The following is an 81,326-nucleotide window of genomic DNA, read 5'->3' on the forward strand; positions in this document are numbered from 1 at the left end:
GGTTGGGGGCGCTGCGTTTGGCTGCTTCGTTTGGCTGCTTCGTTTGGCTGCTTCGTTTGGCTGCTTCGTTCGTGCTTCGTTTGGGCCGCTTCCTTCATGCCGCTTCCTTCGCGCACCTTCGCTCGCGCAACAGCGCACCGTGCGACGCGCGCGTCTACCGGCTCGCGACCGAGGCGCGTTTGCGCGCGCCGCCGGCCGCCTTGCCGCCCTCGGCGCCCTCGCCCGCGAACACGCCCAACGCGCGCCACGCGAGCAATTTGGCAGCGAACGTCATCGACGCATAAGCGGGACTCGTGGAAGGCAGCCGCAAGATCGCGAAGCGCCGCGCATGCGCGCCCAGAATGCGTTCGCCGATGCGCGCCGCCGTGCCGCCGTTGAAAGCGATGGCTTCGAGCGCGGGCAGGCTTTCGACCAGCGCGACGAGGTCGTTGCCCGCATGATCGCGAATATTGCCGTCCAGACTGCCTTCGCGGCGCGCCTGCGCCACCACGTCCCACAAGCCGACGCGATGCGCCCGCAGCGTGAGCAGGCGCGTTTCGTACGCCATCGCGGGCAGGTTTTCGCCGATCACCTCGCCCACGAGATGCCAGAACCGGTTCTGCTTGTGCGCGTAATACTGCTGATGCGCAAGCGACGCCTCGCCCGGCAGGCTGCCGAGAATCAACACGCGCGTGTTCGCATCGACGACGGGATCGAAGCAGCGCTTGAAATTCATGTCGACGTCCATGCCGATTTTCATGCCGATCACTGCCCGCGCGTCGCGCGTGACTGCGCATGCGCGCGCGACGCCGTGTGATCGAGCGCGCCGCGCTCGCGTTTCGCGTGAGCTTGCGGATTGCGAACGCCGCCGGCCAGATGCGCCCAAAGCGCGGGCAACATGCATTCGGTGACGAGCAAAGGCGCGCCGCCGCGCACGAACACCGAGCGGCGCGCGAGCAGCGCATGCGGCAGGTCGCGGCGTTCGACCTCGCGCGCCGCCAGCGCAAAGAGCGGCTGACCGGCGCCCACGCGCCGGCTCACGAGCGCCGAACGCGCCACGCCGCTGTCGCTGTAGAGCAGTTCCGCGAGCGGCCGCGTGCGCAGGCGGCGCATTGCCTGCCAGACGCCGCGGCTCGCGGCGAGCGGCGTCGCGCTGTGCGCGGCCACGAACGGCACGCCGTCGACGGCAAGCACGATCTCGCGCACCCATGCGCGCTCGCGCGGCGCAAGGCCGAGCGCCGCGCCTTCGTCGGACCACGGCATGGCGACGGCCTCGCGCGTCACGCGCACTTCGACGCGCCCGAGCGCGCGCAAATGCGCCGTGAGCGAACCGCCGCGCGTGAGCCAGTCTTTCTGGTCGGCGCTGAAGGCGGGCGACGGCGTGACGCGCCAGTGCGCGTCGGCGGCTTCGAATCGTTGGGGCATGAGCCAAATTATAGGGCGCGCGGGTTTCGCTTCGCCGCGAAGCGCGCATGCGCCGGAAAAACAAAACCCCTTGCGGCCGGCATCGCCGCAAGGGGTTTCGGCTTTCACGCGCCCGCGAAGCACGGACGCGCGACCGGCGCGCGAAATGCCCGCAAGGCGCTTAGCGCGCCAGCAACAACGCGTTCGTGCGCTTCACGAAGCTCGCCGGATCGTCGAGCGCGCCGCCTTCGGCGAGCAGCGCCTGATCGAACAGCAGATGGCACCAGTCGTCGAAACGCGCGTCGTCGGCTTGCAGCGCCTTGACGAGCGGATGCTCCGGGTTCACTTCGAGGATCGGCTGCATCGAAGGCGCCGCCTGGCCCGCCGCCTTGAGCATGCGCTGAAGGTAGCCGCTCATGTCGCCCTCGTCGGCCACGAGGCACGAGGGCGAATCGGTCAGGCGGAACGTGAGGCGCACGTCCTTGGCCTTGTCCTTGAGCGCGTCCTTCATCTTCTCGACGAGCGGCTTGAGTTCTTCGCTCACCTTCTCCTGCTGCTGCTTTTCCTCGTCGTTGAGCGCGCCCAGATCGAGGTCGCCGCGCGCCACGCTCGCGAGCGGCTTGCCGTCGAATTCGTTGAGGAACGAGAGCATCCACTCGTCCACGCGATCGGTGAGCAGCAGCACTTCCACGCCCTTCTTGCGGAACACTTCGAGGTGCGGGCTGTTCTTCGCGGCTTGCCAGGTGTCGGCGGTGACGTAGTAAATCTTCGTCTGCTCGGGCTTCATGCGCGCGACGTAATCGGCGAGCGAAACGCTCTGCTCGTTCGTGTCGTTATGCGTCGAGGCAAACCGCGCGAGCTTCGCCACGCGCTCGCGATTGGCGTGATCCTCGCCAATGCCTTCCTTGAGCACCTGACCGAACTCGGTCCAGAACTTCGCGTACTTCGCCTTGTCCTCGTCCTTCGCTTCCGAATCGGTTTGGGCTGCCGCCAGTTCCTCGAGCATCGAGAGCACGCGCTTGGTCACGCCGTCGCGAATCGCCTTCACGTCGCGGCTTTCCTGGAGGATTTCGCGCGAGACGTTGAGCGGCAGATCGGCCGAATCGACCACGCCCTTCACGAAACGCAGATAGTTCGGCAGCAGTTGCTCGGCGTCGTCCATGATGAACACGCGCTTCACGTAGAGCTTCAGGCCGCTCTTGTGGTCGCGGTTCCACAGGTCGAACGGCGCGTGCGCGGGCACGTACAGCAGTTGCGTGTATTCGCTGCGGCCTTCGACGCGGTTATGCGTCCACGCGAGCGGGTTCTCGTGATCGTGCGCGAGATGCTGGTAGAACTGCTGATACTGCTCGTCGCTGATCTCGCTTTTCGAGCGGGTCCACAGCGCGCTCGCCTGGTTGATGGTTTCGAAGTCGTCCTTCGTGACCATCTCGCTCTTTTCGGCGTCCCATTCTTCCTGCTTCATTTCGATGGGCAGGCCGACGTGATCCGAATACTTCTGGATGATCGACTTGAGCTTGTACGACGAAAGCAGCTCGTCCTCGCCTTCGCGCAGGTGCAGCGTGATCGTGGTGCCGCGTTGCGCGCGCTCGATCCTGTCGACCGAGAATTCGCCCTCGCCCGCGCTTTCCCAGCGCACGCCTTCGCTCGCGGGCAGACCCGCGCGGCGGCTTTCCACGGTGATCCTGTCGGCGACGATGAAGCCCGAATAGAAGCCCACGCCGAACTGGCCGATCAGCGCCGCGTCCTTCTGCTGGTCGCCGGAAAGCTTGCCGAAGAATTCCTTGGTGCCCGAGCGCGCGATCGTGCCGAGGTTTTGCACGGCTTCGTCGTGGCTCATGCCGATGCCGTTGTCGTCGATCGTGATGGTGCGCGCGGCCTTGTCGTAGCCCACGCGAATGCGCAGGTTCGGGTCGCTTTCATAGAGCGCGCTGTTTTCGATCGCCTCGAAGCGCAGCTTGTCGGCTGCGTCCGATGCGTTCGAGATCAGCTCGCGCAGGAAAATTTCCTTGTTGCTGTACAGCGAATGGATCATCAGGTGCAGAAGCTGTTTCACTTCCGCCTGGAAGCTCATGGTTTCTTGTGCCATGCTCGGGAGTCCTCTTTCGTTGCAATGCGGATCAGTCTGTGTGTGGCCGCGATTTTCGCCGGCGCCGTCGGCCGATTTCCTTCCGACCTTCCGCCGACCTCCAGCCGATGCGCCTTCGCACCGGCGCTCGCCGGCCTGAAACCGGCACATCGGTCAACACGTCGGTCGCAGCTCGGTCGGCACCTCGGTCGGCCCTCGGTCGGCGCATGGGCCGGCGCATCGCGGCGCGCCGCCCGTGCATATCGGGCCGGGCGGCGGCTTTTCAAGGGCGCGGCCGCCTATTTCGTCGCGCGCGCCATGCGCTCCAGATAATTGCCGAGGAACGCGGGCAGCGCCGGATCGCCGCAATTGGCGATGTTAAAGCGCATCCACGTGGTCGGCGACTGATGCGGCGAGAACAGGCTTCCCGGCGCCAGCAGGAAACCGGCCTCGTGGCCTGCGGCGGTGAGCGCGTCGGCGTCCACGCCCGTGTCGGCCCAGAGAAACATGCCGGCGCCCTGCGCGACGAAGAGGCGGCAGCCCGCCCGCTCCAGCATGCGCGCGGCCTTGTCGCGCACCGTGTCGAGCCGCGCGCGCAGCCGCTCCACGTGGCGCCGGTAATGGCCTTCGGTGAGCACGCGATAAAGCACGCGCTCGTTGAGTTCCGGACTCGTCATGCCGACGAGCATCTTCTGGTCCGCGACCGCCTGAGCCACGTCCGCCGCGCACGCGATATAGCCCACGCGCAGATTGGGCGCGAGCGTTTTGGAAAAACTGCCGAGATAGATCACGCGGCGCAACTGGTCGAGGCTCGCGAGCCGCGTGGCCGAATAGCCGGTCGGGCAGAGGTCGCCGTAGATATCGTCCTCGACGACGACGAAATCGTACTGTTCCGCGAGCCGCAGGATGCGAAACGCCTGCGCCGCCGTGAGCGACGTGCCGGTGGGATTTTGCAGCACCGAATTGATGACGAGCAGCTTCGGCCGCCACGTTTCCACCAGCGCTTCGAGCGCGTCCAGGTCGGGGCCGTCGGGCGTGTACGGCATGCCGACGAGCCGCGCGCCCTGCGCGGCGAAGCGTCCGAACATCTGGAACCACGCCGGATCGCCGACCACGACGGTGTCGCCCGGCTGCACGTAAAGGCGCGCGAGCAGGTCGATCGCCTGCGTGATGCCGGAAACCAGCACGATCTGCTCGGGCGTCGCACCGATTTCCAGTTCGGCCAGGCGCGTCTGAAGCTGCTGGCGCAGCGGCAGGAAGCCCTGCGGCGAGCCGAAGCCGAGGAGCGGTGTGCCGCTTTGGCGGCCGAGCGAGCGCATCGCGCCCGTGAGCAGTTCGCCGTCGAGCCAGCGCGGCGGCAGATAGCCGAGCCCCGGGCCTTTCTCGGGCCGCGTGGACGTGTGCAGCATGTTGCGCAGCAGCCACACCACGTCGATGGTGGTCGGCGCGGGCGTGCCGGTCGCCGGGGCGCCCGCGGCCAGCGGCTGGCGGTCGCCGGCCGGCACGACCAGCGCGAGGCGCTCGCGCACGTAGAAGCCGGAGCCGCGCCGCGAATCGAGATAACCCTGCGCGACCAGCCGCTCGTAGGCCTCCACCACGGTGAAACGCGACACGCCTTTGTCGAGCGCGAGCTTGCGGATCGACGGCATGCGCATGCCGGGCCGGAACACGCGCTCCTCGATGCGGCGGCGGCCCCACTGCACGAGCTGATCGACGAGCGTGAGCGTGGCCGCGTCGTGCGGGGCGGGAATCTGGTCGAGCGGAACGGACGACATGACTTCTCCTGGGCTGGCGCGGCCCGGCGTTCGCCGGATGCGGCGCGCGCGGGCAACTTGCAACTTGCGGCAAGCAACGCGCGGACGCAACTGTACCGAGCACTATCGGATCGATTGTACCGTTACTGTCCGCCGGGCTGCCGGTACATTCGATCGCATGCGTACCGGTAAGGCGTCGCCTCGACCCGAACCGGCGATCCCGCCCCCGTTGCGGCGCATTCCCGCAGTCAACCGTCCTCAAGTCATGAAAGCACGCGAAAGCCAAGGCATGCTGCTCGGCCTCGTCGGCGTGATGATCTTCAGTCTCACGCTGCCGATGACGCGCATCGTCGTCGCCGAATTCCATCCGCTCCTGAACGGGCTCGGGCGCGCGCTCGTCGCCGCCGTGCCGGCCGCGCTGCTGCTCGCGCTGCGCCGCGAAAAGCGGCCCACGTGGCGGCAGACCCGCAGCCTCGCCGTGGTGTCGCTGGGCGTGATCGTCGCGTATCCGGTGTTTTCGGCCTGGGCGATGAAAAGCGTGCCCGCTTCGCACGGCGCCATCGTCAACGGCTTGCAGCCGCTCGCCGTGGCGATCTACGCGGCGTGGCTCTCGCACGAACGGCCGTCGAAGGCGTTCTGGGCGAGCGCGCTCGTGGGCAGCGCCCTCGTCGTGGCATTCGCGCTGCACGCGGGCGGCGGCGCCTTGCACGCGGGCGACGCGTGGATGCTCGTGGCCGTGGGGCTCGGCGCGCTCGGCTATGCGGAAGGCGCGCGCCTCGCGCGCGAGCTGGGCGGCTGGCAGGTGATCTGCTGGGCGCTCGTGCTGTCCGCGCCGTTTCTCGTGCTGCCGGTGGGCTGGCTCGCGTGGGCGCACCACGTCGCGCATCCCGGCCCCGTCGCGCTCAAGACCTGGCTCGCCTTCGGCTACGTCACGCTGTTCTCGCAGTTCATCGGTTTCTTCGCGTGGTACGCCGGGCTTGCGATGGGCGGCACGGCGCGCGTCGGCCAGGTGCAACTGCTGCAAATTTTTTTCACGATGGCGTTTTCGGCGCTGTGCTTCGGCGAATCGGTCGCGCCTTCGGCATGGCTTTACGCCGCTGCGGTGATCGCCACCGTGATGCTCGGCCGCCGCGCCGCGATCCGCACGGCGCCCGTGCCGGCGCGCGCTTGAGGCCGTTTCGCGTCATAATCGACGGTTTCCGGCGGTTCGCGTGATTCGCGATCCGCGCGTCGCCCGGGTTTCCGGCGTTCCGAAGATCCGACGACCCGAAGATCGACGTCCCGAAGATCCGACGTCCCGACGACCCGTTCCGACGATCGCGCCCTTTGCCGTGGGCGATGCGTAGCGCCATTCGTATTCCGATTCAGCATTCAGTTTCACTCGCCCGACCCCAACAAGGAGACCCCATGGACCAGAGCGATCTCAAGGCCGCGCCCGCGTGGCAACTGTCCGAGCGCGCAATCAAGCTGACCAGCTCGGCGATTCGCGAAATCCTGAAGGTCACCGAACGTCCCGAAGTCATTTCGTTCGCGGGCGGCCTGCCCGCGCCGGCGAGCTTCCCGGTCGAGGCAATGCGCGCGGCCGCCGACCGCATCCTGCGCGACGAAGCCATCGGCGCGCTCCAGTACAGCGCCACCGAAGGCTATCTGCCGCTGCGCGAATGGGTGGCCGCGCGCCATTCGGGCAACGGCGTGACGATCCGCCCGTCGCAGGTGCTCATCACCACGGGTTCGCAGCAGGCGCTCGATCTGATCGGCAAGGTGCTGGTCTCGCCGGGCAAGCCCATCCTCGTGGAAACGCCGACCTATCTCGGCGCGCTGCAATCGTTCTCGCTCTACGAGCCGGCCTACGTGCAGGTGCCGACCGACGAATCCGGCCTGATCCCCGCAGCGCTCACGCCCGAACTCACGGCCGGCGCGCGCCTGCTCTACACGATCCCGAACTTCCAGAACCCCACGGGCCGCCGCCTGCCGCTCGAACGCCGCAAGGCGCTCGCCGCGTTCGCGCAGCGCGCGTCCTTCCCGGTGATCGAGGACGATCCCTACGGCGCGCTCGATTACGCGGGCCAGCCGCTGCCCACGCTGCTTTCGATGGCGCCCGAGCACATCGTGCATCTCGGCTCGTTCTCGAAGGTGCTCGCGCCGGGCCTGCGCGTGGGCTACATCATCGCGCCCGAGGACCTGCACTTCAAACTCGTGCAGGCCAAGCAGGCCACCGACCTGCACACGCCGAGCTTCACGCAGCGCATCGTCCACGAAGTCGTGAAGAACGGCTTTCTCGACACGCACATCCCGAAAGTGCGCGCGCTCTATCGCGACCAGTGCGAGGCGATGCTCGACTCGCTCAAGCGCAACATGCCCGAAGGCGTGAGCTGGAATCGCCCCGAAGGCGGCATGTTCGTGTGGGTGACGCTGCCCGCGCACATCGACAGCATGAAGCTGCTCGAGGAAGCCGTCGCGCAGAACGTGGCCTTCGTGCCCGGCGCGCCGTTCTTCGCGGAGCAACCGCAGCACAACAAGCTGCGTCTGTCGTTCGTGACGGTGCCGCCCGCGAAGATCGAGGAAGGCGTCTCGAAGCTCGCCGCGCTGATTCGCGCGCGCGTCTGAGGCCGCGAAATTCCGGGCGCCGGCGCGCCCGGCCCCGCCGATTGATCCATCATCCCGCACAGGAAAACTGAAATGGCTGACACCAACGTCTACGACCGCCTCGAAGCGCTCGGCATCGAGCTGCCGCAAGCCGGCGCACCCGCGGCCGCCTACGTGATGAGCGCGCAAAGCGGCAACACGGTGTATCTCTCGGGCCACATCGCGAAGAAAGACGGCAAGGTCTGGACCGGCAAACTCGGCGACTCGCTCACGACCGACGACGGCAAGGCCGCCGCACGCGCCGTCGCCGTCGACCTGCTCGCCACGCTGCACGCCCATACCGGCGACCTCAACAAGGTCACGCGCATCGTCAAGCTGATGAGCCTTGTCAATTCCACGCTCACGTTCACAGAGCAGCACCTCGTGACCAACGGCGCCTCGGAACTCATCGCCGACGTCTTCGGCGAGAAAGGCAAGCACGCGCGCTCGGCGTTCGGCGTCGCGCAGATTCCGCTCGGCGCCTGCGTCGAAATCGAACTGATCGCCGAAGTTCAGTAAGCGGTTCCCGGCCGCTCGAAGTCGCTCGCGAGCGCTCACGGCCGTTCAGGTCAGCGCGGGCACCCGGCGTTCCGTCAAGGCCCGCGCGCTTTTGTCCTTGTTTCGATTGCGCGCGCGCACCTTCTCGCGCATGCTCTTGCGCCCTCTTCCCCGCTTCTCCGCTTCTTGCCGCCATGAGCCAATCCAGCGTCCGCTTCAAACAGGTCGATGTCTTTACGTCGGTGCCGTTCAAGGGCAATCCGCTCGCCGTGGTGTTCGACGCCGACGCGCTGAGCGGCGACGAAATGCAAGCCATCGCGCGCTGGACCAATCTTTCCGAGACCTCGTTTCTGCTCGCGCCCACGGACGAACGCGCCGACTATCGCGTGCGCATCTTCACGACGAAGGGCGAGCTGCCGTTCGCGGGCCATCCCACGCTGGGCACGGCGCACGCGTTTCTCGAAAGCGGCCGCGCGCCGAAAACGCCGCGCCGTCTCGTACAGGAATGCGGCGCGGGTCTCGTCGATCTCGCCGAGGGCGACCACGGCGCGTGGGCCTTCGCCGCGCCGCCCGCGCGCATGACGCCGCTCGCGCCCGCACACCACGATGCCTTGCGCGCCGCGCTGCGCACCGACGCCATCGACTTCACGGCCGCGCCCACAGGCGTCGACAACGGCGCGCCGTGGCTCGTCGCGCGGCTCGAATCGGCGCAAGCCGTGTTGGCGCTCGACGTCGACTACGAGGCGCTCACGACCATCGCGGACAGCGTGGGCGCGCACGGCCTCGCTGCCTACGCGCCGCACGACGCGAACGGCCCGGCAACCTTCGAGGTGCGTTGCCTCATGACGGGCCTCGGCAACGGCGAAGACCCGGTGACGGGCAGCGCGAACGCGTCCATCGCCATGCTGCTCGCGCAGCAGAACCGCCGTCCCGGCACGCGCTATACGGCACGCCAGGGCACCGTGCTCGGCCGCGACGGTCGCGTACACGTGGCCTACGACGACGCGGCGGGCAGGATCTGGGTCGGCGGCCACTCGGTCACGACCATCGACGGAACGTGCCGGCTCGCTTGAGATTCGCTCGAAGCGCGAAACGCAAGGCATGAACAGAGCGCATAAGCAGAACGCATAAGGAAAGCGCGAGCGGGAAGCATGCGCAGGGCATCGGCGTATCGGTGAATCGGCGTATCCGTGAATCGGTAAATCGGCGTATCGGCGTCGGCGAATAACGAACGCCGCACCGCTTCGGACCATGCGCTTTCGCGTGTCTATGCACCGGACATGGGCGCCGCGCGCCGTGACGAGCGCGCGGCGCGCGCACTGGCGTATACCCGGGAGGGCATGGCTTCCTTATTCATGCCCCAACCATTAATATCGGAGCATTGGGCGCGTGAGGCGCCCCGTTTGCTTTCGTACGCGCGCGCCGGGTTCTGCGCGTAACGCACCTTCCTCTGCCGTTCCGTCGCCCATGCCGCCGATCCATCCGAGCGCTCCGTTGCCGTGCCGGCTGCCGCCTTCGCGGCGGGCGGCGTGGCGCGCGCCCCGCGCGCGCTCGCGCGCCACGCCGCTCGCGGGGCGGGCGCAATGAGCACGCCCCGCGGCCCGTTTTCACGCGAATCCGCCCTGCGCGGCAACCCGGGACCGGCCTACACGCGCCCGCGCGCGCTGCTGGCCATTCCCATTCTCGGCGTGCTGGTGCTCATTCTGTTATGGGCCGTCATCTTCACGCGCCTTTCCGTCGAGAAAGAAGCGACCCTGCGCGAGTCCGCCGCGTCGGCCGCGATTCTTTCGGCGGCGCTCGAACAGCACACGGTGAAGGCGATCCATCAGGTCGACCAGATCACGCGCTTCGTGAAGTACGAGTTCGAGAAGTCGCCCGAGCACTTCAACCTGCTGAGCACGGTCGAGAAAAGCGTCGTGCAGAGCGATTCGCTCGTGCAGGTGTCGCTCATCGACGAACACGGCAAGCTCGTCGCCAATACCGCCGACCCGAATCCCAAGCCCATCGACCTCTCCGACCGCGAACACTTCAAGGTACACGAGCACGAGAACGACGACCAGCTCTACATCAGCAAACCGGTGCTCGGGCGCGTTTCCGGCCACTGGACCTTGCAGATGACGCGCCGGCTCAATCACCCGGACGGCTCGTTCGCGGGCGTCGTGGTGGTTTCCGAAGATCCCAGCTATTTCACGAGCGACTTCTACAACAACGCGGCCATCGGCCGTGACGGCGTGATCGCGGTGATCTCGGACACGGGCGCCGTGCTCGCGCGCCGCACCGGCAGCGCGGTACGCGCGGACGGCACGTTCTCCGCGAGCGGCACGTATCCGATCTCGGAACACGTGTCGGGCACGTATGTCGATCCGATCGACCACGTCACGCGCATCGTTTCGTACCGGCATATCGACGGCTATCCGCTCGCGGTGCTGGTGGGTCTTTCGCAGGCCGAAGAATTCGCCGACTACAACCACACGCGCGACGTCTACCTGATGATGGCGACGTTCATCTCGCTCGCCATGCTGTCGTTCTTCGCCGTGGCCACCGGCTTGATCGGCAAGCTGCTCGGGCGCGAGCGCGAGATGTCGCAACTCGTGCAGTACGACCTGCTCACCGGCTTGCCCAACCGCTACGCCACCTTGCAGCGGCTGCGCCACGAAGTCTCGCAGCCCGGTAACCTCGGGCGCCTCGCCATTCTTTTCATCGACCTCGACAACTTCAAGACCGTCAACGACACGCTCGGCCACAACGCCGGCGACATCGTGCTGCAAATGAGCGCCGCGCGCCTCGCGGACGCCGTGGGCGGCGCGGGCACGCTCGCGCGCATCGGCGGCGACGAGTTCGTGGTGATCGTCAAGGGCGACGACATCGAGAAGCGCGCCATCGCGCTCGCCGAAGCCACCAACGCCGCGTTCACGCATCCGTTCGACGTGCGCGGCAGCGCATTCGTGCTGCACGCGAGCACGGGCATCGCCCTCTTCGCGGTCGCGCACGAAAGCGAAATCGATCTGCTCAAGAAGGCCGATCTCGCGATGTACGCCGCCAAGGAAGCCGGGCGCAACTGTTTCCGCTTTTACTCGCCGCAGCTCGCGCATCGCGCCGATCATCTGATGAAGTGGGAGCAGCAGCTGCGCGTGGCGCTCGCCGAGAATCAGCTTTTTCTCGCGTATCAGCCGAAGATCGACCTGCGCCGCCGCTGCATTACGGGCTTCGAGGCGCTGGTGCGCTGGAATCATCCGCAATACGGCCTGATTCCGGCAGGCGAGTTCATTCCGGTGGCCGAATCCACGGGCCTGATCGTGCCGGTGGGCGACTTCGTGATACGCACCGCCTGCGCGCAACTCGCGCAGTGGCAGCAGCAAGGCCACGAAACGCTCACGCTCGCGATCAATATTTCGGCGGTGCAATTCTGGCGCGGCGACCTCTACGAAACGGTGGCGCTCGCCATCGAGGAAACCGGCATTGCCGCGCACCGGCTCGAACTCGAAATCACCGAAACGGCGATGATGGAGTATCCGGAACTCGTGTCCGAGAAAATCTTCGCGTTGAAGCGCCTGGGCGTGCGCGTCGCGCTCGACGACTTCGGCACGGGCTATTCTTCGCTGTCCTATCTGAACCGTTTCGCCGTCGACACGCTCAAGGTGGACCGCTCGTTCGTGCAGGCCATTCCCGCCGACCGCAGCGTGTGCGTGATGGTCTCGGCCATCGTCAATCTCGCGCGCTCGCTCGGGCTCACGGTCGTGGTGGAAGGCACGGAAACCGAGGAGCAGATCGCATGGCTTTCCGCGCTCGGCCCCATCGAGGCGCAAGGTTTCCTGTTCTCCCGCCCCGTGCCGGCGGAAGGCGTGGCCGCGCTGATCGAGCGCTTCGGCGTATGCAGCATCGCGCCGCCCGCCGGCACGCACACGGACCGCGACGACCGCCGCAACGAGCGCCTGAGCGACGCGCCGCATTCGCGCTGAAACCGCACGCGGGCCGCGCCGCGGCCGGCCGTTTCAGCGCCGGTTTCAGCGCACGATTCAGCGCCCGTTTCAGCGCGAGCGCGTGCGCTGCCGCGTAAAGCCGCCGAAAAACGCGCGCGCGTTGTCCTCCAGGCTTTCGAGGTGATAACCGCCTTCCTGCACGATCACGGAAGGCAGATCGAGCGCGCCGATCGCTTCGCCCAGGCGCCCGAATCCTTCGGTGCTCACGGCCACCTTCGACTGCGGGTCGTCCTTGTAGATGTCGAAGCCGAGTGCGAGCACGAGCGCGTCGGGTTGAAAGCGCCTGAGCACGCGCAGCGCGGCCTCCACGTTGTCGAAGAACACCGCTTCGCTCGCGCCGTGCGGCATCGGCAGGTTGACGTTGAAGCCTTCGCCCGCGCCCGCGCCGCGCTCCTCCTCGTAACCGGCCACCACGGGATAGAAGTTGGTCGGGTCGCCGTGAATCGACACGTAGAGCACGTCGTCGCGGCCATAGAAGATTTCCTGCACGCCCTGGCCGTGATGCATGTCGGTGTCGAGAATCGCGACGCGCGCAAAGCGGCGGCGCAGCGACTGCGCCGCGACCGCCGCGTTGTTCAGATAGCAGAAGCCGCCCGCCGCGTCGCGGCGCGCATGATGGCCGGGCGGGCGGCTCAGCGCGTACGATTCGCGCGCGCCGTCGTTCACGCAGGCGGCCGCCGCGAGCGCGCTTTGCGCCGACCAGTACGCCGCGCGCCACGTGTTCGCGCCCACCGGGCAACTGCCGTCGGCGAGATAGCGCGCCGCCTGGGCGAGCACGCCGCGCAGCGGATTCGGCTCGCGCACGAACACGTTCGACATCACTTCGTCGCCCCAGTCGTCGGGCATGCGCTTCCATTGCGCGTGGGCCTCTTCGAGAAAGCGCAGATAGTTCATGTCGTGTACGGCGGCGAGCGGCGCGGCGCCGAAGTCGGCGGGCTCGCTCACGTCGAACCCGAGCGATCGCGCGGCCGCGACGAGACGCGCGGCGCGCTCGGGCACTTCCTGCGGCTCGCGCATCTGCCCGCGCGACAGGTACGTGCGCGGATGATGCAGCAATTGCTCGGGGTGGAACCACGTCTTCATGTTTCGTTCTCCTTCGAATCCGGGATTACGCGTGCGCGGCCGCGGCGGCATAGGCGCCCGCGCGCGCCGCCACGGCGTTGAGCAGCACGTTCGCGCCCGCGGTGACGTCGGCGGGCAAGGCGTCTTCGGCTTCGTTGTGGGAAAGGCCGTCCACGCACGGGATGAACACCATCGCCGTGGGGCAATGGCGCGCGAGGTGAATGGCGTCGTGGCCCGCGCCGCTCACGATGCGCTCGTGCGAATAGCCGAGGCGCTTCGTCGCGGCCTCGACGAGCGCGACGCACTGCGCGTCGAACGGCGTGGCCGGGCTGCTCCACGCTTGCGCGACGGACACGTTCAAGCCGCGCGCGCGCGCCGCCGCCTCGCACACCGCGCGCAGGTCGCGCTCCATCGCGTCGAGCATGGCGTCGTCGGGATGGCGCAGGTCGACGGTGAACGAGAGGTTCGCGGCAATGGTGTTGCGCGACGAATTGGCGATCTGCGCCTGGCCGATCGTCGCGAGGCCGAGCGGCGCGTAGCGCGCCAGCGCGCGTTCGAGGTCGAGCGACATCTGCGCGGCGCCGAACCACGCGTCCTTGCGATAGCGCATCGGCGTGGTGCCGGCATGCGCGGCCACGCCCGTCACGTCGACGTCGAACCAGCGGATCGCCTGGCCGCCCGTGACCACGCCGATGGTGTTGCCGTTCGCCTCCAGAACCGGGCCTTGCTCGATGTGCGCCTCGAAGTACGCGTCGACCTTCACGCCCTGCGCGGCGCGCGTGCCCCGCGCCCGACTCGCGTCGAGCGCCTGCGAAAGCGTCACGCCCGCCGCGTCCGTGCGCGCGAGCGCGTCCTCCAGCGGCATCGCGCCGGTGAACACCGCCGAGCCCAGCATCGCGGGCGTGAAGCGCGCGCCCTCCTCGTTGGTCCACGAGCCGATTTCGATGGGTTTCGCGGTGCGCACGTTCGCGTCGTTGAGCGCGCGCACGACTTCCAGCGCGGCCAGCACGCCGTACACGCCGTCGAAGCGGCCGCCTTCGGGCTGCGTGTCGAGATGGCTGCCCATCATCACGGGCGCGGCCTCGTCGTCGTCGCCCGCGCGGCGCGCGAACAGATTGCCCACTTCGTCGGTCCACGTCGTCATGCCCGCTTCGTGGCACCAGCGCACGAACAGTTCGCGGCCGCGCCGGTCCTCGTCGGTGAGCGCGAGACGGCGCACGCCGCCGCCCGCCGTCGCGCCGATGCGCGCCATGTCCATCAGGCTCGCCCACAAGCGCGGGCCGTCGATCTGCAACAGGTCTTTCATCGTCATATCCTTTCGTCAACCATCCGGCGCTCGTTCAGGTGCGAACCGCCTGGGGCGCGGCATCGTCGTGCGCGTGCAGATGACGGCGCGCGTCGAGCGCGACGATGCACACGAGCGAGACGCCCGCGAGGCCCGTGTAGAACACCGCGAGCGGCCACCATTGGCCGGCGTGGCGATGCGCGAGCCACGTGCCGACGAGCGGCGTCAAGCCGCCCGCGATCGCGCCGCACACCTGATAGGCGAGCGAGATCGCCGAATAGCGCACGCGCGTGGGAAACACGCCCGAAACGAAGCCCGCGATCACCGAATAGAAGCTCGCCATGCAGATCACGGCGATGGCGATGCCGATCACCATCGGCACGACCTTGCCGCTTTGCACGAGCATGAACATCGGGTACGGCGACAGCATTGCCGCAACGGCCGCGCATTTGAGAAAGCGCGCGCCGCCCATGCGCTCGGCGAGCCACGCGGCAAGCGGCTGCGCGAGGAACTGGATGATCGCGACCACGAACAGGCAGTCGAGAATCAGCGAACGCGTGATGCCGACGTACTGCGTGGTGTACGCGATCATGAACGTGTTGGTGAAGTAGACGCCCGCGATGCCGATGGTGTTCGCGCCGATGCACAGCAGCACGAGCCCCCGCGCCGAGCGGAACACTTCGGCGATCGGCAGCTTGACCGTGCGGCGCTGGTCCTTGAGGCGCTCGAACTCGGGCGACTCGTTCACGCCGAGGCGAATCACGATGCCGACCACGAGCAGCAGCGCCGAAACGAGAAACGGCAGGCGCCAGCCCCACGAGAGAAAGTCGGCCTTGTCGAGCGACGTGACCGAGCGGAACGCGAGCAGCGAAAGAATCAGGCCCGCGGGCGAGCCCAGTTGCGCGAACGAGGCGAAGAACGTGCGGCGGCCCTCGGGCGCGTGCTCGCCCGCCATCAGCACCGCGCCGCCCCACTCGCCGCCCACGGCGATGCCCTGCACCACGCGCAGCAGCACGAGCAGCACCGGCGCGAGCATGCCGAAGCTCGCGTACGAGGGCAGCAGGCCGACGCAGACCGTGGCGACGCCCATCATCATCAGCGTGGTCATGAGCGCTTTCTTGCGGCCGATGCGGTCGCCGAGATGGCCGAAGATCAGGCCCCCCAGCGGCCGCGCGAAGAAGCCCACGGCGAAGGTCGCGAACGAGGCCATGGTGCTGACGAAACGGTCGTCGGAAGGAAAGTACAGCTCGCCGAACACGAGCGCGGCGGCCGTGGCGTAGATGTAGAAGTCGTACCACTCGATCATGGTGCCGATGAACGCCGCGGCGGCGGCGCGCACCGGCTGCCGTGCGGCGGCGGTGTGCGGTGTTGTCATGGGTCAGGTCTCCTTCCGATGCGCCCGATTGCGCAACCGGCTCGCAAGCTTTATCGCCAGCCAGAAAACATTAGTCAAATTTCGCGTTATTATTCTGCGCATAAATTTAACTAATACCTTAGCCGATCAACACCATGCGCGCCGACGCCACCCGCTTTCTCAACGACCGTCTCGACTGGAACCTGCTGCGCACCTTCCTCGCGATCATGCAGGAGCGCAGCCTGAGCCGCGCCGCCGCGCGCCTCTACGTCACGCAGCCCGCCGTGAGCCAGGCGCTCCGGCGGCTGGAGGAATCGCTCGGCCGCAAGCTGATCGAACGGCGCGGCGCGCTGTTCGTGCCCACACCGGCGGGCGAAGAGGTGTACCGCATCGCGAGCGACATCTACGGGACGATTTCGCAGCTGGAAACCGGGCTCGACGAACCCACCGCCGACGTGACCGGCTCGATCCGCCTGCTCACGGTGAGCCGCATCGAGTCGCGGGTGTACGACGAATTTCTCGCGGAGTTTCATGTGGCGTACCCGCGCGTCGACTTGCAGATCGAGGTGATGCGCTCGTCGGACATCATCTCGTCGCTGCAACAGAAAACGGCCACGGCGGGCTTGAGCCTGTGCCGCACGCCCGTCGACAAGCTCGAGATGCGCTGCTTCCTGCGTCAGCGCTACGCGATCTTCTGCGGGCGGCATCACCGGCTGTTCGGTTTGTCGCAACTGACGATGGAAGACCTGCTCGCCGAAAATTTCGTCTCGTTCACGAGCGACCAGATCGGCGACAGTCTTTCGCCGCTCGCGGTGTTTCGCGATCAGCGCGGCTTCACGGGCCGGATCGTGGCGTCGTCACCGAGTCTGGACGAAGTGCGGCGGCTCATTTACGCGGGCTACGGCATCGGCTGCCTGCCCGAACATACGGTGCGCGACGACCTGGCGCGGCAGCGCTTGTGGCGGCTGCCGCCGGAGGAAGGGCTCGTGGACGTGGACATCCACCTGCTCTGGCATCGGGAGAGAAAACGCAACGCGGCCGAAGCGGCGTTCTTCGACGCGATGGAGCGCTGCATGCAGCGTCACGCGCTCGCCGAGCGTTTATGAGAACAGCGCGCGCCGAAGGTTGCGCAGGCAACCTGGGGCGCGCGCGGGGGCAGCGCGAATCAGAACCCGCGCGCGAGCGCCGCGACGCCGATGGTCACGATGCCCAGCACGAGATTGATGACGACGAGACGGCGCATCGTGCCCACGGCGCGCGCGCCGTCGGGCCACTTTTGCGCCTGCACCGCGCGGCGGATGCGCGCGAACACGGCAAAGCGGATGTGGCCGAAGATCAGCATCATGATGACGCCCAGGCCGGCCATGGCGTGCAGTTGCCACGTGGCGTGAGCGCCGCCGAACTGCATCAGCAGAAAGCCGCCCGTGAGCAGAATCACGATGATCGACGCGCCCACCCAGTTGAAGAAGCGGCTGAACACGGACTCGATGAGCGGCAGGCGCAATTGCGGCGAAAGATCCTCGAGCGCGGGGCGCAGGCAGAAGTGCGCGAACACCATGCCGCCCACCCAGACGGCCACGGCAAGCAGATGCAGAAAAAGCGCGATTTCGATCGCGTGACCCATGCTGGAATATCCTCGTAGATAAAGCGGTTCGGGCGCGAACCGTCGTGCGCGGCATTATTTCATGCCGTGCCGCGATTCGCGCCGGACCTGAGCTTGTGAGCGACGCCCTTTCAGCGGCGCGTTTCTAGCGTCGCGTTCCGGCGGCGCGGTTTCGCGCGGCGCGTTACTGCGCCAGCACCGGACGCATGCCCGCGATCGTCTTGAGCCGCGAGTCCGGCACGCGGCCCTTGCGCGCGCGCTTGCCGGTCTGCGGCGCAAGCACCGGGCCCGCGAGCTTGTCCTCGCCGGGCTTGCCGCCGCGTATCGTGCCCACGAGCACCACGCCCGCCGCGTTGATCGCGAGCGCCTGCACGAGCGTTTCGTTGTCTTCGAGCTGCATCAGCGTGACGCCGCGCCCGCCGCCCGAAAGCGTCTTCATCTCGTCGAGGCCGAACACGAGCAAACGCCCGCCCGACGACAGACACGCCACTTGCAGCGCATCGGGCAGCATCGGCATGGGCGCGAGCGGCACGCTGCCTTCGTCGATCGTCATGAACGCCTTGCCGGCCTTCACGCGGCTCACCATGTCGCCGATCCTCGCGATGAAGCCGAAGCCGTTGCTCGACGCGAGCAGCAGCGCCTGGTCCGCGCTCGCCGCGAAGTAATGCAGCAGATGCGTGCCCGCTTCGAGTTCGATGAGCGAAGTGACCGGCACGCCGTCGCCGCGGCCGCCCGGCAATTGCGCGACCGCCACCGAATAGACGCGGCCCTTGCTGCCCCACGCGATGAGCGTGTCGGGCGTGCGGCACTGGAACGCCGCGTAAAGGCCGTCGCCGGCCTTGAACGTGAAGCCCTGGCTGTCGAGGCCGTGGCCCTTCAACGCGCGCACCCAGCCCTTTTGCGACACCACCACCGTGACGGGCTCGTCCACCACGCGCGCTTCGAAGATCGCGCGCTTTTCCTGCTGGATCAGCGTGCGGCGGTCGTCGCCGTATTGCTTCGCGTCGGCTTCGATTTCCTTCACGATGAGCCGCTTCATCGACGACTCGTTCGCGAGCAGTTCCTCCAGCCTGGCCTTTTCCTCGCGCAGTTCCGCGAGTTCCTTCTCGATCTTGATCTTTTCGAGCCGCGCCAACTGGCGCAAACGGATTTCGAGGATGTCCTCGGCCTGGCGCTCGGAGAGGCCGAACGCGCTCATCAGCGCGGCCTTCGGCTCGTCCGACTCGCGAATGATGCGGATCACCTCGTCGATATTGAGGAAGACGATCATCCGCCCTTCGAGGATGTGGATGCGGTCGTCGACCTTGGTCAGGCGATGGCGCGTGCGGCGCGTGACGGTGGCGAAGCGAAAGCCGATCCACTCGCCCAGAATCTCGCCGATGCCCTTCTGGCGCGGCCGGCCGTCCGCGCCGATCATCACGAGATTGAGCGACGCGTTCGATTCGAGGCTCGTATTGGCGAGCAGCACGTTGACGAATTCGCCCTGATCGATGCGGCTCGTCTTCGGCTCGAACACGAGGCGCACGGGCGCGTCCTTGCCCGACTCGTCGCGCACGGCGTCGAGCAGGCCCAGCATGGTCTGCTTGCTTTGCAACTGCTCGGGCGTGAGCGTTTTCTTGCCGAGCTTGAGCTTCGGGTTGGTGAGTTCCTCGATCTCTTCGAGCACCTTCTGGCCGGAGGTGTTCGGCGGCAATTCGGTCACGACGAGCTGCCACTGCCCGCGCGCGAGATCCTCGATCTTCCAGCGCGCGCGCACCTTGAGGCTGCCGCGGCCGGTTTCGTACGCCGCCGCGATTTCGGCTTCGCTCGAAATGATCTGGCCGCCACCGGGGAAATCCGGCCCCGGCAGGCGCTCCATGATTTCGGCGTACGTAAGCTTCGGATTGCGAATCATCGCCACGGCCGCGCTCGCCACTTCGCGCAGGTTGTGCGAGGGAATTTCCGTCGCCATGCCGACCGCGATGCCCGACGCGCCGTTGAGCAGCAGCATCGGCAGGCGCGCGGGCAACTGCTTCGGCTCCTGGAACGCGCCATCGTAGTTCGGCATGAAGTCGACGGTGCCCATGTCGATTTCGTCGAGCAGGAGCTTGGCGAGCGGCGTCAAGCGCGCTTCGGTGTAACGCATGGCCGCCGCGCCGTCGCCGTCGCGCGAGCCGAAATTGCCCTGACCGTCGATGAGCGGATAGCGCATCGAAAAGTCCTGCGCGAGGCGCACGAGCGCGTCGTACGCGGATTGGTCGCCGTGCGGGTGATATTTGCCGAGCACGTCGCCGACCACGCGCGCCGACTTCACGGGCTTGGCGTTGTCGCCGAGACCCATCTCGTTCATCGCGTAGAGAATGCGGCGCTGCACCGGCTTCTGGCCGTCGCAAACGTCGGGCAGCGCGCGGCTCTTGACCACGCTCACGGCGTAGTCGAGATACGCGCGTTCCGCGTAGTGGCCGAGCGTGAGCGTGTCGCCAGCGGGGGCGGCAGTCACATCAGCAAAAAGATCGTCCATGTTTCAATCGGTCCGTAATCGTGTGGGGTGGCGTGCGAGCGCGCGGATCAGATGTCCGCTTCGACTTCGTTGCCCTTCTCTTCGAGCCACGAGCGGCGCGAAGCGGCTTCGCCCTTGCCCATCAGCATGGTCATGCGCGCGACGGTGGACTCGTAGTCGAGTTCGCCGAGCGCGACCGGCGAAAGGCGCCGCGTGTCGGGGTTCATCGTCGTGTCCCAGAGCTGCTCGGCGCTCATTTCGCCCAGGCCCTTGAAGCGGCTGATCGACCATTGCGTCTCGCGCACGCCGTCCTTGCGCAGCTTGTCGAGGATCGCCTCGAGTTCGCCGTCGTCGAGCGCGTAGAGCTTCTGCGCGGGCTTCTTGCCGCGCGCGGGCGCATCCACGCGGTAGAGCGGCGGACGCGCCACGCACACGTGGCCGCGCTCGATCAGTTGCGGGAAATGCTTGAAGAACAACGTGAGCAGCAGCACCTGGATGTGCGAGCCGTCCACGTCGGCGTCGGACAGAATGCAGATCTTGCCGTAGCGCAGGTTCGAGAGATCGACGCTCTCGTCGGGGCTGTGCGGATCGACGCCGATCGCCACCGAAATGTCGTGTACTTCGTTGTTGGCGAAGAGGCGGTCGCGCTCGGTTTCCCACGTGTTGAGCACCTTGCCGCGCAACGGCAGGATGGCCTGGTATTCCTTGTCGCGGCCCATTTTCGCGGAGCCGCCCGCCGAGTCGCCCTCGACGAGAAAGAGTTCGTTGCGCGCGAGATCGGTGGATTCGCAATCCGTGAGCTTGCCGGGCAGCACGGCCACGCCGGAACTCTTGCGCTTCTCGACCTTCTGGCCCGCGCGCGTGCGCGCTTGCGCCTGCTTGATGACGAGGTCGGCGAGCTTCTTGCCGTGCTCGACGTGCTGGTTGAGCCACAGTTCGAGCGCGGGACGCGCGAACGACGAGACGAGCTTCACGGCGTCGCGGCTGTTCAGGCGCTCCTTGATCTGCCCCTGGAACTGCGGATCGAGCACCTTCGCCGACAGCACGAACGAGACGCGCGCGAACACGTCCTCGGGCAAGAGCTTCACGCCCTTCGGTTGCAGATTGTGCAGCTCGACGAAACTCTTCACGGCCTGGAAGAGACCGTCGCGCAGGCCGCTTTCGTGCGTGCCGCCCGCGGGCGTGGGAATCAGGTTGACGTAGGACTCGCGCGTGAGCGGCCCTTCCTCGCTCCAGGCGACCACCCATGCGGCGCCCTCGCCTTCGGCGAAGGTGTCGTCGGTCGTGCGCGCGTCGGCGTAACGCTCGCCTTCGAACAGCGGGATCAGCAGATCGGCGCCGCCCATGCCTTCGAGCAGATAGCCGCGCAGGCCGTCTTCGTACTTCCACGCGAGACGCTCGCCGGTTTTCTCGTTGATCAGCTCGACTTCGACGCCCGGCAGCAACACCGCCTTCGAGCGCAGCAGCCGCTGCAATTCGCCGAGCGGCAGGTTCGCGGAATCGAAATACTTCGGATCGGCCCAGGCGCGCACGCGCGTGCCGTTCTTTTTCTCGTCGCGCGCGGCGCTGCGCGTGGTGAGCGGCTTCACGACGTCGCCGTCGGCAAAACCGAGTTCGGCCACCTTGCCATCGCGCCAGACGGTCACGTCCAGCCGCTTCGAAAGCGCGTTCGTGACCGACACGCCCACGCCGTGCAGACCGCCCGAGAACGTGTAGGCGCCGCCGGCGGCCTTGTCGAACTTGCCGCCCGCGTGCAGCCGCGTGAACACGATCTCGACGACGGGCACTTTCTCTTCGGGATGCAGGCCGAACGGAATGCCGCGGCCGTCGTCCTCCACGGAGACGGACTGGTCCGCGTGCAGCGTCACGGTGATGCGTTTGCCGTAGCCGCCGAGCGCCTCGTCCGAAGCGTTGTCGATGACTTCCTGAAAAATGTGCAGCGGATTCTCGGTGCGCGTGTACATGCCCGGCCGCTGCCGGACGGGCTCGAGGCCCTTGAGCACCTTGATCGACGCTTCGCTGTAGCCAGCGTTCGCAGCGTTTGACTTCTTCGTAGACATGGTGGTCCGCAAGGGTCGTCCGCGCTTATCCACAACTTGTGTGGACATCTGCGTGGACAACGCGTTGAGTGTTCAAAAAAAGCGAAACGAAACAACGAGATGAACCGGCTGCGCAACGCGATGGCGCGGCGCGCCGCAAGTGAGCAGCCGGTCGCGCTGTCGGTCGGATTCGCGAGGTATTGTACTGATTTGGGCTCGCGGGGCAATTTGCACGGGGGTTTGGCCGCGCTTGCGCCCGCAACGACAGAGCGGGAACGCCGCGATCTCGATCGGCCGCAGCCATGACCGAGGCGGCGGCGCTGCGAGCCAACGCGGCTCGCCCGAGCCGGAAAGCGGCTTCGGCGCCTGACATGCGCCAAACAACGGCCACGCTCACGCGCGGCCGCCCGCGCTCACTTGCGCTTGCCTTCCAGCTCCTCCCACCGCTCCAGCGCGGCCATCAATTCCTCGTCGATGGCCGCGTAACGCGCCGTGAGGCGCGTGCCCTCCTGCGCGTCCTTCGCGAAGATCGAACCGTCCTCGAGCTGCGCGCCGATCGTCTTTTGCTCCGTTTCCAGCGCTTCGATGCGCCTGGGCAGTTCGTCCAGTTCGCGCTGCTCCTTGAACGAAAGCTTCACGCTTCGCTGCGCGTTGCGGCCGGCGGCGCTGTCTTTCGGCGCGGCGGGGGCGCTCGCGGCTTCCTTCGGCGCGCGCGCCTCGGCGATCTCCTGCGCGCGCGCGCTCTGCGTCTGCCAGTCGGTGAAGCCGCCCACGTATTCGCGCCACTTGCCCTCGCCTTCGGAGGCGATCACCGAAGTCACCACGTTGTCGAGGAACGCGCGATCGTGCGACACCAGCAGCACCGTGCCGTCGTAATCGGCCAGCAGTTCCTCGAGCAATTCGAGCGTGGGAATGTCGAGGTCGTTGGTCGGCTCGTCGAGCACCAGCACGTTCGCGGGCCGCGCGAACAAACGCGCGAGCAGCAGCCGGTTGCGCTCGCCGCCCGACAGCGATTTCACCGGCGAACGCGCGCGCTCGGGCGCGAACAGGAAGTCGCCGAGATAGCTCATCACGTGCTTCTTCGTGCCGTTGATCTCCACCCAGTCGCTGCCGGGGCTGATCGTATCGGCAAGACTCTTTTCGAGGTCGAGCTGCGCGCGCATCTGGTCGAAGTACGCGACCTGGAGATTCGTGCCGACGCGCACCGTGCCTTCGTCGGGCTTCAGTTCGCCCAGAATCAGCTTGAGCAGCGTGGTCTTGCCCGCGCCGTTCGGCCCGACGAAGCCGATCTTGTCGCCGCGCATGACCGTGCCCGAGAAGCGGTCGACGATCGTGCGGCCCGCATAGCGCTTCACGACGTCGGTGAGTTCCGCGACGATCTTGCCGGACTTCTCGCCCTGCGCCACGTCGAGCTTCACGTTGCCCTGCACGTTGCGGCGTTCGGCGCGGTCGTTGCGCATCTGCACGAGCCGCGCGATGCGCCCGACGCTGCGCGTGCGGCGCGCTTCCACGCCTTTGCGAATCCACACTTCTTCCTGCGCGAGCAGCTTGTCGAACTTCTCGTTTTCCACGCGCTCCACTTCGAGCTGCTGCGCCTTGCGCTCCTGATACTGCGTGAAGTTGCCCGGATAGGAGAGCAGCTTGCCGCGATCGAGTTCGACGATGCGCGTGGCCACGCGGTCGAGGAACGCGCGGTCGTGGGTGATGAAAAGGAGGCTCGAACGCTGCGAAACCAGCAGTTCCTCGAGCCAGCGAATGCCGTCGAAGTCGAGGTGGTTGGTCGGCTCGTCGAGCAGCAGCACGTCGGGTTGCAGTACGAGCGCGCGAGCGAGCGCCACGCGCTTTTGCATGCCGCCCGAAAGCGCGCCCACGCGCGCTTCGCCTTCGAGTCCGATCTGCGCGAGCGTCGTGGCCACGCGCGTGCGCCAGTTCCAGGCATCGGCGGTATCGAGCGACGATTGCAGCGTGTTCATGCGCGCGAGCAGCGCGTCGTGTCCGGCGCCTTCGGGCGTGTCCGCGAGTTGGTGCGCGACGGCGTCGTATTCGTCGAGCAGCGCGCGCACTTCGGCAAGGCCGGAGGCGACCGCGTCGAACACCGTGTCGTTCGTGTCGAACTCGGGCTCCTGCGGCACGTAGACGGTCGATAAATGCTGCTGGCGCGTGACGAGGCCGTCGTCGGGTTTGGCGAGATCGGCGACGATCGTCAGCAGCGACGACTTGCCCGCGCCGTTACGGCCGATCAGCCCGACGCGCTCGCCGGCTTCGAGCGAAAAGTCGGCGTGATCGAGCAGCGCGACGTGGCCGAACGCGAGTTGCGCCCCGGTGATGGTGTAAAGCGACATGAGTGGAAAGACGTGCGTGCGTGGACCGAATCGCACATTGTAGCCGGGCGCGCCGGGCGGAACCGGCGCCCGCGAATGCGCTCGCGCTTCCTGCAACCTTCCTGCAACCTTCCCCGCGTCCTTCCGGCGTCCTTCATGCCCGCGTCATCGGCTCGCGCGCGCGGCGGCGCGGGCGCGGTTTTCCGGTAACATCGCGGGTCGTTCGCCGTGGCCTCGACGCGCATAAAACCGCGCCGAAAAGGGCCAGATAGCGGCGGACGCTGCACCGAATCGACCAAACGAAGGACGCGCTGTGAGCGAAGTAATCGAATACAAGAGCTGGGTCTGCCTGATCTGCGGCTGGATCTACAACGAGGAAGAAGGTTTGCCCGACGAAGGCATTCCGGCCGGCACGCGCTTCGCCGAAATTCCCGAGAACTGGCGCTGCCCGCTGTGCGACGTGGACAAGGCGGAATTCGCCGTCGTGGAGTTCTGAGGTTTTCCGGGGCGCCGGCGGTTTCCGGGGCGCCGGCGTCGCGCTTCGCACGCGCGCGCCGGGCTCGCTGCGCCAATCCGCTTTCGATCCGATGATTCGCGGCGCGCGTGCGATGCAAAAGCGTGCCGCCGCGGCGTTTTCGCCTCTGAACGGCTTTGCTATACTCTTGGCCCTGCGTCGGGAAACGCCTTCGAGCGCCTCGCGACGGCTCCGCGCCATGACGGGTCACTTGGGAACATGGCAAGCTGCGGAGCGGGTGTTCGCCTTTTTGCCTCGTGCTCCCTGTAGTTCAGGGGGTGGAATGACAAGCAGAATCCCCATCAGACAAAGCCCTGCTAGCTTGCTGTAGCAAAGCTGTAGCAGGCAAAAAAATCGTCCCGGCATCTCAGCGGGTTGTTTTGAAGCCCCACCCGGCTCCTCAGATTCGTCCGGCGACAAACGGCCAACTGTGGCCGTTCACGAGCGGATCCGAATTGACAATGAAACGTCTATTATGCAAAGAGAACGGACCTTCATTGGTAAGCCGAATCGTTCAGTGGTCGGGTACGTATTGTGTACCTCCGTACGCGGCGGTCTCTTGCCGACCCACGCATGTACGTTTCTCACCCGGAAGCGCATTGTTGAAGAGCGTCAATGGAATTTTAAGAATCGCGTGTCAAAAGAAAAAGACGAGTTAAAAGACCGACGAATACCGTGGAGAAGAGAAACCCGACAAACCATGCAACCGCGTGCGAAATCGGAGTGGGAAGTAAAACAACCTGAAAAGGCGTATGAAATAAAACCTTTTGGATGAGCGCGCCGACAAGAGGTATATTTGCGAGGACGATAGAGATCGATTGCCCAAAATTGAGAATTGGCTTGGACACTTTGAATACTACGTCGACTCCATAGACCAGTAGTGACAAGTTCATCAGTATTTTAAATGAATGCTCAAGTGCATTAATCACGAAGAAAGCTGGATAGCCCAAAGTCGCTAATGCGTTTTTAGATTGCTGCTCAATTCCTGCCGCGAGGTAAGACCAAACGCTCGGAACCAATTTTCTAAGAAAATTGGTCAGCTCCAAAAAAACATAACGAAATATTGATATGGCTGTACCGATTATTCCGATAAAAAACGCGGATATCGTTAAAAGTGTGGATTGCCTAATCCGCTCAAAGTAATCGAAGACTGCATTGCCTTCCAATCCAAGCGCCAATATTACGAATAGGTGAAACGCAAAAAGAGGTAAAATCCACATATTCAGGAGTGAATCGAGATGCAGAGTCCGAATAGTAATATTACTAGCACGAATGGACTTTCGCGCGTATGCATCAATCTCTTTCGTCAACTTCTCACTTTTGTCCAACACATAATAGTTAAAATTCGGTTCATCATCAAAGAGACCCTCAACCTGCAATGGATTATCACTTACCATATCGGGCATGCCGTTGGCCGCCATTTTGACTGTTGCCGTATATAGGGTGCCGGCATGCAAGCATGGCAAAAGAATGCTAAGAGTATTCCCGAGAAGAAAATACTCTGCTTTTTTCACTGGAATATCGAGAGATCCTTTTTCATCAACTTTAAATAGAGCTTCAATCGAGTTGAACACGCGATTACGGTCCGAATCGTTCAATCGAGCGCAAAGCTCGGATACTTGATTGGTTCGAGAAATAAAATAAAAAGGCGGATTACTAACAATATGCCCGTATAGAGTGATGTAAGACAATATATTTGTTTCGCTAACGCGGAATTGAAGAATTCCGTTAACGTGATATAGACTTTCACTGTTATTTTGAAATGGTATTATCGCGTGCCCACCCGCAATGAGGGGCTTTCTTAACAATCCGTACGATACGCAACGACTACTGATCTGACTACGTCGCCCAGCACGCGTCAATATATGGGGTGTAATCTCAATTCGTGCGAAATCGAATTCTGGGTAAGGGCAGGTTTCCGAAAAATATAGCTTAACGTTGGATGGATTGAGTCGCTCGCCAGACTGCTGTGCATGTGTGTCGCAAAAGGCCGCGGTAGCAGCTTCATCCTGCAGAGTCCAGATCGCTAGCATAGATACATCCGTTGTCGGAAATAAGCTGGACCGCCGGTAGCAGATTGAGAAACCGCGCGCAATTTCCCCACCGCCTCGAGTTTTTCACATCGTGTTCGAAATACCTTTTTTGCGCAGTCTAGAAGATGCCGGGACTTCTCGAACGACAATTTGCTCCGGTCCGTGCGGTGGCACACTCATGTCAGCAGAAAAGCGCCCGTCAGCATGCTCGCAACATGCCAACGGGCGCCTTGTCTTCTGATTTTAGGGTCGATTCCCGACTGATGAGATCCTAGGCGTGCTCCTAAAAATACTGTACGTTTACACAGTGTTTTTAGGAGCCGCCATGCCGCGCCGCCCCCCACTGACTGCACGGCGTCTCGCCGAAATCTGGGACGAACGACAGCCCGATCCTGTTGTGCTTGATCTACTGTGGGAAATCCATCGCCTTCGTGCAACCATCCGCCGCGCGCATCAAATCCGCACGTACATCAGGCATAACTACAGCGGCGTGCCGCTTACGGTATGGGAGTGTTTTAATCGCGAGCTGGACGCGGAGCCCTGCCTGACAGACGAATCAACGCCGCGACAACAGGCGAAGGTTGAGAAAAGCCCGTGGAACCGGCCGCGCGAGACGAGAAAGAAGCGTGGCCGGGACGAGTAGGTTACTGCGTTGCCGACGCGGCGGCGGGCGCCGACGCTGCCGCCGTCTCACTGGCCGGCGTCGGCGTGCTCGACTGCTTGTAGGCCAGAGCCACATCGTCAGCGATGGAGTCGAGCTGCGCGTTTTGCAGGTATGCATCCGGCGTGCGGCAATCGGACCCAAGGTGCGAGAGATCCTGCCCCGACGCAGCGCTCGGCTTGTCGTTGAGATCGAAGCCTATCGAAAGCGGGACGTTGCCGGTGAAATGCAGCGGCGCTCCACTCGTAAATGCGTCAATGATCGCGATGCGCAGCCCGGCCGAGGCGGAATACCGTGTGTCACAGGTCTCAATCGGATTGACCACAAAAACCGCTTTGCCCGCAACGGCCGCCCATTGCGAAAATACAATCAGATCGGCTGCAAACTGCTTCATTGCGGCCTGCTGCTTCGGATCGGTTGATGGCGTCACCATGTCATCGAGCTGGAAGTTGACGATCAGCCATTCGCTCGGGTCCGTCCTGAACTGATCCGGCGTCGGCGGCTTGCCGTTGTACTGCGTTGTCACGATCTGATGCAACGCCGTACCGTCGATCACCTGTGGCGTGATGCTGGCCGTGACTCCGCGCTCGGCCAGCGCATCGGTCAGCGACTTGACCGTCGTCTGTGCATCCGATGCGGCGCTCGGTGCGTCAGCCGCAACGGCGGCCGAGATCAGACTGAATTGTGCGTGCGACACAGTGGTCGACGAGCTGGAGACGATCGGCTTGCCGTACATCGAGATCGTCAGCGCCTTCGCCGCCGGCTGTCCGCCACCATCGCCGCCTCCCCCGCCTCCCCCGCCACACGCCGTCAATCCCGCTGCCAAAAGAAGCGCCAGTGTCAGTCGTTTCTTCATTCTTGTTGTGCCCCGGTTAGGTGTTGTTCTGGAGCGGCCCTCGACCGCTCCAGGATATTACACAGACTTACGTCTGTTTAACAAACAGGTTGCACCAGCAACCATCAAGCAGCTTCGAGCGGCTTTTCGACGAGCGCCGCGAGACGGCTGACGACGAGATCCATCGAGTGATCGCCGAGGTCAAGGCCGCCGGGCCACGCCCCCGTATCGATCACCTGATAGCCCTCGTCCAGCAAATGCAGCATCTCGCCAGGCCGATGCATCCAGCGGCCGTCAAGGCGCGGATACCCGAACCACGCATCCTTGCCGTGACCGACGATCACAAGCGATGACAGCGCAACGGCGTAGCGCTCGTAATACGCGCCATTCGCGCCCTTCGGCGGCTCGAAGGCATGGAGCGATCCGATCTGCTCCGATGGCAGGAACAGTGGCGTGTACGACGTGCGCCAACCGCCCAGCGAGTGGCCCTCGACGTTGAATACCGTGCCGCGCGGAACCTGCGCTTTCGCCCACGCCCAGATATCGCCGCACCCGTCGAACGCGCCGCGCGTCACCTGCACCCCGTCGCCAAGGTCGACCGGCCGCACGTCCATATCGTCGAACAGATCGCCAAGCTTGACCGCGCTGAAACGCGTTCCGCTGATCGAGAGGAAAACGCCGGCCGCCGATCGGGACAGCACCGCCTGGCTGTCGCCATCGCGAAACTGTCCGATCCACGAATAGCCAAGCGCCTCGAAGGCACCGCGCGACTGCGCGGGGTTGATGACGTAGGCGGCATTCGCCCGCCGGGCCGCAGCAAGGATTGCCGCGAGGTCCATCACTGACCCGCCGCCGCAGGTGCGGCCGCCACGGCCGGCGCCGAGGCCGCGCTATCAGCCGCGCCACCGACGGTCGTGATGACCTGATCGACCAGCTGCTGCACGAGCGGCCCGAAGCCCCGCAACACCAGGAGGATCGCCTGCTGGTTTGGAATCGCCGGTACGGCCTCCACGATGGTGATGGCCGCCGGCAGCAGGCTGTCGTGGAACGCCTTGAGGTCGGCCAGGTTGAGTTGGGCGCCGGCCGCGCAGAACGCCTTGTTTTTCGGAATGATCTGCTTGTTGAGCGTGTCCTGCTGATCGGGCGTGAGCAGCGGCGAGGCCGCAACGAATTCGAGGTCGGCGTTCACGACCGGACATGCCTGGATGAAAAGTTGCTGTGCCGTCGGAGCGGTCTTGCAACCAGCGAGGAATGCGGCGGACAGGACGAAGCCTGCCGCGATGAGCAGCATGCGTTTCATAGATTTTTTCCTTGATGAGAAAGCCGCGAGCGCGGCGGAAACGGACAGCGTTGAATCAGCAGCGGGGTATTACTGGAACGCCGCTCCCGGAACGGGTCCCGGTTGCGTCGGCGGGAACGGCGACGGATACGTGCCCGGCGGGACAGCCGGCGGAGCTGCCGGCGCAGCCAACGTCGGCACCGTCGGCGCAGCCGAAGGAACAGCAGCATCGGCACCCTGCGCGGCGACAGCGCTGGAACGAGCCTGATGTCCGAAGAATGCCGACACAAGGCCAACCACGATCGTGATCAGCGCCGTGATCTGGTTGATGAGCGGATCGATAGGCGTGCGCCCCAGAAACACGAACACGCCCCACAGGATCAGCAGCAGCACGACGAACAATGCCGCGAGCGCGGCCACAAAGATTTTGCTTTTGACGGACATACGGTCTCCCAATGAAAAACGGCCGCACGATGGCGGCCGGTTGAACTAACGTTACGGGCGTACAATGCCGCCCGCCTCCACGAAATACCGCTGAAGCAGCTCGAGCGGATTCGTGTGCTGCCCCCACTTCGAACCGGTAAAGCTCGCCCATACGTGATTGCAGGCGGCAACCGCGCCGGCGAAGTTGCCGGCCTGTAGCATCGGAATCGCACGACACTCGCGAATCTGCTGGATCGCATAACGATCCTGCGAGACGGGCGAAAAATCCGGCAGGGCGAGTGAGCGTTTGTAGAACGGCCAGTACTTCGAGAGAATCTGGTGCGCCCCGGCCGCCGTCGAGTATTTGCCGGGCTGGTACTGAAGGCCCGGCGGGTTCGGCAACGGATGGTCCGTATAACTGGCGAACAGACGCGGCGCCTTCGGCGTCGAGCCGACCAGCACGTTGTATCCGCCGTCGCTCACTGCAATCAGCCCGTCCCCAAGCTCGCTGCGCGTGATGACGCTGAGAAACGCGACGATATTGAGGCCACCTGCCTCCGCGACTGAAATTCGCGGCATGCGCTTACCTCCCCTCGCCGATCACGGCTTTCGCACGGCGCCGCAGCAGCAGCTCGATGTACTGCGAACCCACGATGCCGAGCGCGCTGCCGATGCCGAGCAACGCGAGCGGATCGAGGTCGGGAATCTGGAGCAGCACCACGCCCGCGATCATCGACGTTGCCGAGCCGAGAACTGCGCGCCCGAGAATCAGCCGGAACGTCAGCCGTTCGCTGCTCACAAGTAACTTTGCGATCCCGATCAACGCACCCAACACGACCAGCTCCAGAAACTTTTTTTCATGTTCCTGCATCCATCCCCCGTAACAAAAATGGCCGCGTGTTGCGGCCAATAAAAAGCCGCCCGAAGGCGGCTTTGGTTTCTCGCGCTGCACGATCAGGTGACGACCGATCCACCCGCAAACGCATAACGCGACGGATTCAGTCTGGCGAGATCGTCGCTTTCCGCCGCCGTCACGAGCTGCTGCTCGGCGAACGCAAATGCGTCCGTCCCCGAAGGCGGGAGACCGGCGATTCCGATCTGCTGCGTGTACATCGGCGCTTTCTTCGCGGCGCAGGCATCGGCGCTCAGATACGAATAAAGCCCGACCGACGTCACACTCGAAATCGCATCAAGCGTGACCATCTGCGCAACGTGATAACCCGCGATTGCACCGGTTGCCGGCGTTTCGTAATCCTTCTTGATCGGCATTGCATACCCTCCTGTTAAATGCCACTTAAATCGACCACCATGAATCGCCAGTCGAATTGCGACCCAAATCCCACGTTGTTGGAGGGATGCGAAACGCTACCGACCTGGTTATAGGCGTACTGAAAATTGACGGCATTACCGGATGTCTGTAATCCGCTGATGTTGTACCAGCCGGTACTGCTGACCCCGCCGCCGACCGCCTCCGGGTAATACGCTGTGCCGATCGCCGCCACACCCACCTTGCTCGGGCCAGGATAGCTCCACGAGTAGGTGCGCAGATCCACCTGATTCCACTGCCCCCAGCCGGGGCCAGCGTTCATGATGTTGCCGTTCTGCTGATCGAGCACGCGAGCGATCCGCTGACGGGCATCGAAGGTCAGCTGGCCGCTCGCGTTAAAACCACGGAAGCCGAAGCCCGGCCCGGATGGCGACGAGGCAGCAGACAGATCGAACACATACACCGTCAACGTTGCCGGAACATTGGTCCAGACCTGAACGTCCCACCCGCCGTTGCCATTTGCCCTGCACTTCGTGATCGTTGCATACGCGTTCGGGCTATACAGCGTTACCAGCGGGAGGCTGCCCGTCACCGTGAAATTCGCCACGTTGGCGGAAAACGTGTACTGGACACCGGCATTCGAACGTCGGGCATTGATGCTGCCCGAGCTGGTTGTCACCGAGAACTGCTGACGCAGCGCATAGTTCGAAGTCGCACCACCGTCCACCTGAACAAGCCCGGTGTTCGTCCAGGCACGAAAACCAACTTGCTGCATCAGCTCGCTCCATAAAACAAGGTTCCGGTCTGGTAGATGTCGTACTGCGCGCTATTCTTCGCAGCGTAAGACCATGACAGGACATTCCCGCTTATCGAGAACTGCGGGACGATCACACCGCCCGACAGATAACCATCGCCACAACTGAAGTCAGGCTGAAAGGCAACCCATCCGCCCTGTGTGAGCCTGTCGTCGACTAGGCTCCCTCCGGTGCCGTCCAGTTTCCGGGAATCAATGATGCGCGCGAGTCGATAGCTGAGATCGAATATCAGCGTACCGTTCGCGTCCCACGCACGAAAGCCAACGTTCATGTTGTCCAGAACCCAAATTGATATCGCAACTGGCCGTTCACGTCCCAGCCCACCCCACCGTTATTGGTGATCTGGAGCCGGTTGCCCGCACCGTCGCTACCGTTGATTTCAAACGATCCGGTCTTGTCGAGCCGCCACCCGCTCACGCCCGCCACATAGTTGTCACTCTGGATGTAGCTGCCGATCATTGCGCTGGTGATCCATCCCACGCCAATTAGCGCCTGCGCGAGAAACACCTGGCCGCCCTGCACCACGAACGGCGACGAGACGGCCGAACCCGAAGCATCAAGAATTGCGAAGCGCTGCGCGGACACCAGCACCTGAGACTCGACCACCCCGCTGCTGTTGTCGATCCCGACACCGATACCGGCGATGTATGTGCGCCCACCGGTCGTCACCTGAGTCTTGATGGTGTACTGCGCATTCACCCGGCCATTCAGATCGGCATACGACTGGGCATTGGTCTCGACGGCCGCGGCCGTCTGCGTAAGTCCCGTTTGCACGTTGACGACGCTGGCCTGCACGGTCGTGATCTGCTGGGCATTCGCACTATCGGCATCGGCGCGTGTCTGGGATTCCGTGCGCACCTGGGCAGTGAGCGAGGCCGTGGCCGTGGCGTACTGCGCTTCGACGGTATCGATCCGCGTCGCGTTCGCCATGTCGGCTTCGGCGCGCGCGGATTGCTCGGACCACACGCCGGCATACACCGTCGTGTCGCCCGCATAGCTACCGTTGTCACCCGCCATAGCCGGGATAACGACCTGCGCCTCAACGCTGTCAATACGCTCAGCAAGCGCGGAAACGGCATCGCTGCGGGCCGTCGTTTCTTCTGCAATAGCGGCGGCGTTGTCGCTTACGCCCTTTTGCAGATCGGGGATGGCGTTGATCGGTGCCAGAAGGTCCTCACCGAGCTGCGTCTTCGTGATCTCACCGACCAGCATTTGCAGGATCGGCGTCGCGTCGCTGCTGCTCTCACCCTGCACGCCCGCGCCATCGGGATACCACGGACCGATATTGCCGGAGCGATCGACGAGCCGCGCCCAGAAAAAGAACGTCTGGGCGCCCGCAAGCCCCTGATACGTCGTGGTGCTCTGCGGGTAAGCAAAGTCCGAGAACTTCTGCGCGTCATCCCTGCTCGGCGTCCTGCTGTACCAGATTTCGGTGCGGCCGGTGTCGTCCGCCCCATCGGGGAAACCCCAGTCGAGCTGGATGGCGAACACGAGCGACGTCGTGACCAGCTTCGTCACGGCCGGCGGCGGCGTCGTCTTGCCCTGCAACTGCGTTTGCACCGAGGAAGCCGGCAACGAGACGACGCCTGTAGGCCCTACGGCGCGCACTGTGGCCACGTATGCCCCCGCGTAGATGCCGACGACGTCGACGCTCAGCGAACCCGTCTGGGGGACCGTTACCCATTCCCCGTTATCCTTTCGCCACTGGACCGTATAGGCAACGGCCTTGTCGGCTGCATCCCATGCAATGGTCATCACCGTGCGGGCGATACCCTGATCGATGATGCTGTACGTCGACAGCCGCACATTGGCCGGCGGCGGTTGCACGGACGGCGGGATAACCGAAATCGGCTTTGGGTCGATCCGCGTGCCGTTGTCGATCGCGTCGAACTTTTCCGGCACATGCTGCGTCGACGTGATCTCGAACACGATGCCGTCCTGTTCCGAAACAGAAAGGCACCGGAACTTCTGGGCGACGACATCGGCGCTCTCGATCAGCCAGATTGACTGCGCTACCGGCGGCGTGAGGATGTCGTCGACCACCGTGACGTTATCGCCGTCGACCGACTGCACCGTATGCCTTTCGGACGTGCCCGCCGGCAGGATGAGCTTCAGCGAATCCCCGACGTTGACCACGGGCGCCTTGTCGAGCGTTACCGTGCGACCGTTCACGGCACGGATACGCCCCGCGTTGCGAACGCCCGCGCGCTTTGGATCAGCAACGTCGAACACCTTGCCGGGCATCACCAGCGTGCCGTCGAGGCCAACCTGATGGGTGAGCGTTTCCGTTTCGAGCCGGGAGGTGAGCAGCAACCAGCGGCCAACACGCTGCGCCTGACCTTGCGACGTGCAGCCGAAAGCGGTTACGGATGTCTGAAGGACGCCGTAACGCGCGATCCCTTCGTCATCGGAAACCGGCTCGACCTTCTGTTTGTACTGATCGGACGGATCGTTCCACGAGACCAAAGCAACTGTGAAACGCTTGCTTCGCGGACTGCCGACGTACTTGAACTGACCGCCCACGACGTTCGCGGCCGTGTACGTGTAATCCGAGTCGCCCGGCATATCGGCGACGGCGAAAACCTGACTGTTCGCCCAATAAGCCATGCCCCGGAAAATACCTGCGATGTCCTGCAAGACCTGATACGCATCGGCTGTTGTCTGGAGATACAGGTTGCAGGTAAAGCGGGGCTCCTGACCACCCTTGCCGTCGGCCACCATGACGTCACAATACTGCGCGATCGCATACAGTCCCCACTTGTCGATCTGCGAGGCGTTGATGCGCTGCCCGAGGCCATAACGGTCATTCAACACCAGGTCATAGAACACCCACGCCGGATTGTTTGTCCACGCGAGCTTGAACGTGCCGTCCCAAGCGCCCGAGTATGTTCGCGCGATCGGATCGTAATTCGACGGCACCTTGATGATGCGGCCGTACAGATCGAACGAGCGCGTCGGCACCGACTGGAACTGCGAAGCATCGATCTGGAGGCCGATCACCGCGCTCATGGGATAGCGCAACTTTGCGTCGACGATTTCCGTGTACGACTCGATGTTGACCGTATCGGAGATCAGGCTGCTATTTGCGTTCGGCGTCGTGCGGCGAACGCGCACGGTCCACTCCGACGTCGCGGGCGGCAGTTCGATGCGAATGCTCCGCTCGTATTCCGACGACGCCTTGCCGTCGAATGCCCCCGTAAGCACCTGTTTGAAGCCGCCGCCATCCGTATCGAGATCAATCGCATATTCAACGCGATAACCGATGATCCCTTTGTTCGGATCGCTCTGTTGCAATGAAGGGACAGCGAAAAGAACACGAACGGCAGAAAGCGTCAGGTCGGTAATCACCTGCGTCCACGGTTGTGTATCCTTCACCTCGACGCCGACGGCATGCTCGTTTTCGACCGAAGGGAAGCCCGAGAGATAGGTCTGGTCCTGCGTTCCCCAACGCCAGTCGATCGTATAGCCGGTGAAATTCTCTGATCCGTCGGGATTCTGGATCGGCGTGCCGTTGAGATAGACCGACTGGAGGCCGTTGGCCAGCCCCTGAATTTCACCGGCGGAAACGAGATCGACCACCTTCGCGTAGGCGATGCTATGAAGGCTGTCGGGCGATTCGGACGCCGCTGCGCCGCCACTCGCCTCGCCCTTCGCGCCGAAGATATCCCTCATAGCTGATCCTCTGCGTAAATGCCCGCCGAGATAACGGCAGACCCAACAATCATGCGGCCGTACAGGACCGGCACGGGATTGCCCTGCGCCGTCGTGTTGACGGGTCCGTTGAAGTTGTAAGAGGCGCCGTTGTCGGGGCCATCACTCGTGGCGAGCCCCTTCTGCTGCGGCGAAAGCAACTGCGTTACTCCGCCGAGCACAAGAGCGGCTCCCAGCTTGTAGCCGAACATGCTGAGGGGGTTACCCGGCGCGAAGTAGCTGCCGACGGCCGAGACCGCGACGATCGCGGCGCCGAGGATCGTCGAAAACAGACCGCCGCTTTTGGAACCCTGGATGATCGGCGCGATACGGATATCGTCGTCACCGACCGGATACTGGAATGACGCCTCGTCGATATTGCGCCGCCCGAGGAACACCGCATATGTGATACCCCGATCCTTGCTGCTCGTCAGCTCACGCTGGAAGCCCGGCAACAGCACGGACAGCGCCCTGACCGCCTCGGCCGTGCTCGACACGGCGAGCCGATGCACGCGGCCAAACCGCGTGCCGAGCTTTCCATACAGCCTGATCGTTCGGAGTTTTTCGCTCATGGTTTTGGGCATAAAAAAAGCCCGCACATGGCGGGCTCAAAGTTGCTTTGGGGACGCGGCTATCGGGCATATCTCACGATGCGGCTCGTGCATTCGTACCAGTAGCCGCCGTAGATGTCGCGGCTCGACAGCCGTCCATATGGATGGTGAAGAATGTGCGTATTGCCGATGTAAACAGCGGCATGATTCGGAACGCCGTTCTTGCTTCGGATCTGCATGAGGATGACGTCGCCCACCTCGAGCACGGCTGCGGCCGAGACATCGTCTCCCGAGCGCCACACAATCTTTCCGCCGGCGGCGGCACAGTGCTCGGCATAGAGATCGCTCGTGCCGTCGTCCCACCACCTGTCGCGACGCTGGAAGTCGGGCAACGCGATGTTGCGCTCGCGCGCATACCAGTCACGCACAAGACTCCAGCAATCGAGGACGCCATGCGCATAAGCGCGCCCCACAAGCGGCGCAACAAAACCGCTCGGCTCGATGGTGCGAATGGCCCCACCAGGCCACGACACGATATGCCACGGCAAGCCGGATTGCTCGCAGGAGACGCGATCACCGTCGCTCGGTGCCGGCGACGCGTCAGGATGCGAATGGACGATTGCCAGCACCTCGCCACGATCCTCGGCCGCTGCATAGTCGTCGCCGGGCAGCACGAAGTGCTCGGATGCGGTCTCCGCGACGTTGCGGCATGGCACGTACACTTCCTTGCCGCGCTCGACGATGACAAGGCCGCATGCCTCTCGCGGATAGTCGCGCTGCGCATGGGCGCGAATTTCATTCATTGTGGTTTCGAGCATCACACCCCCGAAGTAAGGTCAGCTGCCGGGTACGACCCGTATGCGAGCGGATTGTTGGCGCCAAACCGGCACTTGCACGACGCGATGCGGCCAGCACATTTATCCTTGGCAGGATCGTCGACGGGCTGATCGTTGAGATCAAAATACGCGGTGCCGGTATAGCCGCAATACGGCCCGCGATATCCGCCCTTGATCAACCAGATGCACACGTTCGCGATGATCTGTTGCGACGGTAGCTGCTGGCCATTGAGATCGAGCGCAGACGAAAGCGTGAATTCGATCGTGGGATAGGTGTCGTCGCTTTTCTGCTCGATGTACCAAAGCTCGGGCGCCGACTCCTCAGTGGGGTCGGCCGTCGGATTCCCGTTCGGGAAATTCACCGCGTCAAGGTACTTTGCAAACGTACGCCGGCGACGCACCGCGGAGCCGACGAGATCACCGAGCGCGAGGCACATTGCACCGATCACGCCATCGATATTGCCAACCCTGACCGTCGGCGACGGCTGCTGCGCGTCGCCCGTACGCTCGAAACCGGACGCCTCGACCGGCCACGGCTTGTACTCGTTGCCTTGCCACCAGATCGAGCCCGATTGCAGGTGATTATGGAGGCGCAAAAGGTCACCGCCGATCGTGGTGCTGTCCACCTCGAAAAGCTCGATCCGCTTTCCGGGTTCGAGCTGCTGGACATCTGCGGTGATCGTCATTACTTGCTCAGCCCGTAAATCGAGAAACGCCCCGCGCTGAATCCAGAGCTACCTGCATAGACCTGAATTGCGTTAATGGGAAGACCTGTCAGCCCAAGATATTGGCCAACGCCGCGCACCTGTCCCATAGCGTTGTTACTGCGATCAACTCCAATAACGTCAACGATTGCGGACGGTATTTTCGCACCATCGGAGAAGTTGTGAAACCGCACGCGACCGCTATATGTGGCGAACGTCGGTGAACCCGCAACGCTGGACATGCCGTCCCAAAGAATTAGCGCAGTATTTGTGGATTGCCCTGCCGTGGTGACTGCGGGGGCCGCCACCGATTGATACATAAGCGCCCGCTGATACTGGCTAGACGACAGGTACGACGATCCGTTGTTATTAGAGAAATTGAGTGCGAGCGACTGGTTGTCTACGCTAGGAACGACGCCGTCAAACACCAGCTCATACACGTTGTATCCACTAAGGCCGGTGAAAACGACGCCCGCACCGTTGGATGGCGTTGCGCTGCCGAGCAGCGTCATTCCCACACCAAGATTCGCTCGTGCCGCAGCCGCAGAGTTTCCGCCAGTACCACCGCTGGCGAGTGCGAGTGGCGTGCCGATCGTGAGCGATCCGTTGATGACTTCGTTATCCGCGTTCGTACGGCCGCGCATGAGCACCGACCATGCATGCACACCGTCGGTGTCGAGCAATGCGGCTTCGCCAGGATTCAGCTTCGAAAGCGCCAACGAATCGCCCGATCCCGCCGTGATGGCGAGCGTGACAACAGCCGTACCAATGTTCCGAAGCAGTACGACATTGTCCGCTGCACCGACGTTCGCTGCCGGCAAGGTGATGACGCCCGCAGCAGCCAGACTAATGTTCACGCGCTTGCCGATATGCGCAGCAGTGAGGGCCTGTGCGGCCGTGATCTGCACGGCCGACGTGAGCGCGGCCTGAGCATTGAGCACGTCGACGTTCGCATTCATCCTCGTGAATGCAGTGCGCACGTCATCACCATCCTCGCCCTTAGGCGGCGTGCCCAGATTGATTTTTTGCAGAGCGCTCATGTTTTAGCTCGAAAATGACTGTTTGAAAGTGGCGGTGAGCTGCACGAGCGGGCCACCGTTCGGGGTGAGGTTATAGCCAGCGCATTTGTACAGACCCTGCACACCGAACGGCGGTGTCCAGAGGAACGAAACAGCACCCGCGTGCGCATCGAGAAAATCGATGATCGGCTGCACTTCGTTGATAGGCCCGACATAGGTGTACGGCCACGAACCCGACTTGTTATTGATGCCTGCCGCAGCCGTCTGCTCGTAGCCGTCACCGAAAGCGGCCGAGTCCGTCGCGAAGGTGATGACGCCCTGATCGCCAACCTTCGCGCCCCATGCAAATATTTCAGCGGCCATTCACGTACCTCGAGATAATTCCGCCCTGCTGAGTTTCCCTGGCGATAGCCTGCTTGATGCGCCCATCAATCCCGTCGGCGAGCTGCTTCGCCGTCATACCGCTGCCCGTCGACGGGCCGCTGGACGATGCCGGCGCCTGAACGGTCGTTTGCGAGCTGATGTACACATCGCCACCGCTCGATGCCCCCGCAGCGCCACTGCCGCCGCCCACGAGGCCACCGCGAGCGAACCGGTTGCGAGGCGATACGCTCTGCCCGCTGTTGATCGCGCCGAGCAGCGCCAGCACGCCCGGCTGCGAAACCGCGTGCGCGTTGACCACGAATTCACCGGTCGAAAGCCGCGCCGGAATGCTGTCGCTCGTCGCAGTGCCCGGCCCGGTAATCAGGCCGCCGTCGGCCTTGAACAGCGTGCCGGCGGCAAGTCCGAATAGCGAACCGCTGCCGGCGATCGACGACGGCATGCTGAAGCCAAAGGCTGATCCGCCGGTGCCACCCGACGACGTGAGCGAACCGCCAAAAATCGTATTGAGCAGGCCTGTGTATGCCTGGTTTTCAAACAACGAGGCGAGCGACGAGGCCATGCTGGCGACCATCGAGCGCAACGCCTGCAATGGCGTTTTCGTGCCGTCCGTGATCGACGAAAAGAAGCCGTCGAACGCCGTGCGGCCCGCGTCCGTGAAATCCTTCACGTAATTCGAGCTGTCGAGCATCGACTGCCGGATTTTGTCGCGGAGCTGGTTGAGGTTCGCCAGCACGCCCGGATCGGTCGTCTGCCACGACAACTGATCGACCTGCGCGTAAAGTTGCTTCAGCGAGTCGACCGTATCGGCCGAGTTGGTGCGCAACTGCGAGAAACTGTCGAGAATGCCGGTAAGCCCCTCCTGCTGGTTGAGCGAGATTTCATTGCTCGTGGTGCTCGCCTGTGCCATCAGATCGCTGTATTGCGCGGTCAGCCTGGTGAGCTGCCGGTCCTGATCGAGAAACGCTGCGGTGCCGACATCGCCCGTCGTCGCTGCCTGCAACATGTTTCCGCGATTGCGCTCGTCGAAGTCATGCAGCGCCTTCGGCGCCGAGATGCCCGCCTGCGCGAGCAACGCGTCCTTCGTGTCGGTGATCGACTTCAGATACTGGCGCTGCGCGTCGGTTTGCTGGGTCAGCAGCAAATTCACCTTGGCCGCGTTGTCCTGCCTCACCTTGGCAATTTTCGTATCGATGTCGCCGATTTCCTGCGTGATCTTGATGCGGTCTTCGGCCGGCGCTTTCCAGTACGCGTCCTGAAGGGTTTTCTTCTCCTGCTGGTATGCCGCGATCTGCTGCTGTGCCGAATCGTTCGCGAGCGTGATCTCGGCCTGGTAATACGTTTCGTCCGAGATCAAAGTTGCTTTGCGCAATGCCTGCAACTGCTCGTCCGACGACTTGAATGCGGCGTTGATGAGATCGAGGCCGTTTTTCGTCGTCGCCAGCGCGGCATCGAGCGCATTCTTCCGCGCCCGGTTTGCCGCCGAATCAGCACCGTGATCGGCGTATTGCTTGCGCAGGAATGTTTCGTCCGTCGCCTGCTGGGCGGGTGTGATTGCCTTGCCGGGATTCGCCGCGTTGTACGCCGCGACGTTCTTCCGGTAATCCTTGAGCGCATCGTCGACGCGGTTGATACCGCGTTCTTCGTCCTGCAACTTTTTGAGAAAGTCGGACGCTGCAATGCCGGCCTGCTGGATCTGGTCCTGCTGCGATTTGTCGAGCGCACGGTTTTGCTCACGAAGCGCGTCGCGGTTGAGCGCATCGAGCTTCGCCTGCGCCTCTTGCAACTGCGGCGTCAGCAGATCGGCATTCATCTGGCCGGAAGGCGACTTCAGCGCATTCTGGAGCCGCTGCACGTCAGCCGTCGCAGCTGCGATCTTCTCGGCCGCCGTCTCATCGCGGCCGATCGACTTCATCCAGTCCCATGCCGTGCTGATCGCTGAGCCGACTGCCTTCCAGCTGCGCTCAAGATAGCCGAGGTTCGGGATCGACTCGCCGCTCAGTTGGGCATCAAGAGCCTTCGCCACCACCAGCATGGCGCCCTGCTTGTCGCCGGCCTCTTCGAGCGCGCGAATGTAGTCGTACTGCGCCGTCGTGATGAAATGCATGCTGGTGTTGTGCTGCTCAGCCCATTTCGCCACGCCTTCCGGCATCTTCGCGTAATCCTTCGCGATGTCGTCGAGGCTCTGGCCGGTCAGATCGTGCATGCGCACAATGTCCTGCCCAAGTACGTCGAGCGACTGGCCCGTAACCTGCCCCGACGACACCAGCGCTTGCAGACCCTCGCGGGCGGTGCCGAGACTGGCGCCGGTACTCGACGAAATGGCCTGTGCCAGCGCGGCAAAGCTGCTCGCCGTCTGGCCTGCATAGTTGCCGGTCAGGACAAGAGAATTGTTGAAACGCTCGGTCTCTTCGTGGCCCTTGATCGCCGCCAACGCAAACGCGCCCACGGTCGCGACTACCGCAGTGACTGCCGCACCCACCGGAGACAGCAGGAACTTGAAGGCATCAATTTTCTCGGCGAACACCATGATCGAACCTTCGAAGTTCGAGATGTTCCCTGTGGCCAGCTCGTGCGCCATCACGAGCAGTTCCTTGCGCGCGCCGGCCGTGTGCGACGAAACCTTGTCCATCGCAGCGGCACCGGAATCGCCCGCCTGACCCAGCGCCGTCGCCGTCGAGCGAGCGCCCGACTTCAGATCCTGAGCGCCCGCGTTATAGCTCGACGGGTCCATCGTGATCTGCACGACGAGCTGCCCGAGACTGCCTGTCGTAATCCCCATGCTCACCACCTTGTATTGCCCGCTCGGGGCGCGAAACGATCAGGACAATTCGGAGAGCAACACGCCCAGTGCTGCGTCCTCCATCACCCTGATCTGCTGAAATACGGCAGCGCGGCGGCGCTTGCGTATGCCGATGAGGCGGGCAACCGGCTCGAATACCGCGTAGTCGAGCCCCATGTGCAGAACGCGGGCGCCGGCCATCGTGCCGAACGCCACGGCCCGCCACTGCGTCGAAAGCGCCTCGAACAGCCGTACCGCATCCCAGTTCTCGGGAAAGACTTCGAAGGCCGCTTCGGCCGCCTGTTTCCGGGCCGCATCGACGTCGCTCTGACGCGCACCAAACGCAGCCAGGGCCGACGCCACGCCTTCGTCGATCACGCCCCCTTCATCGGGCGGAGCGCCTGCCCAATGCCGCGCCGCCCCGATCAGTTTTTTCGCGTAGCCCCGCCCGCACCTTCGAGGTAAGCGGTCCAGATGCCGACGACGGCGTGGGGAATCTTCAGCAGGGCGTCGCGATACTGCTCGTCAAACGACAGCTCCGCGCCGCTCTCGTCACGCAGGCCGTTCCAGCCGACGAGCAGATCTTTCAGCACGACGCGCACCGGCTTGTTTTCCTTGAAAAGCGCTTCCAGCTCGTCGCCATCCTTGCGTACGAACTCGCCGACAAATACGGATTCGACAACGGCGCCATCGGGCGCATTGCCGGGCTCGACCACCTTGACCGGCCAGGTGAAGGTCGGGCGATTCGATAAAACGTAGGGCATTCGGAACCTCGAATGAAAAGGGGCCGCGCAATGGCGGCCCGAAGGGGTTGATCTGAAACGGCAAAGTTACTTGACGGTGATCACCAGCTCATCGTTGCCCGCGAGCGGGCTGAGCGTGAGATCGCCGTTGAGCAGCGCCTTGTTGTTCTGGTCGGAATACGACAGGTTGCTGATCTGCACCTGGGGCGCGTCAAACTGCACGATGTTCCCCGCCACCTGTCCGTGCTGGACGGTAAGGGCGCCAAGCACCGCATCCCGCGCGGCCGACCACCAGTCCTTGCTTGCGACGGTCGACAGTTCCATGACGATCTTGCCCGTCGGCGCCCGGTCGTCGACCTCCGCGCCCTCTTCGCCGATCAGCTGGAACCAGTTGAGCGTGTTCGCGATATCGAGCGAGACCGATTGCAGCGGCCCGGTGTAACCGGACATCGACCAGGTTGTATTCGCGGTCAGCGCGAGCTTGGGCGTGAGGAACTTGGAGAAGTCCGTATCGGCCGGGAGCGGCGAATCGACCACCGGGTTATACGTGCCCATGAACTTGAACGACATCTTCGGGATCGCCCCCGAGGTGACATCGAACGACACGGTGCCGTATGCGTCAGTCAGCTTGTGCAGCAGCCCGTCGAGGTGATAGATGATCGTGAGCGGCGTATTGGGCTTCTGGCTCACCGGAGCGTATTTCACGTCGGTGTTTTCCGTGACCGTTTCGGCGAAATAACAACCGACGAGCAGTCGCCCCCATGCCGGCACCGTGCCAGCGACGCCGGAACCTGCGATTTCAACGTCGAAGCTCAGTTCGGTATGCACGCCCGCCGTGAGCTGCTGGCTGTTGCCGAAGTACGGACGGATCAGATCGCGACTGACCATCGTGGACGCGACCGGCGTGTGGCTCGGATTGGTGACGAGCATCGCGTCGTCGGCGCCGGTCGGCACCGCCGCGACGCCGATTGCATTCTGCAACTTCGCAAGAATGACGGTGTTTTTGATGGATTTGGCCATCGAGGCTCCCTCTGGATGATTGCGACGCCTGCGCTATAGGGCCTCGGGCGGCGTCTGGTACTGAAACAGGTACTGGATCGTCACGACACCGATGCCGCCCTCGGCATCGGCCGCGCGCGGCTCGTCGGTCGGCCCTTCGAGCACGCCCATCAGGCCGTCCGCATCGAAACGCATAACAACCGGATGGGCCAGCTCGAAAATCGAGTCGGAAGCACGATCAGGAGCGGCGTCGCGCACGACGGCCGTGAGCATGAAGATGCATGCGCGCGTCGTGACGCCGATATCTGGCGTCGGCGTGTCACGACCGCGATGCACGACCAGCACGCGCGGCTCATCGCTGCTCACAGCGTCGTAGATTGACCGCTCGACCTTGACGCCTAGCGCCTGCAACTGCGCGTCGGCCGAAAGCGCGTGCATCAGCGCTTCGACATAGGATTCACGGCGGGTCGTCATTTGGCGATCTCCAGATCAGCGAGCACGAAGAAGCCATCGCCGTTGCGGCGGGGCGGCCGGCGCACGCGGTATTGCACGGCGTCGATCGTCAGCATTGAGCCGCGCGCGAGGTCGGGAAGATCGACGGCCTGATATTCGATCTGGTATTCCGCGACCGTAAACTGACCATCGATTTCAAGCTGATCCGGCGTCGAAAACCCGACCTTGACGCCTTCGGGCATGCCCTCGACGTATGCCGTCCTGAGCATCCCGAGTGCGTCGAAGGCGGTCCAGAACACACTGGCGTCGAACACGTCAGGCGCCGGGCAAACGCACGCGAGCGGTCGCACTGTTCGCGGCGACAGGCGCAGCGAGCACACCGAACGCCGTATTGCCGTCGGCGACCGTCGCGATCGTGCCGGCGGCGGTGAGATATGCATCGTCGCCGACAGCGCCTGCGGCGGCCGCGTCGGCCGGGAATTCGAAAACACCGGTAACAGCGTATTCGCCCGGCGCATTGGCTGCGTAGGTGCCGCTCGCAACGGCCGGCAGCTTCGAGTTGCCGAGCGTGACCGGTGCGCCCGAGACGACGGCAGCGGCAAGCGTCGCCGTCAGCGTCTTGCCATGCTGGATAAAGTTGTTCATACAGGGTTCCTGTCGGAAAGGGTTTGCGTGGAATGCATGCCAGTCACACCGGGCGCGACTGCGCCCGGCATGTGCTTACTGCCCCGGATTCTTGTAGAGACCGCGGTAGTCGATTGCCTTCGCCGCGAAGTCGAGACGCGCCTTGACCTTCAGCCCGTCCACGTCGAAGTCGAGCGCCTGCTCGGTGTAAAGACCCTGCTCGCCGTCGAGATAGCAGTATTCGACGGTATCGATCATTGCCGGGTCGGCGACGAGATACCAGCCGGTCGCACTGACCGCATCGAGACGCGCCTCGACGATCGGCGTGAGCGTACCGAAGAAGGGATTCTGGTCGCCCGCCTGATTCGGCGTGTACTGGTTGCTGGTGTACTGGCCAGCGATCGTTTCGAGCGCGGCAGGCACGAGCAGGTAGCTCGGCGCGAGGTTCAGCGCGGTGCCGTCACCCGGCGCCTTCTGCACACGCATCGCCGTGCGGCCAGCCGAAAGCGACGCGATGCTGATCGCTGCCGCCGCGCCGAGGTTGCCGTGCTTGGCATGGAAAATCGCGTTGCCGTCGGACATCGGCGTATTCCCGGTCAAGGCGCCGTAGACCAGATCCAGTTCGAGGTTCGCGGCGGCGCGACCGAAATACAGCGGCACGCGTTCCAGCGCCGAGAGATCGTCGTTGATGATCATCTGACGCGTGAAGGCAACCACCTTGCCGTACGTGCCGAGCTGGATCGTTTCGCCGCCGTCGACCAGCTTGCCGTACTTGTATTCGCCCGATTCGTTGACCTTTTCGAGGTTCAACGCGCCGTCGACCATCACGCGCGTGGCCGCGCGGAAATCGTTGAGCGTGCCCTGACGCGCCCACTGCGAGAACGAGCGCGGCGCCGCGCTGTACGCGTCGCGAAGTGTGCGATTGATGACGTTGCCGAACACGACCGGCAGATCGGACGTCGAGTTGTAGCCACGCTCGCCCATGCCGAGCGCCATGCCAGCCAACTGACGGCGATCAAGACCGCGCGTGTCGACGCCGGCCTCTTCGAGCCCGGTGCGGCAGAACTCGCCGAGCGTCATGCCGCGATACTGACGGCCCGCATCGGTCAGCTCGACGCGCGGATTGATGCGATGCAGGAGCGCGTTCGACATGGCTTCGCGGCGCACGTCCGTTTCGTCCGTAACGGTCCGCACATTCGACTGCGAACGCGTTCGCGCCGCATCCGAGCGCTCAGCGAGCATGCGCAGCAGCTCGGCACGCACTGCATCGACCGTCGCGCCGTTATCGACAAAACGGTCGATCAGCGCCTGCGCGTCGTCCAGCGTGCTGGAGCGAACCGCTACGCGGATCTCCTGAACGCGCTGACGTTCTTCGGCTTGCGCTTGAGCACGAGCACCTTCACCGTTTTCGGGCGGCGTGGCAGGCGCGTGTGCAGCCGGAGCGGCCGGAGTATTCGCTGCGGGGGTGGCGCGGTTCTGGTTGTTTTCATTTTCGTTCGTCGGCATTACTGCTCCTTCGGTTTGCGGCGAGGCGTTGGCCCCGTTGGGTTGATTTCCTGCGCCTCGCTCGACGAATTCGCAGGGATAGAAACGCTGCTGGGCATCCGGCTCACCACGCGTGGTCGAGCCCGCGTCAGCCGGGATTGCGACGAGTGAAACCTCGTAAGGCTCCCAGTCCGTCGCGCGGTAAATCCATTGGTCATTGCCCTCCTGGCCGGGAGGGATCATTTCGACCCGATACGTCCGATAGCCGACAGAGACGTTGCGGAGAATGCCGTCCTGCACGTCCTGAAAATACGGCTCCGCGATGTCGCGCTTCGAGAAGCGCAAAGTTGCCTGGCCGGTTCCCGATGCGCTGTTAAGCGACGCCGACGATACGACGCCGAGCACGCCATCAAGCCCGGCCCACCGGCTGTGGTTGTTGAGCAGCGGCGCGCTACCCGATTCGAGGCGCTGCATGCGTACAGCACCGGGCTGCGTGCTCAACTCCTCGAGATAATTGCGGTCACGCATCCAGTCGTAGCGCAGCACCTGGGCGCCGGTCGTCCACGTCACGTCGACCGTGCGCGAATCGGCATTTACCGACGACACCGGCATATCCCGGCCGAGGATCGGCATCGACGAGCTGGGTTGCTGCGTGCCTTGCGGCGGGTTTGTCTGGGGCATTCGAAGCTCCAATGAAAAACGCCCGACTAGCGGGCGTTTGTGTTTTGAAGTGACGTCTAGTTGACGGTTGTGGTCGGAGGCGCGAACAGGTCAGCGAACGGGTCCGAGTCGATTTCGCTGTCGACTTCGTCAGGATCGTCACCAAGCTCCCGAATGCCCTGATGGCGGCTTTTGAGTCGCGCAACGATCAGCGAGATCAGGCCGTTTGCCTCACGCACCGGATCGATGAACTCAATGCGCTCCGGCGTCCAGCTTTCCTCGGCTGTCGGCTTCGATGTGAGTCCAGACAGATAGGCCGTCATGACGAAGCGCGCGGCGATACGCTCGCAGAGCATCGGGATCATGAGCAACCATTGCCGCTGCTCCATGATCCGCTTGTATTCCATCTTGCCCATCCGGCCGCTCGTGAAATTGACTCGCGAGTAATCGCCGGTGAGCTGCTCGTACGTCGTATTGGTGCCGGCCGCGAGCGCCTGCAACTCGATCGATACGTGATCCTTGTAGCCATCGGTCGCGGCCGGGGCAGCGAAAGTCACGTCCTCGCCCTGCCGCAGATATTCGATCTGACCGGGCGAAAGCGATTCGACGCGCGGGCCATTCGCCGCACCCGTCGCGGTCTGGCGCCCCACCTGAAAACTTTCGTCGCTCGACGTAACAAATGCGGTAAAGCAGGCCTCGATTTTTTTACGAATCAGCTCGGCTTCCTGATATTCATCGAGATCCCGCGCTTTCCAGATCACCGTGGCGAACTCGGGCAAACCGCGTACCGAACCCGGCCGCTTGATTGCGTCGAACAGGTGGATCACATCAGCAGCCGGCACGAAACTGCTGACCATATTGCGCGGCACCGTCGCGATTTCGCCCGGATGCTGGTCGAAGAACCAGTAACCCGTCCGCTGCCCGATCAGGTTGAACTGCACGCCGAGAATCACGAAGCCGCCCGGCACCGGTCCGGTTTTCGTGCTGTCGAGAAAATCGGCTTCGAGCACCTGCAACTGCAAAGGGATGCTCAAGCCGTCCTGCGGAAGCCGCGAGCGGAAGCGGATAAACACTTCACCTGACTCTTCCAGCGCGCGATACGCCTGCGCCTGAATGCCGTACAGATTGAGCAGCCCACCTGCGTCGCATTCCTTGATCCATTGCTTCCAGAGCAACTGCAACGCCGGGTCCTTGAACTTGGCGCGAATGCCCGTACCGACGAGATTTGCCACCTTGACGTTGAGCGCGTGCGAAAGGTACGGATTGTTTCGGATCAGGTCGCGCGACCGGTTGCGCAATGTTGCGAGCGCCGGCCCCAGCTCGGCGTTCGCGCTCGTGCCGGTCGCCTTCCAGCCGATCGCACGTGGGCCGCGCTTCGCACCGTCGAATCCGCGAGCGGAGTCGAGCATCATGCGGGCGCGCATACGCCGCGCGCCCGCCGTCGGCGACACCGCCTCGATCATCCTGTCGAGCAGATTTCGTTTCATCAAAAGCGCTCCATGATCGCGATGCTGGATCGCGGCCGACCATTCGGGTTCTGCGCGGCCAGATCCGCCTTGATCGTGTCGCGCGCGGAAAGCAGCTCGCTCATTTGCCGAAAAGTAACTTTTTTGCCGTTGTATTCGACGGTGAGCGTGCCGCTCGCGATTGCGCGCTCGACGGCGTTGAGATCCTGCGTTGTAAATGCCATTACGATCGCCTTAGCCAGTTGTCACGGCGCGGAACCCACGAATTCGATGCGGGCTGCTGCTGCGGCTGCGCCGCGACGGGTTGAATGGTTGCGCCCGCAACGTCTACAGCGGCCGTGGCGGGCTCCGGCGACTCGGGCAAGGGGGTTGCATCATCTACGGCCTCAGGATCGCCCTGAGTGGCCTCAACGGGTGGCGCAAAAAGATCGCGCGTGCGCGGCTGTACGACCAGCTCCAGCGCGGTCCAGTCTGCGTCCTGATACGTGTTGAGTCGCAGGCGCGGGTGATATGCGCAGGCGAAGTTATAGACCTTCAGGTCGAGCGCTTCGTTACGCTTGCGCAGCTTGTCCCAGCGATCTTTTGCCGGGTTATATGCCTCCGCGCAAAGCTGCTCGAAATACTCGTCTTCGAGGTCTTCAGAGAAGTGCATACGGCGATCAACGACTTCGCGATCTTCGTCAGCCGCAAGCGTGCCGAAAATCCGATCCTTTGCGGTATCGGTGCCGACTGGCCACACCTTCACGCCGCCCTTGATCGTCTTGCCGTTTTTCGTGACATCCTGATCGGTCGGCCTGCCGACGATCGGGCGATGCTTCATTGACGAACCCTTGACAGCAAACACACCGCGATGTGCCCGCGTGCGGCAATAGTCGTATGCGTCCTGCGTCCGGTTGCCGCCGGTGTCCACCGCGCACAGCTCAATGCGCATCGGCACGCCGAAGCTGTTTTCGATTGGCGTGTCGAGAATGCGATCGAGCACCGCCCACGGCTCCGGCGTCGCCGGATCGCCCCGAATCACAATGTGATCGACGGTCCAGTTGCGCATGCCGCGCCCCCAGCCAGATATTTCGACTTCGAGACGATCGCCCTGCGTGTCCACCGAAGCCGTGAGCAGCAACACGCCGAGCGGGATCGAGCGCAACCGGTACGGCTCGGCCCGGCGCTTGATCGCCTCCCACTTCATCTCCGCGCTTTTATCCTCCCAGCATTCCGCAAGCGCGTTGTTCGTGAAGGCGATGCGCTTCTCAATGTCGCTTTCGCCGGCCTCGTAATCGCTCATCAACTCCGACCACGGGCGCCAACCGAGCGGCGCATACAACGCGCTCAGGTGGAAGCTCGCCGTGCGACCATCGCCCGCTGCCGTCGGCATCCAGTACGCGGCCGGATACTGCGATTTCCATGCGTGCTCGGGACTGCCCACGCCACAACCCGGCGCCGTGCAGTAGCACAGCACCGTATCGGGTGCGGATTCGACACGCCTGAAATTCGCCCAATCGAAATACTGCGCCGCGCCACACTCGGGGCACGGCACGAAATACCGCCGCTGGTCGCCAGCCTCGTAGAGCTTCTCGATCTGCGAACGCCGCTTGATCGTCGGCGTGCTGTTCGCGAAGATTTTCGCGCGCCGCCCAAAGTTACTTGTCCGGTTCTTCGCGAGATCGATCGGGTTGCCCTGCCCGTCGACGTTAAGCTCGTATTCATCGACTTCTTCGAGCAGCACGTAGCGTACGGTCGTCGATTTCAGTCGGCCCGCACGCGTGGCGCTGACGAGATTCATGATCCCGCCGGGAAAGCGCTTGCGAAGCTTGGTATTCGCACTGCCCTTGCGATTGGCGTCCTTTACGCGCCGGCGCAATTCTTTCGTGGACAACCGCATCGGCTCGAAGCGGTCCATCTCCCACTTCTCGGCATCGTCCTTTGTCGCGAACACGGCGAGAATGTTGCCGGCCGCACTGGTGATATTGCGGCCAATGAAGTTTTCGCCGAGCGCCGAGCCACCTAACTGGTGCCCTTTCTGGAGACCGACGACAGTGACCCAGCTATTCACAAACGGGCGCGTGTCGTGATGGTCGTATCGCGTGACCGTGCTCTCATGGCCGGACAGCGCATCCATGATCCCGACGAGATACGGCGTGCGCGAGTTACGCCACTTGCCCGGCTCCGGGCTGCTCTCGGGCAGGACGCGGTGATTCTCGGACCACTCTGCGATGCCGATGCGCTTGTCAGGCCGGATCGCCTCCCCGATCGTCTTCAGAAAGCTGTCGATCGCTCCCATCGTCTTCGTCCGTTTCTTCTTCGTGCATCAGTCTGGTGACGTCGATCGACGACAGTGCCCGCGCCAACTCGTCTTCGAGCATCGACTCGATACGGTGCGGGTCGCCCTCGGCCGCGAGCAGATCCTTGATGCGTACGGGCACGTTCATGATGCTGTCGCGCAGCGTGCGAAACGCCGTGAATGCGGCGCGGGTTGCGTCGGCGAGCGCGAGCAGGTTGCCGAGGTCGCGTTCAAGCTCCATCGACTCGCGCCGCGCCCGCGTGGTCTCGCGCTCGGCCCGAGCTGCGCGATACGCCGACATATGCGGGTCGTTTGATTTCGCGGCAGCGGGAAAGTCGTCTTCGCCGTCAGCCGGAGGAAGCGTGGACTCGGATTCAAGCGCCCGCGTCGGGCGCGAAAGGTCGGTAAATGAACGGCGGCTTTCGTCGGTGTTGCGACGCCATGCCGCTTCGGCAATTGCGGCGTCGATCTTGCCGTTCGCGTTCAACTCGATGCGGTTCGATTTGATCGCTTTCTGCACCGCGTTGAGCGCAACGCCCATGTGGCGGGCAAAGGCCCGCTGACTCATTTCGGCCATCTGACCACCCTTGACCACCCAAAATGACCACCTGACCACCCAAGTGACCACCCTGAAAAAGCTTTGACATCGCGTGTTGAACGTGGCTCGAATTACCCGCAGTCACAGGGGTCCAGGAAGGACCCGCGCAAATGCGAATGGCTCTCATTTGAGCGGCTCGACCGTTCAAGCTGCTTCCGATTCGAGCTATTGCACGGTGAATTCGATAGGAACCCACTAACGTCGCGTGGCGAGCGCCATCGCGAGTGCGGCCTGCAGCTCGGTCGGCAGCGTCGCTTCGGTCGTTGCGTTCGCCACGTCGTAGAACGGAAAGCGCTTCGAGTAGCTCGGCGCACGAACGAACATCAGGATCGGACGCACCGCATAGCCCTGCGCGAACTGGTACCGCGCCCACACACCGAGCGGCAACTTGCCGCCACCCGGTCGGCCAACGAAGTAGCGAACGTCTGTCGAAGGGTTGCGCCGCTTGCGACGCCGCGACACGGACGTTTCGTTCTGCGCGCTATCGCGCGACGCCTGCAACTGCGCAAGGATCTGCGAATACTGGCCACGGCTGAAGTTGCCGTACTGATCCAGCTTCGCACCGCTGCCTGGCACCGTGAACATGTCGGACGGCAACAGGCCGCGCGCGCGCAGCAACGACTCGATCCGCTTCACATTTCGCGCACCACCGTCCACCTGAGGCGCAAGGTACTTTGTCGCGGGCGTGCCCTTGAACGATTCATCCTTGTAGCTGACTTGGGCGACCAGCTTCGTTTTCGTAGCAGCCTTGAGTCGCAGCGCATTGAGCGTGTACGGCGTGGGCCGATCGAACACGTCGCGCATTGTTTTCTGCTCGACCGCGATCACGGCCTTGCCGGTGCGGTTCAATGCAACTGACGCAGCATACGGAATCTGACGCTGTACGTGATCGTCGATCGCCGCTTCGAACTGCGACGTGTCGACCTTCATTGAGAACGAGGGGTTCGCCATACGAGCGTCCAATGCAAAAAGCCCGCGAGGCTTTCACCTTGCGGGCTTCGTTATCTCGCGATCGGCTGCTAGACCTTCCCGCGAACCATCAACGAAATGGGAGAATTCTCTCGAAGCATCACCGTGCACTGGCTCTCTACGGCGATAACTTCCCGCCGCTCACCATCGATCTCATGCACGCCAATCATCAATTTCGTTACTTCGTCGCGCCGGCCGGCGATTGGGCATCGAACCGTAAGTCCTGTCCAATTGCGCGAGGCAAGATACCACTTATCGAAAGATTTAAACTTCATGATCGACTGGCGCGGAGATTGGCCCGTACCACCGACAGTCCGGATAGGTTGAAATGCTGTAGTCCGTTTCAGATCCGAGCGTAAGAACGACCAACCCGCGAGAGCCGTTTTCTATCACTTCGACAATTTCGGGTTCGAAGTTTCCATCCTTTAACCAATACACGCCGGGAACTGACGGCGTTTCATTCGACCAGTTCATGATCAGCATTGATGGAATGTGGTGGCTAGGAGTGGGAGCAACACCCGTTTCGTTGGGACGAACGCCCTCCAAACGATTCCCGACAGGCTTTGGCATGTTATTCGTCGCGCCGCTCGCGCGATTCTGTACGACTGCCGGGACAGGGTTGCTCCACGAGTGTGCGGGGCTCACAGCTTCCAGTGACGCAGTAAAGGTTGCATGGCGCGGAGTATAGACAGGATTTTTCTTTGAGTGCAAGCGTTTTCATCGTTGCATCCTTCGGCGCATCGTATCGTTCGCCGCACCATCGAGCGCATCGAGAAGCGCGAGAACCGCGTGAAACTGAGGTTTCCAGCGCGCGTGGTACTGATCGAGCGGAACTGCAAGCGCTCGCGCACGAGCGGCATGATCTTCCGGCCGCTTGCCAGTGCCACGACATACGCCGCAAATTTGCCGACCGCCATGCTTCGACGCGATTTCCATCTCGATGCCGCCGACACCATGACAGCGATCGCAGCGTTCGAAGTCGCGAAACACCATCGGTCCGCGTCCATCGAACCATGCAGCAAACGGAATCATGTACTCATCGGTGCATACGCGCCCGGCGCCGGCGCACTTCGGGCATACGACGCGCTGAATTGTTGCGCCTTTGCCGCGCCCACTAACTCCGCGACCGTCGCACGCGATGCAGACATCGGCAATCCATTCAATGATTGCCTGCCGTGCGAGCCGCTCGACAATATCCGAAGCGAGGCGCTCGATTTTTTTTCCGGTGAGGTTCGCGGTCTTTTCCGCCTCGCGCGTCACGCCCGTAAATTTCGAGCGGTTGAACTTGCCCGGCTCGCGGATTCGTTTCGCGAGCAGCAGCGTCGCACGACTCAGCCCTGCATTTTTCACGTCCTGCCCGTACTTCATGCGCCACAGCAAGCGCCCGAGATCATTCGCGAATGCGAGTGCGCCCAAAGTTACTTGTGGGTCGGCGATCGAATCTGAGAACTGCCCCTGCACATTCATCGCGATACCGGCTTGCTCTTTCAGGTCGATCATCGAGCTACTCCCTTTCGTCCTACTGTCCCAATGTCCCAAGGAAAAGGGGTCGTGACTGCGCGCGGGCGCTTGCGACATGCGCACCCTCGCCCGCACATCGCGCACGTCGCACGCGTCACGCACACACGCACGAGGCGATGCGCTTGGGACGTTGGGACATGGGACGCCTTTCGGCGCGCCGCCGCGAATGCGCTGGCGCGCTGACGAATGCTGACGCGCGCGCCGTGGAATGCGGCGTGAGTGGAATTACAGCGGCGCATCGTCGTCCTCCGTGACTTCGGCAAGCGATGCATCCGGCGCGATCACAGCCATCGGTTCGACAGGCGGCGGCTCGTAATACCACTCGCGTGTACCCTTCGATTCGCGCTTACGAATCCAGCCGAGCGACTTCATTGCCTTGCCGATACGACGCTGCTCAGCCGGCGTCCACTTCGAGATTTCGAGCTTCAGGCACGCGCTGAGGATGTCCTCCATCGTCACGCGCGGCAACGCTTCGCAGTAACGGGCGATCATCGTTTCGTAGATGTCACCCTCATAGCGCGCGTCCTGCTCGGCCGAGAACAGGTGCTTTTCCTCGGGCAGCACCTGCCACGGCGCCGGCAGGATGCCGTCCGCTTCTGCGTTCGCGCGTTCCCATTCGCAGTATTCCGAATACGCTTCCGCCCATATCTGGTCGCGGTTCTGCGCGAGGCCCTTCAGGTCGAGCACGTCGGCCGTGCGCACTGGCCAGTAACGCCGGTTGCCCGATTCGTCCTTCAGGTACGTGTCGAAATTCACCGTGCCGCCGAAAACGCTCTGACGCGGCACGTCGATCGCGCGGCGAGCGTACGGCGGCCGGTAGGTATCGACTGCCGTAGTGAAGAAGCGCTTCGCATTGGACGAATCGGACTTGCTCAGTGCGTCCAGCTCGGCCAGCTCGATCACCCACTTGCCGGCCATCACTGCGAACGAATCCTTGTCACCGATCACGATATTCGCGTCGGTGAACCAGCCCGGCCCGAAAAGCGTACGAAACGCAGCCGACTTGCCCGCGTCCTGCTTGCCTTCGAAAATCAGCACGTTGTCCATCTTGCAGCCGGGCCGCATCACGCGCCCCACCGCTCCGAGCAGCCACTTGTACGAAACGTGCCGCACGTATTCGCTCTCCTGCACGCCGAGCCACGTCGTCAACCATCCACGCAGGCGCGGCTGACGATCCCATTGCAGACCGGCGAGATAATCACGAACCTCGTGGTAGCTGCTGCGCTCGGCGGCGAGAAATACCGCGTCGGCGATCACGTCCGGGCGAGGGCTGAAAGAGTAGTTCTGGCCGAGCCACAGTGCGCAACGCGCATCGTCACGATCGCCCCATTCGCCTTTTTCGCCGCCTTCGAACGGCGGCGCTTTCAGCTTCATGATGCGCAGGGCGAACTTCTCGAAAGCCAGCACGCCCTGCCAGCGCTTGTCGTGCGTCAGGATCGCGAACACGTTGTCGAGACAAGGCAGCAGCGCGTTGGACTTCTCCGCGCGGCGCAACCGCTGTTGCCACGTAAAGTGGCTGTTCTCGCCCTCGACGCCGTTCCATTCCAGCGTGCTCTCATCCGCGTCAGCCGGCAAAGGGGTAGATGCGGATTTGCCGACCAGCGAACGAACGCCGTTGGCACCGGGCGCACTCACCACACCCGCTTTTTCGAGATCGTCGAGCAGATGCGCAGCGCGGTTGAAGCCGATCTTCAGCTCGCGCTGGAGCGCCGAGATTGACACACGCTTGCCCTTGCGAACGCGGGCGAGCGCCTGCTCGTACAATGGGTCCTGACCGCGCTCGACGGCGTGCAGGTGCGGAAATGTGGGGATATCTTCGCTCGCGGGCGCGAGCGCGGCGAGCAACGCGCCTTCGATCTGCGCCTTGACGACGTGCAAGCCTTCCTCGACGTGCAGATCGTTGAAATCGGTCAGCTTGCGCTCGCCGCGCCCCTCGAAGCGCGGCATCGTCACGCTAGCATTACCGACCGCTGCTGCCGCTGCCCTGGCGCGTTTCACGCCCGTGTTTTCGAATGTGCGAACGCGCGCGGAAACGCCCTCGCGCTCGACCACCAGCTCGATATAGGGCACGCCGTTCTCATCACGCTTGCCTGTCGCGCGAACAGAGTATTGCAGCTTCGCGTGCGTGATCTGCGTAGCCTCGGGCGCATCGACAAAGATTTCGCCGTCGAAGCCGTATTCGTCACGCAGATGGTCGCGCATGCGCCGCTCGATAACCCAATCGTCGTCGGCGCAAATGAGAACGTGAATGTCGGGGCACGACTCGCGCAGCGATTGCGATGCCGCGAGAATGCCGCCGGCATCGAAACACACAATGACCGGAATGCGTTCCTCGATCGCCATGCGGATCGAGCGGGCCGTCGCATAGCCTTCGGCGATCATCGCCACCTTGTCGTCAGGCGCGATATCGCCGAGCTGGAGCGCAGTGCCCGCTTTCTCCATGCCCTTGTTGAACAGCTTTGAGCCGGTCGGCGAGATTTTCTGCAAGCCGGCAAGGCGAGCGCCGTCGACGCTATACACGTACATCGGCACGTACAGCGTGCCATCGTCGGAGAAGCGCACGCCCTCGGGCGTGATCTGTTTGCGCTTGAGGTATTCCGATTCGCCCTGCTCAGCTGCGGCGTTCCATTGATCGCGCGCACGATTAGCCGCGAGCTTGGCTTTCTCGCGCGCCTTCGCTGCCGCCGCCTCTTCAGCCCGCTTTTGATGCATACGCGTTTCAGCGAGCGATTCAGGCGAAGCGGCTGCGCCTTCCCATGCGAAGGTCTGAGCGCCATTATCGTCGCCCGACCAATAGCCGAAGGCACCCGTGTAGCCGAGTACCACGCCACCCTGCACGACCTCGTGAATCGAATACCAGTATTTCTTCCCCGGCCCGTACCGATGCGGCCTGCCGTTGTCCGAAACACGCGGATGCCCTTCGGGCAATTTCGGATGACCAGCGGCAATTAGCTGATTCGCAATCTGATCCAGTGTCGCCATTGTTTAACGTCCCGAGGCTTCAAAGATAATGCGCGGAAAAATGACGCCTTCGCGATTGAAATACGAGCGCCACTGACGCCGGCCCGCGCTAAACCGGGCGACGCCGTTCGATTGTTTGGACGCAGAAGGATGCCGCGCACGAAGCGCAGTTGCGGTACTGGACAAAGTCACTTTGAAACCCCGGAAAGTTATTTGCCGCGCAGGCGGCCCCACTCGCTTGCGAGCACACCCTGAAATGTCTGGATCTGCTCTGTTGTCATGTAACCTGCGATGAAATCCGCAAACAAACGCCGCTCCGTTTTCGTGCGCAAGGTCGCGCAGTGAAAGGCGGCGGCTTTTATAAATGCATTGATATGCCCTATGTGTCGCGCGCGAATAAGCAGCATGTCGGGCGGGAAAATCGGGCAAAGGGTGAGCAGATACGGGAACAGATCGTCCGGTGCGTGCTTCGCCAGTCGCTCCATTTCGAAGGTCGCGCATTCGAGCTGGCGATCGAGGTCGCAGCAAAGCCCCGCCCTCGCGCGGAATCTGTTGCAACACGCCATACCGTGTTCGAAGTGCATGCTTAGCGCGCGTGCTGTTTGTTCACGCGTCGCACGGTCGCCATCAGCCGGTCGAGCATGCGCTTACTTCCTCGCGCTGCGGCCTCGATGTCGGCCGCTTCCTGATTTGTGACAACACCGTCTTCCAGCGCCGCCTGGACTTGCTCCGCGACGATGCCGGTATGGCGTGCTAGATCGAGCGTTTGCAAAGCGATTTCGTTGGTCGTGTTGCCGGGCGACGTTGCATCGGCCGGCGTTGCATTCAGCCCGAAGCGCTCGTTAAGCGCAATCAGCGCATCGCGATAGTGCGGCACACGCTTTTCTTCCATCCATTCGGTCAGCAGCTCGAACATTTCCATCGAGAGGCGGTTTTCGCCCTGACCGCGCAGACGCAGGCGCAGGCTTTCGGTGCCAATGTTTCGGCCGCGACGATTCGTGAGAAACGCCGCGGCATCGGCCACACCACCCTGCGTATTGCGAACAGACGTGTAAAGCACGTCCAGCCACTCCGCCTCGCTATATCTGCACGTCATTCGAGCCCCGTTTCTCTTTGTGGACCTGTCTTTTCATTCTGTTTACCCGGCGTGCGCGGCCCTATGATTCAGGCTCAACCACATACCGCTACTGCCATGCTGCAAAAAGAGAGTGTCCGCAGACATGCGACAATGAAATTGGCCCACCAAGCCATCCATCAACCACACGAAAAGGACACCCATGACCGATATCGAAGACCTTCAGATGCGTTCGTTCGCGCATTCCCTTCTGATCGCAGCGCTAATCCGTGCTGCGGGACTGAGCCGTGCCCAGTTGGCTCCGGTCATCGAAAACTGCAAAATCGAACTGCGACGAGTTCCCGACGATGGCACCTTTGCCGAGGCTGCAATTGCTTACATCGAGCAGTTGATCGACAACACCCCCGCTCACTAAAGCGTTTTCAGCGGGAGCCTCCCCCTTGTCGGCGATACCGCCAAAGAAGACCGCCCGGCGCACATTCGCGCGCGATCAGGTTTTTAACCATTTGCTCGAATTCGGCCGTCTCGACTCGCTCCATTACCGAAGCAGGAGGGATAATCCGCAGCTTGCCGTCCTTCGAGAGAGTCCATCCCATACCTTCGAGGCTGGCGATAACTTGGTTGGCGTACAGCCGGTCGATTTCTTCGTTCGCCGCCTGTCGGCGAGGCTCATCCGACTTCCACCTCTCGAGTTCGCGCCGCGCCTTCTCTTCGAACGCCGGCGTGATCAACGACAACACGATTCGCGCATACAGCCGCTTCATTACAAGCCTCCAATCAATGGATATTTCGCAGCGCATCCGAATCGGCGGCGCTCCGATGCGCCTCGATTTCACTTTTCTTATGAGCCGCTTTAGACCGGCACCGGCGTCACCAAAGATAGGCTTCCGTCAAGCAGGTCTGGCCAGATCAAATGCCAATCATCCGGTCGCAACTCTCGACGAGAAACCTCTCCACCCGTCGCCAATTCAATCGCCCAGCACAAAGTTATTGGGACTGGCCGACGGCGATTAGCCCACGCACTTACATCTGAGGCGTGAGCACCGATGGCCCTAGCAAGCCGCACAAGGCGACCGCGTTCGGCAGAGAGGTAAGTTCGAAGGTCCATCGCGAAACTTTAGCGAAACGCGAAACGCTTGTCTATAGCGTTTCGCGCATATACGACTTTAGCGATTTGCTATTGAATTCGGCCCATGAGGGATATTGACGAAATTAGACGGGCCAATCTCCGACTCTTGGCTGAAGAGTACGGAAGCCCCACATCAGCGGCGAACGCGCTGAATATGAGCCTCGCTCAGTTTGCAAACCTTCGCGATGGCGCGAAAGATTCAAAAACGGGCAAAAAGCGCGGCATGCGTAAAGACACAGCCCGCCGCATCGAGTGCGCCGCAAATAAGCCGGAGGGCTGGCTCGATGAGGACCACGGGTCCGCAACGACTAAACCAGCTAGTTCGGCAATGAATAAACCCGAAGGCTGGGAGAGCCTTGATGAATCCGGCCGCCTTCAGGTCGAGGCATTCATTCGTGGCTTGCTTTCTCGTCCGATTGGCAAGACCGACGGTGCGGATGATGATCGCCCACGAGGCGATTGAGTAGAGATTCGCTCAGATGGCCCATGTGGCCTATGGGCTGCAATGAAGAATCACGAAAGCAAAACTCGTGAGTCACGACGGGCCGCTTATCACCAGAATTAAAACCAAAAGCGGCCCTATCCAGATACACATTCCAACGACCATCGACGCGCAGGCCCTCCACCAGCGCGATAGCACCTACCAACGCTGGGTTGCTCGACACAATCACTCGTACCAAATCCCCAGGCTTGCACTTCAAAGTGCAATTCCTTTGCCGTTCCCCACGCATCCGACTCCGCCATTCTTGTAAGTTAATACTGTATAAATATACAGTAGTTGAAACTATTTGTTACACCGCCCTTGCATTTCATGCCCGATGCATTGTTACAAATTTGATGTTGTTGTTTCGCGTTACGCTATATACATATATTTCGCATTTCGCTAAAGTTCGAACCGTTCCAACCTCACTTTTAGCGAAACAGCGATGCGTGAAAACAATCCTCTTAATGTCGACGCAGGTTATGCGGCGCGCAAAGCCTGGCTCAAGCAAGAGCAAAGGCCGCAGGTGCGGCAACACAGCCCGCAAAGCAACTTTGAACAATCGTGGCCGTGCCGCATTGGCCTGCTGTTTGCAGCAATCGTGATCGGCATCAGCGTTTTCTCGCCCGATCCGCAGTTCGAAGCGCACGGCACCCACGCCGCGCACGTCGCAGCCTGACCGTCAGCCAGGGGCAGGCAGTGACCAAGCGAACTTCAATTTCCGACATCGAAATAGCTCGCGAGCATCGCCTCGGCCGCTTTTCCGGCTCCGCCGCTGACGCCATCACAAACCCCGCCATGCGCATCTGTCTCACAAACCTTGCTGAGATGAGGAAGAAGCGCGAGCAGCCAGCCGACGATCAAATCGACGGAAAACGCCGCGCCGCTGGCGATTCGGAGTAACGCCACATGCCACGCATCAAACTCAATACCGCTCCCGAGACGCAGCAAACGCGTCGCGACACGCTCGGGCTGCGCTCTGTCGTTTTCTACGATCCGACGGCACCGCGCCCGACGACGCCGGTAATGGTCGGCAAGCACGTCGTCGGTCGCCGCCCGCTGCTCGGCAGCATCTACACGCTGTACACGATCTTCGACGGCAAAGACATCGTGCGCACGCAGATTTCCGTTCCGTCGGAGGACGACTGCGCATCGGCAATCCGCCGTCATCGCACCAGCCAGGCCGCCTCGATGGCCGAATCGACGATCGCCAAGGCGAAGAAGCGCAGCACGCAACCAAAGCACGCGGAGGTGGCGTAATGCTCGCCTTACTCGTCGCAATCGCGACCTGCGCCACTGCGTGGGCACTCACCAGCGAGCAACCGGCGCGGCGTCGGCATGGCTCGCTAATCGGCCTGGTTAATGCGATTCTTTGGACGATCGCCGGCCTTTATGCCGACAAGGGCGCGGTCGTCGCGGTCGCGATGTTCTGCGCCCTTTGCTTCGCTCGCGCCTATGCGCGCGGGCGGATCGTGGGAGGTGCAGCATGAACGACAAACGCACCAGCCCGCTCGTGCTCGACGCAATGATCGTCACCGGCAACACGAAGGCGGCAGTAAAGGCCGCAGGCGGCGGATCGTCCGACCTATGGACCGTGCCGCCCGAGCACATCCACTATGACCCGCGCGACAACGTGCGCCCGCTCAACAAAGACCGGGTGCGCCAGATCGCCGACCTGATCAAAGCCAACGGCTACGACCGCAAGAAGCCGCTCGGCTGTTTCGTGCGCAAGGTCGGCGGCGAGGATCGTATTTTTGTCTACGAAGGCCAGCATCGTTACCACGGCGCCCTGCTCGCAATCAGCGAAGGCTACGAGATTGACCGCCTCCCGCTTGTGATCGACGAGGCGAAATCCGTCTCGCGAGCAAACCTCATCTATGCCGGCATCATCAACAACGACAGCGAGAAGCTCACACCGTTGCAATTGGCCGAGCAGATCGTCGAGCTGCAAGCGCTCGGCGAAGGCAACAAGGCAATCTGCACGCGGCTGAATATCACCGACCAGACGATTCGCGACTGCCTGTTGCTGGCGAACGCGCCGAACGGCATTCACAAGCTTGTGCGCGATCAGGCAATCACGTCGACGCTCGCGATCGAGCAGATCCGCGCGCACGGCGGCGAGAAAGCGCTTGAGCGCCTCCAGCGCGGCATCGAGGCGGCGAAGGCATCGGGCAAAGCCAAGGCCACGAAGAAGCACGTCGAAGCCGCTTCCGCTGCGCCAGCGGTTTCCGCGCCCAAGAAAATCAGCGAAACGCAGGCAAAGCAACTTTTGCAGGCGCTGCAATCCGTACTGCACGATCCGCTCTTCGGCAAGCTCTCACCGGGCACGATCAAAGGCGTACATCGGGCACTTACACCGCTGACGGATCTACTGGACGTGCCCGCGTCGAAGCGCGAGAAGATGCGTCCGATCGACGTCCCCAACGAGCATGGTTTTTATTCGCACGAGACGATCTCGTCGCCCAAGGGAAAAAGGATTGGCAAAGCGCCGGCTGAGATTCATCTGGCAAGAGTCGCGGACGCCGAATGGATTTATTCGACGGGGCTCGCACTTGGCAATTCGTTTTCGGCGTCGCCGTGCAAGATGCATGCGGACGCCCCCACCTATCCGACACGCGGGAAAGCCATTCGGGCGGCAGTGCAGGACTTGACACGCAAGCTCCAGCATCCGAATTTTCAAAAGGCGAAAGAACTACCGTCCGTCCACGCGTGGCTAGACAAGCTTTACACGGCACCGGACCCCCACTGGACGGAAGAGCTTGCCAACGCCGCCGGAGCCGGCAAATGACCCTGCTCGCGGCTACTTCTACCCCACGTCCGCTGCCGCGTCAGCGGGGCGACGCGGAAAAGCGCCCAAGGCTTTCGCTCGCCGGCGCCGTGCCGGCGCAGCCTGCGAACGTCAAAGGCAACAACGACGGGCTTGCGCCCTCCATCCAGAAGAACGAAGCGCCGCGTGCGCGGCGCAAAGCAATCCAGACGGACGAAGCCCCGTCGGAAACCCGACGCGACAACCTCTCGCGCATCGAGGCGCTCAGCATCGAGATCCGCTCGCTGACGGAGGCCATCGTGCTTGGCGCCGACATCGAGCTGCTCGACCTCATGCGCGACGAGACAGGCAGCTATAGCCGACACAAAGCAGCGCAGGAAGCGCGCACGTGGGCCGAGCAAGGGCGCCTGTCGATCGAGACTGGATTGATGCAACTGGAGCGCGCGATGCGCTCCGCGACCATTCGGGGCTAACCATGCACGAACGACAACTTCGCGCGATTCACGCGCAAGCTTGCGCCGCTGTCGCGCTCGTCGATCGCACCATCACACCGATCGACGAGCAGTTCTGGCCGCTGTACCTCTCGGCGGCGCTCGCGGCCGTCGAGCCGGAAGCGCCGCAAGCCGTCACGCTCTCTGATGAGCAGCGCGTCCGGGTGCGCGACGCAATCGCAGAAGCAATCGGCGGCGACGCTTACGACTGCATGCGCGTCTGGTCAGAGTGGGGCGTTGGCACGATGAGCGCTGATGACTTTCATTGCATCACCGATGACGGAGAGCGGCTAAGCGACATCGCTGATGCTGCGATCAACGCCCTGCTCGCAGCCAATCCCACCGAGCAGCGCATGAGCGATGCGGAACGCGATGTTCTCGCTGAGCGCGCGCGTCAGGTGAACGAGGAAGGCTGGACACCCGAGCATGACGACGCGCATCGACCCCACGAGATGTCTTGCGCGGCCGGATGCTATGCCATGTACACGCTCGCGTACCCGGCCGGCGATCCGCCGCCGCAGTGGCCGTGGCACGCGGCATGGTGGAAGCCAACAACGCATCGCCGCAACTTGATAAAAGCCTGCGCACTGCTCCTTGCCGAGATCGAACGCATCGACCGTGATCCGGGCGACGAATCGATCCATCACCACACTCGTGGGGGCGACCAGGCATGAGCGAAGCGCCCAAGCGAGCCGTGCAGTTTCGAGTCGACATTCAGGCCGACACGCCCCGAGACCTAGCGAACACGTTGTTCAATCTCTCGAACCGGATCGCCGCCGGCGATCTATCCGCGCACTCTGTTTCCGGGGGCTACAACTCTGGTTACGAACATTGGCTGTCGCTTTCCGATCGGCCTACACATGACGAGTACGTCGAGCAGCCCAGTGCTTATCTCGCCGATCGGAGCAACCGTGGCTCAGCATAGCGACCAAGACTACGTCCAGTTCGATCCATTCCAAGGCGACGAGGCTGATATCCGATTGCGGCGCGTCCGACTGGTGCGGGTACGTAAGCCACACCAGTGCCATGTAGGACCGATGCTTTACGGCGAGAGCCACGAGATTCAGCCGGGCGAGCGCGCGCGATACGAAAAAGCGCTCATCGATCACAGCTTTTGGGGCCGCTACTACGCATGCCTGCCATGCCTCGACAAGTGGCTCAGTGATATTTACGGGGATACAAATGAGAACGCCGATTAGCACGCTTCCAGGCCGCTATAAGCCCGTCGTGGTCAACGGCCAAACGCAGCACATGCGCGACAAAGTTGCTTTGAAGGCCGAAGCCATCGAGCTAGTGCGCAGCAACGGTCCGTTGACCAAAACGCAAATCATGATCGAACTGCGAACCGTCTCCCGCTTCGTCGACGGCGTGCTCGCCGAGGCCGAGCGTGCTGGCGAGATCGAGAGCTTTGTTGCCCTCAGCAAGCGCCGTCGCATGGACGAATTCTGGTGCGCCGCCGGCGAAGCGCCACGAAAAAGCGCCGTTCGCTACAACGCCGCCGCCGTACTCGCAGCGATGCAGCGACACGCCCACCACCTTGCAAATGGAGGCCGTGCATGAGCCTGCTGACCCGCGCATACATTCTCGAAAAATTCGGCGTCCGCCTGTCGGTGCCGCAGCTCGCGCAACTGCTCTCGATGGCCGAAGGAACCGTGCGCAACCAGATCAGCGCCGAGATTTTCCCGATCGCGACCTACAAGGAAGGGTCGGGGCGCTTCGCGCCTTACGAGGCTGTCGCAGATTACCTCGACAAGATGTCCGAAGAGGCCCGACAAAAGGCAGCGTGAAATATTGCGGCTACCAACCAAAACAGCTATGGCCGCTCGTCGCGGCCATAGCTTTTATTCAAACTGCACGCCAGGCGTCAAGGACTAGCAGCAGCACTGCCTGTATGAGCGGCAAGGAAGGCATCGACCTTTTCGATGAATACCTCGCAAGCAGGAATAAAATCAGCGGCCCTGTTTTGTGGGAACGCAGCGGTTAAATGATAATCCGCTTCCGTTCGAGTTTTCTTCAGATCAGTCATCACGTATGCGATCGACCTGCCCTTCGACGAATGCGCCTTGTAGCGCTCGGCGAGAGTCTCATGCACACCACGCACCGGGTTCCCACCGTGTAACGTGCAGGCATCTGCGACTTCGAGGGCCCTATGATACGCAGCGTAATATGCACGCGAGGACGACGAGCGCCAATCGCATTCGCAACCACCGACACTCAGTGTCCCGGCAAGCGTCAGTAAATCTTGGACAGAAATGCTCAACGTTTCACCTGAATGAAGTCGCCTTCAAATTGGTACGAGCTTAACGGTCGGCACGCGAACGTAACAAACTCTGGCGCTGGGTCCTCAAAGCTTTCGCACAAGGCTTCAGCGATCACGAAATTCAGTTCTCCACAGCGTTTTGCTGACTCATCAACATAGAACTCATAGCGCATCTCGCCGCCGAGTTGCTTGAGGGACGTCTGCCGTACTGAACAGCCCTGTGCATAGACGGCTGCTGCCGCAACTTCAATCATTTTCATCCTTCGTTCAGGCCCAACGGCATGCTCAGCGGCAATCTCGACCAAATCCGCAATGGACGCCGTAAAGGCCGGATCAAGCCTGAGGTTACGTTTTTCCGCGATCATGAGAACCTCCTCCAATTGAAGCGCCTTCCGCAACGAAACGAGCGCTCCAATCAAGCCGTGTCCCTCGACTCCAGTATTGATGAGCTGTCGCGTCGTCTGCACAACCAGAGACGCCTCACCCATGAGTCCAAACAGCGAACAGGCATTACCAATTACAGCCTCGTCGCCAGAAGCCAGTTTGATGGCCGCCTTAACGGCATCTATGCTTTCCGATCGCTTGCCTTGAAGGAAATTAGCAGCACCGATCGCAAGCCAAGCGAACGCTGGCGCGATCGCTTGCCTTTCCAGCAGCAGCCGTGCCTGACGTTCATGGCGCTTTACGGCCAAAGGGTCGTTCTGGCCGTGAGCGACAAATACAAAGAGATCGTTCAGGCTCTCCATTGCCGCATTTGCGGGCTGATTCACCAATCCATCCCCAATTTAAAGATTTACTTTACCGCCGATACTATCAGAATCGCGAATGCGTCAATTTTTGCCCGGCAACCAGACTGGACCGTTGTCCAGCACACACAAAAGGTCGAATGACTATCCACCTTAACGGCCGCTTGCATCCAAAAAATAGGGGCCTCGTGCAAAATTCGAGTATGGCTACCGGGAGCCCGTAAATGAATGACCCAATTTGCCACGAAGAAGGCGGCCCAATCATGCATCGCCCGCTATGTCGCGGTAACTAGTTTCAGCCGGCCTTTTCTAGCCACATCGGCCGGGTCAAGATTCGTGTACCTTTTCAGGTTGCGCCAGTCTTTGTGTCCCGTCACAGTGGCCACCTCAGGAATCTCCCAGCCTGCCTCAAACAGTGCGCTCGTCGCCTCGTGCCGTAGATCGTGCAGGTGCAGATCGACGATCCCTTTCTCGTCGCACGCCAGCTTGAAATACTTGCTCGCGGTGCCCTTGTTAAAACGGAAAATGTATTCGTTCTTGTGCGGGGGCACCGCCGGATCAGCTGCGCGCTTTTCGGCATAGGCTTCCGGCACCGGATAGCGAGGCTGTCGCATGATGGCCTCATACGAATCGCCGATCAGCGGCACCCATTCGTTGTTACCAATCTTCTGCCTGGGGTGCTTGCGATCGCGCACGAGCGCAAGATGGCGATCGTGGTCGATATCAGCCCAAGTCAGGTTGAACAGTTCGCCGCGACGGAACGCGCACTGCATCGCGATGCGAATCAGGTCCGGTATCGCAGGCTCCCGTTCGGGATGCTCGGCGAACCACTCAAAGATTTTTTCGATCTCCTCGGGCGACGGCCTGCGCTCGCGGCGGGCAGCGGTAGCAATCAGCCGCAGATGGCGAAGGCTGGGGCGTGCCGCCGTGACCGCGTCGGGCACCGTGATGCCGAGCAGTGACGCCATGTGCCGGATAACCGTGCCAAGCTTCGAGATATCCATGTCCACCGTGGCGCCGCCGGCGCCGGCCTTGCGGCGCTTTTGTGCGAAACCGACGATACGCTCCGTGGTGAGTTTCGCGGCAAAGTCACTTTTGAACTCTCCGTCGAGTCGGTCGAGCATGTAATCCTCGTTGGACTTTTCGAGAATCGGCCGCCCCGATTCTTTTCTGGCCTCGCGATACTTGCGGATCATTTCGCCGACTGTCACGGTCGCAGGCTCCACCCCGCCGCCGCGATCGATCTCACTTTCGATCTCGCGCGCCCACATCTCGGCGGCACGCTTTGTCGCAAACGTCTTTGATATACTCTTGCCGCCGCTGCGCCGGACCTGTGCTCGCCAACGGTTGCCGATGGGCAGAATGGATGCCATGTTGAATCCCGTCTGGTAAGGCTGTAGCAGTGTCGCAACGGGACGGCTGCTACAGATAGCAATCTGTAGCAGAATTGTAGCAGTGAAGGCGTTAAACGCTGCGACACAATGGTTCACGGCGCTTCATTTAGGAAGAAGCGAAAATGCCGGAATCGCCCGCTGGATAAGTCGGAAAGCCCGCTTCGCAAGGCTTCCGGTCAATCCAGTGGTTAAGGTCAACTCCCTGTAGTTCAATGGATAGAACAAGTGCCTCCTAAGCGCTAGATGCAGGTTCGATTCCTGCCAGGGGGACCAGCCGCACGAGACCGTGCGGCGCGGGCCATGCGCCTCGCGCAAAACGCCCCGCGCGCCGCCGTTCGCGCTCTCGCGCCTCACGCCCCTCCTCTCCCGCTCCCAGGTTTTCCCATGGACATCAACAAGCAAGTCGCCGCCCTCACCGCTTCCGAACTGCAAACGGCCGGCGCGAGCCAGGCCACCGCAATTGCCGTGAGCGTGCTGCTGCGTCATCTGAATTCGCCCGAACTCGCGCGCCAGTTGAGCGCGGCGTTCGAAAACCATCAGGCCGTCATGCTGCAAACGCCGTGGCCCGAGCAGATGCTGCAATCGTTCGAGGCCACGCGCCGTTTCCTGGAAACGGCCGCGCAGGCGCCCGGCAACGCGCCGCGCGCCGGCCAGGACTAAAAGGAGCCGCCCGAACTGGCCGGAAAACAGGCTGCGCGCCGCTTTCGGTCCGGGTAAGCACCTACTAAATATTTATCTCAAGGTTCGAAAAAAAGTGCCGTAATGGGAGGCATGGACACCCCGCGTCTCCTTCCCGCTGGCTACCTGATGTCGAATCTGATCGACCAGGACATCGCGCACATTCGCCGCGTGATGCCGCTGTCGTTATCGGGCGACCTGGGCGGCCCCATCCTGCCGCCCAGCTATTGGCGCCAGCGTCTGCACCGTCTGCTGGACACCGGCCTCATCAACAAAGGCCAGTTATGCGAGATCGACAGTCTGTTGCTGATCGTCGATCTGCACGAGCTGAACGTCGCCTCGGCCGCCGCGGCCGCGGGCAAAATGGCCGCCATGAGGCGCTCGCCGCAGGTCTGATTCCACCTTGCATCGCGTAACCGCGCCACGGTTCGAGCGCCGGCGCGGCGTAGTTGCGTTCCAAAGCACGTCCGTCGATGGGGATTTCCTGGTGCCGCGGGTCGGGCATCGGTCATAATGTCCGCAAAAATACCCTAACGAGGACTCCGTGCTCACGGCCCACCCGAGAGACCTGCTTCAGCAGGCACGCAAGCGTTTCACGCAGCAGCAGATCGCCGCGCACGTCGGCAAGGACGTCAAGACCGTGCGGCGCTGGGAAAAAGGCGAAACGCCCTGCCCCGCGATGCTCGACGCCGCATTGCGCGAGCTGATGCAAGGCGGCGCGCGCGCGGCCGAAAAGAGCGCGCGGTTTCGCTTCGTCGACCTGTTCGCGGGCATCGGCGGCATTCGCAAGGGGTTCGAGGCGCACGGCGGCGAGTGCGTGTTCACGAGCGAGTGGAACCCGTTCTCGCGCAAGACCTACCTGGAAAACTACGGCGAGGATCATCCGTTCGACGGCGACATCACCGCCGTGGACGCCGCCGCCGTGCCCGACCACGACGTGCTGCTCGCGGGCTTTCCGTGCCAGCCGTTCTCGATCGCGGGCGTGTCCAAGAAGAACGCGCTCGGCCGTCCGCACGGTTTCGCCTGCACGACGCAGGGCACGCTCTTCTTCGATGTCGCGCGCATCGTCGCCGAAAAGCGGCCCGCCGCCTTCCTGCTCGAAAACGTCAAGAACCTGCTCTCGCACGATCACGGCCGCACTTTCGACGTCATCCTGCAAGTGCTGCGCGACGAACTCGGCTACGACGTGCATTACCGCGTGATCGACGGCCGTCATTTCACGCCGCAGCACCGCGAGCGCATCATCATCGTGGGATTTCGCGAGCCGACCGCGTTTTCGTGGGACGCGCTCGCGCTGCCCGAGGACGGCCCGCGTCTCGCGTCCATCCTGCATCGCACCGACGGCAGCGAGCCGCTGCTGCCCTGGGACGGCGAGCGCTTTTTCGATCACGCCGCGCGCCGCGTGCAGCCGAAATACACGCTCACGCCGGGTCTTTGGGCCTATCTCCAGCAATACGCCGAAAAACATCGCGCGGCCGGCAACGGCTTCGGCTTCGGCATGGCGTTTCCCGAAAGCGTCACGCGCACGCTCTCGGCGCGCTATCACAAGGACGGCAGCGAAATCCTCGTGCATCAAGGCGAAGGCGTGCGCCCGCGCCGCCTCACGCCGCGCGAGTGCGCGCGCCTGATGGGATTTCCCGATACCTTCCGCATTCCCGTGAGCGACACGCAGGCATACCGGCAGTTCGGCAACAGCGTCGTCATGCCGGTGATGCGCGAAGTGGCGCGCGCGATGATGCCGCACCTGGACGCGCTGCTGGCCGCGCCGCTGGCAGCGCCGCGCGAGCTGGCCGCCGCCGCCGCCGCGTGAGCGCCGCGCGAGCGAGCATGCGGCTTGCGTCACGCCCCGGCGCGCCGGCGCGTTGATAGCGCGTTGATGGTGCGTTGATGCACGCTAGTTTCATATCGACGGCGCATTGGCGGAGGCTTCGAAAACCCGCGCCGCCTTGAGCCGAACCTCGCCAACCCGGAGGCGACAGACGATGGTCGACGTCGTGGACAGCGCGACGCGCAGCCGCATGATGTCCGGCATTCGCGGGCGCGACACGAAGCCCGAAGTCCTGATCCGCAGCCTGCTGCACCGGCGCGGCTTTCGCTTTCGCCTGCACGTGCGCGAGTTGCCGGGGCGGCCCGACATCGTGCTGCCGCGCCGGCGCGCCGTGGTGTTCGTACACGGCTGCTTCTGGCACGGCCATCGCTGCGCGCTGTTCAAGTGGCCACGAACGCGCCCCGAGTTCTGGCGCGAAAAAATCGCGCGCAACCAGCTCAACGACGCAAAAGCGCTGGCCGCGCTCGCCGCGCAGGGCTGGCGCGTGGCCGTGATCTGGGAATGTGCGTTGCGCGGTGCCCAGCACGATCCGAACGCCGTGGTCGAGCGGCTCGCGGCGTGGCTCGAGGACGAATCGTCGGCATGGTTCGAGGCGCGCTCGTGAGCGTTCGTGCGCGTTCGTGAGCGAGCGCGGGCTTTTCTGGCGCGCCTGCGGGCGCGTTGCGGCAGCGCAGAAGCCCGCGCGCGGCGGGCGCGGACGGCGTGACGCGCGGTGATACACTCGATCGGATCATCCGCGCAGCAACCCAAGCGAAGGAGGCAACCGATGGCTGATTTCCGACTCTGGTCCGACGACTTTCCGAGCAACGGTTTCATGTCGAAGGCGCAGGAATTCGACGACCACGCATTCGGCGTCGACGGAGACAATCTCTCGCCCGCGCTCCAGTGGGACAACCCGCCCGCCGACACGCAAAGCTTCGCACTCACCGTCTACGACCCGGACGCGCCCACGGGCAGCGGCTTCTGGCACTGGGTCGTCGTCAACATTCCCGCCGACGTGCGCTCGCTCGCGCGCAACGCCGGCAAGCCCGACGGCAGCTTGCTGCCGCAAGGCGCCTTGCAGGTGCGCAACGACTACGGCACGGTCGGCTTCGGCGGCACGGCGCCGCCGCGCGGCGACAAACCGCATCGCTATATCTTTCGCGTTCATGCGCTCAAAGCCGCGCAACTGCCGGTCACGCCCGACACGACCAACGCGGTCGCGCGCTTCATGACGCATCTGAACGAAATCGACTCGACCACCTACGTCGGGCTCTACGAACTGAAGTGAACGCCGGCGCGGCGCCGGTCCTGCCACGCGCCGCACTCACATAACAACAAGTCAACTCAAGGGCCGCCGCGCCACGAAACGTCGCGCGGCGCTGTTCGTCGATGGCCACACCCACGCACTCCGATTCTCCCACCCAGCCTTCGAACGCCGGCCACGCCGAAACCGAGACCGGCCTGCCGTTGCCGCAGCGTTACTACGCCATTGCCGTGGTCGCCTTGGGCATCACGCTCGCCGTGCTCGACGGCGCGATCGCCAACGTCGCGCTGCCCACCATCGCGCGCCACCTGCACGCGAGCGCGGCCGGCTCGATCTGGATCGTCAACGCGTATCAGCTCTCCGTCACGATCTCGCTGTTGCCGCTCTCCTCGCTCGGCGACCGCATCGGCTACCGGCGCGTGTACCTGGGCGGCCTCGCGCTGTTCACGGTCGCGTCGCTGTTCTGCGCGCTCGCCACCTCGCTGCCCGAACTGGCCGTCGCGCGCATGGTGCAGGGCTTCGGCGGCGCGGGCATCATGAGCGTGAACACGGCGCTCGTGCGCCTCATCTATCCGCGCGAGCGGCTCGGGCGCGGCGTCGCCATCAACGCGATGGTGGTCGCGGTGGCCTCGGCGGTCGGACCCACGCTCGCCTCGGGCGTGCTTGCCGTCGCGCCGTGGCCGTGGCTGTTCGCGATCAACGTGCCGATCGGCATCGCCGCGGTCGCGTTCGGCCTGCGCGCGCTGCCGGGCAACGAACGCCATCCCGCGCCCTACGATTACTTGAGCGCCGCGCTCAACGCCGTGGTGTTCGGCCTGCTGATTTTTGCCGTCGACGGCATGAGCCACGGCGAAAACACGCCGCTGGTGGCGGCCGAACTCGTGCTGGCCGTGATCGTCGGCTGGTTCTTCGTGCGGCGTCAGCTCACGCAGCCCGCGCCGCTTCTGCCCGTCGATCTGCTCGCGAATCCCGTGTTCGCGCTTTCCATCAGCACCTCGGTCTGCTCGTTCACGGCGCAGATGCTCGCGTTCGTGGCACTGCCCTTCCTGTTGCAGGAAACGCTCGGCTTTTCGCAGGTCGCCACCGGTTTTCTCATGACGCCGTGGCCGCTCATCATCGTCGGCGCGGCGCCGCTCGCGGGCTCGCTCTCCGACCGCTATCCGGCGGGCATCCTCGGCGGCATCGGGCTCGCGCTGTTCGCGCTCGGCCTGCTGTCGCTGGCGACGCTCGGCGCGCATCCTTCCGTCGTCGATATTTGCTGGCGCATGGCGCTCTGCGGCGCGGGCTTCGGCATTTTCCAGTCGCCCAACAACCGGCAGATTCTCTCGTCCGCGCCGCGCGAGCGCAGCGGCGGCGCGAGCGGGATGCTCGGCACCGCGCGTCTCACAGGGCAAACGCTAGGCGCGGCGCTGGTCGCGCTGATCTTCGGCATCGCGCCGAAACACGGCCCGGCGCTCGCGCTGGCCGTCGCCACGGGTTTCGCCGCAGTCGCCTCCGTGGTCAGCATGCTGCGGCTCGTGCCGCGCGGCGCGGCGCCCACTCACGCGCGCTAAGGCGGGTTATCGGCATAAAAAAACGGCGGCCCGAAGGCCGCCGCAGGATGTTGCGCTTATGAAGCGCGCCAGCGTTTGGCGCGCGATCTAGAGCGTGCCGCGCGCCTCGCGCCTGGCCGGTTGCGCGGGCTTGGCCGCCGTCGGCGCGGACTTGGCCGAAGCCGGCGAAACCGCAGCGCTTGCATTCGCATTGGCAGCGGCATTCGCTCCCGAGCCCGGCGCCGCGCTGCGCGCCTTCGCCGTTACCGAAGCCGCCGTCGCCACACTGCGCAGATCCGCGAGGAAATTGTCGCGCCATACGGAAAGATTGTTCTCGCGCAACTGCGCCATCATGTCGTTGTAGCGCGAGATGCGCTCCGCGTGCGGCATGGAAAGCGCGCGCTCGAGCGCTTCGGCCGTCTGGTTCAGATCGTAGGGATTCACGACCAGCGCGCCCGGCAACTGCTCCGCCGCGCCCGCGAACTGCGAAAGCACCAGCACGCCCGGATCCTCCGGGTTCTGCGACGCCACGTACTCCTTCGCCACGAGATTCATGCCGTCACGCAGCGGCGCCACGTAGCCCACCTGCGCCTGACGGAACAGCGCCATCAGCAGATTGCGCTCGTACTTGCGGTTCAGGTACTGGATCGGCGTCCAGTCGAGCTGCGCGAAGCGACCGTTGATGCGGCCCGCCTCGCCTTCGAGATTGCGGCGGATCGTCTGGTAGGTCTGCACGTCGGAGCGCGTGGGCGGCGCGATCTGCAACAGCGAGACGCGGCCGTGCCAGCCCGGCCCGTTCTGCAACAGCCGCTCGAACGCCTGGAAGCGCTCGGCGAGACCCTTCGAATAATCGAGACGGTCGACGCTCATGATGAGCTTGCGTCCGCGCATGGCTTCGCGCAGGCTGCGCACCGGCTTGCGGTCGGTGAACTGCGAAGCGGATTTGGCGATCGCATCGGGATAGATGCCGATCGGGTACGCGCCCACCTTCAGGAAGCGATCCCACGCGTGAATCATGCCGTCGTCGCTCGACTGGCCGTGGCCGCCGCGCTCGATGTAGTCGACAAACGCCTGACGGTCGGCGTCGGTCTGAAAACCGACCACGTCGTAGTGGCACATGAACTTCATCAGTTCTTCGTGCGGCGGAATCGAGCGCATGACTTCGGGCACGGGCAGCGGAATGTGCAGGAAGAAGCCGATGGGGTTCTTCACGCCCAGGTCGCGCAGGCAACGTGCGAACGGAATCAGGTGATAGTCGTGTACCCAGATGATGTCGTCGGGCTGGATGAGCGGCTGGAGCTGGCGCGCGAGCGTCACGTTCACGCGCAGATAGCCGCCGTACTCCTGACGCTCGTAGCGCGACAGATCGTTCCGGTAATGGAACGTCGGCCAGAGCGTCGTATTCGAGAAGCCCTTGTAGTACTGGTCATAGTCGCGCTTGGTCAGACCGACGGTCGCATACGTGACGCTGCCCTGTTGTTCGATAACCGGCTCAGCCGGTTCCGCGACGGTCTCGCCGCTCCAGCCGAACCACACGCCGCCGGTCTCCTTGAGCGCGTCCAGCACGCCGACTGCCAGCCCACCCGCGGCCGGTCGACCTTCCTGCGTCGGCGCTACGCGATTCGATACCACGATCAGTCTGCCCATTGCGGCCATACCTCCTGTTTCGTTGGGTCCGATGACGATACGTGGAACAATAATGCAAGAGTCGTGCCGGTTTCACGGGGTCGAAGCAAAAACTTCTTCCACGCGCCAACCAGCCGAGTGAATTTCTCGCTCGGAAACGCCTTCGACAGAAAAGCTTTTTGGCCGGACGACCTGCCGGAAAATGCGGGGCCGCAACGCAAAAAATCAGGCGTCCTGTTCGGAGCCGAGATCGCGCTGATAGTCGATGCCCTCGGCACGCGCGCCGCCCTGGTTGTGCTCGCCATCGGGCGGTACGCCGGGGGCTGGACGGTTTTGCGCGGCAGGGTCCGGGGCGAGCGAAGGCGGCGACGCGAGGTCGTTTGCGGCGTCGTTCGGATTGCCGGAAATGGCCTGCGAGCCGCGCGGCCCACGTTTGCCCGAATAACGGGCGGAACGGCGCAAGGCGGGATGTCTCATGTCGGTGCCTCCAGCGGAACGCGGCCATACAACGATGGCTGCTTGTGGCTGCTTGTAGCTTTCTGTTTTCGTCAATCCGGGGAATGCGGCGTCAATTGCCGGTAAATATGTCGACGCGCTTGTAAGTAGTACACGACGCGCCGACGAAAAACCAGCAGTAGCGGCAAAGTGTTCCGGGTAAGCAGTCAACTCGGCCGCTGCACAGCTCTCATCGTTCACCCAGCCGGGTAAAACCCGCGCGACCCACGCGTGATCGCCGCATTTCGCGCGGCACGCCCGGCTTTCGCAAACGACCGCGAGCGCCGCACCGAACGCGGCACTTCGCCCGGTTGCGGCGGCGGGTCGCCTACGGGCGGCACGTCTGGCGGCGTGGGGTCGTCGGGAGGGGTGTCGGGTTGCGGCGTGTGCGCAAGCCACGGCTCGTGGCGAGCGGCGCTGCGGGAGAGATCGTGAATGTTGCGGCTCGGCATGATTCGCTCCTTCCTTGGCGGATTTCCTTGGCGGACTTCCTTGAGATACGAATCATGGGCGCAAGCGCCATACCGCTGAAAAGGCTCTGATGCGCGTCGGTGCGCGAGACGGCGAGGGAGAGGCGACCGCCGGCGGCGTGCGTTGCGCGAAGCGCGCGCACGCCGTCCATCACGGTTTCATCGGCACATCGTCAGGCGCCGCCGGCGACCCGCGCGGGCGCATCGCCCTTGCCGCCGCCTTCGTTGCCGTACTCCACGAGCCGGTTATAGAGCGTCTTGAGGCTGATGCCGAGAATTTCCGCCGCGCGCGTTTTCACGCCGCCGCACTGCTCGAGCGTCGCGAGTATCAGTTGACGGTCGGCGTCGGCGAGCGACGTGCCGAACGGAATCGTCACCGCCGTGCCCGCGAGCGGCTTCGAAAGCGAAATCTGCAACGGCACCGTGGCCGTGAGATCGCCGTCGTTGCCCGACATGATGTGCGCGCGCTGCACGTAGTTCTTGAGCTCCCGCACGTTGCCCGGCCACGGATACGCCGCCAGCATCTCGCGCACGGCGTTCGGGAACTGCTTCTTCGTGCCGTGGCGCTCGTTCAGCTCGTCGAGGAACGCCTGCGCGAGCAGTTCCACGTCCTTGCCGCGCTCGCGCAGCGGCGGCAGGTTGATCGGGAACACGTTCAGGCGGTGATACAGGTCCAGACGCAGCTTGCCTTCGGCCACGGCCTGCTCGGGATCGCGGTTGGTCGCCGCGATCAGGCGCACGTCGGTTTCGATTTCCTTCGTCGTGCCCACGCGCATGAACATGCCGGTTTCCAGCACGCGCAGCAGCTTGACCTGGAGTTCGATCGGCATTTCGGTGATTTCGTCGAGGAACAGCGTGCCGCCGTTCGCGCGCTCGAAATAGCCTTTGTGCTGACGGTCGGCGCCCGTGAACGAACCGCGCTCGTGGCCGAACATTTCCGATTCGATCAGGTTCGGCGAAATCGCGCCGCAGTTCACGGCGAGGAATTCGTGCTTGCGGCGCAGGCTCAACTGGTGAATCGTCTGCGCGGCGACTTCCTTGCCGGTGCCCGACTCGCCCACGAGCATCACCGAAGCCGGCGTGGGCGCCACGCGGCTGATCTGGTCGTACACGTCCTGCATGGCGGGCGAGTGGCCGAGCATGAGGCCGAAGCGGCCCATGCGGCGCAGTTCGCCGCGCAGCGTGCCGATTTCGGCCTTCAGATCGCCCGCGCGCGGCAAGCGGTTGAGAATCGACTTCACGCGCTGGAGGTTGATCGGCTTCACGAGGTAGTCGATCGCGCCGGACTTGAGCGCGTCGACGGCCGTTTCCACCGTGGCGTGTCCCGTGATGACCACGAGTTCCACGCCCGAGCGCGGGTCGAGATCTTCGAAGAGATCGGTGCCGCTGCCGTCGGGCAGCTTCAGGTCGGTGAAAACGACATCCGGCATCTGCCGGATGAGCTGGATGCGCGCTTCGCGCAGGTCGCCCGCCTGGGCCGTCGTGAGTCCGTCTTCGCCCACCACGGCTGCGAGTGCCTCGCGGGTCTCGGCGTCGTCATCGACAATCAATACATGTGGCATCGCGTCTCGTCAGCCTGGATTGGTGAATGGCTACAACGCAAGCACGCCGCGCCTTTCGCAACCGCGCCGGACAGATTCGCCCGGCGCCGCGAAAGTCGCGGCGCACGCAATGCGCTGCAGTGGGTACGTGCAGTGGAGTACGAAACGCTCGGGTGCGCGCCGCAGGCGTGCGGCTTGCACGCTTTTCATACGGGTTTGCCGCAGTTTTGCCGCGGTTTTGCTATACAGACGCAACAATACTACCAGCTACGCGCGGCCCGAACGTTGATTGTTGTGGATATAAGTATTATAGACTTATTCAAGATGGCCCGGCGGGCCTCTCGCAAGGCGCGCCGGTCTTTCATCTGTCCTTCGTCCGCTTCTTTTCGCTCTGCTCAGCTATGCGGAAACGGCCACGGCGAACCGGCTGCGCCGTTCGTCGACGCGCCGTTCACGCCGCGCGCGCCGCCGCGAGCCGTGGCGCCTTCGACGCCCGTCGCGTTGTTGCCGGTGGCTTCCGGCAGCGAGCCGCCCTCGCCCTCCCAGCGGTGCAGATCGCGAGGCGCGGGCGCGCCCGCGCGATTGCGCTGCGCCGCGCGCCACGCCAGCACGCCGGCCGCGCCGACCAAGCTCATCCTCAACAGGGTTCCTAGCAAGCTGCTGTTCTTCGCCATTTCGATCTCTCCCAAATGCGCCTCGCCGACGGAAAACCGCGCACGGCAACTATGTGCGCGGCAACCCGAGGCCTCGTCGCGGCGCCGCTCCAAACCGATGGAGACACGCGCCAGTCGGAATTTCGCAGCACGCGGCGTGCCAGGGTCCAGGATTTGCTGCACTGCGCCGAAAGAGGACGCGGATCAAGACTCGAAGGCGCAGCCGCGCCGCACGTTGGGCCGACGGCGTAAATCGGATTTGGCGTGTAAAACCGGCCTGCATCGACGCATGAGCGACGCAGTGGCAACGTATATGCAATGCATAAGCGAGGCATGAGCGAGGCAAAGCGAGGCAAAAGCGACGTGAAACCGGCGTAAAACCGGCATCAAGCCGTCGCCGGGCGGCTTCGCAGCGCCGAAAACCGGGGCAAACCGAGCCTGCCTGCGCACGTCTGACGGACGCGTTTCGCGCGGCGCATCGTCCGCGTCCATTGCTCACTTACGCGCGAGAGTGGTTAAATGTTACGAGATGAAAACCTCACGGCCGTCGGCGCGACACTGTCCGCGCCAGTCCTGGACGGCCAGCCTTCGGATCGCAGGGCCGTTTCCCCGTCGCCGCGCGCCCGCGCGCGGCGGCCAACGCCCGCACTACCTTTGCAGGACGAAATCCCTATGGCGTCAATCGAGCCGGGCTCGCCCGCCGCCAGCCGAAAAGCCGGCAATGCCGGAAATTCCGCTCATGCCGCACCGCCCGCCGAGGCGCGTGTCGCGGGTCTGGAGTCGTATGGTCTGCTATACGGCTCCTCCGGAGTCATGCAGGACCTCTACGCGCAAATCGGGCGCGTTTCCGTCACCGAAGCCACGGCGCTGATCGTCGGCGAATCGGGCACGGGCAAGGAGCTGATCGCCCGCACCATCCACGCGCAGAGCGGGCGCCGCGACGGACCGTTCATCGCCGTGAACTGCGGCGCGATTCCCGACGAGCTGATCGAAGCCGAACTCTTCGGCCACGAGAAAGGCAGCTTCACGGGCGCCGTGCAGGCGCGCGACGGCCACTTCGAGCATGCGCGCGGCGGCACGCTGTTCCTCGACGAAATCACCGAGATGTCGCTTCTGCATCAGGTGAAACTGCTGCGCGCGCTCGAAACGGGCGAATACTTCCCGGTGGGCGGCAATCAGGCGATTCGCGGCGACGTGCGCATCATCGCGGCGACCAACCGCGACCCCGTCACGGCCGTGAAGGACAATGCGCTGCGCGAGGACTTGATGTACCGCCTCGCCGTGTTTCCGTTGCGCGCGCCGCCGCTGCGCGAGCGCGAGCGCGACCGCGAACTGCTCGCGCAACACTTTCTCAACGAGCTGAACGCGCAGGACCGCACGCAGAAGGTGTTCAGCAAGCGCGCGCTCGAAACGGTGCGCAACTGGTCGTGGCCCGGCAACGTGCGCGAGCTGAAGAACGCCGTGTATCGCGCGTTCATCCTCGCCGAAAAGCAGGTGGAGATCGCGCATCCGCAACTCGTGCCGAAGGTGAAAAAGCCGGTCACGCAAGGCGACGCCATGAGCGTGTGGATCGGCACGCCGCTCGCCGACGCGCAGAAGCAGATCATTCTCGGCACGCTCAAATACTGCGGCGGCGACAAGCGGCTCGCGGCGCGCACGCTCGGCGTGAGCCTCAAGACGCTCTACAACCGGCTGGGCAGTTATGGCGCCGACGACGGCGAAGGCGGCGAGGTCGATCTCTCCGGCGAAGCCGCCATCGACGCCGACCCGGACACCGACGCGCCCGAAGAAACCTGACATTGCGCTAACGCGCCGCGGCTTTCTGCGCCGCGGCGCGTGCTTTTTCCGCGCGCGTCAATCAGAGAAAAGACTCAAGCGCACCTGCTTTTGCAATTTCTTGCACTTTCCCTATGCACGTTAACAATCCCATGTTGCACAATCCGCAGCACGTTAACGTACAAACCCGCGTACAAACCCGCGCATCAACTCGCGCATCAACCCGTGTAAAACCCGCGTGCCGGATCGCGCCACGGGGTGCAGATTCATTCGCCTGGACGCCGAATCCGCGATCGACATCGCGCGAAGCGCGGCGTTCGGTCCACGGCCGACGAATCCTCGACGAGCACCCCGGCACCCCGGCGCCCATCCGCCAGCGAGCGGCAAGCCAGCGGCAGGAAAAGATCATGCAAGAACGACGTGCCCGGGCGCTGGCCGCGCCCACCCTGACCCTCTCCGGTATCGCTGACATCAGCCGCGTTGCGCCGCGCCGGCGACGCTCCCTCTCGCTCACGCTGCTCGCCGCGGCGGCCAGCCTCGCCTGCTCCGCGTGCAGCTCGCTCTACTCCGAGGGCGCGCAAACGGCGGCCGGTATCGGCGGCGCCGCGATCGCCTCGAAGGTCACGAGCAACGCCGCCGTGGCGACCGGCATCGGCCTTGGCGCCGTGGCCGCCGCGAAGGCCGGCGTGCAGTATTCCGAGCGCGTCGTCCATACCAACACGCAGGACAGCATCGCGAAGGTCGCCGGGCCGCTCGACGTGGGCGGCGTCGCGCCGTGGTCGATCAAGCATTCGTTCCCGATCGAGGACGATGAGCACGGCCGCGTCACCGTGAGCCGCGCGATCAGCACGGGCGCGCTCGACTGCAAGGAAATCGTGTTCTCCGTCGATCACGACGCCACCAAGGACAAGGCCGCGTCGAGCGCGTTCTACGTCGCCTCGGTGTGCCGCGACGGCGAAACGTGGAAGTGGGCGTCGGCCGAACCCGCCACGCCGCGTTGGGGCGCGCTGCAATGAGCGCGGCCATTTTCGCGCAACGCCGCGCAACCGGTTGGCTCGCGCTCGCCGCGCTGTGCGCGGGCGTCGCGCTCGCCACCAGCGGCTGCTCGTCGATCGGCGCGGCCAGCGGTGCGGCGGCCGCCGCCGCGACCGGTATCGCCACGGCCAATCCCGCGGTGGGCGTGGGCGTGGGCATCGCCGTGCAGGCCGCCACCGACGAAGCCGTCAACCGCTTCATGAAGGGCATGCACGCGGACCAGCAGGAACTGATCGCCGAAACGGCCGGACGCCTGCCCGTGGGCGGCACCGACTCCTGGCGCATCAAGCACACGCTGCCCGTGGAAAACGGTCACGGCGAAGTGCGCGTGACGCGCGCATTCGCCTCCGCGCTCGCGCTGTGCAAGGAATTCGCGTTCTCGGTACAGGACGGCGACAAACCCGACTCCCCTTCGCAATGGTTCACGGCAAGCGCGTGCCAGGACGAATCGGGCTGGAAATGGGCGACGGCCGAACCGGCGGTCGAGCGCTGGGGCACGCTGCAATAAGCGCACGCACAAGACAAAACGGTCGCCGATGCGACCGTTTTTCATGCAGCGGCGCAACGTGACGCGGCGCGCTCAGGACTCCACGTCTTCCAGGCTGAAGATTTCCGACTGGTCGTTGTACGAAAAGATTTCGCCGTAACGGCCCCAGTCGATCACGGTGTCGAGCGTTTCTTCCGCCGCGCCGTCCGAGAGGAAGTCTTCGAGTTCCTGCTCGAAGCGCACGCGCGGCGCGCGATGGCCGGGCCGCTCGTTGAGCACCTTCTTGATCCGCGCCGCGAGCGGCACATGGCGCAACAGATGCTCCGCGAACATCATCTTGCGCTCCTGCGTGCCGAACTCCGCGAATACGCGCGCGGGCGGCGTGAGCAGCACGTCGCCTTCGCGCACGTCCGCGAAGCCGAGGTTTTGCAGCACTTCGGCGATAGGAAAGAGATCGTCCACTTCGAGGTGCAGCGAGCGCGCAATTTCCGGCATGTCGGCGCGGCCGTGGTACGGCGCGGCAGCGAGCGTTTCGATCAAACCGGCCATCAGGTTGGTCGACACGCGCGGGAGCCAGCTACCGAGTTCCAGGCCCTTCTTCGTGGTTTCGCCCGTCTG

83 protein-coding genes, 1 tRNA gene and 1 pseudogene are annotated in these 81,326 nt (G+C 63.5%); 29 read left to right on the top strand and 56 right to left on the bottom strand.

What is annotated here, in order from left to right:
• Window positions 1-154 precede the first annotated feature (154 nt).
• From U5805_RS23040 to U5805_RS23055, 4 genes are all read right to left on the bottom strand, one after another.
• A complete protein-coding gene (locus tag U5805_RS23040; RefSeq protein WP_322105898.1) occupies window positions 155-715 on the bottom strand; it encodes a DNA-deoxyinosine glycosylase in 561 nt (186 codons plus the stop codon).
• A gap of 29 nt (window positions 716-744) precedes the next feature.
• A complete protein-coding gene (locus U5805_RS23045; RefSeq protein ID WP_322105817.1) occupies window positions 745-1,404 on the bottom strand; it encodes a chorismate--pyruvate lyase family protein in 660 nt (219 codons plus the stop codon).
• Window positions 1,405-1,564: 160 nt separating this feature from the next.
• Complete coding sequence (gene htpG / locus U5805_RS23050) at window positions 1,565-3,472, bottom strand: molecular chaperone HtpG (RefSeq protein ID WP_322105818.1); 1,908 nt, start codon at window positions 3,470-3,472, stop codon at window positions 1,565-1,567.
• 278 nt (window positions 3,473-3,750) lie between these two features.
• The gene (locus U5805_RS23055) at window positions 3,751-5,226 is read right to left on the bottom strand and encodes a PLP-dependent aminotransferase family protein (RefSeq protein WP_322105819.1); all 1,476 of its coding nucleotides are present in this window, start codon (window positions 5,224-5,226) and stop codon (window positions 3,751-3,753) included.
• A 244-nt stretch (window positions 5,227-5,470) separates the two neighbouring features.
• On the opposite strand from U5805_RS23055, the gene U5805_RS23060 reads away from it, so the two are divergent.
• From U5805_RS23060 to U5805_RS23080, 5 genes are all read left to right on the top strand, one after another.
• A complete protein-coding gene (locus U5805_RS23060) occupies window positions 5,471-6,376 on the top strand; it encodes a DMT family transporter (RefSeq protein ID WP_322105820.1) in 906 nt (301 codons plus the stop codon).
• 236 nt (window positions 6,377-6,612) lie between these two features.
• Entirely contained in the window at window positions 6,613-7,812 is a 1,200-nt protein-coding gene (locus U5805_RS23065) for a PLP-dependent aminotransferase family protein (protein ID WP_322105821.1), read from the top strand.
• Window positions 7,813-7,884: 72 nt separating this feature from the next.
• The gene (locus U5805_RS23070; protein ID WP_322105822.1) at window positions 7,885-8,349 is read left to right on the top strand and encodes a RidA family protein; all 465 of its coding nucleotides are present in this window, start codon (window positions 7,885-7,887) and stop codon (window positions 8,347-8,349) included.
• Window positions 8,350-8,522: 173 nt separating this feature from the next.
• Window positions 8,523-9,401, top strand: coding sequence for a PhzF family phenazine biosynthesis protein (locus U5805_RS23075; RefSeq protein ID WP_322105823.1), 879 nt, complete (start codon window positions 8,523-8,525; stop codon window positions 9,399-9,401).
• A 510-nt stretch (window positions 9,402-9,911) separates the two neighbouring features.
• On the top strand, window positions 9,912-12,287 hold the full coding sequence (locus tag U5805_RS23080) for an EAL domain-containing protein (RefSeq protein WP_322105824.1): 2,376 nt from the start codon (window positions 9,912-9,914) through the stop codon (window positions 12,285-12,287).
• A gap of 69 nt (window positions 12,288-12,356) precedes the next feature.
• Here U5805_RS23080 and U5805_RS23085 read toward each other — a convergent pair whose 3' ends face one another.
• Genes U5805_RS23085 through U5805_RS23095 form a run of 3 tightly spaced genes read right to left on the bottom strand, consistent with a single transcriptional unit; the run spans window position 12,357 to window position 16,030 of the window.
• Window positions 12,357-13,391 (bottom strand): histone deacetylase family protein, encoded by a 1,035-nt coding sequence (locus tag U5805_RS23085; RefSeq protein ID WP_322105825.1) that lies wholly within the window; start codon window positions 13,389-13,391, stop codon window positions 12,357-12,359.
• A 25-nt stretch (window positions 13,392-13,416) separates the two neighbouring features.
• Entirely contained in the window at window positions 13,417-14,676 is a 1,260-nt protein-coding gene (locus U5805_RS23090; protein WP_322105826.1) for a Zn-dependent hydrolase, read from the bottom strand.
• Between the two features lie 34 nt (window positions 14,677-14,710).
• The gene (locus tag U5805_RS23095) at window positions 14,711-16,030 is read right to left on the bottom strand and encodes an MFS transporter (RefSeq protein WP_322105827.1); all 1,320 of its coding nucleotides are present in this window, start codon (window positions 16,028-16,030) and stop codon (window positions 14,711-14,713) included.
• Between the two features lie 134 nt (window positions 16,031-16,164).
• Between U5805_RS23095 and U5805_RS23100 the strand changes: the two genes are divergently transcribed.
• Window positions 16,165-17,115, top strand: coding sequence for a LysR family transcriptional regulator (locus U5805_RS23100; protein ID WP_322105828.1), 951 nt, complete (start codon window positions 16,165-16,167; stop codon window positions 17,113-17,115).
• Between the two features lie 59 nt (window positions 17,116-17,174).
• Here U5805_RS23100 and U5805_RS23105 read toward each other — a convergent pair whose 3' ends face one another.
• From U5805_RS23105 to U5805_RS23120, 4 genes are all read right to left on the bottom strand, one after another.
• Complete coding sequence (locus U5805_RS23105) at window positions 17,175-17,633, bottom strand: CopD family protein (RefSeq protein WP_322105829.1); 459 nt, start codon at window positions 17,631-17,633, stop codon at window positions 17,175-17,177.
• 163 nt (window positions 17,634-17,796) lie between these two features.
• The gene (parC, locus tag U5805_RS23110; protein WP_322105830.1) at window positions 17,797-20,112 is read right to left on the bottom strand and encodes a DNA topoisomerase IV subunit A; all 2,316 of its coding nucleotides are present in this window, start codon (window positions 20,110-20,112) and stop codon (window positions 17,797-17,799) included.
• A gap of 47 nt (window positions 20,113-20,159) precedes the next feature.
• A complete protein-coding gene (locus U5805_RS23115) occupies window positions 20,160-22,151 on the bottom strand; it encodes a DNA topoisomerase IV subunit B (protein ID WP_322105831.1) in 1,992 nt (663 codons plus the stop codon).
• Between the two features lie 392 nt (window positions 22,152-22,543).
• Window positions 22,544-24,472 (bottom strand): ATP-binding cassette domain-containing protein, encoded by a 1,929-nt coding sequence (locus U5805_RS23120; protein ID WP_322105832.1) that lies wholly within the window; start codon window positions 24,470-24,472, stop codon window positions 22,544-22,546.
• 292 nt (window positions 24,473-24,764) lie between these two features.
• Here U5805_RS23120 and U5805_RS23125 point away from each other — a divergent pair, with 292 nt between their 5' ends.
• Window positions 24,765-24,947, top strand: a complete 183-nt coding sequence (locus U5805_RS23125; RefSeq protein WP_322105833.1) for a rubredoxin — start codon at window positions 24,765-24,767, stop codon at window positions 24,945-24,947.
• 641 nt (window positions 24,948-25,588) lie between these two features.
• Here the strand turns inward: U5805_RS23125 and U5805_RS23130 are convergent.
• Window positions 25,589-26,998 carry a hypothetical protein gene (locus tag U5805_RS23130; protein WP_322105834.1) on the bottom strand — a complete coding sequence of 470 codons (1,410 nt, stop codon included), beginning with the start codon at window positions 26,996-26,998 and terminating at the stop codon, window positions 25,589-25,591.
• 325 nt (window positions 26,999-27,323) lie between these two features.
• Here U5805_RS23130 and U5805_RS23135 point away from each other — a divergent pair, with 325 nt between their 5' ends.
• Window positions 27,324-27,641 (top strand): hypothetical protein, encoded by a 318-nt coding sequence (locus U5805_RS23135; RefSeq protein WP_322105835.1) that lies wholly within the window; start codon window positions 27,324-27,326, stop codon window positions 27,639-27,641.
• A 1-nt stretch (window position 27,642) separates the two neighbouring features.
• Here the strand turns inward: U5805_RS23135 and U5805_RS23140 are convergent, their stop codons facing one another.
• From U5805_RS23140 to U5805_RS23295, 32 genes are all read right to left on the bottom strand, one after another.
• Complete coding sequence (locus U5805_RS23140) at window positions 27,643-28,515, bottom strand: hypothetical protein (RefSeq protein WP_322105836.1); 873 nt, start codon at window positions 28,513-28,515, stop codon at window positions 27,643-27,645.
• Between the two features lie 104 nt (window positions 28,516-28,619).
• Window positions 28,620-29,333, bottom strand: a complete 714-nt coding sequence (locus U5805_RS23145; protein WP_322105837.1) for a hypothetical protein — start codon at window positions 29,331-29,333, stop codon at window positions 28,620-28,622.
• Window positions 29,333-29,794, bottom strand: coding sequence for a hypothetical protein (locus U5805_RS23150; protein ID WP_322105838.1), 462 nt, complete (start codon window positions 29,792-29,794; stop codon window positions 29,333-29,335). Before U5805_RS23150 ends, U5805_RS23145 begins: the two co-directional genes overlap by 1 nt.
• 69 nt (window positions 29,795-29,863) lie before the next feature.
• The gene (locus U5805_RS23155) at window positions 29,864-30,217 is read right to left on the bottom strand and encodes a hypothetical protein (RefSeq protein WP_322105839.1); all 354 of its coding nucleotides are present in this window, start codon (window positions 30,215-30,217) and stop codon (window positions 29,864-29,866) included.
• A 51-nt stretch (window positions 30,218-30,268) separates the two neighbouring features.
• Entirely contained in the window at window positions 30,269-30,775 is a 507-nt protein-coding gene (locus U5805_RS23160; RefSeq protein WP_322105840.1) for a glycoside hydrolase family 104 protein, read from the bottom strand.
• Window positions 30,776-30,779: 4 nt separating this feature from the next.
• Window positions 30,780-31,067, bottom strand: a complete 288-nt coding sequence (locus U5805_RS23165) for a holin (protein ID WP_322105841.1) — start codon at window positions 31,065-31,067, stop codon at window positions 30,780-30,782.
• 83 nt (window positions 31,068-31,150) lie between these two features.
• The gene (locus tag U5805_RS23170; protein ID WP_322105842.1) at window positions 31,151-31,465 is read right to left on the bottom strand and encodes a hypothetical protein; all 315 of its coding nucleotides are present in this window, start codon (window positions 31,463-31,465) and stop codon (window positions 31,151-31,153) included.
• Window positions 31,466-31,479: 14 nt separating this feature from the next.
• Window positions 31,480-32,238, bottom strand: a complete 759-nt coding sequence (locus U5805_RS23175; RefSeq protein ID WP_322105843.1) for a hypothetical protein — start codon at window positions 32,236-32,238, stop codon at window positions 31,480-31,482.
• The gene (locus tag U5805_RS23180; RefSeq protein WP_322105844.1) at window positions 32,238-32,549 is read right to left on the bottom strand and encodes a hypothetical protein; all 312 of its coding nucleotides are present in this window, start codon (window positions 32,547-32,549) and stop codon (window positions 32,238-32,240) included. The genes U5805_RS23175 and U5805_RS23180 overlap by 1 nt, the downstream gene beginning before the upstream one ends.
• Window positions 32,546-35,950: a phage tail protein gene (locus tag U5805_RS23185; protein ID WP_322105845.1), complete on the bottom strand. Its 3,405-nt coding sequence runs from the start codon at window positions 35,948-35,950 to the stop codon at window positions 32,546-32,548. The genes U5805_RS23180 and U5805_RS23185 overlap by 4 nt, the downstream gene beginning before the upstream one ends.
• Window positions 35,947-36,540 (bottom strand): tail assembly protein, encoded by a 594-nt coding sequence (locus U5805_RS23190; protein WP_322105899.1) that lies wholly within the window; start codon window positions 36,538-36,540, stop codon window positions 35,947-35,949. The genes U5805_RS23185 and U5805_RS23190 overlap by 4 nt, the downstream gene beginning before the upstream one ends.
• 59 nt (window positions 36,541-36,599) lie before the next feature.
• Window positions 36,600-37,337, bottom strand: a complete 738-nt coding sequence (locus U5805_RS23195; protein WP_322105846.1) for a C40 family peptidase — start codon at window positions 37,335-37,337, stop codon at window positions 36,600-36,602.
• The gene (locus U5805_RS23200) at window positions 37,337-38,041 is read right to left on the bottom strand and encodes a phage minor tail protein L (RefSeq protein WP_322105847.1); all 705 of its coding nucleotides are present in this window, start codon (window positions 38,039-38,041) and stop codon (window positions 37,337-37,339) included. Before U5805_RS23200 ends, U5805_RS23195 begins: the two co-directional genes overlap by 1 nt.
• The gene (locus U5805_RS23205; RefSeq protein WP_322105848.1) at window positions 38,041-39,099 is read right to left on the bottom strand and encodes a hypothetical protein; all 1,059 of its coding nucleotides are present in this window, start codon (window positions 39,097-39,099) and stop codon (window positions 38,041-38,043) included. Before U5805_RS23205 ends, U5805_RS23200 begins: the two co-directional genes overlap by 1 nt.
• 3 nt (window positions 39,100-39,102) lie before the next feature.
• Window positions 39,103-39,441, bottom strand: coding sequence for a phage tail protein (locus U5805_RS23210; RefSeq protein ID WP_322105849.1), 339 nt, complete (start codon window positions 39,439-39,441; stop codon window positions 39,103-39,105).
• Window positions 39,431-42,205, bottom strand: a complete 2,775-nt coding sequence (locus U5805_RS23215) for a phage tail length tape measure family protein (RefSeq protein WP_322105850.1) — start codon at window positions 42,203-42,205, stop codon at window positions 39,431-39,433. The genes U5805_RS23210 and U5805_RS23215 overlap by 11 nt, the downstream gene beginning before the upstream one ends.
• 75 nt (window positions 42,206-42,280) lie before the next feature.
• A complete protein-coding gene (locus U5805_RS23220; RefSeq protein WP_322105851.1) occupies window positions 42,281-42,619 on the bottom strand; it encodes a DUF1799 domain-containing protein in 339 nt (112 codons plus the stop codon).
• 47 nt (window positions 42,620-42,666) lie between these two features.
• On the bottom strand, window positions 42,667-43,005 hold the full coding sequence (locus U5805_RS23225; RefSeq protein ID WP_322105852.1) for a hypothetical protein: 339 nt from the start codon (window positions 43,003-43,005) through the stop codon (window positions 42,667-42,669).
• A 66-nt stretch (window positions 43,006-43,071) separates the two neighbouring features.
• Complete coding sequence (locus U5805_RS23230) at window positions 43,072-44,004, bottom strand: phage tail tube protein (protein WP_322105853.1); 933 nt, start codon at window positions 44,002-44,004, stop codon at window positions 43,072-43,074.
• A 33-nt stretch (window positions 44,005-44,037) separates the two neighbouring features.
• Window positions 44,038-44,457, bottom strand: a complete 420-nt coding sequence (locus U5805_RS23235) for a hypothetical protein (RefSeq protein WP_322105854.1) — start codon at window positions 44,455-44,457, stop codon at window positions 44,038-44,040.
• On the bottom strand, window positions 44,454-44,750 hold the full coding sequence (locus U5805_RS23240; protein ID WP_322105855.1) for a hypothetical protein: 297 nt from the start codon (window positions 44,748-44,750) through the stop codon (window positions 44,454-44,456). Before U5805_RS23240 ends, U5805_RS23235 begins: the two co-directional genes overlap by 4 nt.
• Before the next feature lies 1 nt (window position 44,751).
• Window positions 44,752-45,081: a capsid cement protein gene (locus U5805_RS23245; RefSeq protein WP_322105856.1), complete on the bottom strand. Its 330-nt coding sequence runs from the start codon at window positions 45,079-45,081 to the stop codon at window positions 44,752-44,754.
• Window positions 45,082-45,156: 75 nt separating this feature from the next.
• Window positions 45,157-47,226, bottom strand: coding sequence for a prohead protease/major capsid protein fusion protein (locus tag U5805_RS23250; protein WP_322105857.1), 2,070 nt, complete (start codon window positions 47,224-47,226; stop codon window positions 45,157-45,159).
• Between the two features lie 56 nt (window positions 47,227-47,282).
• A complete protein-coding gene (locus tag U5805_RS23255) occupies window positions 47,283-48,692 on the bottom strand; it encodes a phage portal protein (protein ID WP_322105858.1) in 1,410 nt (469 codons plus the stop codon).
• Window positions 48,692-48,895 carry a phage head-tail joining protein gene (locus tag U5805_RS23260; protein WP_322105859.1) on the bottom strand — a complete coding sequence of 68 codons (204 nt, stop codon included), beginning with the start codon at window positions 48,893-48,895 and terminating at the stop codon, window positions 48,692-48,694. The genes U5805_RS23255 and U5805_RS23260 overlap by 1 nt, the downstream gene beginning before the upstream one ends.
• Window positions 48,895-50,949: a phage terminase large subunit family protein gene (locus U5805_RS23265; protein ID WP_322105860.1), complete on the bottom strand. Its 2,055-nt coding sequence runs from the start codon at window positions 50,947-50,949 to the stop codon at window positions 48,895-48,897. Before U5805_RS23265 ends, U5805_RS23260 begins: the two co-directional genes overlap by 1 nt.
• Window positions 50,897-51,544, bottom strand: a complete 648-nt coding sequence (locus tag U5805_RS23270) for a hypothetical protein (protein ID WP_322105861.1) — start codon at window positions 51,542-51,544, stop codon at window positions 50,897-50,899. The genes U5805_RS23265 and U5805_RS23270 overlap by 53 nt, the downstream gene beginning before the upstream one ends.
• Window positions 51,545-51,742: 198 nt before the next feature.
• Window positions 51,743-52,498 (bottom strand): hypothetical protein, encoded by a 756-nt coding sequence (locus tag U5805_RS23275; RefSeq protein WP_322105862.1) that lies wholly within the window; start codon window positions 52,496-52,498, stop codon window positions 51,743-51,745.
• A 735-nt stretch (window positions 52,499-53,233) separates the two neighbouring features.
• The gene (locus U5805_RS23280) at window positions 53,234-54,016 is read right to left on the bottom strand and encodes a hypothetical protein (RefSeq protein WP_322105863.1); all 783 of its coding nucleotides are present in this window, start codon (window positions 54,014-54,016) and stop codon (window positions 53,234-53,236) included.
• Between the two features lie 246 nt (window positions 54,017-54,262).
• The gene (locus U5805_RS23285) at window positions 54,263-57,019 is read right to left on the bottom strand and encodes a VapE domain-containing protein (RefSeq protein ID WP_322105864.1); all 2,757 of its coding nucleotides are present in this window, start codon (window positions 57,017-57,019) and stop codon (window positions 54,263-54,265) included.
• 188 nt (window positions 57,020-57,207) lie between these two features.
• Complete coding sequence (locus U5805_RS23290) at window positions 57,208-57,582, bottom strand: hypothetical protein (RefSeq protein WP_322105865.1); 375 nt, start codon at window positions 57,580-57,582, stop codon at window positions 57,208-57,210.
• A gap of 2 nt (window positions 57,583-57,584) precedes the next feature.
• A complete protein-coding gene (locus U5805_RS23295) occupies window positions 57,585-58,094 on the bottom strand; it encodes a phage regulatory CII family protein (RefSeq protein ID WP_322105866.1) in 510 nt (169 codons plus the stop codon).
• Window positions 58,095-58,275: 181 nt separating this feature from the next.
• Between U5805_RS23295 and U5805_RS23300 the strand changes: the two genes are divergently transcribed.
• On the top strand, window positions 58,276-58,488 hold the full coding sequence (locus U5805_RS23300) for a hypothetical protein (RefSeq protein WP_322105867.1): 213 nt from the start codon (window positions 58,276-58,278) through the stop codon (window positions 58,486-58,488).
• Window positions 58,489-58,495: 7 nt separating this feature from the next.
• On the opposite strand, the gene U5805_RS23305 is transcribed toward U5805_RS23300, so the two are convergent.
• Both U5805_RS23305 and U5805_RS23310 read right to left on the bottom strand, forming a co-directional pair.
• The gene (locus tag U5805_RS23305; RefSeq protein ID WP_322105868.1) at window positions 58,496-58,837 is read right to left on the bottom strand and encodes a hypothetical protein; all 342 of its coding nucleotides are present in this window, start codon (window positions 58,835-58,837) and stop codon (window positions 58,496-58,498) included.
• Window positions 58,838-58,926: 89 nt separating this feature from the next.
• Complete coding sequence (locus U5805_RS23310) at window positions 58,927-59,181, bottom strand: transcriptional regulator (protein ID WP_322105869.1); 255 nt, start codon at window positions 59,179-59,181, stop codon at window positions 58,927-58,929.
• An 85-nt stretch (window positions 59,182-59,266) separates the two neighbouring features.
• Between U5805_RS23310 and U5805_RS23315 the strand changes: the two genes are divergently transcribed.
• On the top strand, window positions 59,267-59,665 hold the full coding sequence (locus U5805_RS23315; protein ID WP_322105870.1) for a hypothetical protein: 399 nt from the start codon (window positions 59,267-59,269) through the stop codon (window positions 59,663-59,665).
• Between the two features lie 463 nt (window positions 59,666-60,128).
• Window positions 60,129-60,362 carry a hypothetical protein gene (locus U5805_RS23320; protein ID WP_322105871.1) on the top strand — a complete coding sequence of 78 codons (234 nt, stop codon included), beginning with the start codon at window positions 60,129-60,131 and terminating at the stop codon, window positions 60,360-60,362.
• 35 nt (window positions 60,363-60,397) lie between these two features.
• On the opposite strand, the gene U5805_RS23325 is transcribed toward U5805_RS23320, so the two are convergent.
• On the bottom strand, window positions 60,398-60,592 hold the full coding sequence (locus U5805_RS23325; protein WP_322105872.1) for a hypothetical protein: 195 nt from the start codon (window positions 60,590-60,592) through the stop codon (window positions 60,398-60,400).
• Here U5805_RS23325 and U5805_RS23330 point away from each other — a divergent pair, their 5' ends adjacent.
• The 8 genes from U5805_RS23330 (at window position 60,593) to U5805_RS23365 (ending at window position 64,728) form a co-directional block, all read left to right on the top strand.
• Window positions 60,593-60,943 carry a beta-hexosaminidase gene (locus U5805_RS23330; RefSeq protein ID WP_322105873.1) on the top strand — a complete coding sequence of 117 codons (351 nt, stop codon included), beginning with the start codon at window positions 60,593-60,595 and terminating at the stop codon, window positions 60,941-60,943.
• Window positions 60,943-61,173: a hypothetical protein gene (locus U5805_RS23335; protein ID WP_322105874.1), complete on the top strand. Its 231-nt coding sequence runs from the start codon at window positions 60,943-60,945 to the stop codon at window positions 61,171-61,173. Before U5805_RS23330 ends, U5805_RS23335 begins: the two co-directional genes overlap by 1 nt.
• Window positions 61,170-62,471 carry a transcriptional regulator gene (locus U5805_RS23340; protein ID WP_322105875.1) on the top strand — a complete coding sequence of 434 codons (1,302 nt, stop codon included), beginning with the start codon at window positions 61,170-61,172 and terminating at the stop codon, window positions 62,469-62,471. The genes U5805_RS23335 and U5805_RS23340 overlap by 4 nt, the downstream gene beginning before the upstream one ends.
• A complete protein-coding gene (locus U5805_RS23345) occupies window positions 62,468-62,923 on the top strand; it encodes a hypothetical protein (RefSeq protein ID WP_322105876.1) in 456 nt (151 codons plus the stop codon). The genes U5805_RS23340 and U5805_RS23345 overlap by 4 nt, the downstream gene beginning before the upstream one ends.
• A 2-nt stretch (window positions 62,924-62,925) precedes the next feature.
• The gene (locus tag U5805_RS23350; RefSeq protein WP_322105877.1) at window positions 62,926-63,615 is read left to right on the top strand and encodes a hypothetical protein; all 690 of its coding nucleotides are present in this window, start codon (window positions 62,926-62,928) and stop codon (window positions 63,613-63,615) included.
• Between the two features lie 237 nt (window positions 63,616-63,852).
• A complete protein-coding gene (locus U5805_RS23355; RefSeq protein ID WP_322105878.1) occupies window positions 63,853-64,140 on the top strand; it encodes a hypothetical protein in 288 nt (95 codons plus the stop codon).
• Window positions 64,124-64,501: a hypothetical protein gene (locus tag U5805_RS23360; protein ID WP_322105879.1), complete on the top strand. Its 378-nt coding sequence runs from the start codon at window positions 64,124-64,126 to the stop codon at window positions 64,499-64,501. The genes U5805_RS23355 and U5805_RS23360 overlap by 17 nt, the downstream gene beginning before the upstream one ends.
• Window positions 64,498-64,728, top strand: a complete 231-nt coding sequence (locus U5805_RS23365) for a hypothetical protein (protein ID WP_322105880.1) — start codon at window positions 64,498-64,500, stop codon at window positions 64,726-64,728. Before U5805_RS23360 ends, U5805_RS23365 begins: the two co-directional genes overlap by 4 nt.
• Before the next feature lie 77 nt (window positions 64,729-64,805).
• On the opposite strand, the gene U5805_RS23370 is transcribed toward U5805_RS23365, so the two are convergent.
• The 3 genes from U5805_RS23370 to U5805_RS23380 form a co-directional block, all read right to left on the bottom strand.
• Window positions 64,806-64,967, bottom strand: a complete 162-nt coding sequence (locus U5805_RS23370) for a hypothetical protein (RefSeq protein ID WP_322105881.1) — start codon at window positions 64,965-64,967, stop codon at window positions 64,806-64,808.
• Window positions 64,968-65,197: 230 nt separating this feature from the next.
• A complete protein-coding gene (locus U5805_RS23375) occupies window positions 65,198-65,971 on the bottom strand; it encodes a hypothetical protein (RefSeq protein ID WP_322105882.1) in 774 nt (257 codons plus the stop codon).
• A gap of 251 nt (window positions 65,972-66,222) precedes the next feature.
• Entirely contained in the window at window positions 66,223-67,320 is a 1,098-nt protein-coding gene (locus U5805_RS23380; protein ID WP_322105883.1) for a site-specific integrase, read from the bottom strand.
• A 219-nt stretch (window positions 67,321-67,539) separates the two neighbouring features.
• On the opposite strand from U5805_RS23380, the gene U5805_RS23385 reads away from it, so the two are divergent.
• From U5805_RS23385 to U5805_RS23415, 7 genes are all read left to right on the top strand, one after another.
• A tRNA-Arg gene (locus tag U5805_RS23385) sits at window positions 67,540-67,614 on the top strand.
• A 111-nt stretch (window positions 67,615-67,725) separates the two neighbouring features.
• Complete coding sequence (locus U5805_RS23390) at window positions 67,726-68,001, top strand: hypothetical protein (RefSeq protein ID WP_322105884.1); 276 nt, start codon at window positions 67,726-67,728, stop codon at window positions 67,999-68,001.
• Between the two features lie 111 nt (window positions 68,002-68,112).
• A complete protein-coding gene (locus U5805_RS23395; protein ID WP_322105885.1) occupies window positions 68,113-68,415 on the top strand; it encodes a hypothetical protein in 303 nt (100 codons plus the stop codon).
• A 148-nt stretch (window positions 68,416-68,563) separates the two neighbouring features.
• Window positions 68,564-69,829 (top strand): DNA (cytosine-5-)-methyltransferase, encoded by a 1,266-nt coding sequence (gene dcm / locus U5805_RS23400; RefSeq protein WP_322105886.1) that lies wholly within the window; start codon window positions 68,564-68,566, stop codon window positions 69,827-69,829.
• Window positions 69,830-70,001: 172 nt separating this feature from the next.
• Entirely contained in the window at window positions 70,002-70,451 is a 450-nt protein-coding gene (locus U5805_RS23405) for a very short patch repair endonuclease (RefSeq protein ID WP_322105887.1), read from the top strand.
• A 162-nt stretch (window positions 70,452-70,613) separates the two neighbouring features.
• Window positions 70,614-71,117, top strand: coding sequence for a YbhB/YbcL family Raf kinase inhibitor-like protein (locus U5805_RS23410; RefSeq protein ID WP_322105888.1), 504 nt, complete (start codon window positions 70,614-70,616; stop codon window positions 71,115-71,117).
• A 101-nt stretch (window positions 71,118-71,218) separates the two neighbouring features.
• Window positions 71,219-72,646 (top strand): MFS transporter, encoded by a 1,428-nt coding sequence (locus U5805_RS23415; RefSeq protein ID WP_322105889.1) that lies wholly within the window; start codon window positions 71,219-71,221, stop codon window positions 72,644-72,646.
• Window positions 72,647-72,877: 231 nt separating this feature from the next.
• On the opposite strand, the pseudogene otsA reads toward U5805_RS23415, so the two are convergent.
• The 5 genes and pseudogenes from otsA to U5805_RS23440 all read right to left on the bottom strand — a co-directional run.
• Window positions 72,878-74,272 (bottom strand): annotated as a pseudogene (gene otsA / locus U5805_RS23420) (alpha,alpha-trehalose-phosphate synthase (UDP-forming)); the annotation flags it as partial.
• Window positions 74,273-74,476: 204 nt separating this feature from the next.
• Complete coding sequence (locus U5805_RS23425) at window positions 74,477-74,728, bottom strand: hypothetical protein (RefSeq protein WP_322105890.1); 252 nt, start codon at window positions 74,726-74,728, stop codon at window positions 74,477-74,479.
• Between the two features lie 215 nt (window positions 74,729-74,943).
• The gene (locus U5805_RS23430) at window positions 74,944-75,198 is read right to left on the bottom strand and encodes a hypothetical protein (RefSeq protein WP_322105891.1); all 255 of its coding nucleotides are present in this window, start codon (window positions 75,196-75,198) and stop codon (window positions 74,944-74,946) included.
• 191 nt (window positions 75,199-75,389) lie between these two features.
• On the bottom strand, window positions 75,390-76,778 hold the full coding sequence (locus U5805_RS23435; protein ID WP_322105892.1) for a sigma-54 dependent transcriptional regulator: 1,389 nt from the start codon (window positions 76,776-76,778) through the stop codon (window positions 75,390-75,392).
• 374 nt (window positions 76,779-77,152) lie between these two features.
• Entirely contained in the window at window positions 77,153-77,593 is a 441-nt protein-coding gene (locus U5805_RS23440) for a hypothetical protein (protein ID WP_322105893.1), read from the bottom strand.
• 489 nt (window positions 77,594-78,082) lie between these two features.
• Here U5805_RS23440 and U5805_RS23445 point away from each other — a divergent pair, with 489 nt between their 5' ends.
• The 3 genes from U5805_RS23445 (at window position 78,083) to U5805_RS23455 (ending at window position 80,729) form a co-directional block, all read left to right on the top strand.
• Window positions 78,083-79,207, top strand: coding sequence for a sigma-54 dependent transcriptional regulator (locus U5805_RS23445; protein ID WP_322105894.1), 1,125 nt, complete (start codon window positions 78,083-78,085; stop codon window positions 79,205-79,207).
• Between the two features lie 386 nt (window positions 79,208-79,593).
• Complete coding sequence (locus tag U5805_RS23450; protein WP_322105895.1) at window positions 79,594-80,202, top strand: hypothetical protein; 609 nt, start codon at window positions 79,594-79,596, stop codon at window positions 80,200-80,202.
• On the top strand, window positions 80,199-80,729 hold the full coding sequence (locus U5805_RS23455; protein WP_322105896.1) for a hypothetical protein: 531 nt from the start codon (window positions 80,199-80,201) through the stop codon (window positions 80,727-80,729). Before U5805_RS23450 ends, U5805_RS23455 begins: the two co-directional genes overlap by 4 nt.
• Before the next feature lie 72 nt (window positions 80,730-80,801).
• Here the strand turns inward: U5805_RS23455 and U5805_RS23460 are convergent.
• A partial coding sequence (locus U5805_RS23460; protein ID WP_322105897.1) for an AAA-associated domain-containing protein occupies window positions 80,802-81,326 on the bottom strand: 525 nt, incomplete at its 5' end.

This window comes from Paraburkholderia sp. J41 (assembly GCF_905220235.1).
Classification (GTDB): Bacteria; Pseudomonadota; Gammaproteobacteria; order Burkholderiales; family Burkholderiaceae; genus Paraburkholderia.

Bases quoted from the DNA above. Each gene is read 5' to 3' on its own strand.
- U5805_RS23040 (WP_322105898.1), bottom strand. From the start codon at position 715: ATGAATTTCAAGCGCTGCTTCGATCCCGTCGTCGATGCGAACACGCGC.
- U5805_RS23045 (WP_322105817.1), bottom strand. From the start codon at position 1,404: ATGCCCCAACGATTCGAAGCCGCCGACGCGCACTGGCGCGTCACGCCG.
- htpG (WP_322105818.1), bottom strand. From the start codon at position 3,472: ATGGCACAAGAAACCATGAGCTTCCAGGCGGAAGTGAAACAGCTTCTG.
- U5805_RS23055 (WP_322105819.1), bottom strand. From the start codon at position 5,226: ATGTCGTCCGTTCCGCTCGACCAGATTCCCGCCCCGCACGACGCGGCC.
- U5805_RS23060 (WP_322105820.1), top strand. From the start codon at position 5,471: ATGAAAGCACGCGAAAGCCAAGGCATGCTGCTCGGCCTCGTCGGCGTG.
- U5805_RS23065 (WP_322105821.1), top strand. From the start codon at position 6,613: ATGGACCAGAGCGATCTCAAGGCCGCGCCCGCGTGGCAACTGTCCGAG.
- U5805_RS23070 (WP_322105822.1), top strand. From the start codon at position 7,885: ATGGCTGACACCAACGTCTACGACCGCCTCGAAGCGCTCGGCATCGAG.
- U5805_RS23075 (WP_322105823.1), top strand. From the start codon at position 8,523: ATGAGCCAATCCAGCGTCCGCTTCAAACAGGTCGATGTCTTTACGTCG.
- U5805_RS23080 (WP_322105824.1), top strand. From the start codon at position 9,912: ATGAGCACGCCCCGCGGCCCGTTTTCACGCGAATCCGCCCTGCGCGGC.
- U5805_RS23085 (WP_322105825.1), bottom strand. From the start codon at position 13,391: ATGAAGACGTGGTTCCACCCCGAGCAATTGCTGCATCATCCGCGCACG.
- U5805_RS23090 (WP_322105826.1), bottom strand. From the start codon at position 14,676: ATGAAAGACCTGTTGCAGATCGACGGCCCGCGCTTGTGGGCGAGCCTG.
- U5805_RS23095 (WP_322105827.1), bottom strand. From the start codon at position 16,030: ATGACAACACCGCACACCGCCGCCGCACGGCAGCCGGTGCGCGCCGCC.
- U5805_RS23100 (WP_322105828.1), top strand. From the start codon at position 16,165: ATGCGCGCCGACGCCACCCGCTTTCTCAACGACCGTCTCGACTGGAAC.
- U5805_RS23105 (WP_322105829.1), bottom strand. From the start codon at position 17,633: ATGGGTCACGCGATCGAAATCGCGCTTTTTCTGCATCTGCTTGCCGTG.
- parC (WP_322105830.1), bottom strand. From the start codon at position 20,112: ATGGACGATCTTTTTGCTGATGTGACTGCCGCCCCCGCTGGCGACACG.
- U5805_RS23115 (WP_322105831.1), bottom strand. From the start codon at position 22,151: ATGTCTACGAAGAAGTCAAACGCTGCGAACGCTGGCTACAGCGAAGCG.
- U5805_RS23120 (WP_322105832.1), bottom strand. From the start codon at position 24,472: ATGTCGCTTTACACCATCACCGGGGCGCAACTCGCGTTCGGCCACGTC.
- U5805_RS23130 (WP_322105834.1), bottom strand. From the start codon at position 26,998: ATGCTAGCGATCTGGACTCTGCAGGATGAAGCTGCTACCGCGGCCTTT.
- U5805_RS23135 (WP_322105835.1), top strand. From the start codon at position 27,324: ATGCCGCGCCGCCCCCCACTGACTGCACGGCGTCTCGCCGAAATCTGG.
- U5805_RS23140 (WP_322105836.1), bottom strand. From the start codon at position 28,515: ATGAAGAAACGACTGACACTGGCGCTTCTTTTGGCAGCGGGATTGACG.
- U5805_RS23145 (WP_322105837.1), bottom strand. From the start codon at position 29,333: ATGGACCTCGCGGCAATCCTTGCTGCGGCCCGGCGGGCGAATGCCGCC.
- U5805_RS23150 (WP_322105838.1), bottom strand. From the start codon at position 29,794: ATGAAACGCATGCTGCTCATCGCGGCAGGCTTCGTCCTGTCCGCCGCA.
- U5805_RS23155 (WP_322105839.1), bottom strand. From the start codon at position 30,217: ATGTCCGTCAAAAGCAAAATCTTTGTGGCCGCGCTCGCGGCATTGTTC.
- U5805_RS23160 (WP_322105840.1), bottom strand. From the start codon at position 30,775: ATGCCGCGAATTTCAGTCGCGGAGGCAGGTGGCCTCAATATCGTCGCG.
- U5805_RS23165 (WP_322105841.1), bottom strand. From the start codon at position 31,067: ATGCAGGAACATGAAAAAAAGTTTCTGGAGCTGGTCGTGTTGGGTGCG.
- U5805_RS23170 (WP_322105842.1), bottom strand. From the start codon at position 31,465: ATGCCGATCAAGAAGGATTACGAAACGCCGGCAACCGGTGCAATCGCG.
- U5805_RS23175 (WP_322105843.1), bottom strand. From the start codon at position 32,238: ATGCAGCAAGTTGGTTTTCGTGCCTGGACGAACACCGGGCTTGTTCAG.
- U5805_RS23180 (WP_322105844.1), bottom strand. From the start codon at position 32,549: ATGAACGTTGGCTTTCGTGCGTGGGACGCGAACGGTACGCTGATATTC.
- U5805_RS23185 (WP_322105845.1), bottom strand. From the start codon at position 35,950: ATGAGGGATATCTTCGGCGCGAAGGGCGAGGCGAGTGGCGGCGCAGCG.
- U5805_RS23190 (WP_322105899.1), bottom strand. From the start codon at position 36,540: ATGAGCGAAAAACTCCGAACGATCAGGCTGTATGGAAAGCTCGGCACG.
- U5805_RS23195 (WP_322105846.1), bottom strand. From the start codon at position 37,337: ATGCTCGAAACCACAATGAATGAAATTCGCGCCCATGCGCAGCGCGAC.
- U5805_RS23200 (WP_322105847.1), bottom strand. From the start codon at position 38,041: ATGACGATCACCGCAGATGTCCAGCAGCTCGAACCCGGAAAGCGGATC.
- U5805_RS23205 (WP_322105848.1), bottom strand. From the start codon at position 39,099: ATGAGCGCTCTGCAAAAAATCAATCTGGGCACGCCGCCTAAGGGCGAG.
- U5805_RS23210 (WP_322105849.1), bottom strand. From the start codon at position 39,441: ATGGCCGCTGAAATATTTGCATGGGGCGCGAAGGTTGGCGATCAGGGC.
- U5805_RS23225 (WP_322105852.1), bottom strand. From the start codon at position 43,005: ATGCCCTACGTTTTATCGAATCGCCCGACCTTCACCTGGCCGGTCAAG.
- U5805_RS23230 (WP_322105853.1), bottom strand. From the start codon at position 44,004: ATGGCCAAATCCATCAAAAACACCGTCATTCTTGCGAAGTTGCAGAAT.
- U5805_RS23235 (WP_322105854.1), bottom strand. From the start codon at position 44,457: ATGACGACCCGCCGTGAATCCTATGTCGAAGCGCTGATGCACGCGCTT.
- U5805_RS23245 (WP_322105856.1), bottom strand. From the start codon at position 45,081: ATGAACAACTTTATCCAGCATGGCAAGACGCTGACGGCGACGCTTGCC.
- U5805_RS23250 (WP_322105857.1), bottom strand. From the start codon at position 47,226: ATGCCCCAGACAAACCCGCCGCAAGGCACGCAGCAACCCAGCTCGTCG.
- U5805_RS23255 (WP_322105858.1), bottom strand. From the start codon at position 48,692: ATGAAACGAAATCTGCTCGACAGGATGATCGAGGCGGTGTCGCCGACG.
- U5805_RS23260 (WP_322105859.1), bottom strand. From the start codon at position 48,895: ATGGCATTTACAACGCAGGATCTCAACGCCGTCGAGCGCGCAATCGCG.
- U5805_RS23265 (WP_322105860.1), bottom strand. From the start codon at position 50,949: ATGGGAGCGATCGACAGCTTTCTGAAGACGATCGGGGAGGCGATCCGG.
- U5805_RS23275 (WP_322105862.1), bottom strand. From the start codon at position 52,498: ATGGCGAACCCCTCGTTCTCAATGAAGGTCGACACGTCGCAGTTCGAA.
- U5805_RS23280 (WP_322105863.1), bottom strand. From the start codon at position 54,016: ATGATCGACCTGAAAGAGCAAGCCGGTATCGCGATGAATGTGCAGGGG.
- U5805_RS23285 (WP_322105864.1), bottom strand. From the start codon at position 57,019: ATGGCGACACTGGATCAGATTGCGAATCAGCTAATTGCCGCTGGTCAT.
- U5805_RS23290 (WP_322105865.1), bottom strand. From the start codon at position 57,582: ATGCACTTCGAACACGGTATGGCGTGTTGCAACAGATTCCGCGCGAGG.
- U5805_RS23295 (WP_322105866.1), bottom strand. From the start codon at position 58,094: ATGACGTGCAGATATAGCGAGGCGGAGTGGCTGGACGTGCTTTACACG.
- U5805_RS23300 (WP_322105867.1), top strand. From the start codon at position 58,276: ATGACCGATATCGAAGACCTTCAGATGCGTTCGTTCGCGCATTCCCTT.
- U5805_RS23305 (WP_322105868.1), bottom strand. From the start codon at position 58,837: ATGAAGCGGCTGTATGCGCGAATCGTGTTGTCGTTGATCACGCCGGCG.
- U5805_RS23310 (WP_322105869.1), bottom strand. From the start codon at position 59,181: ATGGACCTTCGAACTTACCTCTCTGCCGAACGCGGTCGCCTTGTGCGG.
- U5805_RS23315 (WP_322105870.1), top strand. From the start codon at position 59,267: ATGAGGGATATTGACGAAATTAGACGGGCCAATCTCCGACTCTTGGCT.
- U5805_RS23320 (WP_322105871.1), top strand. From the start codon at position 60,129: ATGCGTGAAAACAATCCTCTTAATGTCGACGCAGGTTATGCGGCGCGC.
- U5805_RS23330 (WP_322105873.1), top strand. From the start codon at position 60,593: ATGCCACGCATCAAACTCAATACCGCTCCCGAGACGCAGCAAACGCGT.
- U5805_RS23335 (WP_322105874.1), top strand. From the start codon at position 60,943: ATGCTCGCCTTACTCGTCGCAATCGCGACCTGCGCCACTGCGTGGGCA.
- U5805_RS23340 (WP_322105875.1), top strand. From the start codon at position 61,170: ATGAACGACAAACGCACCAGCCCGCTCGTGCTCGACGCAATGATCGTC.
- U5805_RS23345 (WP_322105876.1), top strand. From the start codon at position 62,468: ATGACCCTGCTCGCGGCTACTTCTACCCCACGTCCGCTGCCGCGTCAG.
- U5805_RS23350 (WP_322105877.1), top strand. From the start codon at position 62,926: ATGCACGAACGACAACTTCGCGCGATTCACGCGCAAGCTTGCGCCGCT.
- U5805_RS23360 (WP_322105879.1), top strand. From the start codon at position 64,124: ATGAGAACGCCGATTAGCACGCTTCCAGGCCGCTATAAGCCCGTCGTG.
- U5805_RS23365 (WP_322105880.1), top strand. From the start codon at position 64,498: ATGAGCCTGCTGACCCGCGCATACATTCTCGAAAAATTCGGCGTCCGC.
- U5805_RS23370 (WP_322105881.1), bottom strand. From the start codon at position 64,967: ATGACTGATCTGAAGAAAACTCGAACGGAAGCGGATTATCATTTAACC.
- U5805_RS23380 (WP_322105883.1), bottom strand. From the start codon at position 67,320: ATGGCATCCATTCTGCCCATCGGCAACCGTTGGCGAGCACAGGTCCGG.
- U5805_RS23390 (WP_322105884.1), top strand. From the start codon at position 67,726: ATGGACATCAACAAGCAAGTCGCCGCCCTCACCGCTTCCGAACTGCAA.
- U5805_RS23395 (WP_322105885.1), top strand. From the start codon at position 68,113: ATGGACACCCCGCGTCTCCTTCCCGCTGGCTACCTGATGTCGAATCTG.
- U5805_RS23405 (WP_322105887.1), top strand. From the start codon at position 70,002: ATGGTCGACGTCGTGGACAGCGCGACGCGCAGCCGCATGATGTCCGGC.
- U5805_RS23410 (WP_322105888.1), top strand. From the start codon at position 70,614: ATGGCTGATTTCCGACTCTGGTCCGACGACTTTCCGAGCAACGGTTTC.
- U5805_RS23415 (WP_322105889.1), top strand. From the start codon at position 71,219: ATGGCCACACCCACGCACTCCGATTCTCCCACCCAGCCTTCGAACGCC.
- U5805_RS23425 (WP_322105890.1), bottom strand. From the start codon at position 74,728: ATGAGACATCCCGCCTTGCGCCGTTCCGCCCGTTATTCGGGCAAACGT.
- U5805_RS23430 (WP_322105891.1), bottom strand. From the start codon at position 75,198: ATGCCGAGCCGCAACATTCACGATCTCTCCCGCAGCGCCGCTCGCCAC.
- U5805_RS23435 (WP_322105892.1), bottom strand. From the start codon at position 76,778: ATGCCACATGTATTGATTGTCGATGACGACGCCGAGACCCGCGAGGCA.
- U5805_RS23445 (WP_322105894.1), top strand. From the start codon at position 78,083: ATGGCGTCAATCGAGCCGGGCTCGCCCGCCGCCAGCCGAAAAGCCGGC.
- U5805_RS23450 (WP_322105895.1), top strand. From the start codon at position 79,594: ATGCAAGAACGACGTGCCCGGGCGCTGGCCGCGCCCACCCTGACCCTC.
- U5805_RS23455 (WP_322105896.1), top strand. From the start codon at position 80,199: ATGAGCGCGGCCATTTTCGCGCAACGCCGCGCAACCGGTTGGCTCGCG.